Below are 115343 nucleotides of genomic sequence, written 5' to 3'. Positions count from 1 at the left end.
TGGGGCTGGACGTTGCTGGTTTTCAGCGCTGGGCGGCTGAGGTTCTGTCGTTGGCGTCATAATCAGGCGACGGGCCGCAGGAGCTTCTCGCTAAGATAATCAATCATGGCCCGCATTTTCGCGGGCATATGCTTATTACGCGTCCACAGCAGCCACAGGTCACCGCTGTAATCGCTGATAAATTCCCACTCGGGCAAAACCTGCACGATTTCGCCGCTCGCCAGCGCATCACGAGCGGTAAACAGTGGCAGGCTGCCAATCCCCAGATGATGCTTCACCGCGTCCAACCTTACCCCGGTATGGTTGGCGGCGTAGCGTCCGTGCGTTTGCAGGCTTTCCACCTTATCGCCGCGGCGAAATTTCCAGCGTGAATCGGCGGGCGTTTCGCCAAGGCTAATACAGCTATGGTGACGCAGCGCCTGCGGGTCTTCGGGCGCACCGTGGCGGCGCAAATATTCCGGCGTGGCGCAGATAATATGGCTGACCGGCATCAGCGGCTTGCCGTATAACCCCGGCGACGGTGACTGGCTAATACGCAGCGCCAGATCGACGCCATCATCAATTAAGTCCATATACCTATCTTCCAACCTTAGGCAGACATCGACTTTGGGAAAGCGCTCGAAAAATTCGGCCATCAGCGGATGAACAACAAAGCGTCCGATGGCTTTGGGGACGCTGACCGTCAGCTTGCCTTGGGCAATGCTCTGATGGCTGCTCCCGGAATCCATTGCCATTTGTGCCGCGTTTAGCATCTCTTGCGCATGGTCATAGACCTGCTTGCCGCTGTCGCTGAGCGCCAGCTTGCGCGTGGTGCGGTGCAGCAGTTTATTACCTAACGCCAGCTCAAGGCGGGAAACGCTGCGGCTCATCGCGGAAGGCGTTGCGCCCGAGGCCTTGGCGGCGGCAGAGAAACTCCCTTGGTCGACAATCAACACAAAGGTGGCAAGGTCAGGAAGCAGATTAGGATTCATTTGTGCGTACCAGGCAAAGATGCATTGATTGTGAGTGGGATTATCTTCGTGAATAAGATGAATATACTCTGCTCATCAAGAGGAGAACAACATGACTGAACGTCTTTATTACACAAGCGATGACACTGAAGGCCAGGCGAACATAGTGAGTTGTACGGCGGAGCCTGACGGGCGGTACGCGGTTGTGATGGATAGCACCCTGTTTCACCCGCAGGGCGGCGGGCAGCCTGCGGACACAGGCTGGATTGATGATGAGCCGGTCGAAGCGGTGCTCTCTCGCGGCGATGATGTGCTGCATATGGTGGCCAATCCGCTATCTGCTGGCGTGGTTAACCTGCGCGTGGATGCCGCGCAGCGCCAACTACACGCTCGCCTGCATTCTGCCGGACATCTGATTGGCCAAGCGGGGACAGAATACGGTTGGCATCCGGTGAAAGCACACCATTGGCCCAATGAGGGGCGCATTACTTTCGCCGCTGGCGAAAACGCCACATTGCCGGATGCATCATCGTTGCTGGCGAAAATCAGCGCCTGGCAGGCAGGTAATCTCCCCCGACAGGTGACGTTCGCCGATGGGCTGCGGCAGATTGGGTTTGGTCATCTCATGGCCTACCCTTGTGGAGGAACGCACGTTGCCAATCTGTCTGAGATTGGGCCAGTGACGATCACTCAGGTAAAGATAAAAAAAGGGCAGATGATCGTTAACTATACGTTGTGCTCATAGCGTTGGGATCTTGTTGCGATAAATTCGCTCAGGCCTACCGACTTTGCCATAGCTGATCTCCGCCTCCAACTGATCGTTCTTTACGCCTTGCTCCAGATAGCGCCTAGCGGTCGTTTTGCTGCTGCCGAGGATCCGCGCTAACGAGTCGGCGGTGTGCACCGTGTTCGGGTCGGCAAAAATCTGCAGTACGCGGTTGAAGGTGTTTTCATCGATGCCGCGTAGCCCTGAGGCTGGCTCCGTTAGCTGCTCTTTGGCCTGAATGTTAAACAGCGCATCGACGTGAGTTTGGCTGGCCTGCTCGCTGGAACGCAACGAGCCGCGATAGCGGGCAAAGCGTTCAAGCGTGTGCTGCAATCGCTGGTAATGTACCGGCTTAATCAGGTAATCAAACACCCCCATTCGTAATGCTTCGCTGATGGTATCCATATGGTTATCGGCGGTGAGAAATATAATCCGCCCGGCGTACTGCGTGTTGATTGTATGGCGAATTAAATCAATGCCTTTACCATCAGGAAGGAAGTTATCCAGCAGGATAAGATCAGGTTGATACAGGCGAATCTGCTTTTTAGCGCTTTCCACTTTATCGGCCACGCCGATGACCTGGAATTGTGGTGACTGCTTGATGGTATCCACCAGAATTTCCGCCAGCATAGGCTCATCTTCAATAATCAGCGTCGTAATGCTATCCATGATTTTCATCTCTGGTAAAGGGTAGGTAGAGGGTAAAAATGGTGCCGTAAGGGCTATTGTTATCAATAATAATGTTGCCGTTCGCCTGTTCGACGTAGCTGCGAACTAGCCATAAACCGATGCCGTGATCGCCGCTGTCACGGCTGGTCACGCCACGTTCAAAAATATGCTGGCGGATCTCTTCATCAATGCCGATCCCCTGATCGGCGACTTCGATGATCACTTCACTGCCTTCGCTGTTGATCAAACATTCGATCTGCCGCGATCCCTCGTGGTTGAGCAAGGTGGCGTTGTAGGCATTATCCAGCAAGTTACCGACAATGGAGATCCATTCGTTATGGGAAAGCGATAGCGGCAGTTGCTCGACGTAGCAGGCGGGGTCGAAAACAAGCTCCAAGCCCAGTTCCTTGGCGCGGTAATATTTGCCAATCAGTAAACCGGCGAGGTGGTGGTCTTTAAAGCTGTGGGTAATAAAATCGAGCACCTTCTGGTGGCTTTCAGACTGCTGCTGAATTAGCGCCAGGGCGCTGTCGTAGCGCTTTAGGAAAAGCAGCCCGGCGATGGTGGAAATCAGGTTTCGGTGTTCGTGCTGGACGGCGCGCAGATTGTCGGCGTATTGCTGTATCTGGCTTAATTGCAGGCTGAGGGTGTTGATATCATCTTTGCTGCGAAAGCTAATCACCCATCCCTGCGGCTGGCTATCTAAAATAACGGCCATACGGCTGGCAATCACTTTGACGTCGTTGAACGTCACAATCTCATCTTTTTTGTTCTTCTGCTGGGCATCATAGAAAAAGGTCTCTGGGGTCACCACGCTATCTATGGCTTGCCCAATTAACTCGGCCTCCGGCTGGCTGAGGTTAAGCATCCTCCGCGCCGTCTGGTTAATAGCGGTAATGCGATGAAACGAATCAATGGCGATAAGCCCCTCAAAAACCGATTCAAATAATACGCTTTGCTGAATGAGCAGTTGTGAAAGCTGCTGTGGCTCCATATTCAGCATCTGTTTTTTGATATGCAAAGAAAACCGCCGGGCGCAGTAGAGGAGCAGGAACAGTAAGGCGGCCATGGGAAACATAAACGATCCAATCTGGAGATTGAGCCAGTTTTCCAGTTGATCGATGGTATAGCCGACAGACACAATCCCAATAACTTTGCCGGTTTGATCCTGAATAGGCGATTTGCCGCGCAGCGATGACCCTAATGATCCTTTACGGATGGAGACGTAGCTTTTGGCATTAAACAGCGCCTCGTCGCTGTCTCCTCCCTCCATGTATTTACCGATCTCATCGGGATTCACATGGTACAGACGCTGCCCTTTTTCATCCCCAACCGTAATGTAAGTGGCATCGGAGAACGATCGCATTGGGTCGATTAACGCCTTGATGCGCGTAATATCGTTGTGCTGCACGGCATCAACCAGTTCCGGCATTGCGGATATCTGCATAGCCTGAATTAGCGCACGTTGGCCGACCTGATAGTGCAATCGATCTTTGGTGATGTTCGTGAGGTACCAAGACATCGCCATCATCACTACCGTGGAGGTAAATAAGATCAGCAGAAAGATGCGATTCTGAAAAGAGCAGCGGGAAAACCACAGGGCAATTTTTCGGATAGACATAGGTAAATAAACATATTTAAAAATGGGATGTTCCGACATTTGGGCCGATCGGTTCCTGAGCCAGTTCATGTTTACTTTTTTTTCAGATTACATTGGGATGAAAATGGGATACGCCGCGCGTATCCCATCGCAAATTACATCGCCAGCACGTATTTCAGCATCACGCCCGCGGCAATGGCTGAACCAATTACCCCGGCCACGTTCGGCCCCATCGCGTGCATCAGCAGGAAGTTCTGTGCGTCGGACTCCAAGCCCACTTTGTTTGACACGCGCGCAGCCATCGGTACCGCCGAGACGCCAGCGGAACCGATAAGCGGGTTGATTTTGTTTGTGCTGAATACGTTCATCAGCTTCGCCATCAATACCCCAGCGGCGGAGCCAATGCCGAAGGCAATCACCCCCAGCAGCAGAATGCCCAGCGTTTGCGGTTGCAGGAATTTGTCCGCAACCAGCTTGGCACCCACCGACAGCCCAAGGAATATTGTCACGATATTGATAAGTCCGTTCTGCACGGTGTCGGAGAGGCGTTCTACCACGCCGCTTTCGCGCATCAGGTTGCCGAAGCAGAACATCCCCAGCAGCGGCGCCGCGTCCGGCAGCAATAACGCAACCAGCAGTAACAGCACCACCGGGAAAAGGATTTTCTCCCGTTTACTGACCGTGCGCAGCTGCACCATGCGGATTTTCCGCTCTTTCTCACTCGTGAGCAGCTTCATGATCGGCGGCTGTATCAGCGGCACCAGTGCCATATACGAATAGGCCGCTACCGCAATCGCCCCCAGTAGTTCCGGAGCCAGCTTGCTGGAGAGGTAAATCGCTGTCGGGCCGTCCGCGCCGCCAATGATGCCAATCGCCGCGGCCTGGGGCAGGGTGAAGTGGATGACGCCGAAATGGTTCAACGTCAGTGCCCCTAGCACGGTGGCGAAGATGCCGAACTGCGCCGCTGCGCCCAATAGTAGGGTGCGCGGGTTAGCCAGCAGCGGGCCAAAATCGGTCATCGCCCCGACGCCCATAAAGATGACCAGCGGTGCGACACCGGAGCCAATCGCCACTTTATAGAACAGCGCCAGCACACCGGGCGTATAGCCCATGTCCACCGCGAGGTTCTCCATTTGGATCTGCACCGACGGCAGCGCCAGCGCTAATGCCTCCTTAATGGCGTGGGCGTCCGCCGCGCAGTTGAGCTTCGCGGCAATCACCGCCAACTGACCTGCATCATGATGCACCAGCAGGTTTTCCAGCGCGCTCAGCGCCAAACCCGCTTCCGGGATGTTGGAGAGCAAACCACCGAAGCCAATCGGCAGTAGCAGCAGCGGTTCAAACTTCTTCGCAATCGCCAGCCACAGCAGCAACAGGCTGACCAGCAGCATGACGGCCTGGCCTGCGCCAAGGTGCATCAGCCCCATGCCCTGAAACAGGGCGTTTAGACTTTCCATTCGTCCTCTCCGTTACGCAAGCGTCATCAGGGTGTCGCCCATTGCCACCGCATCCCCAGTTTTCACCGCGATGCCGCGCACCGTCCCACCCTGTGCGGCACGGATTTCGGTTTCCATCTTCATCGCTTCCAGAATCAGCAAGACGTCGCCTTCCACCACCGTCTGGCCTTCGCTGGCGATGACTTTCCAGATATTGCCCGCCAGCGGTGCAGCAACCGGAGTACCCGCGCTGGCTGCCGCGGGCATTGCCGTCGCCGCTGCCAATTGGCTGATATCGCCACCGTCGCTCACCTTCACCACAAAGGCTTTGCCTTCCACTTCTACGGTGTAGATACCGGAGGCGGCAGGTTTTGCCATTGCCGGGGCTGGCTTCGCGCTTTCCACCTGCGGCACCGGTTCGAATGCCGCCGGGTTGTGGCGGTTTTCAAGGAACCTCATGCCCGGCTGTGGGAACAGTGCCACGGTCAGCACATCATCAATGGCGTTCTCTGCCAACCGAATGCCCTTCTCCTGCGCCTGGCGTTTAATGTCCGCTTCCAACGCTGAGAGCTCCGGCTTCAGCAGGTCCGCCGGGCGGCAGGTGATGGCCTGCGCGCCGTCGAGCACCTTCGCCTGCAGCGCCGCATTCACCGGGGCCGGGGAGCGGCCGTATTCGCCTTTCAGAATGCCCGCCGTCTCTTTGGCGATGGTTTTGTAGCGCTCGCCGGTCAGCACGTTCAGCACCGCCTGAGTGCCGACAATCTGCGAGGTCGGGGTTACCAGCGGAATAAAGCCAAGGTCTTCACGCACACGGGGAATTTCCGTCAGCACCTCATCGAAACGATGGGCGGCGTTTTGCTGTTTTAGCTGGCTTTCGAGGTTGGTCAGCATGCCGCCTGGCACTTGGGCGACCAAAATACGGCTGTCGTAACCTCTCAACTGGCCTTCAAAGGCGTGGTATTTCTTACGCACCTCGCGGAAATAGGCGGCGATATTTTCCAGCTTGTTGATATCCAGCCCGGTAGCGTGGGCCGTACCAGCAAGCGTTGCCACCAGCGCTTCGGTGGCTGGGTGGCCGTAGGTGGCGCTCATTGAGGAGATGGCGGTATCCACGCCGTCGATACCCGCTTCTATGGCTTTGAGCAACGCCATTTCCGCCATCCCGGTGGTGGCATGGCAATGCAGGTGCAGCCGCACACTGAAGCGTTTTTTGATTTCGCTGACCAGCTCATAGGCTGCCATCGGGGTCAGAATGCCGGACATATCTTTAATAGCGATGGAGTCGACGCCGGTTTCCAGCAGCTGTTCGGTTAAGTCCAGCCAAGTCTGCAGGGTATGTACCGGGCTGGTGGTGTAGGAGAGCGTGCCCTGGGCATGTGCGCCGTGGCTGCGGACCGCCTGCAACGCGGCCTTCATATTGCGTGGGTCGTTCATGGCATCGAAGACGCGGAACACGTCCATACCGTTTTTCACCGCCCGCTCAACAAAACGTTCAACCACATCGTCGGCGTAATGGCGGTAGCCCAGCAGGTTCTGCCCGCGCAGCAGCATCTGCAGCGGGGTTTTCGGCATCGCTTTTTTCAGTTCACGTAGGCGCAGCCATGGGTCTTCTCCGAGAAAACGGATGCAGGCGTCAAAGGTGGCACCGCCCCAGCATTCCAGCGAACCGTAGCCGATATCATCGAGTTCGGCAGCAATCGGCAGCATGTCATCAAGACGCAGGCGGGTAGCAAACAGGGACTGGTGGGCGTCGCGCAGGACGACATCGGTAATAGCAAGAGTCATAGTTCCCTCTGGAATTTAAGCGTTAATGCGGTGATGGTGGATCGCCGCGGAAATCACCGGTTTTAAGCGGGTGAAGTCATCCACGACGGGCATGGCACGCGGCGCTGGAGTGGCGGCGGGCTCAGGGAAGAAACGGGCGATGGCGGTGGACATCATGCGGATCGCGAAAATGAGCAGGAATAAAAATGTCAGGACGAACCCCATCCCCAGAAACATCAGGGTGAAGCCTTCACCTAGCAGTACGGCATCAGTCATAAATGATTATCCAAAACAGGGGCACGGTGGTGTCAGCGTTGACCAATGCCTAGGTGAATCCGGCTAAGGAGTCGTAGAGTGGATTTCCCTCGGCCGCCCCCGGCTCTGGACTCTACGTTCACTTTGAATATTGGCAACACGGGCACCACCGTGCGTATTGATTACACCATCATGCTGAACACGATGCTGGCGATAACCAGCACAATACCGCCGCCCAGACGAGAGGAGATTTGTGCATAGGAGATAAGATTCATACGGTTACAGGCGGAAAGCACTTCCAGGTCACCGGACCCGCCGCGGTTAGCCATACACAGGCCCGCGGTAATGGACGATTCGATTGGGTAGAAGCCAATCAGCCAGCCGCCAATTGCGGCACCGACTACGGCACCTACGACGATCACCGCCGCAATCACGACGTTTGCAAAGGTCAGCGCATCAATGATTTCCTGCAGGTCGGTATAACAAACGCCGACGCCGACCATCAGCACCCACAGCAGCTGTTTGGAGAAGAAGTCGGAAAGGCGCTTGGCACCGGCTTTGATCTCAGGTGAGCACAGGCCAGAGGCGTTCAATGCCGCGACGATCAGCACCATCCAGGCAAAATAGTGGATAGAGACGCCGCCAATGCTTGGCAGGATCTTTTTGGCGACAACGTAGGCCAGCAGGAAGCAAATGGTCGATAACACCAGACCAACTGCCGTTTCGCGGTGGGTAATCTGGCCGGCTTTTTCATCGTCTTCGGTTTTGAAAGAGGCTTTACGTACCAGTTCGCCTTCACCGCTAAGCCAGGTGTATTTTTTGCCAACGATATCGAGAAATGCGGCAAAGACAATGGCAAAGATATTGGCGATAGTCAGAATGGCGATGGCGGTAGAGTAGTACTCTTCACGGGAACGACCTGTGACAGAATGGTAAATCTCCGACAGTGGTACCGCGCCTGCGCCGTTACCGCCACCCATGATCGGCAGCACGTACAGCATCATGATACGGTCTACCGGGATGCCGAAGCATAGGCCAATGGCGATACCAAAAAGAGCAGCTCCCGCGATCCCTGCGAGAATGGTTGGAATATAGCCGAGCAGTGATTTCAGCAGCAACTTACGGTTGACCGACAGAATCGCACCGGTAATCAGCACCGCAATAAACAGATTAAGGAAGTTACTCTTATCCATTACGTTACTAATCGCATCAATTTCTTTTTGCGTAAAAATGCCTGCATAGACGAAATAGGCTGCGACTAGGAATATCATGACCGGCGCACCACCAATATACTTATTAAATATTGGCAGGCGTTTTCCTATTTCACCAAAAATGGCGCCAATAATAAACATAATGGCAAAACCACCGACTAGGTCGTTTGGTAGCGAATTATAAAAGTGTGAAAGTAACAGTGTAATTAAAGCAAACGCGTAAAGCGGTAGCGACATACCGAAAAATTTAAATCCCAGTAAATCACGAACGCCCTTCTTCTCCGCAGCCGGAGCTTGGGTCATGTTGGTCATAAACATCATCCTGTTTATCGTGAGAGGTAACGCCGCGCATATTAATAAATTCAATTCCCAATGAGATGTGATTATGTTCACTGAATGGATGTGTTTTTTATTAATTTAATTATTTTTATTTTTCTCTTTAATTAAAAACATAAAAACCATAAAGGTAATAAAACTAGCGTGGGAAATGTGATTCATATTCCAGACGAATAGTGTAAACGCTGGCGAAATATGCGGCGTTGTTTGCTTACGGACGCAGAATAATGAATCTAACGTTTAAACGTATTTATCCGCAAAAAGACCAAAGGCGGCACCAGGCGGTGGCGAGCTTTCTGAAACAGGCCGGGCTCTCTCTAGAGATCGATTGCGAAGTGGTGGTTTGCGCCGAGTGGCAAAACGACATCGTGGGCTGCGGTGCTATCGCGGGCAACGTCCTTAAATGCATCGCCGTCTCTCCCGCCATACAGGGTGAGGAGCTGAGTCTGAAGCTGCTGACCGAGTTGCTTACGCTGGCCTATGAACTAAACCGCAGCGAGCTGTTTTTGTTTACCAAACCGGAAAATAGCGTGTTGTTCTCCGGTGCGGGATTCTGGCCCATCGCCCAGGCGGGAACGCTAGCGGTGCTGATGGAGAACAGCAGCGAGCGACTGGCCCGCTTTTGTCGCCAGTTGGCGCTCTATCGCCAGCCGGGAAAGACGATTGGTGCCATCGTGATGAACGCCAATCCCTTTACCCTCGGTCATCGCTATCTGATTGAACAGGCGGCGGCACGGTGCGACTGGCTACATCTGTTTGTGGTGAAAGAAGACGCATCGCAGTTTCGCTACATCGATCGTTGGGCGCTGATTGAGCAAGGAGTTGCCGGCATAGAGAACCTCACGCTGCATCCTGGGTCGGCCTATCTCATTTCGCGAGCGACCTTCCCAGCCTACTTCCTCAAAGAAAAGGGGGCGGTGGATGATTGCCACAGCCAGATCGATCTTCAGCTATTTCGCGAACATCTGGCGCCCGCGCTGGGCATCACCCACCGTTTTGTTGGCGATGAACCGTTCTGCTCTCTGACGCGCGCCTATAACCAGCGGATGCATCACATTTTGAGCTCCCCGCACGTCCACGGCCCGGCAATTGACGTGGTGGAGCTAGCGCGTATGGAAAAAGGCGGTGCTCCCATTTCCGCCTCGCGGGTCAGAAAGCTCTACGCCGAACGCGATTGGCGGGCGGTGAGCACGCTGGTGCCTGCCGGGACGCTGGATTTTTTACAGCGCCTTGCCGCGGAACAGACCGAAACCGCATGACGTAATACCGTTAATAAGGAACATAACCTATGGAAATCATTAAGGATGCCCTGGCCGGCACGCTGGAATCCAGCGATGCGATGGTCAGGATTGGCCCTTCCTCTGAGCCGGGTATCCGGCTGGAGCTGGAGAGCCTCGTAAAGCAGCAGTTTGGCGCGGCGATTGAAAGCGTAGTTCGCGAAACGTTGGCGAAGCTGGGCGTCGAACGTGCGCAGGTCAGCGTGGATGACAAAGGGGCGCTGGAGTGCATTTTGCGGGCAAGGGTACAGGCAGCAGCGTTACGCGCGGCAGAGCAAACCGAAATCCAATGGAGTGCGCTATGAAACCTCGTCGCAGTATGCTGTTTATCCCCGGCGCAAATGCCGCCATGCTGAGTACCTCATTTGTCTACGGCGCCGACGCGGTAATGTTTGACTTGGAAGATGCCGTTTCGCTTCGTGAAAAGGACTCCGCCCGCCTGTTGGTGCATCACGCGCTACAGCATCCTTTTTATCGGGACGTTGAGAAAGTGGTGCGCATCAACCCGCTGAATACGCCGTTCGGTCTGACTGACTTAGAGGCCGTTGTCCGCGCTGGCGTAGATATTGTCCGCCTGCCAAAAACTGACCGTAAAGAAGATGTCCATGAACTGGAAGCCCACGTTGAGCGCATTGAGCGCGAATGCGGGCGCGAAGTGGGCAGCACCAAACTGATGGCGGCAATTGAATCGGCCCTAGGCGTGGTGAATGCGGTGGAAATTGCCACCTCAAGCTCGCGTATGGTGGCGATTGCTTTGGCGGCTTTCGACTATGTGATGGATATGGGCACCTGCCGCGGCGACGGCAGCGAGTTGTTTTACGCGCGCTGCGCCGTGCTGCACGCCGCCCGTGTCGGCGGCATCGCGGCCTACGATGTGGTCTGGTCAGATATCAACAATGAAGAAGGGTTCCTCAAAGAGGTACAGCTGGCGAAAGGGCTTGGGTTTAACGGTAAATCGCTAGTGAATCCGCGCCAGATTGAGCTGCTGCATCAGGCCTATTCGCCAACGCTAAAACAGGTGGAACACGCCCAAGAGGTGATTGCCGCAGCCGAAGAGGCGGAATCCCGAGGTCTTGGCGTGGTGTCGCTGAACGGCAAAATGATCGACGGCCCGATTATCGCCCATGCCCGCAAAATAGTAGCGCTGTCGGCTTCCGGCATTCGTGATTAAGGAGGGAACCATGAAAGAGACAATCAACATGCTGGAACAGCAATACGTCGTGCCGGAAGGATTAGCGCCTTATCAGGGCGTGACTCACAATAGCCCATGGCTGGCCTGCGAAACCGAAAAACGCCAGCGCAAGGTATGCGACTCGTTAGAAGAGGCTATTCATCGCTCTGGGCTTAAAAATGGCATGACCGTATCCTTCCACCACGCATTCCGCGGTGGCGATAAGGTCGTCAATATGGTGATGGCAAAGCTTGCGGACATGGGCTTTCGCGATTTAACCCTGGCTTCCAGTTCACTGATTGACGCGCACTGGCCGCTTATCGAGCATATAAAAAATGGCGTGATCCGCCAGATCTACACTTCCGGGCTGCGCGGCCAGTTAGGCGAGGAGATCTCCGACGGTTTGATGGAGAATCCGGTGCAGATCCACTCCCACGGCGGGAGGGTGAAGCTTATCCAGAGTGGTGAGCTGAATATTGATGTCGCCTTCCTCGGCGTACCGTGCTGCGATGAGTTCGGCAATGCCAACGGTTTTAGCGGAAAATCGCGCTGTGGCTCGCTGGGCTACGCCCAGGTTGATGCGAAATACGCTAAATGCGTGGTGCTGCTCACAGAAGAGTGGGTGGCATACCCGAACTATCCGGCGAGCATTGCCCAAGATCAGGTGGACTATATCGTCCAAGTCGATGAGGTGGGCGATCCGGCGAAGATCACGGCGGGGGCGATTCGTATGTCCAGCAACCCGCGCGAGCTGCTGATCGCACGTCAGGCGGCGGAGGTGATTGAACACTCAGGCTACTTCAATGACGGCTTCTCGTTACAAACCGGCACTGGCGGCGCATCGCTGGCGGTCACGCGTTTCCTCGAAGACAAAATGCGTCGTCATAACATTACCGCCAGCTTTGGGCTCGGTGGGATCACCGGCACGATGGTGGATCTGCATGAGAAGGGGCTTATTAAAGCGCTGCTTGATACCCAATCCTTTGACGGTGACGCCGCACGTTCTCTGGCGCAAAACCCTCACCACATCGAGATTTCCACCAATCAATACGCCAACCCAGGCTCTAAAGGCGCGGCATGCGAGCGCCTGAACGTGGTGATGCTCAGCGCGTTGGAAATTGATGTGAACTACAACGTGAACGTGATGACCGGATCGAACGGCGTGCTGCGCGGCGCGTCCGGCGGGCATAGTGACACGGCGGCTGGGGCCGATCTCACCATTATTACCGCGCCGCTGGTGCGTGGGCGCATTCCTTGCGTGGTGGATAAGGTGCTCACCAACATCACTCCCGGCGCCAGCGTCGATGTGCTGGTGACCGACCACGGCATCGCCGTGAACCCAGCGCGTCAGGATCTGATTGATAACCTGAAACAGGCTGGCGTCGCGTTGATGACCATTGAGCAGCTCCAGCAGCGCGCGGAGCAACTGACGGGTAAACCGGAGCCTATCGCCTTTACCGATCGGGTGGTGGCGGTGGTTCGCTATCGCGATGGTTCGGTTATCGACGTGGTCCGTCAGGTCAAACGCTGATGAATGGCGCAGACCTCCTCGCCAATGGGCTGCCGGTAACGCTGGAAGCGATGCTCCACGCGCGTGATAGCCGCGCGGCGCGTCAGCGCCAGGCACTGGACTGTTACCGACTGCCGCTGATCTCATTTTCACTGGTGGTGCCGGGAGCCGTCAAAAACTCCCCCGTATGGCAGCGCGTTGCAGAATATGCGTTGCAAGAAATCGCGGCGGTCTGCCAGCAGATGGAATGGGTCAGCGTCTGGGAGGCGCGTACGGATGCGCCGACCGGCCCGGAATGGATGGCGGCGGTCTGCGCACCGGCTAAAGCGCTGAAGCGACATTTGGCGATGCTGGAACAGCAGCATCCGCTGGGAAGACTCTGGGATATAGACGTGATTGATAGCGACGCCCGGTCGCTTTCACGTCGTGAACTGGGGCTAACTGCTAGGCAATGCCTGATTTGTCTGCAGGATGCTCATGTCTGTGCGCGAGGTCGAGCACACTCTCTCGACCTCTTGTTGGATGAAATTGCACGAAGGATTGATAGCTATGAGCGTGAACGTAGTGATGGAAAGGCATACGCCAGTTAGCGTAACGCTGAAAGCCGAAGATGTTATCGCACTGGTGGCGCGTGCGTTACTGACCGAGGTGCGGTTGACACCTAAACCAGGGCTGGTGGACATTCGCAATTCAGGTGCTCATCGTGATATGGATCTGGCCGCCTTTGAGCGGAGTACGGCGGCGATTGCACCGTGGATGGAAAAATTTTTCATCATGGGAAACAGCACCGCCGATTTGGATCCGCAGATGGTGCTGGTGATGCTCCGCCCACTGGGACTGGCCTGTGAAAACGACATGCTACAGGCGACCGATGGTGTGAACACGCATCGCGGCGCGATTTTTGCTTTTGGGTTGCTCAGTACCGCGATAGGTCGCCTCATGGCGCAGGGGAAGTCGCTGTCGCAAAACCCTATTTGCGACACCGTGGCAAGCCTGTGCCGGGATATGGTGGCGCGTGAACTGTCGTTGGATAAAGGCGGCAAGCTCAGCAAGGGTGAAATGCATTTTCTACGCTATGGGCTGGCTGGCGCGCGCGGTGAGGCGGAAAGCGGTTTTCGTACCGTCAGAACACAGGCGCTGCCCGTATATCACCGCGTACTTCAAGAGCATGACGATACCAATCTGGCACTACTGCAAACGTTATTGCATCTAATGGCCTGGAATGATGATACCAACCTAGTTTCCCGCGGCGGGCTGGAAGGGCTCAATTACGTTCAGCAGCAGGCGCAAAAATTATTATGGCAGGGCGGGGTGCTGGTCGAAGGAGGGATTGAAGCGATGCAGCAGTTTGACGACGAGCTAATTCTCCGTAACCTCAGCCCCGGTGGTAGCGCAGATTTACTGGCGGTGACCTGGTTTTTAAGTCATTTCCCGGTCGGTCCTTTCTATTCTGAGTAAGTTTCACTTCATTTTCTTCCTGTGCTATTGATTCATCCTGCGGGATGAATCATGTCTTTTACTGATATTCCTCTCTGTTTATCATTAAATTCTAATTATGGGCGTTTTCGGCTGGCGACCCTGTCGCCGGCTGGTTACTCTGAAAACGATTTACGCAATTTTAACAAAAGAGAATAGCTATGCATGATGCACAAATCCGCGTTGCCATTGCGGGCGCCGGCGGCCGCATGGGACGGCAGTTAATTCAGGCCACGATGGCGATGGAAGGGGTTCAGCTCGGTGCCGCGCTAGAGCGCGAAAATTCCAGTCTGCTGGGCAGCGATGCTGGCGAACTGGCAGGAGCAGGGAAATCCGGCGTCACCGTTCAGAGCAGCCTTGAAGCGGTAAAAGATGATTTCGATGTGTTTATCGATTTTACGCGTCCGGAAGGCACGTTAACGCACTTAGCATTTTGCCGTCAGCACGGTAAAAGCATGGTTATTGGCACCACTGGCTTTGATGACGCGGGCAAGCAGGCCATTCGCGATGCCTCGCAGGAGATTGCCATTGTGTTCGCGGCCAACTTCAGCGTTGGCGTCAACGTGATGCTCAAGCTGCTGGAGAAAGCGGCGAAGGTGATGGGCGACTACACCGACATCGAAATCATTGAAGCGCACCACCGTCATAAAGTGGATGCGCCGTCAGGCACTGCGTTGGCGATGGGTGAGGCTATTGCCGGGGCGCTGGATAAAGATCTGAAAGATTGCGCGGTCTATTCGCGTGAAGGTTATACCGGAGAACGCGTGCCGGGCACTATCGGTTTTGCCACCGTACGTGCAGGCGACATTGTGGGTGAACATACCGCGATGTTTGCTGATATCGGTGAACGCGTGGAGATTACACATAAGGCTTCCAGCCGCATGACCTTTGCTAATGGCGCAGTGAGATCGGCTTTGTGGCTTAAGTTTAAGTCAAATGGTCTTTTTGATATGCGTGATGTACTGAGTTTGAACGATCTATGACAATTTATTACCCATCGTGATGTGGTTATTGTAGTCATAATTACTTGATTACACAGGGCAATATTTTATTGCCCTTTATTTTATAAATTAAAATCATATCTATTTCTTTCAAGTCATCATTTTTATATGTTTTGTGCTCAAAATGTGTTGGTTAAATGTAAATTTTGACCATCTGGTCTACTTTGTTGCACCATCCCCAGCGTTTTTACAAACATCCTGCCCCGCAAGCGTTTTCTACAATGAGTTAGTTGATCTTTTTGGCGATTACTGGCGTACAATTTCGCCAGTGCCACAAAATAATAATAAAAAAAGCCCTTAATGGTAGACTTTTGCTGAGGCTGTCACTAGAATGCCGCCGTTTGCCAGAAATACGTGGTAAGCAAATTTGCATTGATTTGTGCCATTGATATGAATTAATATGCAAATAAAGCGAGTAAATATTCTCTGGAGGGTGTTTTGATTAAGTCAGCGCTATTGGTTCTGGAAGACGGAACCCAGTTTTACGGTCGGGCCATAGGGGCAACAGGTTCGGCGGTTGGGGAAGTCGTTTTCAATACTTCAATGACCGGTTATCAAGAAATCCTCACTGATCCTTCCTATTCTCGCCAAATCGTCACTCTTACTTATCCCCATATCGGTAATGTCGGCACCAACGCCGCTGATGAAGAGTCCTCTCAGGTTCACGCTCAGGGTCTGGTTATTCGTGACCTGCCGCTGATTGCCAGCAACTACCGCAATACTGAAGACCTCTCTTCCTACCTCAAGCGCCATAACATCGTGGCAATTGCCGATATCGATACCCGTAAGCTGACCCGTCTGCTGCGTGAGAAAGGCGCACAGAACGGCTGCATCATCGCAGGCGATAACCTGGATGCGGCACTGGCCTTGGAAAAAGCCAAAGCGTTCCCGGGCTTAAACGGAATGGACTTGGCAAAAGAAGTGACCACCGCTGAAAGCTACGGCTGGACGCAGGGTAGCTGGACGCTGACAGGCGAACTACCAGAAGCGAAGTCCGAAGAAGAGCTGCCATTCCACGTCGTTGCCTACGATTTTGGCGCGAAACGCAACATTCTGCGCATGCTGGTTGATCGCGGCTGCCGCCTGACTGTGGTTCCGGCGAAAACCTCCGCAGAAGACGTCCTGAAGATGAATCCGGACGGTATCTTCCTGTCAAACGGCCCTGGCGACCCGGCACCGTGCGACTACGCCATCGAAGCGATTGAAAAATTCCTTCAGACCGAGGTCCCGGTCTTCGGCATCTGCCTTGGCCATCAGCTGTTAGCGCTGGCGAGCGGTGCGAAAACCATCAAGATGAAGTTCGGTCACCACGGCGGTAACCACCCGGTTAAAGATATTGATAACAATGTGGTGATGATTACTGCGCAGAACCACGGTTTTGCGGTGGATGAAGCCTCCATGCCGGCGAACTTGCGTGTGACCCATAAATCGCTGTTTGATGGCACCCTGCAGGGCATCCATCGCACCGATAAACCGGCGTTCAGCTTCCAGGGCCACCCTGAAGCGAGCCCGGGGCCGCACGATGCCGCACCGCTGTTCGACCACTTTATTGAGTTAATTGAGCAATACCGTCAGTCCGCGAAATAATCAGGAGTTAAAGAGCCATGCCAAAACGTACAGACATAAAAAGTATCCTGATTCTGGGCGCGGGCCCGATTGTTATCGGTCAGGCGTGTGAGTTTGACTACTCCGGTGCCCAAGCGTGTAAAGCGCTGCGGGAAGAGGGTTACCGCGTCATCCTGGTGAACTCCAACCCGGCGACCATCATGACCGACCCGGAAATGGCTGATGCCACCTACATCGAGCCGATTCACTGGGAAGTGGTACGCAAAATTATCGAAAAAGAACGTCCGGATGCGGTTCTGCCAACCATGGGCGGCCAGACTGCGCTGAACTGCGCGCTGGAACTGGAACGTCAGGGTGTGCTGGAAGAGTTCGGCGTCACCATGATTGGTGCCACCGCCGATGCGATTGATAAAGCCGAAGACCGCCGCCGTTTCGACGTGGCGATGAAGAAAATCGGCCTCGACACCGCGCGCTCCGGCATCGCACACACCATGGAAGAAGCGCTGGCGGTTGCCGCTGACGTCGGCTATCCGTGCATTATCCGTCCTAGCTTCACCATGGGCGGCACCGGCGGCGGCATCGCCTACAACCGCGAAGAATTCGAAGAGATTTGCGAACGCGGGCTGGATCTTTCCCCAACCAAAGAGCTGCTGATTGATGAGTCGCTGATTGGCTGGAAAGAGTACGAGATGGAAGTGGTGCGTGATAAAAACGACAACTGCATCATCGTCTGCTCCATCGAAAACTTCGATGCCATGGGGATTCACACCGGTGACTCCATCACCGTCGCACCGGCGCAAACGCTGACCGACAAAGAATACCAAATCATGCGTAACGCCTCGATGGCGGTACTGCGTGAAATCGGCGTTGAAACCGGCGGTTCTAACGTCCAGTTCTCGGTGAACCCAAAAGACGGTCGCCTGATCGTTATCGAAATGAACCCGCGTGTCTCCCGCTCCTCGGCGCTGGCCTCGAAAGCAACCGGCTTCCCGATTGCTAAAGTGGCGGCGAAACTGGCGGTAGGTTACACCTTAGACGAACTGATGAACGACATCACCGGTGGCCGCACACCGGCGTCCTTCGAGCCGTCCATCGACTACGTCGTGACCAAGATCCCACGCTTTAACTTCGAGAAATTTGCCGGTGCTAACGACCGTCTGACCACCCAGATGAAATCGGTGGGTGAAGTGATGGCGATTGGCCGCACCCAGCAGGAATCCTTGCAGAAAGCGCTGCGCGGCCTGGAAGTCGGCGCGACCGGCTTCGACCCGAAAGTGAGCCTTGATGACCCAGAAGCGCTGACCAAAATTCGTCGCGAGCTGAAAGACGCGGGCGCTGAGCGTATCTGGTACATCGCTGATGCTTTCCGTGCCGGTCTGTCCGTCGATGGCGTCTTCAACCTGACCAACATCGACCGCTGGTTCCTGGTGCAGATTGAAGAGCTGGTGCGTCTGGAAGAGAAAGTTGCAGAAATCGGTATTAATGGCCTCGATGCAGACTTCCTGCGCCACCTGAAGCGTAAAGGTTTTGCTGATGCGCGTTTGGCGAAACTGGCGGGCGTACGTGAAACGGAAATCCGCAAACTGCGTGACCAGTACGACCTGCACCCGGTCTACAAACGTGTTGATACCTGCGCGGCAGAATTTGCTACCGACACCGCCTACATGTACTCCACTTATGAAGATGAGTGTGAGTCCAACCCGTCCGTTGACCGCGATAAAATCATGGTCCTCGGCGGCGGCCCGAACCGTATCGGTCAGGGCATCGAATTTGACTACTGCTGCGTCCACGCTTCACTGGCGCTGCGTGAAGACGGTTACGAGACCATCATGGTCAACTGTAACCCGGAAACCGTCTCTACCGATTATGACACTTCCGACCGTCTGTACTTCGAGCCGGTAACCTTGGAAGACGTGCTGGAAATCGTGCGTATCGAGAAGCCAAAAGGCGTTATCGTGCAGTACGGTGGCCAGACTCCACTGAAGCTGGCGCGTGCGCTGGAAGCGGCAGGCGTGCCGGTTATCGGCACCAGCCCGGATGCGATTGACCGCGCAGAAGATCGCGAGCGTTTCCAGCATGCGGTTGACCGTCTGAAGCTGAAACAACCGGCTAACGCCACCGTTACCGCCATTGAAATGGCGGTTGAGAAGGCGAAAGAGATTGGCTACCCGCTGGTAGTACGTCCATCCTACGTACTCGGCGGCCGCGCGATGGAAATCGTCTACGACGAGCAGGATCTGCGTCGTTACTTCCAGACGGCGGTGAGCGTCTCTAACGATGCGCCGGTGTTACTGGACCGCTTCCTTGACGATGCCATCGAAGTTGACGTTGACGCTATCTGCGACGGCGAAATGGTGCTGATTGGCGGCATCATGGAGCACATCGAACAGGCTGGCGTTCACTCTGGTGACTCCGCTTGTTCTCTGCCAGCCTACACGCTGAGCAAGGAAATTCAGGACGTGATGCGCCAACAGGTGCAGAAACTGGCCTTCGAGCTGCAGGTACGTGGTCTGATGAACGTACAGTTTGCGGTGAAAGACAACGAAGTCTACCTGATTGAAGTCAACCCGCGTGCGGCACGTACCGTACCGTTCGTCTCCAAGGCCACCGGCGTACCGCTAGCGAAAGTGGCGGCGCGCGTGATGGCCGGTCAGACGCTGGCGCAACAGGGCGTGACTGAAGAAATTATCCCACCGTACTACTCGGTGAAAGAAGTGGTGCTGCCGTTCAACAAATTCCCGGGCGTTGACCCGCTGTTAGGGCCAGAAATGCGCTCTACCGGGGAAGTGATGGGCGTAGGTCGCACCTTCGCAGAAGCGTTTGCCAAGGCACAGTTGGGCAGCAACTCAACCATGAAGAAACAGGGCCGTGCGCTGCTCTCCGTTCGCGAAGGTGACAAAGAGCGCGTTGTTGACCTGGCGGCAAAACTGCTGAAACAAGGCTTCGAACTTGATGCTACCCACGGTACTGCGGTTGTGCTGGGTGAAGCAGGCATCAATCCACGTCTGGTGAACAAGGTGCATGAAGGCCGTCCGCACATTCAAGACCGTATCAAGAATGGCGAATACACCTACATCATCAACACCACCGAAGGGCGTCAGGCGATTGAAGACTCCAAGCTGATTCGTCGCAGCGCGCTGCAGTACAAAGTGCATTATGACACCACCCTGAACGGCGGTTTCGCCACCGCGATGGCGCTGAATGCGGACGCTATCGAGAAAGTGACCTCCGTACAGGAAATGCACGCGCAGATTAAAAAATAAGTGCGAGCAATAAAATAAAACGCCGGGCAAATGCCCGGCGTTTTTGTTTTGTCTATTTGACCATCATACCCTAACCCTCACCCCGTCCCTCTCCCTTAGAAAGAGAGAGGGAGCAAACCGAGCCATGACTGATAGCGGCTCTGAAGCTGTCCCCTCTCCCCGTGGGGAGAGGGTTAGGGTGAGGGGAGGCCACGAATTCCTACCCTCGCTCTAGCTTACTGTTCTGTCACCGGCGTAATTGCCGCGGTCTGCTGCGACTTGCTGGCCTGCTCTTCGCGGTATTTCAGGTTATCCCAGATGCGGAAGAACGGGTAATACATCACTAGTGAAATCCCAAGGTTGACGATCTGCAGCACCGAACCGGAGATATGCCCGCCGGTTGCCAGATAGCCGCTGACGACAATCGGCGTGGTAAACGGCAGCGCAATCCCGGCGGGTTTTGCCACCAGACCGGTGGTCATCGCCACGTAGGAAACGATCACCAGCACCACTGGCGTCAGGATAAATGGCACCACCAGGTACGGGTTCATCACAATCGGAATACCAAATACCATCGGCTCGCTGATGTTAAACAGGCTTCCCGGCGCGGCGATTTTACCAAGCTGTTTCATCTGCACGCTGCGGCTGCGCAGGATCATAAAGATAACCAGCCCTAACAGCGCACCGGTACCGCCCGGGGCAATCCACAGGTCGTAGAACTGCTGGGTGATAATGTGGGGAATAGGCAGGCCGTTCTGAAAGGCCTCCAAGTTTTCGGACATATTGCTCAGCCAGACCGGACGAATAAACACCAGCACGATGGTGTCGCCATGCAGGCCAAGCATCCACAGGATGCCAATCAGCAGTACCGAGATAATCATCCCCGGCAGTGAGCCACCGACATGGCTCATCGGAATGCCGACCAGCTCGGTTATCATGGTGTTGATGTCGCCAAACGGTGTGGCTTCAACCAGCAGGCGCAGCCCCAGCACGACTGCCAGTACGCAGAAGCCGGGGATTAGCGCAAGGAATGACTTTGCGACCGCCGGTGGAACGCCTTCCGGCATACGAATCACCAGGTTGCGGTCGTTAACGAAGCGGTAGATTTCGGTTGAGAGCAAGGCAATCATGATGGCGACGAACAGCCCTTGGCTGCCAATCTGTCCCATCGGCATCACCCCTTTCACCAACTGCGCCACGTCGCTGCCCGCCGGCGTAAACATGATGTGTTGCGGAATGGTCATCACGAAGGCCACCAGAGAAACGGCCCCGGCGGTCAGCGGATCGAGAGTGCGGTATTTCTCCGCCAGTCGGTAGGCGATACCGAAGCTGGAGATAAGCGCCATAATGTCGTAGGTCGCTTTAACCGGATAGAGCACTTTTTCCTGCCACGTTGCGCCAAAAAGCTCGGTCATCAGCGTGCCGTAGCCCGGCACCGGTAGATAGGCGAAAATCAGGAAAAATGAGCCTATCAGCATAAACGGCATGTTCAGGATGATCCCGTCACGCACCGAAAGAACGTGTTTTTGTCCGGCGATCTTCAGCGCGGTCGGCAATACGTATTTATCAATGATCGATTTATTCACAGACACCCCCTGCCCGGAGCAGACGTTGCCGACCGGGTATATTGTTTTATTTATTATTTGCTGAACTGCGGCAGCCACGCTTTATTGATGGCTAACACTTCATCGACCAGCGTCGAGGCCAGATTCACATCAGCGACCAGCGGGTTGGCAACCAGCGCCAGTAGCGCTTTTTCTTTGTCACCGTGTACCGCGGCTTCAATGGTCAGACGCTCAAAATCCTTCACCTGTTGAGTCAGGCCGTTCATCAGCGGCGGCAGTTTGCCAAAGGCCAGCGGATGCGCGCCAAGGGCGTCAATCAGGCAGTTGGTTTCAATCACCGCATCGTCCGGTAGCCCTTGAATGGCACCGTTGTTGGCGGTGTTGACCACCATCTCAATGCCGAGGTTGTTATGCAGCGCATTGATTAACTGCACCGCGACTTCGGAATAGAAAGAGCCGCCGCGCTGGCTTAGCTCTTCGGGTTTCTTATCCAAATGCGGGTCGGCGTAGAGTTTAAACAGGGACTCTTCCACCTTCATTACCTGCTCGGCACGCGTACCTTTGGTATCCGCGTCCGCCAGTTCGTCTTCCAGCATGGTGCGGGTTTGCCAGAAGTAGCGGTGGTAAGGACAAGGTATGGCGCGCAGCGCACGCAGCAGTGCTGGCGGCCACGGAATCGCTTTGATGTTATTCATCGACAGCTGTTCGCCGTCGCACAGCATTTCAATCACTTCGTCGGTGGCGTCGCGGCCGCCCGCCAGCACCTTGTGTACCCACACCATATGATTCAGACCGGCAAAGCGCAGCGAAACTTGGTCATAAGGCAGCTTCAGCATGTCGGCAATCATGTGATGCATGGTGACTGGCACATTACACAGGCCGATGATTTTGGCCTTGCTGTAGCGCGACACGGCTTCGGTCACAATGCCTGCCGGGTTGGTGAAGTTGATTATCCACGCCTCTGGCGCCAGGCGTTCGACGCGATCGGCGATATCTAGCATGACGGGAATGGTGCGCAGCGCTTTGGCAAAGCCGCCGACGCCGGTGGTTTCTTGCCCTAACAGCTGATGGCTTAGGCCAAGACGTTCATCGGCCGCGCGGGCAGGGAGTTGCCCCACGCGTAATTGGGTGAGCACGAACTGCGAGCCAATAATCGCGCTATCTGCATCGAAATGAACCGACACTTTCACCGTTTCCAGACCGCTGCGGTCAAGCATCCGGCGGGCAAGTGCGGCAATAATCTCAACCTTCTGGCGCCCGGCCTCAACGTCAACTAGCGCCAGCTCCGCCATTGGTAAGGAGGCATGGCGCGTAATTAATCCTTCAATCAATTCCGGGGTATAGCTGCTCCCCCCACCAATAACGGTAATTTTCATCATTCTCTCCGTGGCCTCAGGCCATCAGTTGGATTGCTTTGTCGAGCACGCGATCGCCGCGCATGGTGCCGTAATCCATCATGTCGATAACCGCCACCGGTTTGCCGAGCGGGGCGGAAATCTCACGCAGTCGCGCTAACTCAAACTGCACCTGTGGGCCAAGCAGTACCACGTCAGCTTGGGCAATCTGGCTTTCAATTTCGGCTACCGGATAGGCGTTGATCTCCACCGCCAGTGAACGTTTCTCCGCTTCGGCGCGCATCTTCTGCACCAGCATGCTGGTGGACATTCCGGCGGCGCAGCACAACATGATTTTTTTCATTACAACTTTTCCCTCGTTTGAAAACATATTTCATACATTAGCGGTTTTGCTTAGCATGTATGAAAATTATTTTCATGAGTGTGATCGGGATTAAAATATTACGTAAGCCTATGACGAAGGGTTTGAAATGTGATCTTGACGAAATAAATGAACAAATCACGCTCTGCTTGCGTAGATATGTATCTTCATTGATTGAATAAATTGAAAAATAATTTCAATAAATTATGATGTTTTTAACGAGCAGAATCTGCCGAGATGAGGACACTCTGGTTATGGATATTGTTTATCAACTGGTGAATGGGGTCTCTGGGCTGCCGGCGCAGGAATCGCGGCTGGCGCGTTTTTTCCTCGATAATTTTGCCCAGATCCCCGAAGCGACCATTGAGGAACTGGCGGCAAAGGCGGGTGTAAGCCCGGCGACGTTACAGCATTTTTCGCGCAGCATTGGCTGCAGCGATATCAACGATTTTATCGGCCAGGTGCGTCGGCAGCAGCAGGAGAACCGCCATGCGCTTCCGGCTGCACCCATGCTGGGCGATGCCGCGTGGGTTGATCCCAGCACGCTACAAAAGCTGGCGAAAAATGCCGGTGTGGGCAGCGAAATTCTCGCGCGTTTCTCCCACTCGATCGGACGGGAAAGCAGCGATGATATTCTGGGGCAAATTCGTCAGCGGCTGCATGATTTCAGCCAGCAGGAGTCGCGCGTTGCGCAGATGATCTTGGACGATGTGTCGTTTGCGGCCTCCGCCACTATCGATCAGTTGGCGACCGCGGCGGGCGTCAGTCCGGCAACGATCACTCGTTTTGCCCGGGCGGCGGGCTGTGACGATATTCGCGATCTGCGTATGAAGCTGGCGCAGGCAAGTACGCCGGTAGCCGGTGGGGATATGCCGGGGCCGTGGCGTGAAACGCTCAATCACATTCAGCAATCGCTCAATACCCAGCTTTGTGAGCTCTCGCCAGCGGCGGTCGAGCGGGCCACGAGTCAGATAAAACAGGCGAAAGGGCTGCATATTTTCAGCGCCAGTACCGCTGACGCGCCTTTTGCCAATCTATTACAGTACCGGCTGCTCACGTTGGGCTATCCGGCGAACGTTTGCCTGGATTCGGCGCTGATGGGGATCACCGCTTCAATGCTTGGCAAGGGGCAGGTGCTGGTGGTGTTTGCCGCAACTCAACCGGGCAGCGCGCTGATTGCTGCCGTCCATCAAGCGCGTTGGGCGGGCGCGGAAATAGTGGTGATTGGCGGGGCCGAAGAAGACGCGCTTAGCCATCAGCAAAATATCTCGCTGCCGCTTAACGATCCGCGCTACGGTGCGCTGCTGGTGATTGATTTGCTCTGTGATGGCATCGAGCGAAAATAGCATTCGTAGGCCGGATGGCGGCTTCGCCTTATCCGGCCTACCAGGCCGCCCGGTCGGTAAAAGACCCAGGAAGCCCGGAAGTCCTTGAGTCAGAACCCTGTTTCCAGCGTTTCCAGTACGTTATAGTTATCATCAACCAGCAGCAGCGCCTTCCATTTGTCGAACGTCAGGCAAGGGTGCGAGGTGCTAAATACCAAAATATCCCCCACTTTCACTTCCGCGTCTGGTGCCAGTTTTAACATCGCGTGTTGATCCATAATGCCGGTGGTTTCGATACTTTTTTCCTTCAAATCCAGCATTTTTCCTGCGCGATAGTGCACTACCGGCTGCGGCAATCCGGCGTCAAACGCGCTGTCGCGCTTGCCAAAATTGACGATTGCGCGGCCGTCTTCCGGCACCGACTGCACCATTGCCACCAGTTCCAGCGCCGAAACCAGATCGCCACCCAGATCGCAGGCCGTCTGGTCGCGAGCGATAATGGCATCCTGCGCCTCGAGATAAATGCCTTCATCGTGCGTGATATAGCAGCCAGGACGGATAACTACCCGGCAGTGCGCCGGTTTTTTCTCGGCCAGCCAGACGTTGCACACCACGTCATACCAGACTGAGCCTGCGCCGGTGAGAATGAATTCACCCTCGACGTAGCGCTCAAGCTGGCAGGCGAGAGCGGCGGCGTCGCGCAGCAGCGCTTCGACCTTCGGCTGCGGATCTTCGCCGTGCAGCACCCCTTCATAAAGCTCCAGGCCACGCAGGCGCAGCGCCGGTAGCTGGGAAATCTGCTCGCCGAGGGCCAATGCCTGCTCCGTTGTGCGGCAGCCGCAGCGCCCGCCCGGCACGCCAAGTTCCAGCAGAACATCCAGTGTCTGATTTTTTGCCGCAAAGAAGGCCGAAAGCGTACGGGCGTTGTCGAGGCTATCCACGCAGCAGAGGTAATCGACCTGCGGATAATGGGCTTTTAGATCGGCAATAAGCTGCATATTCGCCTTACCGACCAACTGGTTCACCATCAGCACGCGCTGGATACCGCTGGCCATGGCGACGTTTGCTTGCCAGGCGCTGCCTACGCCAATGGCCCAGGCGCCAGCCTGCTGCTGTTGCTGAAAAATCCACGGCGTCATAGTGGTTTTACCGTGCGGTGCCAGCGACACGCCGCGCGTATCGGCATAGCGCTGCATCCAGTGAATATTGTTGTCTAAGGCCTTTTTTTTGATGACCGCCGCCGGGAGGCACACGTCTTCATTCAGGATATTGGTAGGGGTAAACAGCGGTGCGGATTTGTGGGCAACAAGCGAGATGCTCTGGTATTTCATAACATAATTCCTTTTGGTTTTAGTCTTATATCATGATTCGTTTTATTATTAACTTACTGTAAATAATGTACTTTTTGATGCTTACTTATATTTTATGAATTAAAGTATCATAATTTGATCTGCCATTTGCGTAGTCTTTCACTGTTTTCTGCGCTTGTAAATGGTTAACTTAAGCCAGAACATTAGGGGGGTAAGGAAGCGATGAAGTTCGATTATTTATTCAGGAATGTCACGGTTATCGACGGCAGCGGCGGCCCGCAGTATCGCGGGGATGTGGCGGTAAAAGGCGATCGTATTGTTGATATCGCTCCGGCTATCCAAGGCCAGGCCGAGCAGGAGATTGACGGCACCGGGCGCGTACTGGCGCCGGGTTTTATCGACGTTCATACCCACGATGACATCAATGTAATTCGTATGCCCGAATACCTGCCGAAAATTAGCCAGGGGGTCACCACGGTAATCGTCGGCAACTGCGGGATCAGCGCCGCCACGGCGACCATGCGCGGTGAGGTTCCTGACCCAATGAATCTGCTGGGCGAGGTGTCACATTTTATCTACCCTACGGTGGATGCCTACGCTGAGGCGGTCACGCAGGCGCGTCCTGCGGTCAACGTCGGTACGCTGATTGGCCATACCGCACTGCGTAACAACCATATGGATTCGCTATTTCGCCACGCCAGCGAAGATGAAATTCAGGCGATGCGCGAGCAGCTGCGTTTGGCATTACAGCAGGGGGCTTTGGGGCTGAGTACCGGTCTGGCCTATGCTTCCGCTTTCCAGTCGACAACCGAAGAAGTGATGGCGTTGGCGGAAGAACTGGCAGCGGGCAACGGCATCTATACCACCCACCTGCGTTCGGAGTTTGAGCCGATCCTTGAAGCGCTTGACGAAGCGTTTCGTATTGGCCGCCACGGCAAAGTGCCGGTGGTGGTCTCGCACCACAAGTGCGCCGGGGCGAGTAACTGGGGGCGTACGGTCGAGACGCTGGCGCTGTTCGACAAAGTGCGCCAGCAGCAGGAGGTCGCCTGCGACTGCTACCCGTATTCCGCCAGCTCATCGACGCTGGACATGAAGCAGATCACCGCCGATTTCGACATTATTATTACCTGGTCTACGCCGCATCCAGAGATGGCCGGGCAGACCTTACAGCAAATTGCCGATGGCTGGTCCCTGACGCTGGAAGAGGCCGGAAAGCGTCTGATGCCAGCGGGAGCGATTTACTACAACATGGATGAGCAGGATGTGCAGCGCGTGCTGAGCTACCCGTTAACCATGGTGGGTTCGGACGGTTTACCGAATGACCCGATGCCGCACCCACGGCTGTGGGGGGCGTTCCCACGCGTGCTGGGACACTATAGCCGTGATGAAAAACTCTTCCCGCTGACGGTGGCCGTCCACAAGATGACCGGCATGTCGGCGGCGCGTTTCCAACTTGCCGAGCGCGGGCTGGTAAAATGCGGCTACTACGCCGATCTGGTGCTATTTGACCCGCAAACTGTCCGCGATGTGGCCAGTTTTAGCGACCCGCAGCAGCCGGCCGCCGGTATTGAAGCGGTGATGGTCAACGGCGTCATGAGCTATGGTCAGCATAACAACGTTATCGGGCGTGCCGGGCGATTCTTACGTCGGTAGGCCGCAATGATGATTAAGGAGCAACAATGAGCATTAAACGTTATGGCGTAGGTGGCAGCACCGGAACCGGTGGGCAGTCTCTGCCTTTTGCCAAAGCAGTGGAAGCGGGGGGCTGGCTGTATGTCTCCGGACAAACGCCGATGACCGACGGCGAAGTGGTTGAAGGCGGCATTATCGAACAGTCCCGGCTGGCGATTCAAAACTGCGTGGATATCATGTTGGATGCTGGTTTTACGCTGGCTGATGTGGTACACGTGAAGGTCTATCTGACCGATGCCCGCTATTTCCAGTCGTTCAACAAAGTGTTCCGCGAATTCTTCGCCGACCATCCACCAGCACGTGTGTGCTGCGTGGCGGATTTGGTGGTGGATTGCAAAGTGGAAGTGGATTTGACCTGTTACAACGCGGATCGCGCGAAGTAACAGGGTGACTCTCACCCCGACCCTCTCCCTGGAAGGGAGAGGGAGAAAAGCCCCCAGTGAGGCAGAAAAAACAACTTGTAAACGGCGCCAAGCGGTTCCCTCGCCCCTTTGGGGAGAGGGGTAGGGTGAGGGGAATGGAGAGCGCTAATCCCCCAGCGGTTGCCGATCAACCCCGCCACGATGGCTATCGAGTGCGAGCTTAATCCGGCGCAGGCGGTTTTTGGCCTGCGTCTTATTCGCCATTGCCAGCTCCGTCGCCAGCACGTCGATCATCGCCAGCATCGCGTAGCGCGACGTGCTGGGTTTAAAGATATAATCATTTTCCCGCACGATCAGCGGCATTACCACATCGGCATGATTTGCCAGCGGGGTATCGGCGGGCGTAATGGCAACCACTTTTGCCCCGTACTGGCGGGCGATCGCCGCGCTTTCCACCACTTCTTGCGTATAGCCGCCAAGCGACAGCGCCAGCACCACGTCGTTTGATGACACTGATGAACACATCATCCGCACCAGAAGGCCATCGCTTTGGCTCACCACCGGCAATCCTAAGCGGAACAGTCGGAATTGTGCTTCCTGCGCGCAGATAGTCGATCCGCCGCCCATCCCGATGGCGAGGATCTGCCGCGCGCCGCTTAACCATTCGACGGCATTTTTCAGCGCTTCCGGATTCAGCGCCCGACGGTTGATCTCAAGAACGTTGATGATCGTTTCGTAGATCCCCTGTACCCCTTCGAGATCCGGCACGTCGAGGATGAAGCGCTGCCCCACTGCCAGCGACTGTGCCAGCCTGACCTTCAGCTCCCGCACGTCTTTGCAGCCAATAGCCCGCGCAAAACGGGTGATGGAGGCTTGGCTGGTCTCCGTCAGGCGGGCCATTTCAGCGATAGGTAACGTGCTTGCGGTCTGTACGTCGTCGAGAATAAATTGCGCGATGCGCTTCTCGGTGGCGGTCAGTTCGACAAATCGGTCGGTAATACAGGAAATGATGTCGATGGAAACGGACATGGTAAGCCCCTGAAAAGATTAATGGGTACTTTGTACCACAGAAATCATGCGTCGTGGGATGACATCCATAAGAGGCGGTAAAAGGCTATTTGTTGATATTAATATGGTGAAATTCAAAACGATCGTAGCGATAGCGGATGATGCTGTATTCGAAAGGGCGCCCGTTGTCGAGATAGCTCACCTGCTCAATTTCCATGAGTGGATCGCCGCAGGCAATATCTAAATGCTTCGCTTCCAGCGAGTTGGCGCAGCAGGCTCGTAATATTTGGTGCTGGCTTTGGATGGAGACATCCGTTTCGATTTCAATATATCGGTAGATGGAGTCGATCAAATGATCGATGCGTATACCGGGGATGAGTTTAATCGGAATGTCTGTGTATTCAATACAATAAGGTTTTTTATCAATGTAACGAACGCGAGTGAAGTGATGCACGAAATCGCAGTCGTCAAGATAAAGGTTTTTGATGGTTTTTTCACTTGGGTGCACAACGCTGAATTGAAGAAGATGGGTTGAAACATTTTCATTCTGATGAGCCGCCGAGAAGCCCATACTCCGGGTTTTGAGCGGAATATTTTCGGTGAACGATGCCGCGCTTTTGACAAAAGAACCGACCCCCCGACGTTTAATGATCAGGCCGTCACTGACCAGCAGGTCCATCGCTTTTTTTACCGTGATACGACTGGCGCTATAAAGGCTGCCAAGCTCTTTTTCGAGAGGCAATTGCTGGTTTATTTTATAATAGCCGGTGATGATTTTTGTTCGGATATCATCAGATATTATTTTATATTTCAGTGTGTTGTATTGCATTTTTTTATCTTTGGATGTCAGTCAGGGTACTATAGCATTGAATACTGGCTTTGCCATCTTAGAGCGATCTCGCTGTCGGAAAGAAGGAGCGAAACCATGCTGTTTCGCTCCTGGTACCACTAGTTAATCTGTTCTATACCGAGCTCGGAGGGGTAATCGCTGACCACCGCCCCGTTACACATCTCCCAGCTATAGCGTTGGCGTTGATCGTCCACTAATACGCCGTGAGTTTGCGATGTATTTCCATAGATCTGCAGAACAACTGGTACCGTATTAAATGTCTTCAAGTGCTGCTGATGTTTCGCCAGTATGGGGATGACGGCACCCTCGCGGATAAAAATAGGGATGTCGTCCAGCGTGAGATCGACGGAAATGACGCATTGTCCAGGGTACCAGACCTTATCGTGCAAGGCATACCATCGACCTTCCGGCAAGTAAATGCTGCGTTGTCTTTGTCCTGCCTGTAACACCGGAACGATCATGATGCTATCGCCAAGTAAGAACTGGTCATCGATGGTATGAACGAACGGATCGTGCTCGAATGCCATCGCCAGATGGCGCATTAACGGCACTCCGTAATCTTGTGCTTCACAGCTTAGGGCCAGTAGATACGGTAACCATTGATAGCGAAGCTGGCTGTAGCGTCTGACAACGTCTATCGCCTGCTGGCCGAAGTGCCACGGCTCACGAGAGCTGACGCCATGGTAGCGTGCCAGCGAACATAATAAGCCGACCTGTGACCAGCGAATATAAAGCTCAGGAGCGACGTTCTTGCCTTTAAAGCCACCAATATCGCTGCTCCAGTAACATTCGCCGCTAAAACCGACGCTGAGCCCGCCGCGGAGAGTGTGACGTAGTCCTTCAAACGTGGATTCCACATCCCCTGACCAAGTGCCGGCAAAGCGTCCGCAGCCGAGAAATCCTGGCCTTTTCCAGACCAGACTTGTCCCTTGGATTTCTTCGGTCGCTTCATAGCAGGCTTTAGCGTAGAGCCAGATATAGGCATTGTGCATATCCTTGCCGCTGTAGCCATTGTGAAAACGCGCATTTTCGGGGATGCGATCCGCGTAGTCGGGTTTGAGCGCCTTAACTCCCCGGGTAAGCAGAGTTTTCAGATGTGCTTTCCACCAAGCATAGGCCTGCGGATTGGTTAGATCGGGGATACCAATATTACTGACATTGCGGCGGGATATATGCGCAATACCGCCCTCGGTGGTACGTACCAGATAACCCATCTCCAGAGCGTGGCGATAGATTTCGGTATCCGGAGGAAGGTAGGGATTGATCCATATTGAACAGGCGACTTCTTGCTCGGCAAGCTCGCTGAAAAAGGCTTCTGGGTTCGGGAAATGCTCATAGCCCCATTCGAAATCGCAACAGTCGACCCAGAAATCGGCGTACCAGTAATGTTTTCCCCAGTTAACGTCTAAATGCAAAACATCATACGGTAGCTGATGGTGATCCAATTGATGCTTTATGGCCCGTACTTCTTGCGCACTTTGGTAGGCGCAGCGGCTATACCAGACGCCTAGCGTCCAAGGCGCGGGAATGGCTGGCTTGCCCTGCATTTCCGCTTGGGTACTGACCAGGGCTTTTAGCGAGTCGCCGAAAAACAGATAGCCACGCAGCAGTTCGCTTTCGCTTAATACGCTGGCAGACTCAAAGCAAAAATGACCTATTTCCCAGTGTGTTCTTCGCGCGGTCGCGAGCATGATACCGTAACCTTCCGTGCTAAGAAGCAGCGGGTGGGCTTTATAGCTGAGATCGGTAGAATTGGTACCGCAGGCGTCCATCACGTAGCTCGTTGTCTGCGTTTGTGATTTTTCGACCTTGCCAAATTTTTCACCAAGACCATAAAAATGTTGGCCATTTTGGATATCCCAGGAGAGAAAGGTTGCTAATTGTCCCCGGTCGTCAATTCGTACACCAAGACCCGGGGTGACGGGCTGGCGCGAGATTTTCTTGTTTGACAGCGAGAAGGTGTGTCCTGCCTGATTCACCTGAAGGGTAAAAGGGACTTTACTTAAGCTCACCTGCAGACCGCTGGCGCTGAGCAGGAGGCAGTTATCCCCATACTCAACCGCTAGGGGAGCGCGGGAGGCAGAGGTGATAGGCAAGTAAAATGCCGGCATTTCATGGCCATCAGCTAACGGGCTGAATTCGAAATAGAGTTTATCGCCGTCGACGACGCTTAAGCGTAGGTAGGCTTGCTTACCGCTGGTTAATAAGACGGTCATCACGACTGCATTGGCCGTTTCCGTTACCGCAGCAATTTCGGTGACATAATCATAATGGTAACCATCACGATAGAAAATACGCTCGCTGTTTTGATAATCCCAGCCGTTAATAGGCTTATTGATAATATGCTCTTCCACTATTTTATCCCTTATTGTGCCGTTAATTTTTCATTCATTGAGTTGGCTATCTTGATGAATGGCATATAGATAGCGGTCATCACGACAATCACCAGCAACTGGTACAGCCCCCCCGAAATGTGTCCGGAGAACAGGATCCCGGAAATAATGGGCGGTACAGTCCAGGGGACGTTGTGGATGATGATGGGCAATATCCCCATTTTTGTAAGCATGACGGCACCGAAAAAAGGGATCACCCAGCTCAGCACATAGGGAATGAACATCACTGGGTTAAGAATGATCGGCAGCCCGAAGTTAATCGGTTCGCTAATGTTAAAAATGGCAGGAGCGAGGGCGAACTTAGCGGTTTTACGGTTTTCCATACGTTTTGAAAACAGGTAAACCGCAATAATGGGAGCGAGCGTCATGCCGCCTGAAGACACGGTTGAGAAATTAAGGAACAGGGTTGAGTAAAGATGATGGGCGACGCCCATGATATTTTCATTGTCGTTTATCACCCATGTCAGGCCGAATATTGGCCCCCACACAGAGGTAGCGTGGATTCCAAACCACTGCAGTAATGGCCCGGTGACTATAGCTACAACGGCGAAGAATGAAGTTGAGGCAACCGCCAGCGTAGGTTTTTGCAACAGCATCAGCAGTACTTCAGGTACGGAAGAGTTAAAGTAGGCGTGAAGGACAGCGGCTAACACCACAAAAAAGAGCAGCGTAATGCTACCAGGAATAAGCGACTCAAAGCTGCGGGCTACGGCGGGGGGCACGCTGTCGGGCATTTTAATGGTAAAGTTCTTCTCCACCAGTCGGTTAAACATCCAGATTGTGATGCCAGACACTAGCAGCCCGGTAAAAATACCTTCCTGACCAATAAACCGGGTGTTTACGATACCGCTCAGGGTGACGCTTTGCTGATGGATATCTGTGGTTGTGAACTCCCACGGGAGACAAATAAAAAAAGCCGCCAGTGAATAGAATATACAGACAACGGGTTCTTTATTTTTTGGGAAAAAACGCCGGGAGCCAAAGAACGTAAAGCCAACAATAATCAGTAACGCATTGATTGCCATTGTCCCATTGATGAAATAATTACAATAGCGCTGAAGTTGGACCATTTTCAGAGCGAAGGGGGAATGCAACCAGTTTTCATTACCGCCGGAGAACAACGCCCCTAAACCAATCCCTGAGGGGCCAAATAAAATACCGGACGGGTCAAGAATAACTGAGCTGATCATAATGGCGAAACCCGCAATCATTAATGGCACGCCAGCCATAATGAACGTATCGCGTAATGATAACAGCAGGCGATTACCCGCAATTTTGCTGATACCTTTTGTTAACATCGTCTGGGCAGTGGATAGCGATAATCTGGGCATGGGAGCACCTTTATCTAGCGATGAGGTTAGTTATTGATTAATGAATCAATGCGTATTTTAAGCGCTTCACCATTCATGCCCCCAAACTCCTGAATGCCTAAAACTATGACATATTTATCCGGGTAGTCCCGCACTACATCCTCCTGCGCCCACGCTATTTGTGGGCCAAGAATGATAACGTCGGACTCAGGCGCAATATCCTGTAGGCTAGAAAAATCATAGGCTTTAATATTATGTTGGCAACCGACATTAATATATGCCTCATGGAGTTTTTTGGCCATCATACTGGTAGACATACCTGAGTTGCAAAAAATTGAAATATTCATTTTAAACTCTATTGTTGATTATGGGTATTTGGTTTGGGAGGGGTTGATTTATGAGAAATTGAATTCAAAATACAACGATAGAATAGAATGAAAAGACTAATTTTTATAAAAGATATGTCTTTTGTGATGACCTTCCTGGTTCTATTGTGACACGTTTTTTTTAGGTTGATGTCGTAGCTGGAAGGGTGTAAATGGTAATAAAAGATATGGCTTCCATTATTTATCTTTATTTCATGAATGAAACCGGTGAGATATATATGACTATTTTATTATTTGATTGGGGTGGGAGTTCAATTAAGTACGGCGTCTGGCATCAGAATGCTTTAGCGGATACGGGAGCGGTAAAAACTCCTGATAGCTGGGAGAAGATGCAGGCACAATTGCTCGATATCTGCGGTCAGTATCAGCAGCGCTATAATATTCAGGGTGTGGCGATAAGCGCCCCCGGCAGCGTTGACCCCGTTCGTGGCGTCATTGACGGCCTCAGCGCCATTCCCTACATCCACCACTTCCCGATTGTCGATGCGTTGACGGCGCGGTTTGGCCTGCCGGTCAGCATTGAGAACGACGCCAACGCGGCGGGCATTGCTGAAGCGGCGCTGGGGGCCGGGCAGGACTACCGGCACGTACTGTTCGTGATTGTCGGTTCAGGCGTGGGCGGGGCCATCCTGGAAGATAAAGTGCTGCGCCGCGGTAGCCATGGTTATGCCGGTGAGTTTGGCCTGATGACGCTTGAGGGCGGTCAAACGTTCAGTGAATTGGGCACCGCCGTAGCGATGGCACGACGCTATGAGCAGCGGATATCGATTGAGCTAGATTCTGTATCCGGTGCTGAGGTGTTTCGTCTGGCCGAGCAGGGCGATGAGGTTGCGAAGCAGGAGGTGGAGCAGTTCTATCACTGGATGGCCGTCGGACTGCTGAATTTGCAGGTCTGCTACGATCCGGATTGCCTGGTGATCGGTGGTGGGATCTCTGCCAGCGATACCATTTTTGCCGGGATCGCATCTCACCTGACGGATCTGGTCGCGGAAAAAGATCTCGCGGAATTTATGCCGAAACTGCTGCTCTGCCAGTACCGCAACGACGCTAATCTTATCGGTGCGGCGGTGAGCTTTAGGCAACAGAGAGGCTAAAATCGGCGAAGGTACCGCTTCGGAGTGTTCTGGTTTCGCTCACGTTTTCCAGCCGCTAACCTAAAATGGTTAGAGTGATAATGAATTCAGCCGAAAGGCAGGAGGGAAACATGATGCAATATAAGCGATTGACCGTGGCGATTCTGACAGCAGGTGCGTTGTTTACCGTTGCTGGCTGTTCATCCAACCAGGCGGTAAAAACCACCGATGGTAAGACTATTGTGACCGACGGTAAGCCTCAGGTGGATGAGGATACCGGTCTGGTATCGTATGAAAATGCCGAAACCGGCAAAACCGAGCAGATTAACCGCGATCAGGTTAAAAGCATGAACGAGCTCGACAACTAAGCATTATTCGTGGCCCCGCATGACGTCTCGCGGGGCCAGCGCATAATACTTAAAGCAGTGCGCTATCAATTTTGACGATGATCTTACGTAAGGGCGCTCCCGCGCCTAGGCTTGCCATCGGACGGTGAAGTTCCCCAGGGAACAAAATCGCAATCTCTTCGGGGTGCAGATGAATCAGCGTTTCGCTGCTAATTTGTGTACAAAAGCCGATATCGTGGGCATCGTTAAATGCACCATCAGCAATGATTTCCAGCCCTTTATTCCCCGCCCCGATAATCTCCTCGCCCGCCAACACGATATGAATATCAATGTACTGCCGATGATATTCCGGGCGCTGTTCGGCAAGCGGCTTCGTTTCGCCTTCGACGACGTTAAAGAACAGGTTATCCCCTGAGACAATATATTTGCCCGGCGGCAGCGTGTGCGGTTCCTGCTGGATAACGGCGCGCAGCGCTTTGCGGATAACCGCGGGATAAAACGCGTTTTTCTCGGCGCGAGTCAGTGTATCGATAATCATGCCGGAACTCCCTGTGAGGGTTGATGAGATAAAAGGGTTAATGAGCGGGCGACAATGCTGGAGACATCGGTTGAAACGTCGACTGGCAGGATATCCGGCTCGCTAGCGTCCGGCGCTTCGAGCGCGGCAAACTGGCTGCGCAACAGCGCTTCCGGCATAAAGTGCCCCACACGTGCCTTCATGCGCTGCAAAATGCAGTCGTAATCGCCCGTCAGCCACAGAAAGCGCAGATGTGGATTACCCGCACGTAGCTGGTCACGATAACGTTTTTTCAGCGCCGAACAGACCAATACGCCGGATTCGTTTTTCTGCCCAAGGCTGAAAATGACGTCGCCGATGCGTTCAAGCCACGGCTGACGGTCGCTATCTTCCAGCGGTTGACCGGAAGCCATTTTGACGATGTTTTGCCGTGGGTGCAGATCGTCACCGTCGATAAACTTCGCGCCTAGCGCCTGCGAGAGCGCCAGCCCGACGGTGGTTTTTCCGGTGCCGGAAACCCCCATCAAAATAATGCATTGCCCTGCCATAAGTGACTCCTTATTTACACCGCAACCAGCATGCCGCCGTCAACGAACAGCAGATGTCCGTTAACAAAGTTCGACGCTTTTGATGACAGGAAAACCGCCGCGCCAACCAGCTCCTGCGGATCGCCCCAGCGGGCGGCTGGCGTGCGTTTGCACAGCCAATCGGTAAAGGCTTTGTCGTCAACCAACGCTTGGGTCATCGCGGTTTTAAAATAGCCGGGCGCAATGCCGTTAACCTGAATGTTGTGGCGCGCCAGCTCTACGCACATGCCGCGCGTCAACATTTTGACGGCGCCTTTGGCGGCGGCGTAAGGGGTGATGGTGTCGCGTCCCAGCTCGCTTTGCATTGAGCAAATATTGACGATTTTCCCCGCGTTACGAGTCACCATGCGTTTGGCGACTGCCTGAGAGACGAGGAAAACGGCGGTCTGGTTAACGGCAATCACGTCGTTCCACTCTTGTACCGGAAACTCTGTGAAGGGATGGCGGCGTTGGATCCCGGCGTTATTGAACAGCACATCGATAGCACCAATGTTTTCTTCGATATCGGCGATAGCGGCTTCAACGGAATCCGGGTCGGTGACGTTAAAGACCGCGGTGTGGGCGGTCGCGCCTTCATCGCGGAGCTTCATCGCCGCCTGTTCCGCACGTTCGGCGGAGATGTCGTTGATGATGATTTCCGCGCCGTATTGCGCCAGCCCTTGTGCCATGACATAGCCGATGCCCTGACCGGAGCCGGTGATTAAAATACGTTTGCCCTGAAGACTAAATAAGTTGTTCATCGCAGTTTCCTGTATCACGGGCTGAATGCGCCCTGGGAAGATGCTGTCTATCTCACGGTTTTTGCCGAGGTGAAACTGTGAAGTAGATCACTGCCAACTATGTTACAAAAAGGGGTTACAGCATCTGTGATCCAAAGGCGGAAATCGCGGGGGAAACCGCATTGTACGGGGCTTTGGGCCGGTGTTAGCGCATTCTCTTTTGTGGCGCTTGCGGGCATAATAGCGGGACAGAACTTGGCAATGACGGACAGGGTGAATGAAAGCACAACGGATAACGCTAGATGATATTGCGACGCTCGCGGGCGTAACCAAAATGACCGTCAGTCGTTATCTGCGAACGCCGGAAAAGGTCAAGCCGGAAACGGCGCAGCGGATCGCCTGCGTGATTGCCGAAGTGGGCTATCAACCTGATGCCGATAACCCCGCCATCAGCAGTAATATTGCGCCGCGTATTGGCGTACTGATCCCCTCCTTTAATAACCAAATATTTGCCGATGTTTTAGCTGGCGTTGAATCGGTCACTACCGCTCATGGCTATCAAACGCTGGTGGTGAATTACGATTACGACAGCCTGCGCGAAGAGGAGCAAATTGCCACTGTGCTGGCCCTGAACGTTAAAGCGCTGCTATTAACCGAGTCCGTGCATACTCTGCGCGCTGAGAAATACCTCAAGGCGGCGAAAATCCCGATTGCTGAAGTGATGGGCCTATCTGATAACGCCGGCCGTATTAATGTGGGCTTTGACAATTACCGCGCTGGATTTGATATGACGAATATGCTGCTAGCCAGCGGCAAAAAACAGATTATCTATTTTGGCTCGATGTCCGATATCCGCGATGAACAGCGCTATGCGGGCTACTGTGATGCGATGGAAGCGACCGGTTTAGCGGTCGGACGCATTGCGCCGAATAAGGTCTCTTCAGTGTCGATTGGCACCGGCATGATGACGCTGGCACGGCAGATGTATAAAGAGATGGACGCGATTTTATGCACCAACGACGATCTTGCCGTTGGCGTGTTACAGGAGTGCCTCGCCGCCGGTATCACGGTGCCGCAAGAGATGGCCATTGCCGGTTTCCACGGGCTGGAGATTGGCCAGATTGTTAGCCCACGACTGGCCAGCGTATTGACCCCGCGTTTTGAGATGGGCAAAGTCGCCACTGAGATTTTAATTAAGAAAATAAAAGGTTTACCGACCATCGAGAAAGTTGACCTGCACTATCGTCTGTCGATGGGTGAAACCATCTAGCCTCGTACACTCATGCTGTAGGCCGGGCAAGCAAGGCGCCCCGGCAATGTGCCGGATGGCGGCGTAAACGCCTTATCCGGCCTACCGCTGTAATGTTATTCAATTGTTGCCATCCAGCCCGCATTTCTTCGGGCTTTTGCTTCCACGATCACGTCATCCGTAACACTGATTTCTAACACGATCTAGCGTGATGCGGATCGCAAAATGCCCGCGTGAAAACCCGTTTGATAGGCATAACGAATTTTCGAACTCTCAAACAGGTAAAACGATGAATACTGCAAACCCGAATACTGTGTTGTTGATTGCTCCGGTCGTCGACGGCTTGCTGGATAAATTGTGCAGCGCATTCCAAGTCTATCGCCTTTATGAACAGGCCGATCCGCAGGCGTTCTTACGCGAAGTGGGCGCCGAGGTTAAGGCTGTGGTAACCCGTGGCGATATTGGCGTCTCCCGTACGGTACTGGAAGCCCTGCCAAACGTGGGCTTGGTGGCGGTCTTCGGCGTGGGAACCGACGCGGTGGATCTCGACTACACCCGCGCTCATCAAATCGCGGTAACCATCACCTCCGGCGTGCTGACCAACGATGTTGCCGATCTGGCTATGGGGCTGCTGTTATCCGGCGCACGCCAACTCTGCCAAGGCGATAAATTCGTCCGTGAAGGCAAATGGCTCAAACAGGCTCCAGTGCTGGCGACCCAGGTCAGCGGCAAGCGTATCGGCATTTTCGGCATGGGCAATATCGGCCAAGCCATTGCCCGTCGTGCCAGCGGTTTTGATATGGAGATTCTTTATACCGACCGTAAAAAGCTCAGCCATGTCGATTACCAGTGGTGCGCTGACCTGCACACCCTCGCACATGAAAGCGATTTCCTGGTGATTGCCGCTTCTGGCGGCGCTGCCAACCGTGGGCTGATTGACGCCAGCGTGTTTAACGTGATGCCCAAACATGCGTGGCTTATCAACATTGCGCGCGGCACGTTGGTAGATGAAAAAGCCTTAATTCACGCGTTACAAAACGGGGTGATTGCCGGAGCCGCGCTGGATGTTTATGAAGATGAGCCGAACGTGCCAGCGGCGCTGATAGCAATGGATAACGTGGTTCTGCAGCCGCATGTGGCGAGCGCCACCCATGAAACTCGCCAGAGGATGAGTGAGGTGGTCTTTAATAATGTCGCTGCCTTTTTTGACCACGCACCATTACCGAATGCCATTGATTAAGGATGACGTTTTCTCGCCATTCAATGACGTGACTTTCCCTCTACAGAGAGTGTGAATTATGAATGAGAAAATACCTGGCACCCGCTGGCTGCGCATCATTGCGCCTGTTCTCATCGCGTGCATTATTTCATTTATGGACCGGGTTAATATTAGTTTCGCGCTTCCCGGCGGCATGGAATCCGATTTAGGTATTACCAGCCAGATGGCCGGTGTTGCCAGCGGTATATTTTTTATTGGTTATTTATTCCTGCAAATACCGGGTGGGCGTATTGCCGTTAACGGCAGTGGGAAACGTTTCATTGCTTGGTCATTACTGGCGTGGGCGGTGGTCTCAATAGCCACTGGCTTTGTTACCCATGAATATCAATTGCTAGTGCTGCGCTTTATTCTCGGCATTTCTGAAGGCGGTATGCTGCCGGTCGTACTGACGATGATCAGCAACTGGTTCCCGGAAAAAGAGATTGGCCGTGCTAACGCCTTTGTGATGATGTTCGCCCCGCTGGGCGGCATGTTAACGGCTCCGGTATCCGGGGCGATTATTGCCGCGCTGGACTGGCGCTGGCTGTTTATTATCGAAGGGCTACTGTCGCTGGTGGTGCTGCTGGTGTGGTGGCTGATGATAAGCGATCGTCCAGAAGAGGCGCGCTGGCTTCCTCCTCGCGAACGAGAATATCTGCTGACGGCGCTGAACGCCGAGCGCGAAGCGCGTAGAACAGAAGCGCCGGTCAGTAAGGCTCCGGTGCGGGAGGTGTTCCGTAACTCTGGGCTGATGAAATTGGTGCTGCTGAACTTTTTCTACCAGACCGGGGATTACGGCTACACGCTGTGGCTGCCGACCATTCTGAAAAACCTGACCGGGGGCAGTATGGCGAGCGTCGGTATGCTGGCTATCTTACCGTTTGTCGCGACGCTCGCAGGGATCTATATCATTTCGCTATTTAGCGACAAAAGCGGCAAGCGCCGGCTGTGGGTACGGTTCTCGCTCTACGGTTTCGCCCTTGCGCTGCTGGCTTCCGTGGTGCTGCGTGACCATGTGGTTGCGGCCTACATCGCGCTGGTGGTCTGTGGCTTCTTCCTGAAGGCGGCAACCAGCCCGTTCTGGTCGATCCCCGGACGTATTGCGATGCCGGAAGTGGCGGGCAGCGCACGCGGTGTGATTAATGGCTTGGGCAATCTGGGTGGCTTCTGCGGCCCGTATTTGGTGGGGGTGATGATTTACTTCTACGGCCAGAACGTGGCAGTTTGCGCGCTGGCCGGCTCGCTGATTATCGCCGGGACCATTACCTTCTTCCTGCCGAAAAACTGCGACCTGAACCAAACACCAGACGCACCATCGGTTTCAGATAAGCCGGTCAATCAACCTTCCTGAGCCTTTACGGGGACAATGCTTAACGCGGTAGGCCTGATAAACTCAGCGCCATCCGGCACCGGTTGCCGGATGGCGGCGTAAACGCCTAATCCAGCCTACTGCCCCCAATTCCTGCGGTTACGCGATCTGATCCTGTAAGTGTCATCATTAACTGTCTAAACTCAGTGGTAAAATAATGAAGTAAGACAGGCTAATTATGATTCTGATAATTTATGCGCATCCTTATCCGCATCACTCGCATGCGAATAAGCGAATGCTTGAGCAGGTAAGGACGCTCGACGGAGTTGAAATCCGTTCTCTCTATCACCTCTATCCCGATTTTAATATCGATATCGCCGCCGAGCAGGAGGCGCTATCTCGCGCCGATCTGGTTATTTTGCAGCACCCAATGCAGTGGTACAGCACGCCGCCGCTGCTCAAGCTATGGTTGGATAAAGTGCTGTCGCACGGCTGGGCATATGGTCATGGCGGCACGGCTCTGCACGGTAAGAGCGTGATGTGGGCGGTGACCACCGGCGGCGGGGAAACGCACTTTGATATCGGCTCGCATCCTGGCTTTGAAGTCTTGGGGCAACCGCTGGAAGCGACCGCCGTCTATTGCGGTATGAAATGGCTGCCGCCGTTTGCCGTGCACTGCACCTTTATCTGTGATGAAGAGACGCTGCAGGCGAAAGCCCGCCACTATAAACAACGGCTGCTGGCCTGGCAGGAGGAGCACAATAATGGATAGCCATACGCTCATACAGGCGCTGATTTATCTGGGTTCGGCGGCGCTGATTGTGCCTATCGCCGTGCGGCTGGGGCTGGGCTCGGTGCTGGGTTATCTGATTGCTGGCTGCATCATCGGCCCGTGGGGGCTGCGGCTGGTCACCGACGCAGAAGCCATTCTGCACTTTGCGGAAATTGGCGTGGTGCTGATGCTGTTTGTGATTGGCTTGGAGCTAGACCCGCAGCGGCTGTGGAAGCTGAGAGCGTCGGTGTTTGGCGGCGGGTTGCTGCAAATGGTGCTGTGTGGTGCGTTGATTGGCGCTTTCTGTATTTTCCTCGGCCTGCGTTGGCAGGTGGCGGAACTGATTGGCATGACGCTGGCGCTCTCTTCGACCGCCATCGCGATGCAGGCCATGAATGAGCGTAACCTCACGGTGACGCAGGTTGGGCGCAGCGCCTTTGCGGTATTGCTGTTCCAGGATATCGCGGCGATCCCGCTCGTTGCCATGATCCCGCTGCTGGCGACCAGCGGTGGCACGACGACGCTGGGCGCATTTGCTTTCTCCGCGCTGAAGGTTGCTGGGGCATTGGTGCTGGTGGTGGTTCTGGGGCGCTATGTTACACGACCGCTGTTACGCTTCGTTGCCCGCTCCGGGCTACGCGAGGTGTTCAGCGCCGTGGCCTTGTTCCTCGTCTTCGGCTTTGGTTTGTTGCTGGAAGAAGTGGGCCTGTCGATGGCGATGGGGGCATTTTTGGCCGGCGTGCTGCTGGCAAGCTCCGAGTACCGCCATGCGCTGGAAAGCGATATCGAGCCGTTTAAAGGGCTGCTGTTGGGGCTGTTCTTCATCGGCGTCGGCATGTCTATCGATTTCGGCACCTTGATTCATAACCCGCTGCGGATTATTACGCTGCTGGTGGGCTTCTTGGTGATTAAATCACTGCTGCTGTGGCTGATAGCCAAACCGCTGCAGGTGCCGCGTTCACAGCGCCTGTGGTTTGCGGCGCTGCTGGGACAGGGCAGTGAGTTTGCTTTTGTGGTCTTTGGCGCGGCGCAGATGGCGAATGTGCTGGATGCCGACTGGGCGAAAGCGCTGACCCTCGCGGTGGCGCTGTCGATGGCGGCGACGCCGATTCTTCTGGTGCTCCTCACGCGTCTGGAGAAACGCGCCAGCGCGGGCGATTCGCGTGAAGCGGATGAGATTGATGAAGAACAACCGCGGGTGATTATCGCGGGCTTCGGTCGCTTTGGTCAGATTACCGGTCGTCTGCTGCTCTCCAGCGGCGTCAAAATGGTGATACTCGATCATGATCCAGACCACGTCGATACGCTGCGTAAATTCGATATGAAGGTATTTTACGGCGATGCGACAAGGGTCGATCTGCTGGAATCTGCGGGAGCGGCGAAGGCTGAGGTGTTGATAAACGCCATTGATGATCCGCAGGCCAGCTTGGCGCTGACCGAACTGGCTAAAGAGCATTTCCCACACCTGACGGTAATTGCGCGTGCCCGTGACGTTGAGCACTATATTCAGTTGCGTCAAGCAGGAGTGGACGCGCCGGAGCGTGAAACCTTTGAAGGAGCGCTGAAGTCGGGCCGACTGGCGCTGGAGTCGTTGGGGCTCGGAGCGTATGAAGCGCGTGAGCGTGCGGATCTATTCCGTCGTTTCAATATCCAGCTGATGGAAGAGATGGTGACGATGGCCGAAAACGACGCATCTTCACGGGCGGCGGCGTTTAAACGCACCAGCGCAATGCTGACGGAAATCATCAACGAAGACCGTAATCATCTGTCGCTGGTACAGCGCCACGGCTGGCAGGGAACGGAGGAGGGGAAGCACAGCGGCAATCCGCAGGATGAACCTGAGGTCAAGCCAACGCTGTAAGCGCGCCTGAACTGTAATGCTGGCTGTCCACTTTAGCTTCGTGGACTTGCCAGCAAATCTAAAAATTTTCTTATTCTTTACCTGGCTGCCAGTCGACGAAAGTTTATGCTTTCCGTATAGTGGCGACAATTTTTTTCGCATCTGGGACACACTCAATGATCAGTCTGATTGCTGCACTAGCGGTAGATCGCGTTATCGGTATGGAAAACGCCATGCCCTGGGACCTGCCGGCCGATCTGGCCTGGTTTAAACGCAACACATTAAACAAACCGGTTGTGATGGGCCGCCTGACTTGGGAATCCATCGGTCGTCCGTTGCCGGGCCGTAAAAACATCGTTATCAGCAGTCAGCCGGGTACCGACGATCGCGTGCAGTGGGTGAAGTCAGTCGATGAAGCTATCGCGGCCTGTGGTGACGTAGAAGAGATTATGGTCATTGGTGGTGGTCGCGTGTACGAGCAGTTCCTGCCGAAAGCTCATAAGCTCTATCTGACGCATATTGATGCGGAAGTGGAAGGTGATACCCATTTCCCGGATTACGATCCTGACCAGTGGGAATCGGTATTCAGCGAGTTCCATGACGCGGATGAGCAGAACTCCCATAGCTACTGTTTCGAAGTGCTTGAGCGTCGCTAAGGGCGTTTAGCCTGATGGCGCTGCGCTTATCAGGCCTACGAAATCGAAATATATGATGACGCTGTATCCCGGTGAGTTTGCGCCACCGGGCAATTAAAAAAAACGCCGGGATAAACCCGGCGTTTTTTTGTGTCTAGACTGCGAACTAGGAGGCGACGGCAGTGCTCTCGTCCGGGGCCGGACGTCGATTTGAAGGCTGCACGAAGTAGGTTTTATCCTCCCAGCGCAGGCAAGTCAGATCTCCTCCCCAGCAGCAACCGGTATCCAGTGCGTAAATCCTCTCTGGAGTACCTTTACCTTCTAGCGATGCCCAGTGACCAAAGGCAATGCTGTACTCTTCGGGAATCGGCCCTGGCAACATAAACCATGGCTTCAGCGGCGCAGGCACGTCCTCCGGCGACTCTTTGCTGTACATATCGAGCTGGCCGTTCGGGAAGCAGTAACGCATGCGGGTGAAGGCATTGGTGATAAAGCGCAGACGCGCCAGACCGCTGAGATCCGCTGACCAATTGTTGGGCATGTCGCCGTACATTGCATCGAGGAAGAACGGATAGGAGTCGCTGGACAATACGGCTTCAACGTCACGGGCGCACTGTTTCGCCGTTTCCATATCCCACTGTGGTGTTATGCCCGCGTGTGCCATTACCAGCTTTTTCTCTTCATCCACCTGCATCAGCGGCTGGCGACGTAGCCAGTTTAATAGCTCGTCGGCATCGGGCGCTTCAAGCAGCGGGTTCAGGCGATCTTTCGGCTTATTGCGGCTGATACCGGCGAAAACGGCCAGCAGGTGCAGGTCATGATTGCCCAACACGATTTTGACGCAGTCGCCTAACGATTTGACGTAGCGCAGCACTTCTAACGAACCGGAGCCGCGCGCAACTAAATCCCCGGTCAGCCACAGGGTATCTTTGCCCGGCGTGAACTCAACCTGCTGCAATAGGGCAATTAACTCATCGTAGCAACCGTGAATGTCGCCAATAAGGTATGTAGACATAATTAATGGATCAGCGTGGGAACAAAGAGACGGAAAACGGGGATATCGATAGCGAACGGCACGCCGTCCACGTCGATCATGTCATAGTGGCCCTGCATGGTGCCGAGCGGAGTTTCCAGCACGGCGCCGCTGGTGTACTGGTATTCATCGCCGGGTTCAATGTGCGGTTGAACGCCAACCACACCTTCACCCTGTACTTCGGTTTCACGGCCGTGACCGTTAGTGATAACCCAATAGCGACCAAGAAGCTGAACTGCGGTTCGCCCGAGATTGCGAATGGTAACCGTGTAGGCGAAGACGTAACGCTCCTCTTCCGGCGTGGAGTGCGTCTCAATGTAGACGCTCTGAACCTGGACGCAAACTCGTGGCGAATCGATCATGTTCTAGCTCTCCTTGGAGGGCGCATTCTCTGACAGATAATTGGCCATCCGGCAGTACTGCGCAACCGAGATATTTTCTGCACGCATCGCTGGGTCGACACCTAATTCCGTCAACAGCTCAACGCTGAACAGGTTGCCAAGGCTGTTACGGATGGTTTTACGACGTTGGTTAAATGCTTCGGTCGTAATACGGCTCAGTACGCGAACATCTTTTACCGGGTACGGTTTGGTGGTATGTGGCACCAGACGGACGACGGCGGAATCTACTTTTGGTGCTGGCGTAAACGCGGTCGGCGGCACTTCAAGCACAGGGATCACGTTACAGTAGTATTGCGCCATGACGGTCAAGCGGCCATAGGCTTTACTGTTTGGCCCGGCGACCAGGCGGTTAACCACCTCTTTTTGCAGCATGAAATGCATGTCTGCAATAGCACCAGTATAGCTAAACAGATGGAACATCAACGGTGTGGAGATGTTGTACGGCAGGTTACCGAACACGCGCAGAGGCTGACCCAGCTTTTCAGACAGCTCGCCAAAGTTCATGGTCATGGCATCTTGCTGATAAATGGTCAGCTTTGGCCCCAAGAACGGATGGGTTTGCAAACGTGCTGCAAGGTCGCGGTCAAGTTCGATAACGGTCATTTCGTCAAGACGTTCACCAACCGGTTCGGTCAGCGCAGCCAGGCCCGGGCCGATTTCAACCATCGCCTGACCTTTTTGTGGATTGATAGCCGCAACAATACTGTCGATCACGAACTGATCGTTTAAGAAGTTTTGCCCGAAGCGTTTACGGGCTAAGTGGCCCTGATGGACTCGATTATTCATTAGAGTTAACAATCATTTTGATGGCGAGATTAAGCGCCGTAATAAAACTGCCGACGTCCGCTTTTCCAAGGCCTGCCAGTTCAAGGGCGGTGCCGTGGTCAACGGAGGTGCGAATAAAGGGTAAGCCGAGCGTAATATTCACGCCACGACCAAAGCCTTGGTATTTTAGCACGGGTAGGCCCTGATCGTGGAACATTGCGAGTACGGCATCGGCGTGGTCTAGATACTTGGGCTGGAAAAGGGTATCGGCAGGCAGCGGCCCGCTCAGATTCATTCCTTTCGCTCGCATCTCATCCAGCACCGGAATGATGGTATCGATCTCTTCCGTGCCCATGTGTCCACCTTCACCGGCGTGTGGATTCAGACCACAAACCAATATGTGGGGCGCGGCAAGGCCAAATTTGCTCTGCAAATCGTCGTGCAGGATCGTAATGACTTCCCGCAGCAGCTCTAGTGTGATGGCGTCGCTTACCGCCTTTAGCGGCAGGTGCGTCGTCGCCAGTGCAACACGTAGCTCTTCGGTTGCTAGCATCATCACGACTTTTTTGGCGCCGGAGCGTTCTTCAAAGAATTCGGTATGACCGGTAAAGGCAACGCCTGCGTCGTTAATCACCCCTTTGTGCACCGGTCCGGTGACCAGCGCGGCAAACTCTCCGTTCAGGCAGCCATCACAGGCGCGAGCGAGTGTCTCGACGACGTAACGCCCGTTATCGACATTTAGCGCACCTGGCGTGACTTCCGCATGCAGCGCAACGGGCAGCAGCGTGAGCGTACCGGCGCGTTGTGGCGTAGCGGATTGGTTGGGAGAGTAGGGCAACAGAGAGAGGGGAAGGCCAAGGAGCCTGGCCCGCTCGGTGAGCAGGCCGCCGTCTGCGCAGACGACCAGTTCGAGCGGCCAGTCGCGCTGGGCCAGTTGGATAACGAGATCCGGGCCAATCCCGGCGGGTTCGCCGGGAGTGATAACAACGCGATGTTGGGTCATTAGTTGCTCAGAATTTTGACGTAGGCGCTTGCACGCTGTTCCTGCATCCAAGTTGCCGCTTCTTCGGAGAACTTACGATTCATCAGCATACGATACGCACGATCTTTCTGCGCGGCATCAGTGCGGTCGACGTTGCGGGTATCCAGCAACTGAATCAGGTGCCAGCCGAAGGAAGAGTGTACCGGGCCGCTCATCTGGCCTTTGTTCAGCTTCATTAGCGCATCGCGGAATGATGGATCGTAGATATCCGGGGTGGCCCAACCTAAGTCACCGCCCTGGTTGGCAGAACCTGGGTCCTGAGACAGCTCTTTCGCCGCTTTTTCGAAGGTGGTTTTGCCGCTACGGATGTCCGCAGCAACTTGTTCCAGCTTCGCACGCGCCTGGTCGTCGGTCATGATTGGCGATGGTTTCAGCAAAATGTGGCGAGCGTGGGTTTCCGTCACAGAAATGCTCTGGGTCTGGCCGCGCATGTCGTTAATTTTCAGGATGTGGAAGCCCACGCCTGAACGGATTGGCCCAACGATGTCGCCTTTTTTCGCCGTGCTCAGCGCTTGGGCGAAAATAGCCGGCAGCTCTTGAATACGGCCCCAGCCCATTTGGCCGCCTTTCAGCGCCTGCTGGTCTGCGGAATAGGTAATCGCCAGTTTACCGAAATCAGCGCCGCTGCGTGCCTGTTCAACGATAGACTCCGCCTGGCTCTGTGCTTCGTTAACTTGGTCTGAGCTTGGGTTTTCTGGCAGTGGAACCAGAATGTGGCTCAGGTTCAGCTCGGTGCTGGCGTCGTTCTGGGTACCAATCTGGCTTGCCAGTGCGTCAACTTCCTGCGGCAGCACGCTGATGCGGCGACGTACTTCGTTGTTACGCACTTCTGAAATCAGCATCTCTTTGCGGATCTGGTTACGGTAGGTGTTGTAGTTCATCCCATCGTAGGCCAGACGGCTGCGCATCTGATCCAACGTCATGTTGTTCTGCTTCGCAATGTTAGCGATAGCCTGATCAACCTGCTCATCAGAGACCTTCACGCCCATTTTCTGGCCCATCTGCAGAACAATTTGGTCCATGATCAAACGTTCCAGAATCTGGTGGCGCAGCGTTGCGTCATCCGGCAGCTGTTGACCCGCCTGGCCAGAGTTCATTTTGACGGACTGCATCAGACCATCAACGTCGCTCTCGAGTACGACGCCATTATTTACGACGGCTGCAACTTTATCGACAACCTGTGGGGCCGCGAAGCTGGTATTCGCAACTAAGGCGATACCGAGAAGCAGCGTTTTCCAGTTCTTCATACTTTTTCCATTTCAATTAAATGCAATACGGATGATAAGTAAACATTACAGCGAGCTTTGGTACGGCATGATATTGGAACGCAGCATCTGCTGGGTGCCCAAGCCATAGTTAGAACTCAAACCACGCAGCTCAATGCTGAAGCCGATGGAGTTATCATATTTGGACTGCCCGCCAGTGTTGCTGCCGTTATAGTCCCAACCGTTGAGCTTACGCTCGTAGCCCACACGAATGGCGTAGCAGCAGGAGTTATACTGCACACCAAGCATCTGATCGGCCGAACTATGGGTATTGGTGTCAAAGTAATAGGCACCTACCACAGACCAACGATCGACGATCGGCCAGCTTGCCGTAGCGCCGACCTGCGAGATGCCATTTTTATATTGCTCTAGGTTAACGCGGTCACTTGGCAGTGTGACTTGCATATACTCTGGACTGGCATAACGGTAGGTCAACTGCACTAAACGCTCGTCGTCCTGGCGATATTCAATGGCCGAGCTGCTGGTGGAGATGTTATTCAAACGGGTGTCGTACTGAAGCCCGCCGCGTAAGCCCCACTTGTCGCTGATGCGCCAGTAGGTGTCTCCTGCCCAAACCAGTGAGCCCGTTTTGTCGTCTTTCTCCCAGTTTACGTTGTCATCACCGGTACGAGACTCGGTGAAATAGTAGATTTGACCAACGGAAACGTTAAAACGTTCAACGGCAGCATCATCATAAATTCGCGATGTGACGCCTGTCGTGATTTGGTTTGCAGAAGCAATACGGTCAAGACCGCTGTAGCTACGATCGCGGAACAGACCGGAGTAGTCGGACTGCAGGAAGGTCGAGTCGTAGTTATTGATTTTGCTCTGGTCGCGATACGGGATGTACAGATACTGTACGCGCGGTTCCAGGGTCTGGGTATAGCCCGGCGTAAGCTCGACGTCGCGCTCAAAGACGAGTTTACCGTCCACTTTCAACTGCGGCATGGTGCGGTTGACCGAACCGGCCAGCTGATTCAAGTTGGCTGAATCGCTGTTGTAGCTGTCGATATTGGTCTGGTCGTAGTGCGTCGCCAGCAGTTTCGCTTCGGTGTTAAGACTGCCCCAGCGATTGCCCAATGGCAGGCTGATGGTCGGCTCCATGTGCACACGCGTTGCTTTAGGCAAGCTGCTATTGCTGTTGGTGAACTTCACCGCCTGGGCATAAAGGTGAGTATCAAACGGACCCACGTCGTTTTGGTAGACGTTGACGTCCAACTGCGGTTCAGCAGAGTAAGAGTTGCTGTTGGCGCGGTCGAAGACCTGGAACTGTTTTGATGACACGGTGGCGTCAAAATTCTGCACCGCATAGCCTACGCTCAGCTTTTGCGTCGCATAGCCATCGGTACTGGAACCGTACTTGGAGTCGAAGTCGTTGAAATAATCGGTATCGCTGACTTTGGTGTAGTTGGCGTTGAAGCGCCATACCTGATCCATCACCCCGGCATGGTGCCAGTAGAACAGCCAGCGGCGGCTGTTATCATCGGTTGGGTGATCGTTGGAGTAGACTCTATCTGATGGCAGGTAGTCGAGCTCAAACAGGCCCTCACCGGCCTGGCTCAGATAGCGGAATTCGTTCTCCCACATGACGCCGCCACGCTTGTCCATATAATGCGGCGTCAGCGTTGCGTCCATATTTGGCGCAATGTTCCAATAATACGGCAGCGAGAACTCAAAATGGTTTGAGCTACCGTATTTTGCGTTCGGTATCAGGAAACCTGAGCGGCGCTTATCGCCGACTGGCAGCTGCAGATAAGGGCTGTAGAAAACCGGCACCGGGCCAATTTTAAAGCGAGCGTTCCAGATTTCCGCAACCTGCTCTTCGCGATCGTGGATAACTTCGCTGCCGACTACGCTCCACGTGTTAGAGCCTGGCAGACAGGAGGTAAAGGAACCGTTTTCCAGAATGGTGTAACGGTTTTCGCCGCGCTGTTTCATGACATCAGCGTTGCCACGGCCCTGACGGCCGACCATCTGGTAGTCACCTTTCCAGACGTTGGTATCTTTGGTATTCAGGTTTGACCAAGCTTTTGGCCCTTTCAGGATCACCTGATTATCGTCATAGTGGACGTTACCGAGTGCATCAACGGTGCGAACGGGCGTGGGTTGACCATCGGCCTGTTTCTGATGCAGCTGAACTTCGTCCGCCTGCAGGCGGCTATTGCCCTGATTAATATCAACGTTGCCTTTAAATACGGCGTTGTCAGGGTAGTTACCATCGGCGTGATCGGCGGTAATGGTGACCGGCTGCTCGTTGGTCTTACCGCTCACCAATGGGCGATCGTAACTCGGCACGCCAAGCATACATTGCGATGCGAGATCTGCAGCCATTCCCTGCTGGCTATACAAGGCGCTGGCGATCATAGTCGCGAGGAGAGTGGGAATACGTTTTTTCATACGTTGTATTTGTTGTTCCGTCATCTATAGCATTGCGGCATGCAAACGGTCAGAGACTAACGTACTCATCGGTATCACGCTAGTTTTATCCTGCCCGTTCTCGCCAGAGGTGTTATGCATGGCATTGAATGACAGGTATGATAATGCATATTTTAGCCGCTGGCATGACGATTTGGGGAGTATATGCAGTATTGGGGTAAAGTGATTGGTGTGGCCATCGCTCTGATGATGGGTGGAGGGTTTTGGGGCGTTGTCCTCGGGCTGCTCGTGGGCCATATGTTTGATAAGGCGCGCAGCCGTCGCATGAACTGGTTTGCCAACCAACAGCAGCGTCAGTCGCTGTTTTTTGCAACCACCTTCGAAGTGATGGGGCACCTGACCAAATCAAAAGGGCGCGTAACCGAAGCGGATATTCATATCGCCAGCGTTTTTATGGACAGAATGAATCTGCACGGCGAATCCCGTACGGCTGCGCAGCAGGCGTTTCGCGTCGGTAAAGCCGACAACTACCCGCTACGCGAAAAAATGCGCCAATTCCGTAGCGTCTGTTTCGGCCGTTTCGATCTGATCCGCATGTTTCTTGAGATCCAGATTCAAGCGGCGTTTGCCGATGGTTCATTGCACCCGAATGAGCGCGACGTGCTGTACGTGATAGCCGAAGAACTGGGCATTTCCAACGCTCAGTTCGATCAGTTCCTGCGTATGATGCAGGGCGGCGCGCAGTTCGGCGGCGGTTATCATCAGCAGTCTCAGGGTGGCGGCGGCGGCTGGCAGCAGGCGCAACGTGGCCCTACGCTTGAAGATGCGTGTAACGTGCTGGGCGTGAAGCCTAGTGACGATGCGACGACTATTAAACGCGCTTACCGTAAGTTAATGAGCGAGCATCACCCGGATAAACTGGTGGCGAAAGGGTTACCGCCGGAGATGATGGAGATGGCGAAGCAGAAAGCGCAGGAAATTCAGAAAGCGTACGAGCTGATTAAAGAGCAGAAAGGGTTTAAATAAGGTGCGGTAGGTTGCCGGATGGCGGCTTGCGCCTTATCCGGCCTACGTTCATTCTAGGCGTAGGCCGGGCAAGCGCAGCACGGTCTTAAAAATCGACCGGCGCCTTAAACGTCATACTGTTACCAAACTGCGGATGGGTGATGGTCAACGTCTCCGCATGGAGCTGTAAACGCGGCGCCATCGCTAACGCCTCATCATGAGCATAGAAACGGTCGCCGAGAATCGGATGCCCCAGCGCCAGCATATGCACACGCAACTGATGCGAGCGTCCGGTAATCGGTTTTAGCAGCACGCGTGCGGTGTTATCCGCAGCGTACTCCAGCACCTCATACTCCGTTTGCGCCGACTTCCCGGTCTCATAACACACTTTCTGCTTTGGCCGGTTCGGCCAGTCACAAATAAGCGGTAAATCGACCAGACCTTCTTGCGGCTGCGGGTGTCCCCAAACACGGGCCACGTACTGCTTTTTCGGCTCGCGTTCACGGAACTGGCGCTTTAGCTCGCGCTCTGCCGCTTTGGTCAGGGCCACTACTATCACACCGCTGGTCGCCATATCGAGGCGGTGCACCGACTCCGCCTGCGGAAAGTCGCGCTGGACGCGCGTCATCACGCTATCTTTGTGCTCTTCCTGGCGGCCAGGCACGGACAACAAGCCACTCGGCTTGTTGACGACCATGATGTGCTCATCCTGATAAAGGATGACCAGCCATGGATCCTGTGGCGGAAAATAGTTTTCCATTCCCATTGCGGGCTCCTGTTACTGGTGAGTGACGACGATAAGACGCAGCGCGTCCAAACGCCATCCCGCCTGTGACAGGCTTTCCATCACCTGCTGACGGTTGCTTTCAATCGCGGAGAGTTCATCGTCACGAATGTTCGGGTTCACCGCTTTCAAGGCTTCCAGACGCGACAACTCTGCGCTGAGCTTCTCATCGGCTTCTTGACGTGCGGCATCAATCAGCGCCTGAGCCGCTTTCTCAATTTGCCCTTCACCCAGTTGCAGAATCGCATGCACGTCCTGCTGCACCGCGTTCACCAGTTTGCTGCCGGTGTGGCGGTTTACGGCGCTCAACTGGCGATTGAAGGTTTCAAACTCAACCTGCGCGGCGAGGTTGGTACCGTTCTTATCCAGCAGCATACGCACCGGGGTTGGTGGCAGGAAGCGGTTGAGCTGCAGCTGTTTTGGCGCCTGCGCTTCCACGACGTAAATCAATTCAACCAGCAGGGTACCGACCGGCAGAGCCTTGTTTTTCAACAGAGAAATGGTGCTGCTACCGGTATCGCCGGAGAGGATCAGATCCAGACCGTTGTGGATCAGCGGATGTTCCCAAGTCAGGAACTGCGCGTCTTCACGGGACAACGCCACATCGCGTTCGAAGGTCACCGTACAACCGTCTTCCGGCAGGCCTGGGAAATCCGGCACCAGCATGTGGTCGGACGGGGTCAGGACGATCAGGTTTTCGCCACGGTCGTCTTGGTTAATGCCGACGATATCAAACAGGTTCATCGCAAAGGCGATAAGGTTGGTGTCGTCATCTTGTTCTTCGATACTTTCTGCCAGCTTCTGCGCCTTTTCACCGCCGTTGGAATGGATTTCCAACAGGCGGTCTCGGCCCTGTTCCAGCTGCGCTTTCAGCGCGTCATGCTGATCGCGGCTGGCTTTAATCAGTTCGTCGAAGCCTTCAGTCGTATCCGGGGCTGCCAGATAGGTGATGAGTTGATCATGCACGCTGTCATAAATGGTACGACCGGTCGGGCAGGTGTGCTCGAACGCGTCCAGACCTTCGTGATACCAGCGTACCAGCACCGACTGGGCGGTTTTCTCGAGGAACGGCACGTGGATTTGGATATCGTACGCCTGACCGATACGGTCCAGACGACCAATACGCTGCTCCAGCAGATCCGGGTTGAACGGCAGGTCAAACATCACCAAATTGCTGGCGAACTGGAAGTTACGGCCTTCAGAACCGATTTCCGAACACAGCAGAACCTGCGCACCGCTGTCCTCTTCGCCAAACCAAGCGGCGGCGCGGTCACGTTCGATAATCGACATGCCTTCGTGGAACACGGCGGCGCGGATGCCTTCACGCTCACGCAGAACCTGCTCCAGCTGCAGCGCGGTGGCCGCTTTGGCGCAAATCACCAGCACTTTCTGTGAGCGGTGCGCTGTCAGATAGCCCATCAGCCATTCTACGCGCGGGTCGAAGTTCCACCAGGTGCCGGTATCGCCTTCAAATTCTTGGTAAATCTGCTCTGGATACAGCATGTCGCGAGCGCGTTCTTCAGCCGTTTTGCGTGCACCCATAATGCCAGAAACTTTAATCGCAGTTTGATACTGCGTTGGCAGCGGCAGCTTAATGGTATGCAGCTCGCGTTTTGGGAAGCCTTTTACGCCGTTACGGGTGTTACGGAACAGCACGCGGCTGGTGCCGTGGCGGTCCATCAGCATGGAGACCAGCTCCTGACGCGCAGCTTCAGCGCCTTCGCGATCGCTGTTCGCGGTTTGCAGCAGGGCTTCGATATCCTGCTCGCCAATCAGTTCGCCCAGCATGTTGAGATCGTCATTGCTCAACTTGTTGCCCGCCAGCAGCAGTGCAACCGCATCGGCCACCGGGCGGTAATTATTTTGTTCTTCTACAAACTGCTCGAAATCGTGGAAACGGTTTGGATCAAGCAGACGCAGACGGGCAAAGTGGCTTTCCATGCCCAGCTGTTCTGGGGTTGCGGTCAGCAGCAGGATACCCGGTACGCGTTCAGCCAGCTGTTCAATCGCCTGATACTCACGGCTTGGCGCGTCTTCGCTCCATACCAGATGGTGAGCTTCATCGACGACCATCAGATCCCATTCTGCATCGCACAGGTGCTCCAGACGCTGCTTGCTGCGGCGCACGAAGTCCAGTGAGCAAATCACCAGTTGTTCGGTTTCAAACGGGTTGTAGGCGTCGTGCTGGGCTTCGGCATAGCGTTCGTCATCAAACAGCGCAAAACGCAGGTTAAAGCGGCGCAGCATTTCAACCAGCCACTGATGTTGCAGGGTTTCTGGCACGATAATCAGTACACGCTGCGCGGCACCGGAAAGCAGCTGTTGATGCAGGATCATCCCGGCTTCAATGGTTTTCCCCAGACCCACTTCATCCGCCAGCAGCACGCGCGGCGCGTGACGACGACCCACGTCGTGGGCGATGTTGAGCTGGTGCGGAATCAGGCTGGTGCGCTGACCGCGCAGGCCGCTCCACGGCATGCGGTACTGTTCGCTTTGATATTTACGGGCGCGATAGCGCAGGGCGAAACGATCCATACGGTCGATCTGCCCAGCAAAGAGGCGGTCCTGTGGCTTGCTGAACACCAGTTTGCTGTCGAGCAGCACTTCGCGCAGCATGACGTTCTCTTCTGCGGTGTCTTGGCGCGTACCGATGTACGCCAGCAGACCGTTTTCTTCTTTAACTTCATCAACGAGCAACTGCCAGCCTTCATGGCTTGTCACCGTGTCGCCGGGATTGAACATTACGCGGGTCACGGGGGAGTCACTACGGGCGTACAGACGGTTCTCTCCGGTTGCGGAGTAGAGTAGGGTGACGGTGCGTGCATCCATTGCAACAACGGTACCAAGTCCCAGTTCGCTTTCTGTATCGCTGATCCAGCGTTGACCAAGTGTAAAAGGCATATGCGTTCGGCTCTATCTTTAATAAATTGCAGGCAATATTCATCCACCACCTAAATAAAGGCGGCGAGTGAATGAGGTCCAGGAATGGAAAGGGCGCTATGGTACTGGATGGCGAGACGTTAGTCACCTGTCAAAATAGACCCAGTTGCCCTGTCACTATTGTAGCAAAATCATCGTCGACAAAGGGGAGAATTCCTTCGGCAACGGGCGCTAATTGTTTTGTCAGGTAGTGATCGTAATCCAGCGGTGATTGCTGGTAGGTCAATGGTTCCGGGCCGTTGGTGGTCCAGACGTAGCGGATACTGCCGCGCTGCTGGTACTGTTGCGCACGGCCTAACCGCACGTTGTGTTCATCAGCAAGCCTAGCAGCACGAACATGCGGTGGAATATTGCGCTGGTACTCCGCCAGCGGACGGCGCAGTTGCTTGCGATAAACCAGCTGATCATCCAGCTCTCCGGCCATCAGTTTATCAATAGTTTCAAGAATGTAATCCCGATAGGGCTCGTTGCGGAAAATACGCAAATAGAGCGCCTGCTGAAACTGCTGCGCCAGCGGCGTCCAATCGGTACGCACGGTTTCCAGCCCTTTGTAGACCATCCGCTGCTGGTCGCCATCCAGAATCATCCCGGCGTAGCGCTTTTTACTGCCGGTATCGGCGCCACGGATGGTGGGCATCAGGAAGCGGCAGAAATGGGTTTCATACTCCAGTTCCAACGCGCTGGTGAGACCGCTTTTTTGCAGCTCGTCGGCCCACCACTTGTTCACGAAGGCCACCAAGGAGCGACCAATAGCCGCGGCGTCCTCTTCGCTGTGGGCGCGTTTGAGCCATACGAACGTCGAGTCGGTATCACCGTAAATAACGTCATAACCCTGCGACTCAACCAGTGCCTTAGTTTGCCGCATGATCGCATGGCCGCGCATGGTGATCGACGAAGCTAGGCGCGGATCGAAAAAGCGGCAGGCGCTGGTGCCCAGTACACCGTAGAAGGAGTTCATGATGATCTTCAGCGCCTGTGACAGCGGCTTGTTTTTATGCCGTTTGGCGTCGTCGCGGGCGTGCCAGATTTGGCTGACGATCTCCGGCAGACAGTGCTTATCACGGGAGAACCAAGCGCCGAGGAAGCCTTCGGTGCTGTGCTGCTGTTCCGGGTGCGCCATACCTTCAATGAGTCCCACCGGGTCTATCAGGAATGAACGAATGATCGAGGGGTACAGGCTCTTATAATCAAGCACCAGCACGGAATCATACAGACCGGGACGAGAGTCCATGACGTAACCGCCGGGACTTGCCTGCGGCGGCACTTCGCCGAGATTTGGCGCCACATAGCCTAAGCGGTGCATGCGCGGAAAATAGAGGTGACCGAAGGAGGCTACCGAGCCACCGTGCCTGTCGGCCGCGAGGCCGTTTACCGTGGCGCGTTCCAGCAGAAACGGCATAATTTCCGTTTTGTGGAAAATGCGTGTTACCAGCTCGCAGTCTTTGAGATTATAGGTGGCAAGCGCAGGTTTATCTTCGGCGAAACGGCGGTCAATTTCATCCATTCTGTCCCACGGATTATCAATGGCTTTGCCTTCGCCTAATAGTTCACGAGAAACATTTTCCAGTGAGAAAGACGAGAAGCTCCAGAAGGCGGACTTCAGTGCTTCAATGCCGTCGATAATCAGCCGCCCGGCGGCCTGGGCGAAGAAAACACCGTTTTTGAAACCGTGCTCGCGCCACTCCAGCTCGCTGTTGCCGCGCCCAAGACGCAGCGGCACCTTGTAGCGTTCGGCACTTTTTTGCAAAACCCGGAGATCGAATTGCACGACGTTCCAGCCGATCAACACGTCCGGGTCGTATTCGGCAAACCAAGCGTTGAGTTTTTCCAGCAGCAGCGGACGGCTGGCGACGTACTCAAGGTTGAAATCGACCTGCGGCGGCTGCTCAGGCGGGGAGCCAAGCATAAAGACGGTGCGCTGACCACAGCCCTCCAAACCGATACAGTACAGCTCGCCGTGACGGCTGGTTTCAATATCCAGCGACACCCATTTCAGCGGCGGGCGGTAGTCGGGGTTGGGTTTCATTCGCGCTTGACGGAGTAATGCGCCGTGCTGCTCGCCTTCGACCCACACCGGCGCGGTGATAAAGCGCTCCATCAAGTAGCGCTCAGGAGGACGGACGTCGGCCTCATAGACCGTGATGCCGTTTTCGCGTAGCAGCTTTTCCAGCCGCATCAGTTGGCGATGCGCGCGACAGTAAAGACCAAACACTGGCTGGCGGTGAAAGTCTTGGAGGTTAAGCGTGGCAAAGCGCAATCCCTTTTCGCCATGAAGCAGATGTTCAACCTGCGCGCGCTGGGATTGTGGGATAAAGGCCACGGACTCTTGCGGCGGCAGCGTGACCTGCAGCGGACCATTGTCGGTGGCGAGCCAAAAAGCCAGCTCTGTGCCCTGCGGCGTATCCCGCCAGTGACGGGTGAGTAAAAAACCTGCTTGTGGCTGCGTCACGCCGTTATCCCATAAAACAAAACCAGGCGTGATTATAGCCTGGTTGGGGATGTTTTGCTGTGGTTTTATACAGGGGTGATGAGTTCCTAGGCGACGTATTACGCCGCCGCAGACACCGCACCCCTACTGTCCATAATAGGCTTTCGCACCGTGCTTGCGCAGATAGTGTTTATCCAACAGCGTCTGCTGCATATCTGGTAGTTCAGGCGCCAACTGGCGGCAGAAGATGCCCATATAGGCAATCTCTTCCAACACGATGGCATTATGCACCGCATCTTCGGCGTTTTTACCCCATGCAAACGGGCCGTGGGAATGCACTAATACGCCGGGCATTTGTGCCGGGTCAATCTCGTTTTGACGGAACGTTTCGACGATTACCGCGCCGGTTTCCCATTCATACTCACCGTTGATTTCCGCATCGGTCATCAGGCGAGTGCAGGGCACCGAACCGTAAAAATAGTCGGCATGGGTGGTACCGATGGCGGGAATTGACTGTCCGGCCTGCGCCCAAATAGTAGCGTGGCGTGAGTGGGTGTGCACGATACCGCCGAGCGTCGGAAAGGCTTGATACAGTAGACGGTGGGTTGGTGTATCTGATGAAGGTTTTTTCTTGCCCTCGACCACTTCACCGGTTTCTAGGCTGACCACCACCATATCGTCGGCGGTCATCACGCTGTAATCGACGCCTGACGGTTTAATCACCAGCACGCCGCGCTCGCGGTCGACGGCACTGACGTTACCCCAGGTCAGCGTCACTAAGTTGTGCTTTGGCAGCGCGAGGTTGGCTTCCAGGACCTGTTGTTTGAGATTTTCTAACATTATTGGCTCCGTATCCGGATTTCCCTCACCCCGACCCTCTCCCTGAGGGAGAGGGGGAAGTCGGGCGCTCGTTCTGTTTTCTCCAGAGGGCGAGGGGAAAACGGCTTAGCGTTTAAACCCGTAATACACTTCGTTCCAGCGCAGTGCGTCTTTAAACGCTGGCAGTCGGGTATCGTTGTCGATAACGGCAATCTCGATATCGTGTAACTCGGCAAACTGGCGCATATCGTCCAGCGTCAGCGCATGGCTGAACACGGTGTGGTGCGCGCCGCCAGCGATGATCCATGCTTCAGAAGCGGTTTCTAGATTCGGATGCGCGCGCCACAGGGCGTTAGCCACCGGCAGTTTCGGCAGGTTGTGTGGGGTTTTCACCGTTTCGATGGTGTTGACCAGCAGGCGGTAGCGATCGCCGAGATCGATCATGCTCGCGACGATCGCAGGGCCAGTTTGGGTGTTAAAGATGAGACGCGCCGGATCGGCCTTGCCGCCGATGCCAAGATGCTGTACGTCCAGCAACGGCTTCTCTTCCACGGCGATGGATGGGCAGACTTCCAGCATGTGTGAGCCGAGCACCAAGTCATTACCACCGTCAAAGTGGTAGGTATAGTCTTCCATAAATGAGGTGCCGCCCTGTAGACCGGTCGACATCACTTTCATAATGCGAAGCAGGGCGGCGGTTTTCCAGTCGCCTTCGCCCGCAAAGCCATAGCCCTGCTGCATCAGGCGCTGCACGGCAAGTCCGGGGAGCTGCTTTAAGCCGTGCAAATCTTCAAAGGTGGTGGTGAAGGCATGGAACCCGCCTTCTTCGAGGAAGCGTTTCATCCCCAGTTCAATACGCGCAGCGTCTAGCACGTTCTGACGTTTGTCGCCGTGGATCTGGGCTGCATGCGTCAGGCGATAGCTGCTTTCATACTCATCGACCAGCGCGCTGATTTCACCGTCGGTGACGGCGTTGACCACCTGCACCAGGTCGCCCACAGCCCAGGTATTAACGGAGAAACCGAACTTAATCTGCGCCGCCACTTTATCGCCATCGGTCACCGCCACTTCGCGCATGTTGTCGCCAAAGCGGCACACTTTCAGCTGACGCGTATCCAGTTTTGATACGGCCTGACGCATCCAGCCACCAATACGTTCCTGCGCGTGTTTATCCGTCCAGTGGCCGGTCACCACGCTGTGCTGCTGGCGCATACGGGCGCCAATAAAGCCGAATTCGCGGCCGCCATGCGCCGTCTGGTTGAGGTTCATAAAGTCCATATCGATGCTGTCCCATGGCAGGGAAGCATTGAACTGGGTATGGAACTGTAGCAGCGGCTTATTGAGTTGGGTCAGGCCGTTGATCCACATTTTCGCCGGTGAGAAGGTATGGAGCCAGACAACCAAGCCAGCACATTTATTGTCGTAATTGGCATCACGACAAATGGCGGTAATTTCGTCCGGACGGGTCCCCAGTGGTTTCAGCACCAGTTTGCACGGCAGTTTGGCTTCGGCATTTAAGGCATTAACGACGTGCTCCGCGTTTTTCGTTACCTGACGCAGTGTTTCTGCGCCATACAGATGCTGGCTGCCAATAACAAACCACACTTCATAATTATCAAAAACGGTCATAGTCGTATCCTTTAATGAGTCAACGCTGCGGGGGTCGCCGTGGATTTTTCCGACGAAGCAGCTGGAAGATAATGGTGTTCGGCGCTGACAGCCCATTGCTGGTAGCGCTGGTAAAGTTCTTCAAAGCGCATAGCCTGCTGCGGCTGTGGCTGGAGGGTATGTTCGACGCGGCTGGCCATCTGTTGCTGTGCCGCCGGAATATCGGCGTGAACGCGAGCGGCGACGGCGGCAAAAATGGCGGCGCCGAGGGCACAGCATTGATCGGAGGCGACAATTTGCAGCGGACGGTTAAGCACGTCGCAGCAGGCCTGCATGATGACGCGGTTTTTACGGGCGATACCGCCCAGCGCCATCACGTTATTGACCGGGATGCCTTGGTCGGTGAAGCATTCCATAATGGCGCGCGCGCCAAAGGCGGTGGCCGCAATCAGCCCACCGAACAGCGCCGGGGCGTCGGTGGCAAGATTTAAATCGGTGATCACCCCTTTCAGACGCTGGTTGGCGTTCGGGGTACGACGGCCATTGAACCAGTCAAGTACCACCGGCAGATGGTCAAGCGACGGGTTTTTGGCCCACGCGTCGGTCAGCGCGGGCAGCAGTTGTTTCTGGCTGGCCTTGATCTGCTCTTTCAGCTCAGGATGCTGGGCTGCAAGCTGTTCCAGCGGCCAACCGAGCACGCGGCCAAACCAAGCGTAGATATCACCAAACGCCGACTGGCCCGCCTCCATGCCGATAAAGTTCGGCACGACGCTACCGTCAACCTGGCCACAAATACCTTTCACGGTACGACTGCCGACGCTGTTTTTATCGGCGATCAGAATGTCGCAGGTGGAGGTGCCAATCACTTTCACCAGCGCGTTAGGCTGGGCACCTGCGCCAACGGCACCCATATGGCAGTCGAATGCGCCGCCGGAGATGACCACTTTTGTCGACAGCCCCAGGCGCTCGGCCCAGTCGGCGGTCAGGTTGCCAACCGGCACATCGGCGGTCCACGTCTCGCTAAACAGAGGGCAGGGCAGATGCTGATTGAGGATGGGATCAAGTTCATCAAAGAACGATGCAGGCGGTAGGCCGCCCCAGCTTTCGTGCCACAGGGATTTATGTCCGGCGCTGCAACGCCCGCGGCGAATATCCTGCGGACGCGTTGTGCCGGACAGCAGCGCGGGAACCCAGTCGCAAAGCTCAATCCACGAGGCGGCAGCCTGCGCAACGGCGCGGTCTTCACGGGTGACGTGGAGAATTTTGGCCCAGAACCATTCGCTAGAGTAAATGCCGCCAATGTAACGGGAATAGTCCTCTTTGCCCGGCTGATGGCACAGACGGGTGATGGCTTCCGCTTCTTCTACTGCGGTGTGATCTTTCCACAGCACGAACATGGCATTCGGGTTATCGGCGAACTCGTCTTTCAACGCCAGCACGTTACCGTCGGCATCAATCGGCGCGGGCGTTGAGCCGGTGCTATCGACGCCAATGCCGACGACATCCGCACGCTGAGCGCTTGAAAGTTCGGCCAGCGCGCCTTTCAACGCCGCTTCCATCGACTCGATATAGTCGCGTGGGTGGTGGCGGAAACGGTTATTCGGCGCGTCGCAGAAGCGTCCTTCCTGCCAGCGCGGATACCATTCGACGCTGGTCGCGATTTCTTCGCCCGTCGCGCAATCTACGGCGAGGGCGCGTACTGAATCACTGCCAAAATCGAGGCCAATTGCGATTGCCATCGTGTTACTCCATCTCAAAGAATACGTGATAGTGAAACAGTAGATATCTCTGCTCAAAACCGTCAGGCAGGAACCGCTAATCTTATGGATGATCTTGCTGTTACCTCTCAAAGTGTGACGCCGTGCAAATAATCAATGTGGACTTTTCTGCCGTCTTTATAGACACTTTAGTTGCCGTCCAAACGGCCAGTCATTCGCGGATGAATTCTCTAAATGCCTTGAAATGACGGGGTTGATTGCGGCTCCTGCGTGGTTCTGAATCCCAGGCATCTGCGGTGCAGATAAAAAATTGAATATGGATAATTGGTTTCTTGAGACATCAATGAGGGTGAGCTGAAATGGCTGAGATGCAAAACGATCCCCTGCTTCCAGGTTATTCGTTTAATGCCCACCTAGTGGCCGGGTTAACGCCGATTGAAGCCGGGGGCTACTTGGACTTTTTTATCGACCGGCCGCTCGGGATGAAGGGCTTTATTCTGAATATGACGGTGCGCGGTGAAGGGGTGATTGAAAACCAAGGCAAACAGTTTGTTTGTCGTCAGGGCGATATGCTGCTGTTCCCACCGGGCGAAATTCACCATTATGGCCGCCATCCGGATGCCAGTGAGTGGTATCACCAATGGGTCTACTTCCGTCCGCGTGCCTATTGGCACGAGTGGCTGAACTGGCCGGCCATCGTCGCGCAAACGGGCTTTTATCGTCCCGGTGAAGCCCATCAGGCGGAAATTGCTAACCTGTTTGGCAAAATCATTGATGCTGGGCAGGGCGTTGGACGCTACTCGGAGCTGCTGGCAATCAATTTGCTTGAGCAGTTGTTGTTACGCCGCATGGAAGCGATCAACGAATCATTGCATCCTCCGATGGATAACCGGGTGCGCGATGCCTGCCAGTACATCAGCGATCACTTAGCAGACAATCACTTTGAAATCGCCAGCGTGGCGCAGCACGTCTGCCTGTCGCCTTCTCGTTTATCGCATCTGTTTCGTCAGCAGCTTGGCGTGAGCGTGCTGAGCTGGCGTGAGGATCAACGTATTAGCCAGGCAAAACTGCTGCTGAGCACCACACGCATGCCTATTGCCAGCGTAGGTCGTAATGTTGGTTTTGAAGATCAGCTTTATTTCTCGCGGGTATTTAAAAAGTGCACTGGCGCTAGCCCCAGCGAATTCCGCGCGGGGTGTGAATAAAAGGTAAAGAAAAGGAAATGCACTGTGCCGGTTTTTGTCTTTGCCAGTAAACTCTTAAGACAATTGAAGGCTTGACGTTGCCAGGGGCGGTCTGGAGAATCCCTGCTTCGTTTTCAAACCGGGCGCACTATGCAAGCACTGCTAGAACACTTTATTACTCAATCCACGACCTATTCGCTGATTGCGGTTGCGCTGGTGGCATTTCTTGAATCGCTGGCGCTGGTCGGTTTAATTCTACCAGGAACCGTGATGATGGCGGGGCTGGGAGCGCTTATCGGCAGCGGCGAGGTGAATTTCTGGCAGGCGTGGCTGGTGGGCATTGTCGGCTGTTTACTCGGCGATTGGATCTCTTTCTGGTTGGGGTGGCGCTTTAAAAAGCCGCTGCACCGCTGGTCATTTATGAAAAAGAACCGCGCGCTATTGGATAAAACCGAGCATGCGCTGCATCAGCACAGCATGATTACCATTCTAATTGGCCGCTTTGTTGGCCCGACGCGTCCCCTAGTGCCAATGGTTGCGGGGATGCTCGATCTGCCTGTACGCAAATTTATCACGCCAAATATCATCGGCTGCGTGCTGTGGCCGCCGCTTTACTTCCTGCCGGGGATTCTGGCTGGGGCGGCTATTGATATTCCAGCTGATGAAAACAGCGCCAGCTTTAAATGGCTGCTTCTGGCGGCGGCGCTGTTGCTGTGGCTCGGTGGTTGGTTGTGCTGGCGTTTGTGGCGTAGTGCCAAAGAGAACCACGATCGCCTAAGTACCTATTTACCGCGACAGCGGCTGCTTTGGCTGGCGCCTTTGGTATTGGGCGTAGGCGTGGTGGCGCTGGTGAGCGTGGTGCGTCATCCTTTGATGCCGATGTACATTGATATTTTGCGCAAAGTCGTCGGGCTATAAGCGCGGTATTGCCGGATGGCGGCTACGCCTTATCCGGCCTACAAATCCGAGCTGTTGGTCGGCAGCATCACAATCCAATGTAGGCCGGATAAGCGTAGCGCCATCCGGCAGCACATTAGGCGCCAATCCCCAGCAGTGCGGAAGCGCTGGCATTACCGCTCAACAGTTCTTGCGTACCGCCGTCCCAGGCGATACGTCCATCGGCAATCACCATCGCTCTTGTGGCAATGCGCACCGCGTCCTCCACGCTGTGTGACACCATCAGTAAGGTTAATTGCTGACGCTGGCAGACGTCGTCGACCAGCGCCAACATCTCTTGACGCAGCGCCGGATCGAGCGCGGAAAAAGGTTCATCCAGCAGCAAAATCGGCTGTTCTCGCACGAGGCAACGCGCCAGCGCCGCACGCTGACGCTGGCCGCCGGAAAGCTCGCCGGGCAATCTGTCCAGCATTGTCTCAAGACCCATCTGTTCAGCCAGAGCCTGCAGCTTGCGCTGCTGTTCGGCTGTGAGCTTCATACGCGGGCTCATGCCCAGCGCAATGTTCTGCCGCACCGTCAGGTGATTAAATAGATTATTTTCCTGAAACAGCATCGACACCGGCCGCTGCGAGGGCGGCGTGTCCGTATGATCATGACCTTCAAGCAATATCGTGCCACTGGCGGCGGGGAGAAAACCGGCAATCAGATTGAGCAGTGTGGATTTACCCGCTCCGCTAGGACCGAGGATCGCCACTTTCTCACCTTGGGCGATAGACGCGGTAAAGCGCATGGGTAAATGCTGATACAGCCAGATGACATCATTGAGTTTTAGCATCGCGTCCGGGTAACTTTTCGATAACGGTAAACAGTGCAAAGCACAGCAGCAGGAGAATGAGGGCAGTCACCGCGCCGTCTTGGCTGCGATAGGCGCCAATTTGCTGATAGAGATAAAAAGGCAGGGTGCGGAAATTCTCGTTGCCGAAGAGCGCCACGACGCCGAAGTCGCCAATCGACAGTACGCAGGCAAATGCCAGCGCCTGCGCCAGTGGGCGTTTCAGCGCCCGAAGTTCGACCACCCATAGCCGATTAAACCCGCTTAGCCCCAACGATTCACACAGGTGAGTGTAGCGCGCGGCGGTATCACGCATCGGTGTCTCCAACACTTTGATAGCATAAGGCACCGCCATCAGCGCGTTGGTGAAAATGACAATGCCATCGGCGGATTCAGGCAGGCCAACGGTGTTGTTCAGCAGCAGGAAGAAGCCGGTTGCGAGCACGATCCCCGGCATCGCTAGAATCAGCATTCCACTGAGTTCCATCGCCTGACCGGCGAGCGGTCGATTGCGCGCCCGCAGCTCGCGGCTACTCCACAGCAGCATCATTGTCAGTACCACGCACAGAACGCCGGCGGCGAGGGCGATACGTAGCGAGGTGCCGATAGCCTGCCATAAAATCGGCTGCGTCAGCACCTGCAATAGGCTGGCGTTGAGACCATCAAAAACCACTGCCAGCAGCGGCGGCAACAGCATTAGGAGCGTGAGCATAATCAGCAGCGTATCGATGATGCGGCTGTGCCAGCGGTCATCGGGATCACGCCAGCCCTGGACCTGAGTATTGCCAACGGCAATGGCTTGGCTTAACCGCTGGCTTAATAACACCAACGCCAGGCAGCAGGTCATCTGGATTATTGCCAGCATTGCGGCGCGCGCCGGGTCGTAATCAAAGTTTAGCGACTGGTAAATAGCCAGCTCAATGGTGGTGGCCGATGGCCCCCCGCCCAGTGAGAGCACGGTGGCAAAACTGGCGAAGCAGAGCATAAAAATCAGGGTCGCGATGGGCAGAATTTGTCGTCGCATCCACGGCCATTCAACATAGCGGAAGAACGGATAGCCGCGCATGCCTAGCTGGGCTGCAAGCTGGCGCTGTTCGCCGGGAATTTGCTCCAGCGCCTGTAGCAACAGGCGAGTTGCCATCGGCATATTAAAGAATACGTGCGCCAGCAAAATCCCCTGCAAGCCGTAGGGAGAGAAATTCCACTGCCAACCAAGCCATACGCAAAGCTGTGCCAGCCAACCCTGACGGCCATAGACGCTAAGAATACCAAATACGGCGACCAGCACCGGCAAAATCAGCGTCATGGCGCAGAGTCGCAGCAGGAGTTGACGACCGGGGAAGCGGCGTCGATAGAGCGTACGGGCCAAGAAAATGGCCGGCACAACGGACAGTAGCGCCGACAAAAACGCCTGCCAGAAGGAAAAGCGCACCACGTGCCACAGGTAGCTATCCCCGAGCAGCGTCGACCATGAAATCTCCGGGGCGTTTAGCCACAGCGCAGAAAACGCCGCCAAGGCAACGGCCACCATCAGCGTGGTAGCCGTAAGGCCCGGGCAAAGCCAGCGTGGAATTAGCGGCTGGCTGCGCGGAGCCATGCGTTAATCCAGTTTTGACGTTCAGTAGCGACCTGCTGTGGGGTAAATTCCAGTGCGGTCTGCGGTTTTACCAGACCATTAAAACCTTCCGGCAGTGTGACTTGGGTGACTGGATACATCCAGTTGCCGGTCGGGACTGCGTTCTGGAAAGCAGGGGAAACCATAAAGTTGAGGAATTTGTCCGCTAACTGTTGCTGTTTGCTGGCGGCAGTTTTTGCCGCCACTTCAACTTGCAGGTAATGACCTTCCGTAAAAGCCGCCGCCGCGTAGTTATCTTTCTTCTCTTCGATGATGTGATACGCAGGAGAGGTGGTGTAGCTCAGCACTAGGTCGCTTTCCCCTTTCAGGAACAGGCCGTAGGCTTCGCTCCAGCCTTTGGTAACGGTGACGGTTTTGGCCGCCAGTTTCTGCCAGGCTTCCGGCGCTTTGTCGCCGTATACTTTCTGCATCCACAGCAGCAGCCCCAGGCCCGGCGTGCTGGTGCGCGGGTCTTGGTAGATAACGCGCCATTTTTGGTCGCTTTCAACCAGTTCTTTCAGGCTCTTCGGCGGGTTTTTCAGTTTGTTTTTGTCGTAGACGAAGGCGAAGTAACCGTAGTCGAATGGCACGAAGGTATCATTGTTCCAGCCGCCAGGAACGCTCACCGCGCTGGCTGGTACGTTGCTTTTGGCAAACAGTTTGGTGTCGGTAGCAGCCTGCAGCAGGTTGTTATCAAGCCCTAATACCACGTCAGCTTTGCTGTTTTTGCCTTCCATGCGCAGACGGTTGAGCAGCGAAACACCATCTTCCAGCGCGACAAACTTCAGCTCGCAGTTACAGTCGGCTTCAAACGCTTTCTTCACCACTGGGCCTGGGCCCCAGTCGGCGGCGAAGGAGTCGTAGGTATAAACCGTCAATACTGGTTTGGCGAGGGCAGGGAAGGCCATGAGGGCCAACAGGGGGAGTAATTTTTTGAACACTTTGCACCTTTAATATATTGGTGGCAAAGGATTTTGAGTGAGCCTCAAATCCCTTCGCCGGGATTATCCGGATCAGGTTCGACGGGTATATCTCAGCATACGTCTTTGGCGTAGCACCCCGTTGAGAACGGCACATTGTAATGATTACGTGAATAAATCAAAAGCCCTAAGCGTTAACCATCAGGCGCTATGGATTCGGCGGCGCAAACCAGGCCGATTTAAAGTCAAACCAGCCTAAGGTATTCATCCTTACGCCGCGCATACTGCGCTGGCCTTGGATCATCAGCCAATGGTGAATGAGCGGCACAATGCATTGATTTGCCAGCAACTCCTGACACCAGTCAGCCTGCGGCAATTCACCTGCCCGCCAGCGCTGGGCATCGCCCTCCCAGTCGATGGGAACGCAGTTACGAATAAGTGGCACTTCATACAGATAAGCAAAGAGAGAGAAATCCAGCGGCAGGGTAAAGTTGGCGCTATTGAGCCAAATATCACTGACGACCTCGCCCCGGTGCCATTCGTCGTAATCCACTTCTTGGATATTCAAGGTGACCTGATGTTCAGCCAGTAGCGCCTGCATGATGAGGCCTATCGTCTTGTGCTCAACGTGTTCCCGGTAATAGGTGAGGGTGACGGATTCCAGCCCGGCCGGTTTTTCACAGACGTGGCTACGCGCATGGTGCCAGCGTGGCAGCAGCCCGTAAGCCGGAAACCAGTGACTTTGATGCTGTTCGCCCGCGCGGTAGAGAAGATTGTTGGGATGGAAGATATGGCTTAGCCACTGGCGCACCGTAGGATTGCTGCCTCGTGGGCTACGGGTATCAAATAAAAGGTAGTAGCAGCCTTCCTCAAGGCGGCTTTCAACCGCTTTTTCGCTTTGCGTCGTGCCCTGAATCGTCAGGCCACAACTGTGGTCTTCGCCGATTTCCGGCAGCACCCAAACATTAACCTCATCAATCAGTGCCCTAAAGCCAAAGTAATCGTCAAAAGCGAGGATTTTCAGCTGGTTCTGGTTGTTGCGCGCTACCGCATACGGGCCGGTGCCAACGGGCATTCGTGAGAAATCTGGTAGCGATTGCCACTCTTGCGGAAGGATCATCGCCGAGACTTGACCCAACAATAGCGGTAGCCAGCGGTCTGGCTCGATTAAGTGCACGTCCAGCGTCCAAGCGGTTGGCGAATCGATGTGTGAAATATTGGAATAGAGCGGCAGCGTCATACTGCGATGCAGCGAAGTGATGACGTCATCCATCTCCAGTTCACGACCATGATGGAAATGAATGCCGGGACGCAGGTAAAAACGCCAGTGTAATGGGGAAATAGCTTGCCAATGGTGCGCAATATCCGCTTCCAGTTCCCCATTTACCTCATTAATTCGAGTTAATGCGTTAAAAATCTGCCGCGCAATATGGGTTTCAGAGCGTCTAAGCGCGGTACCTGGCAGCAAATTGTGCATTGGGCGGTAATACTGCACGCGCAAAATATGCTTTCCTTGGCGAAAGCTACGCCCCAGATGCGAGACCAACATTTGTCGCACCGCCGATTTATCTCCGACCAGTTGCACCAGTTGATCGATACGATCCTGCTCCAGCAGATCTTCTGCCCGCTGCTGCTGTAAAGCCAGTCCGGTATAGAGGAATGTCAGCCTAGAGCGCTTGCCACGGCCGGCTTCCGCTTCCCAAGTTAGCCAGCCGCGCGCTTCCATGGTGTTTAACAGCGTGCGCATATGACGACGGGAACAGCTGAGCAGTTCGGCCAGATTATTCAGCGTGGTTTCTTGCGCTTGGCCTTCGCAGCACTGCCATAAGCGGATGAATTGTTGTTGCAGTCGACCTGAAGGCATAAAAGAGGAACTCCCGCTAAAAACTCAGCAATTTATTAATCCCTATATTAGGCCAATAATCACTTTCGATGAAGCGAGGAGATGATTATGAAGAGGTCAACCATCCATCAGTTCTACCAGCGTTATTTTTCTGCTACCAAAAATGTTTCCTGGCTGGCCCGTCAGGCGACCGCGCAGCGGCTTGAAGTGCTGAACTATCTGATGCAGTGGGAAGTTACGAAACCGACCTCTGAACATTAATTCGCCTAATCATGTGTGACTGAGTATTTGCCAGCAGGTATTATCTGCTGGCTTTTTTTTATTCTTTCGCGAAAGGATCTCTGATGCTCTGGTTAATGACGATGGGACGACGTCTCAACGGTGTGTATGCCGCCTTTATGCTGGTGGCGTTTATGATGGGCATAGCGGGGGCATTACAGGCACCGACGCTGAGCCTGTATCTCAGTCGCGAAGTCGGTGTGCAGCCGTTTTGGGTTGGCCTGTTTTACACCGTGAACGCCATCGCCGGGATTGTGGTGAGCCTCGGGCTGGCAAAGCGATCCGATAGCCGGGGCGATCGCCGTAAGCTGATCATGTTCTGCTGCCTGATGGCGGTCGGTAACGCGCTGCTGTTTGCTTTCAATCGTCATTACCTGACGCTGATTACCTGTGGTGTGCTGCTGGCTTCAATTGCCAATGCCGCCATGCCGCAGCTGTTTGCGCTGGCGCGCGAGTATGCCGACAGTTCGGCGCGTGAAGTGGTGATGTTCAGCTCGGTGATGCGCGCCCAGCTCTCGCTGGCGTGGGTCATTGGCCCGCCGCTGGCCTTTATGCTGGCGTTGAACTACGGCTTTACCGCGATGTTCTCCATTGCTGCCGCTATTTTTGTGATTAGCCTTGCGCTGATTGCCTTGACGCTTCCCTCGGTGGCGCGGGTTGAACCGACCGCAGAGGCCGTACAGATTCCGATTAGCGGTTGGAAAGATAGCAACGTGCGAATGTTGTTTATTGCTTCGACGCTGATGTGGACCTGCAACACCATGTATATCATCGATATGCCGCTGTGGATCAGCAGCGATCTCGGCCTGCCAGATAGCTTGGCGGGGATCCTTATGGGTACCGCAGCCGGGCTGGAAATTCCAGCGATGATCCTCGCAGGCTTTTATGTGAAGCGCTTTGGCAAACGTCGGATGATGCTGACCGCCGTCGCGGCCGGGGTGCTGTTTTATGTCGGCCTGATTTTCTTCCACAGTCACACTTCGCTGCTGATATTACAGCTGTTTAACGCCGTGTTTATCGGTATTGTCGCCGGGATTGGCATGCTGTGGTTCCAAGACCTGATGCCGGGGCGTGCGGGGGCGGCAACGACGCTATTTACCAATAGCATTTCTACCGGGGTGATCCTTGCCGGGATTGTGCAGGGCGCATTGGCGCAGAGCTTTGGCCATTTCTCGGTGTATTGGGTGATTGCGGGGATTTCGGTGGTGACGCTTATGATGACGTGGCGGGTGAAGGACGTTTAACTGCGCCGGAGCCTACAACGTGCCGGATGGCGGCGTAAACGCCTTATCCGGCCTACAATGGGCGTACGTTTGTAGGCCGGATAAGCGCAGCGCCATCCGGCATATAAGGCTGGTCGCGCCGCATCCGGGGTGGTGGCGCGACAAATTACTGCATAAACGCTGGCTGCTTGTTCTCGTAGGCGGAAATCGCCTCTTCGTGCTGCAACGTCAGGCCGATGCTATCAAGGCCGTTAATCATGCAGTGGCGACGGAAGTCGTCGATTTTAAAGCTGTAGGATTTATCTCCGGCTTTCACCACCTGTGCTTCCAAGTCGACTTCGAATTTGATCCCCGGATTGGCTTTAACCAACGCGAACATCTCGTCTACCTGCGCATCGCTCAACGTCACCGGCAGAAGCTGGTTGTTAAAGCTATTGCCGTAGAAGATATCGGCGAAGCTTGGGGCAATCACCACTTTAAAACCGTAATCGGTTAACGCCCATGGCGCGTGTTCACGTGATGAACCGCAGCCGAAGTTTTCACGCGCCAGCAGGATAGAAGCGCCTTTAAATTCCGGGAAGTTCAGCACGAACTCTGGGTTTGGTTGCTCGCCTTTATCGTCCAAGAAGCGCCAGTCGTTGAACAGATGCGCGCCGAATCCGGTGCGGGTCACTTTCTGCAAAAACTGTTTCGGGATAATCGCATCGGTATCGACGTTTGCGGCATCCAGCGGCACCACCAGTCCCGTATGTTGGGTAAATTTCTCTGCCATGATGGTTTCCTTATTTCAAGCTACGAATGTCGGCGAAATGACCGGTTACCGCAGCGGCTGCTGCCATTGCCGGGCTGACCAAGTGGGTACGACCACCACGGCCCTGACGGCCTTCAAAGTTACGGTTGCTGGTGGAGGCGCAGCGTTCGCCTGGGTTCAGGCGATCGTTGTTCATGGCCAGACACATCGAGCAGCCAGGCAGACGCCATTCAAAACCGGCTTCGATGAAGATCTTATCCAGACCTTCCGCTTCCGCCTGCGCTTTCACCGGGCCGGAGCCAGGCACCACTAACGCCTGCACGCCTGGTGCGACTTTACGGCCTTTGGCGATTTCGGCCGCAGCGCGTAAATCTTCAATACGCGAGTTGGTGCAGGAGCCGATAAACACTTTGTCGATAGCCACATCGGTCAGTGGAATGCCTGGTTTCAGGCCCATGTAGGCCAACGCTTTCTCGGCGCTGGCGCGCTCCACCGGATCGCTAAAGGATGCTGGGTCCGGAATATTGTCATTCACGGAGATCACCTGGCCTGGGTTGGTGCCCCAGGTAACCTGCGGCGCAATCTCTTCTGCTTGCAGAGTCACGACGTTGTCGAAGGTTGCACCGTCGTCGGTTTTCAGGGTTTTCCAGTAATTCACCGCATCGTCAAAATCTTTGCCTTTTGGCGCGTGCAGACGACCTTCGACATAGTTGAAGGTGGTGTCGTCCGGCGCAACCAGACCGGCTTTGGCGCCCAGTTCGATAGCCATGTTGCACAGGGTCATACGACCTTCCATGGTCAGGTCACGAATGGCCTGGCCACAGAATTCCACGACATAGCCCGTCCCGCCAGCGCTGCCGGTTTTACCAATAATCGCCAGCACAATATCTTTGGCGGTGATGCCCGGCGCCGCTTTGCCGTTGACTTCAATCTTCATGGTTTTCGCCCGACCCTGCTTCAGGGTCTGGGTCGCCAGCACGTGTTCCACTTCCGAGGTGCCGATACCGAACGCCAGTGCGCCAAATGCACCGTGTGTGGCGGTGTGGGAGTCACCGCAGACGATGGTCATGCCCGGCAAGGTCACGCCCTGTTCTGGCCCCATCACGTGAACGATGCCCTGGTACGGGTGGTTCAGGTCATACAGTTCAACGCCGAACTCGTTACAGTTCTTAATCAGCTCCTGCATCTGAATGCGCGCCATCTCGCCGGAGGCGTTGATGTCTTTGGTCTGCGTGGAGACGTTGTGATCCATAGTAGCGAAGGTTTTGCCCGGCTGACGCACCGGGCGCTTGTGCGCGCGCAGGCCGTCAAATGCCTGCGGCGAGGTCACTTCGTGCACCAAGTGGCGGTCGATGTACAGCAGCGGCGTTTCGTTCGGCGCTTCAAAGACCACGTGAGCATCAAACAGTTTTTCGTATAAGGTCTTCGCCATGGTTACACCCCTTCGGCAACATAGCGGGCAATGATGTCGCCCATTTCATCGGTGCTGACCGCCGCGCCGCCGCGGGCTAAATCACTGGTGCGTACGCCTTCTTCCAGCGCGCGGTTGATGGCGGCTTCAATGGCGGTTGCCGCGTCGTTGGCATCGAGGCTGTAACGCAACAGCAGCGCCAGCGACAGAATTTGCGCAATCGGGTTGGCAATGTTTTTACCAGCGATATCTGGAGCTGAACCGCCTGCCGGTTCGTACAGGCCAAAGCCTTCTTCGTTCAGGCTGGCGGACGGCAGCATGCCCATGGAACCGGTGATCATCGCGCACTCGTCGGAGAGAATGTCGCCGAACAGGTTGGAGCACAGCAGCACGTCAAATTGGGACGGATCTTTAATCAACTGCATGGTGGCGTTGTCGATGTACATGTGTGCCAGTGCAACGTCGGGATACTCTTTGCTGATTTCGCTGACGATTTCACGCCACAGAATAGAGGACTGCAGCACGTTGGATTTGTCGATAGAGGTCACTTTGTGACGGCGTTTGCGGGCAGATTCAAAGGCAATGCGGGCAATACGCTCAATTTCGAAACGGTGATACACCTCGGTATCAAACGCCTTCTCGTGCTGACCGCTGCCTTCGCGGCCTTTCGGCTGGCCGAAGTAGATACCGCCGGTCAGTTCACGGACGCACAGAATGTCGAAGCCGTTGGCGGCGATGTCGGCGCGCAGAGGGCAGAATTCTTCCAGACCTTGGTACAACTTTGCCGGACGCAGGTTGCTGAACAGTTTGAAGTGCTTACGCAGCGGCAACAACGCGCCGCGCTCTGGTTGCTGGGCCGGTGGCAGATTTTCCCATTTCGGGCCGCCTACGGAACCAAACAGAATGGCGTCCGCTTGGTCACAGCCATCAACGGTCGCCTGCGGCAAAGGTTCACCGTGATTATCAATGGCGATGCCGCCCACGTCGTGGTGGCTGGTGGTGATACGCATGTCAAAACGTTGACGCACGGCTTCCAGTACTTTCAATGCCTGTGTCATAACTTCCGGGCCAATACCGTCACCTGGTAACACAGCAATATGGTAATTCTTCGACATTACACGGTTTCCTTTTTGTTCTCGTTATTCTTAATTTTGCGTTGCAATTCTTTTTCGACTTCGGCGGCGCGCCAGATGTTGTTCAGCACGTGAACCATCGCTTTTGCGGAGGATTCAACGATATCCGTTGCCAGGCCGACGCCATGGAAGCGGCGACCGTTGTAGTTCACCACGATGTCTACCTGGCCCAGCGCATCTTTGCCCTGACCCTTGGCGTTGAGGTCGTATTTGACCAGTTCAACGTCGTAGCCGGTGATACGGTTAATCGCTTGGTAAATCGCGTCTACCGGACCATTACCATTAGCGGCTTCTGCCTTAGTTTCTTCACCACAGGCCAGTTTCACTGAAGCGGTGGCGATATCGCTGGAGCCTGACTGCACGCTGAAGTAATCCAGACGGAAGTGCTCTGGTTCTTCCTGCTGCTTGTTGATGAATGCCAGCGCTTCCAAGTCGTAGTCGAAGACTTGGCCTTTTTTGTCCGCCAGCTTCAGGAACGCGTCATACAGATGGTCCATGTTGTAGTCGGTATCTTTGTAGCCCATCTCTTCCATGCGGTGTTTCACCGCAGCGCGGCCGGAGCGGGAGGTCAGGTTCAACTGCACCTGATTCAGGCCGATGGATTCCGGAGTCATGATTTCGTAGTTTTCGCGATTCTTCAGTACGCCATCCTGGTGGATGCCGGAAGAGTGGGCGAAGGCGCCGGTACCGACGATGGCTTTGTTTGCCGGGATGGGCATGTTGCAGATCTGGCTGACGGTCTGGCTGGTGCGCCAGATTTCATTGTGGTTGATGTTGGTGTGCACTTTCATGATGTCTTTGCGCACTTTAATCGCCATGATGACTTCTTCCAGCGAGCAGTTACCTGCGCGCTCGCCGATGCCGTTCATTGCGCCTTCAACCTGCCGAGCGCCCGCATGTACGGCTGCCAGTGAGTTGCCGACCGCCATGCCCAAGTCGTCGTGGGTATGGACGGAGATAATGGCTTTGTCGATATTCGGCACGCGTTCATACAGGCCGGTAATGATATTGGAGAACTCGAACGGCAGGGTGTAGCCGACGGTGTCTGGGATGTTGATGGTGGTCGCACCGGCGTTAATCGCCGCTTCAACAACGCGAGACAGCTGATCGATTGGCGTGCGTCCCGCGTCTTCACAGGAAAACTCAACGTCGTCGGTGTAGTTGCGGGCGCGTTTTACCATATAGATTGCACGTTCAATAACTTCGTCCAGCGTGCTGCGCAGCTTGGTGGCGATATGCATCGGTGAGGTCGCAATGAAAGTATGGATGCGGAATGCTTCAGCAATTTTCAACGACTCGGCGGCAACATCAATATCCTGCTCGACGCAACGTGCCAAGGCACAAACGCGGCTGTTTTTAATGTTGCGTGCGATGGTCTGTACGGACTCGAAATCCCCCGGAGAAGAAACCGGGAAGCCGACTTCCATTACGTCAACGCCCATACGCTCGAGGGCGAAAGCAATTTGCAGCTTCTCTTTTACACTCAGGCTGGCCTGTAATGCTTGTTCACCATCACGTAAGGTCGTATCAAAAATAATGACTTGCTGGCTCATGGTTTAGGTCCTTGGTTAACTTGGGGCGCCTTGCTACGAGCATAAAAAAACCCGCGCAGTGGCGCGGGTTTCGTTTTACTGATGATGACTTAACGTTATACGTCGCACACCAGTCTACCGCGCACAGAAGATGCGTTTAGTAGTAGTAGACCGTTAATGCGAGTTGTACGGGACATGTCATCATTCTCCAGATGAATTCGTTATGCCATTAGTGGTACTGGATATGACAACTGATGTCAACCCTGAATGAAAATGAGAGGGCGTTTAAGCCGGTAAACGAAACGGCTAGATTAGCTAATTGTGCTGATGAGCCTCTAATTTTATAGTGAATTATTTGTTTGAATGATTCATTGTTTTAATATTTTGTCGCATTTGCATAAAGTTTATTGCATTCGCTCATGTATTCGTCATGTGTTTATTTTTCTTGTATCGTATTGATAGTTATTGAGTTGTTCTCTTTGGTGACGATTTTTTATAGCGCAAAAAGAGTATTACTGATACAGGAATGTTAATTTTTAATCACCATAAATAAAACATTTTTAAGAATTCTATTATATTGGTCCAGTTTTGGAATACTGTTTATTTGTCTAATCTATTGGTAAGCTAGATACTATCAGCCTGGTGATATAAATAAGAGCCGCTTTGTCCTTCATGAATCGCGCTTTTGCATCTTTATATATTCCTATTTTTATTAAATTCTCTTTTTTGGATCTTATATGCATGGTAAATCATATAGCCTCAATATATTTATGCTATTTCGCAAAAGGAGTTTTGTATGACAGAGGGAACTAATAGCGTAATAAACGCACCGGAGCAGCAGAGCGTATCCGTTAATGGAGGGGCAAAGCCACCGCTCCGAATGGTTGATTTAAATTTGCTGACCGTGTTTGATGCGGTAATGCAGGAACAAAATATAACGCGTGCAGCGCATGTGCTTGGTATGTCACAGCCTGCAGTGAGTAATGCCGTTGCTCGGTTGAAGGGCATGTTTAACGATGAGCTGTTTGTGCGCTACGGCCGGGGCATTCAGCCTACTGCCCGCGCATTCCAACTTTTTGGCTCGGTTCGACAGGCGCTGCAACTGGTACAAAACGAACTTCCAGGCTCGGGCTTTGAACCATTAAGTAGCGAACGTGTTTTCAATCTTTGTGTATGCAGTCCGCTAGACAATTATTTGACTTCAATAGTCCTAAATAAGGTAAATGAAGTTGCGCCATATATTCATATGGTCTTTAAATCGGCATTAAATCAAAATGCCGAGCATCAACTTCGTTACCAGGAAATTGAATTTGTGCTGGGATATGAAGAGTTTCGCCGTCCTGAGTTTGCAAGCGTGCCATTATTTAATGATGAAATGGTTTTGGTCGCCAGCAACAAGCATCCTCGTATTAGCGGGCAACTCTCTGAAGACGAAGTTTATCAAGAAGAACATGCGGTGGTTTCGCTGGAACGCTATGCGTCATTTAGTCAGCCGTGGTATGACTCAGTGGATAAACAAAAACTCATAGCGTATCAGGGGATGGCTCTGGTGAGCGTGCTGAACGTTGTTTCCCAAACCAATTTGGTTGCTATTGCGCCTCGCCGCTTAGCAGAGGAATTCTCTGAACAGCTTGGGCTGCAGGTTTTACCATTGCCAATGCAGCTAAACAGCCGTACCTGCTATCTTTCTTGGCATGAATCTGCCGGACGGGATAGAGGCCATCAATGGATGGAAGAGCTATTGATTAATGTCTGCCGTCAGCAGTAATGTGTATAAATAAACAGGGTGCTAAAGCACCCTGTTTATTTTGTTAATTGTTAAATGTACAAAATATTGTTCTGTTATGAGTCGTCGGTGGTCGCGACGATAAAGTGAAAAATGCAGGTTTTGCTGTAAAGATGCGTTTCGCCCGAGTATCTACGCTATTCTTTTATTATCGCTGAAGTTATCAGCCATCATTTTCCCTTTTCCCCTAGTTTTTTGACTTATGCGTACCAGTTCTACTGCAAACGTGTGAATTGCCTGCCTAGTGGCGAGCGGTTATGTTAGGTCTTTACCCCTCATTTCGCGTCGGCGGATGAATTACGCGCCGTCGGCACATGGCCGCAGGAAAATGAGTTCCTCGGTCATCAAGATGCAAGAACAGCCTGGAGGCAAACCATGGAGATGTTGTCTGGAGCCGAGATGGTCGTCCGATCGTTAATCGATCAGGGCGTGAAGCAGGTATTTGGCTATCCGGGAGGCGCGGTCCTCGATATTTATGACGCGCTACATACGGTTGGCGGTATTGACCATGTGCTGGTGCGTCATGAGCAGGCAGCGGTGCATATGGCCGATGGCCTCGCGCGAGCAACCGGGGAAGTGGGCGTTGTATTAGTCACATCCGGCCCTGGCGCGACGAACGCGATTACCGGTATTGCCACCGCCTATATGGACTCTATTCCGCTGGTGGTGCTATCCGGACAGGTGGCAACCTCGCTGATTGGTTACGATGCGTTCCAAGAGTGCGATATGGTCGGGATTTCGCGGCCGGTAGTGAAGCACAGTTTCTTGGTCAAACAGACCGAAGATATTCCCGGCGTTTTGAAAAAAGCCTTCTGGCTGGCGTCCAGCGGCCGTCCTGGCCCCGTGGTGGTCGATCTGCCAAAAGATATTCTCAATGCGGCCAATAAGATGCCGTACGTTTGGCCTGATGCCGTGAGCATGCGTTCCTATAATCCGACCACTTCAGGCCACAAAGGGCAGATTAAGCGCGCACTACAGACTCTTATTGCGGCGAAAAAACCGGTGGTTTACGTCGGTGGCGGCGTCATTAATGCCGAGTGTCATGCGCAGTTGCTGACGCTTATCGAGAAACTCAATTTGCCAGTTGCTTCTTCCCTGATGGGGTTGGGTGGTTTTCCGGCGACTCATCGTCAGGCATTGGGAATGCTGGGCATGCATGGTACCTATGAAGCCAATATGACCATGCATAACGCTGACGTGATTTTTGCCGTTGGGGTTCGCTTTGATGACCGCACGACCAACAATCTTGCGAAGTACTGCCCGGACGCCACCGTACTGCATATCGATATCGATCCGACGTCGATCTCCAAAACGGTGCCGGCGGATATTCCGATAGTCGGTGATGCTGGGCGCGTTCTGGATCAAATGCTGGAGCTGCTGGATCAAGATATAGGCTCACAGCCGCTGGATGATATTCGCGATTGGTGGCAGAAAATTGAGCTATGGCGTGGGCGCCAGTGCTTGAAATATGACACCCAGAGCGGGCAAATAAAACCCCAAGCGGTGATTGAAACCATTTGGAAGCTCACCCATGGCGATGCCTATGTGACTTCCGATGTCGGCCAGCATCAGATGTTTGCCGCGTTGTACTACCCGTTCGATAAACCACGTCGTTGGATAAACTCCGGCGGCCTCGGCACGATGGGCTTCGGCCTGCCTGCGGCGCTCGGCGTCAAAATGGCGCTGCCGGATGCCACCGTAGTCTGCGTAACCGGCGATGGCAGCATTCAGATGAATATTCAGGAACTCTCCACCGCGCTGCAATATGAACTGCCGGTGCTGGTGCTGAACCTCAACAATGGCTATCTGGGTATGGTGAAGCAGTGGCAGGACATGATCTACTCCGGCCGTCACTCGCAATCCTATATGCAGTCGCTGCCTGACTTTGTTCGTTTGGCGGAAGCGTATGGGCACGTGGGTATTCGTATTGCGGAACCGTCGGAGCTCGAAAGTAAGCTTTCCGAGGCGCTGGAGCAGGTACGCAATAACCGGCTGGTGTTTGTCGACGTCTGCGTCGATGGCAGCGAGCACGTCTACCCGATGCAAATCCGCGGTGGGGCGATGGATGAGATGTGGTTGAGCAAAACGGAGAGAACCTGATTATGCGCCGGATATTATCTGTATTGCTGGAAAACGAGTCTGGCGCGCTGTCTCGCGTGATTGGGCTTTTCGCGCAGCGTGGCTACAACATTGAAAGTCTGACCGTTGCACCTACGGATGACCCTACGTTGTCGCGCATGACCATTCAAACGGTCGGCGATGAGAAGACGATTGAGCAGATTGAAAAGCAGCTGCATAAGCTGGTTGACGTGCTGCGGGTGAACGAGCTTGGGCAAGGTGGGCACGTCGAGCGTGAGATTATGCTGGTGAAGGTCCAGGCCAGCGGCTATGGCCGTGATGAAGTGAAACGCAACACGGAGATCTTCCGTGGGCAGATAATCGACGTTACGCCGTCGCTCTATACCGTTCAGTTGGTTGGCACGAGTGACAAGCTGGATGCATTCCTCGCCTCGCTGCGCGATGTTGCCAAAATTGTCGAGGTGGCGCGCTCCGGCGTGGTCGGATTATCACGTGGCGACAAGATAATGCGCTAGCCTAGAACTCATCGCTTTATCGTAGCCCGGCAAGACGTCGGGCTTTTTTTTGCGAAATCAGCAAGAAGTGCGAAGAAAAGCTATTGCCGATGAGATCAATCTGCGTTTAGATGTTACGGATTATACTTATAAAGCAAGGGGCAATTGTGAAACTGGATGAGATCGCCCGGCTTGCCGGTGTTTCCCGAACCACCGCCAGCTATGTGATTAACGGCAAAGCGAAGCAGTATCGCGTGAGCGATAAGACTGTTGAAAAAGTGATGGCCGTGGTGCGAGAGCACAACTACCATCCTAACGCGGTCGCTGCCGGTCTGCGTGCTGGACGCACGCGTTCTATCGGGCTTGTGATCCCCGACTTAGAAAACACCAGCTATACGCGCATTGCGAACTACCTCGAACGGCAGGCGCGCCAGCGTGGCTATCAGCTGCTAATTGCTTGTTCCGAAGATCAGCCGGATAACGAGATGCGCTGCATTGAGCATCTGCTGCAACGTCAGGTTGATGCGATTATTGTTTCTACCTCTCTACCGCCAGAACATCCTTTCTACCAGCGCTGGGCTAATGATACCTTCCCGATTGTCGCGCTTGATCGTGCGCTCGATCGTGAACACTTCACCAGCGTTGTGGGTGCGGACCAAGACGATGCGGAGATGCTGGCCGCTGAGCTACGTACGTTCCCGGCGGAAACGGTCCTTTACCTAGGCGCGTTGCCGGAACTGTCGGTGAGCTATCTGCGTGAGCAGGGTTTCCGTACCGCGTGGAAAGACGATCCGCGTGAGGTGAATTTCCTCTATGCCAACAGCTATGAACGCGAAGCATCTGCGGTGCTGTTTGAAAAATGGCTGGAAACGCACCCAATGCCGCAAGCGTTGTTCACGACCTCATTTGCGCTATTGCAGGGGGTGATGGACGTGACGCTGCGTCGTGAAGGCAAGCTGCCAACCGATCTTGCTATTGCAACCTTCGGCGATCACGAACTGCTCGATTTTTTGCAGTGTCCGGTACTGGCGGTGGCACAGCGTCACCGTGATGTTGCTGAGCGTGTGCTGGAGATCGTGCTGGCAAGCCTCGACGAGCCGCGCAAGCCGAAGCCGGGATTAAGCCGTATTCGTCGTAATCTTTATCGTCGCGGGAGTTTGAGCCGCCGGTAATCATTTCGCGATGAAGGCAGCTATAGGTTACCTTCATCGCGCAATATGCCTGTAATGCTTTAAGTTGCAGGTGCGTTGGCTGCGGTTGGTCGCCAGAATCGTTATGCGCGGCAACTCGAATTATTTGGGGTATACATTATTCTGGTGTGGATATTCAGATAATTCCTTATTTTTTGTTAGCCTTCTATTTAATTCCTCTTTTTTACTGCGCTCAGGTGCTTATTAATGTGAACGCAAAGTAAAATTATATTATTTGTGTATTATTTTGTTACATTCTCCCGGCGGATTGCCGAAATAACAAACACTTCTTAGCCAACCTACCAAAATGAGTCTCCCGTCGCCTATGAAATCCGCGAAGGGGCGCGCCACAGGGACTGTTAACGGACCGCAGAATGTCCTAAAATGCCGCTCGCGTCGCAAACTGACACTTTATAAATTCTTTTGATGATATTAAGTCGCGTTAACGCGTTGTGAATCAGTCTGTATTTTTCTTACGGGTATTCATGACGTTAATTTGCCTCGGCGGTGGGATAATTTTTAATCAGGGCTATTGTCGTCCGTAAATAACGGTATTTTAGACTCTGTTGGCATTCATGCTGGCTTGACAAGCTTTTCCTCTGCTCCGTAAACTCCTTAAAGTGGGAATTTGTGGGGCAAAGTGGTAATTAGGGGAGAGGCTGGCATGTTCCGAGGGGCAACGTTAGTCAATCTTGACAGCAAAGGGCGTTTAGCCGTCCCTGTCCGATATCGGGATATGCTGCTTGAGAGCGCTACCGGTCAAATGGTTTGCACCATTGACATCCATCACCCCTGCCTGCTGCTTTATCCTCTGCCCGAGTGGGAAATTATCGAGCAAAAGTTATCGCGTTTGTCGAGCATGAATCCCGCAGAGCGTCGCGTACAGCGACTGCTGTTGGGACATGCAAGCGAATGTCAGATGGATAATGCCGGGCGATTATTGATTGCGCCGGTTTTACGGCAGCACGCCGGATTGACCAAAGAAGTGATGCTGGTCGGGCAGTTCAACAAATTTGAACTGTGGGATGAAACGGCCTGGTATCAACGGGTCAAGGAAGATGTCGACGCTGAGCAATCTGCTTCAGGGGCGCTGTCGGAGCGATTGCAGGATTTGTCCTTATAAATATGATGGAAAATTTTAAACATACCTCAGTACTGCTGGATGAAGCCGTGAATGGCCTGAATATTCGTCCAGGCGGTATCTATATTGATGGCACCTTTGGCCGCGGCGGCCACTCGCGCCTTATTCTCTCGCAGCTTGGCGAGCAGGGCCGTCTTATTGCGATCGATAGAGATCCCGAAGCGATTGCGGTGGCAAAAACCATCGACGATCCGCGCTTTTCCATTGTGCATGGCCCTTTTTCTGCCTTGGCAGACTACGTTGCTGAGCGCGATCTGATTGGCAAGATCGACGGCATTCTCCTCGATCTTGGCGTTTCTTCTCCACAGCTTGATGACGCCGAACGCGGTTTCTCCTTTATGCGTGACGGTCCGTTGGATATGCGTATGGATCCAACCCGCGGTCAATCAGCGGCGGAATGGCTGCAAACGGCGGAAGAAGCGGACATCGCATGGGTGATTAAAACCTTCGGCGAAGAACGTTTTGGTAAACGCATTGCGCGCGCCATCGTGGAGCGCAACCGAATTGAACCGATGACGCGAACAAAAGAGCTGGCAGAAGTCATTGCCGCCGCGATGCCGGTGAAAGACAAATTCAAACACCCCGCAACCCGTACCTTCCAGGCGGTGCGCATTTGGGTGAATAGTGAGCTGGAGGAGATAGAGCAGGCGCTAAAAAGCTCGCTTGGCGTGCTGGCCCCGGCAGGAAGGCTCTCCATCATTAGCTTCCACTCGTTGGAAGACCGCATTGTGAAACGCTTTATGCGTGAACAAAGCCGCGGTCCGCAGGTTCCAGCAGGGATCCCGATGACTGAAGAGCAACTCAGAAAGCTGGGTGGCCGTCATTTACGAGCGCTAGGCAAGTTGATGCCGGGCGAAGAAGAAGTGGCCGAGAATCCACGTGCTCGTAGTTCAGTGCTGCGTATTGCAGAGAGGACGAACGCATGATCGGCAGAGTGACAGAAACCCTAAGCAAAATTTCCGGGTCGTTAGGAAATAGCGAGCGCCATGCTTTGCCTGGCGTCATTCGCGACGACCTTTTGCAGTATGGGAAACTGCCACTCTGTCTGTTCATTTGCATTATTGTCACGGCGGTAACGGTGGTGACGACCGCTCACCATACTCGCCTATTAACAGCCCAACGAGAGCAGTTGGTGCTGGAGCGTGATGCGTTGGATATCGAATGGCGAAACCTGATCCTCGAAGAGAATGCTCTTGGCGATCATAGCCGTGTCGAACGTATTGCTACAGATAAGTTGCAGATGCAACATGTTGATCCGTCAAAAGAAAACATTGTTGTGCAGAAATAAGGATTATTGCAACGCATGAAACCGGCGGCAAAAACGCTTAAACCGAAACGTCAGGAAGAACAGGCCAACTTTATCAGTTGGCGTTTTGCGTTGCTTTGCGGCTGTATTCTGATCGCTCTTGGATTCCTGCTTGGTCGCGTGGCCTGGCTGCAAATTATTGCGCCGGACATGCTGGTGCGCCAAGGCGACATGCGCTCGCTGCGCGTACAGGAAGTTTCGACTTCACGTGGGCTGATTACCGACCGTTCTGGTCGCCCGCTGGCGGTGAGCGTGCCGGTAAAAGCCATCTGGGCTGATCCGAAAGAGCTGCACGAGGCCGGCGGTGTGGTGTTGAACAACCGCTGGAAAGCGTTAGCGGATGCGCTCAATATGCCGCTGGATCAGCTGGCATCACGCATCAACACCAACCCGCGCATGCGCTTTATCTATCTGGCCCGTCAAGTAAACCCTGACATGGCTGACTACATCAAAAAACTCAAACTCCCTGGGATTTACCTGCGTGAAGAGTCACGCCGTTATTATCCTTCCGGCGAAGTGACCGCTCACTTGATTGGTTTCACCAACGTCGACAGTCAGGGGATTGAAGGGGTTGAGAAAAGTTTCGACAAATGGCTTACCGGTCAGCCGGGTGAACGTATTGTGCGTAAAGACCGCTACGGACGCGTCATTGAAGATATCTCCTCGACCGACAGTCAGGCTGCGCACAACCTCGCATTGAGTATTGACGAACGCCTGCAGGCGCTGGTTTACCGTGAACTCAACAACGCGGTGGCATTTAACAAAGCGGAATCTGGCAGCGCTGTGTTAGTTGATGTCAGTACGGGTGAAGTGCTGGCGATGGCTAACAGCCCATCCTACAACCCGAACAACTTTACCGGCACGGCAAAAGATACCATGCGTAACCGGGCGATCACCGATGTGTTCGAACCCGGGTCAACGGTTAAACCGATGGTGGTAATGACTGCGCTTCAGCGCGGCGTGGTGCGTGAAAATACCGTGCTCAATACCATTCCATACCGAATTAACGGTCACGAAATCAAAGACGTGGCGCGTTACAGCGAATTGACCCTTACCGGGGTACTACAGAAGTCGAGTAACGTCGGCGTTTCCAAGCTGGCGTTAGCGATGCCCTCCTCAGCGTTAGTAGATACTTACTCACGTTTTGGACTGGGAAAAGCGACCAATTTGGGGTTGGTCGGGGAACGCAGTGGCTTATACCCTCAAAAACAACGGTGGTCTGACATAGAGAGGGCCACCTTCTCTTTCGGCTACGGGCTAATGGTAACCCCGTTACAGTTAGCGCGAGTCTACGCAACGGTTGGCAGCTACGGTATCTACCGTCCGCTGTCAATTACGAAAGTTGACCCGCCGGTACCCGGCGAGCGTATCTTCCCGGAATCAATCGTTCGCACCGTCGTGCATATGATGGAAAGCGTGGCGCTGCCTGGCGGTGGCGGCGTAAAAGCGGCGATTAAAGGCTACCGTATCGCGATTAAAACCGGTACAGCGAAAAAAGTCGGTCCGGATGGACGCTACATCAATAAATACATTGCTTACACCGCGGGTGTTGCACCAGCTAGCCAGCCACGTTTTGCGCTGGTGGTGGTCATCAACGACCCGCAGGCGGGTAAATATTACGGCGGTGCCGTTTCCGCGCCGGTCTTTGGAGCCATCATGGGCGGCGTACTGCGCACGATGAATATTGAACCGGATGCGCTGGCAACGGGCGATAAAAGTGAATTAGTGACAAATCAAGGCGAGGGTTCAGGTGGCAGATCGTAATTTGCGCGACCTTCTTGCTCCGTGGGTGCCAAATGCGCCGGAGCGAGTACTGCGGGAGATGACGCTCGACAGCCGTGTGGCTGCATCGGGCGATCTGTTCGTAGCGGTAGTGGGTCATCAGGCGGACGGGCGTCGTTATATCCCGCAGGCAATTGCGCAAGGTGTCGCGGCGATTGTCGCCGAGGCAAAAGATGAAGCGACCGACGGCGAAATCCGTGAGATGCACGGCGTGCCGGTTATTTACCTTAGCCAGTTAAATGAGCGCTTATCGGCATTGGCCGGGCGTTTTTATGATGAGCCGTCCGACAGCCTGCGCCTGATTGGCGTGACCGGAACCAATGGTAAAACCACCACCACTCAGTTGATTGCGCAGTGGTGCCAACTGCTGGGTGAAACCAGCGCGGTGATGGGTACCGTCGGTAACGGTCTGCTGGATAATGTTATCCCAACCGAGAACACCACCGGTTCAGCGGTTGACGTTCAGCATGTGCTCGCAGGCCTAGTGGCGCAGAACGCGACCATGGCGGCAATGGAAGTCTCTTCCCATGGGCTGGTGCAGCACCGTGTCGCGGCACTGAAGTTTGCCGCCTCCGTGTTCACCAATCTTAGCCGTGATCACCTTGATTATCATGGTGATATGGAACACTACGAAGCGGCAAAATGGCTGCTCTATTCCACTCACCACTGTGGTCAGGCGATCGTGAACGCTGACGATGAAGTGGGCCGTCGCTGGCTGGCTCGCCTGCCGGATGCGGTTGCCGTGTCGATGGAAGATCATATCAACCCAAATTGCCACGGTCGTTGGCTGAAAGCGGTTGAGGTGAAATACCACGACAGCGGCGCAACGATCCGCTTTGAATCCACCTGGGGCGAAGGCGAAATTGAAAGCCGCCTGATGGGCGCATTTAACGTCAGCAACCTGCTGCTGGCGCTGGCTACGCTGCTGGCGCTGGACTATCCGCTGGCTGGTCTGCTGCAAACCGCGGCGCGCTTAAAACCTGTTTGCGGGCGTATGGAAGTGTTTAGCTCGCTGGGTAAACCAACGGTGGTTGTTGACTATGCTCACACCCCAGATGCGCTGGAAAAAGCGCTGCAGGCAGCGCGTTTGCACTGTGTTGGCAAGCTCTGGTGCGTCTTTGGCTGTGGCGGCGATCGCGATAAAGGTAAACGTCCGCTGATGGGCGCGATTGCCGAAGAGTTCTCCGACATTGTGGTTGTCACCGATGACAACCCGCGTACCGAAGAGCCACGCGCCATCATTAACGACATTCTGGCCGGAATGGTTGATGCCGGCCACGTGAAGGTCATGGAAGGCCGCGCTGAGGCGGTAACCAACGCTATCATGCAGGCGAGAGAGAATGATGTTGTGCTACTGGCCGGTAAAGGCCATGAAGATTATCAAATTGTCGGCAACCGTCGTCTGGATTACTCAGACCGTATTACCGCAGCGCGTCTGCTGGGAGTGGTGGCATGATTGGCGTAACGCTTAGCCAGCTTTCCGGCGTACTCAACGGCGAGCTTCACGGTGATGATTTACTGATTGATGACGTCACGACCGACACTCGAAAAATTACCCCTGGCTGTCTTTTTGTGGCGCTGAAAGGCGAGCGCTTTGACGCTCATGATTTTGCGCAAACGGCGAAAGATGCAGGCGCAGGTGCTCTGCTGGTCAGCCGTAAGCTGGCCATCGATCTGCCGCAATTGGTGGTGAGCGATACTCGTCTGGCATTTGGTGAGTTGGCTGCTTGGGTGCGTAAGCAGGTGTCCGCTCGCGTGGTTGCTCTGACCGGTTCATCCGGCAAAACCTCCGTCAAAGAGATGACCGCTGCCATTCTGGCGCAGTGCGGTAACACGCTTTATACCGCGGGTAACCTAAATAATGACATCGGCGTGCCGATGACATTACTTCGCCTGACGCCGGAACATCAGTTTGCCGTCATTGAGCTTGGGGCAAATCATCAAGGTGAAATAGCCTGGACGGTGAGTCTGACTCGCCCAGAGGCGGCTCTGGTGAATAACTTGGCGGCTGCGCATCTGGAAGGATTTGGCTCATTAGCCGGTGTGGCGAAGGCGAAAGGCGAGATTTTCTCCGGCTTGCCAGATAGCGGCATTGCTATTCTGAACGCCGATAACAATGACTGGCAAAATTGGCAGCATATTATTGGCGATCGCACCGTATGGCGCTTCTCGCCAAATGCGGCGGATAGCGATTTTAGCGCTGCAGATGTGCGTATTACCGCTCAAGGTACCGTATTTACGCTGCAGACTCCGAACGGTAGCACTGAGGTGATTTTGCCGCTGCCGGGGCGTCATAACATCGCCAATGCGCTGGCTGCAACCGCACTGGCGACAGCAGTCGGCGCTGATTTAAAGGCGGTGAAAGCCGGGCTTTCGCAGCTTAAAGCGGTACCGGGTCGTCTGTTCCCCGTTCACCTGTCGGAAACGCAGCTTGTGCTGGACGACTCCTACAACGCCAACGTCGGTTCCATGACCGCAGCGGTGCAGGTGCTGTCTGAAATGCCGGGCTATCGCGTGCTGGTAGTGGGCGATATGGCAGAACTGGGTGCCGAAAGCGAAGCGTGTCATATCCAGGTCGGCGCGGCCGCGAAAGCAGCGGGCATCGACCGGGTACTGAGCGTGGGTAATTTAAGTCAGTCCATCAGTGCCGCCAGCGGGGCAGGGGAGCATTTCACCGATAAAGCATCGGCGATTTCTCGTCTTAATACGCTGATAAACGAACATAAAACTATCACCATTCTGGTGAAAGGATCACGCAGTGCCGCCATGGAAGAGGTCGTACGCGCATTACAGGAGAACGGGACATGTTAGTATGGCTGGCCGAACATCTGGTCAAATATTATTCTGGCTTTAACGTCTTTTCCTACCTGACGTTTCGCGCCATCGTCAGCCTGCTGACCGCGCTGTTCATCTCTTTGTGGATGGGCCCGCGCATGATTGCCCGCCTGCAAAAAATGTCCTTCGGCCAAGTTGTACGTAACGATGGTCCGGAATCCCACTTCAGCAAACGCGGGACACCGACGATGGGGGGGATCATGATCCTCACCGCGATTGTGGTTTCCGTCCTGCTTTGGGCTTATCCATCTAACCCATACGTGTGGTGCGTGCTGACGGTACTCATTGGCTACGGCATTATCGGCTTTGTCGATGACTACCGAAAAGTGGTCCGTAAAGACACTAAAGGTCTTATCGCCCGCTGGAAATATTTCTGGATGTCGGTGATTGCCCTAGGCGTTGCCTTTGCGTTGTACCTTGCGGGGAAAGATACCCCAGCCACCGAACTGGTTGTGCCGTTCTTCAAAGACGTGATGCCACAGTTGGGTCTGTTCTACATCCTGCTGGCCTATTTCGTTATCGTGGGCACCGGCAACGCGGTCAACCTGACCGATGGTTTAGACGGCCTCGCGATTATGCCAACGGTGTTTGTGGCAGCGGGCTTTGCGCTGGTAGCGTGGGCGAGCGGTAACATGAACTTTGCCAGCTATCTGCATATTCCTTACCTGCGTCACGCGGGGGAATTGGTGATTGTCTGCACGGCTATTGTTGGTGCGGGTTTAGGCTTCTTGTGGTTCAACACTTATCCGGCTCAGGTCTTCATGGGTGATGTGGGTTCACTGGCACTGGGTGGCGCGCTGGGCATTATCGCCGTGCTGCTGCGTCAGGAGTTCCTGCTGGTCATCATGGGCGGCGTTTTCGTCGTCGAAACTCTGTCGGTTATTCTGCAAGTCGGTTCCTTCAAACTGCGCGGTCAGCGCATCTTCCGTATGGCGCCGATTCACCATCACTATGAACTGAAAGGCTGGCCGGAACCACGTGTCATCGTGCGCTTCTGGATTATTTCGCTGATGCTGGTGCTGATTGGCCTAGCAACGCTGAAGGTACGTTAATCATGGCAGATTACCTGGGTAAAAACGTCGTCATTATTGGTCTTGGATTGACCGGGCTTTCCTGCGTGGATTTTTTCCTTGCGCAGAACGTCACGCCGCGCGTGATGGATACCCGAGCGACGCCACCCGGTCTGGATAAGCTGCCGGAAGCGGTAGAGCGTTATGTCGGAAGCCTGAATGAAGACTGGCTGATGGCGGCGGATCTTATCGTCGCAAGCCCAGGTATTGCCCTGGCACATCCGGCACTTTCCCGTGCGGCGGATGCTGGCATCGAAATTGTTGGTGATATCGAGCTGTTTTGCCGTGAAACCCAGGCGCCGATCGTTGCGATTACCGGTTCAAACGGTAAGAGCACCGTCACCACGCTGGTGGGGGAAATGGCGAAAGCCGCGGGCGTTAACGTAGGTGTTGGTGGCAACATTGGCCTACCAGCATTGATGCTGCTGGACCCGACTCGCGAACTGTACGTGCTCGAGCTTTCCAGCTTCCAGTTGGAAACTACCTCCAGCCTGCACGCGGCGGCGGCAACGATCTTAAACGTCACTGAAGATCACATGGACCGCTATCCGCTGGGACTGCAGCAGTATCGGGCTGCCAAACTGCGGGTGTATGAAAATGCCAAAGTTTGCGTGGTTAATGCCGATGACGGCCTGACTATGCCGGTTCGCGGCGCGGATGAGCGCTGTGTGAGTTTTGGCGTTGACGTTGGCGACTACCATCTCAACCGCCAGCAGGGGGAAACCTGGCTGCGGGTGAAAGGCGAGAAGGTATTGAACGTCAAAGAGATGCCGCTCACCGGGCAGCATAACTACAGTAATGCACTGGCAGCGCTGGCGTTAGCGGATGCTGTCGGTCTGCCTCGCGCAACTAGCCTGAAGGCGCTGACTACCTTCACCGGGTTGGCCCATCGCTTCCAAATAGTGCTTGACCACGACGGTGTGCGCTGGATTAACGACTCTAAAGCCACCAACGTTGGCAGCACCGAGGCGGCGTTAAACGGTCTGCATGTCGCGGGTACACTGCACCTGTTACTTGGTGGCGACGGCAAATCAGCTGACTTTGCGCCTTTGCAGCGTTACCTGACCGGCGACAATATTCGTCTTTACTGCTTTGGTCGTGACGGCGGTGAACTCGCGGCCCTGCGTCCTGAGATTGCAACGCAAACTGACACCATGGAGCAGGCAATGCGTTTGCTCGCGCCGTTGGTGAAAAAGGGCGATATGGTGCTGCTGTCACCGGCCTGCGCTAGCCTCGATCAGTTTAAAAGCTTTGAACAACGCGGCGATGTTTTTGCTCGTCTGGCGAAGGAGTTAGGTTGATGCGTTTTTCACTCCCGCGCCTGAGATTGCCTCAACTGAGGCTACCGCGTGTGCCGGGTATGGGCATCTTCAGCTGGCTGTTTGCTGCGCTGAAAGGCTGGGTTATGGGGTCGCGGGACAAAGACTCCGACAGCCTGATTATGTACGACCGCATGCTGCTATGGCTAACGCTAGGCCTTGCGGCAATCGGTTTTATCATGGTGACCTCGGCGTCAATGCCGGTGGGACAGCGTCTGGCGAACGACCCTTTCTTGTTCGCCAAACGTGATGGACTGTATCTGCTGCTGGCACTCGGGTTGTCGCTGATTACTCTGCGTTTGCCGATGTCATTTTGGCAACGGCACAGTACTTTCATGCTGATTGCTTCCATCGGGATGTTGTTGATTGTCTTGGTGGTAGGTAGTTCCGTTAACGGGGCATCGCGCTGGATTGCCTTCGGCCCGCTGCGTATCCAGCCGGCTGAGCTGACCAAGCTATCGCTGTTTTGCTACATCGCCAACTATCTGGTGCGTAAAGCCGACGAAGTGCGCAACAACCTACGCGGCTTCTTAAAACCGATGGGCGTGATTTTCGTACTGGCGATTTTGCTGTTGGCGCAGCCCGATCTGGGTACCGTGGTGGTGCTGTTTGTGACCACGCTGGCGATGTTGTTTCTCGCGGGCGCTAAGCTGTGGCAATTCATCGCGATTATCGGCATGGGGATTTCAGCGGTCGTGCTGCTGATCCTTGCCGAACCGTACCGTATTCGCCGCGTGACTTCCTTCTGGAACCCGTGGGAGGACCCGTTCGGCAGCGGCTACCAGCTTACGCAATCGCTGATGGCGTTCGGCCGAGGCGAGATGTGGGGGCAGGGCTTAGGTAACTCGGTGCAGAAACTGGAGTATTTACCGGAAGCGCATACCGACTTCATCTTCGCCATCATCGGCGAGGAATTGGGTTATATCGGTGTGGTACTGGCCCTTTTAATGGTATTCTTCGTCGCTTTCCGCGCCATGTCCATTGGTCGCAAAGCGCTGGAGATCAACCAACGTTTTTCTGGCTTCTTGGCTTGCGCAATCGGCATATGGTTCAGCTTCCAGGCGTTGGTTAACGTAGGGGCAGCGGCCGGTATGTTACCGACTAAAGGCCTGACCCTGCCGTTGATAAGCTACGGTGGCTCCAGTCTTCTGATTATGTCGACTGCCATTATGTTCTTGTTACGTATTGATTATGAAACGCGTTTGGAAAAAGCCCAGGCGTTTACCCGAGGTTCACGATGAGTGGTCAAACAAAGCGGTTAATGGTGATGGCGGGCGGTACTGGTGGACATGTGTTCCCAGGACTGGCGGTTGCGCACCATTTAATGGATCAAGGCTGGCAGGTACGCTGGCTGGGAACCGCCGATCGTATGGAAGCCGATTTGGTGCCTAAACACGGCATCGAAATTGACTTCATTCATATCTCCGGGCTGCGTGGGAAAGGTCTGAAAGCGCTGCTGTTGGCTCCGATGCGTATTTTTAACGCCTGGCGTCAGGCACGCGCCATTATGAAGCGCTTTAAGCCGGACGTCGTGCTGGGCATGGGCGGTTATGTTTCCGGGCCTGGTGGTTTGGCTGCGTGGTCACTGGGTATTCCGGTGGTGTTGCATGAACAAAACGGTATTGCCGGTCTGACCAATAAATGGCTGGCGAAAATTGCCACGAAAGTGATGCAGGCTTTCCCCGGCGCATTTGCCGATGCGGAAGTGGTCGGTAATCCGGTGCGCGTTGATGTCCTGGCGCTGCCATTGCCGGAACAGCGTCTGGTTGGTCGCGATGGGCCAATTCGCGTGCTGGTCGTGGGTGGCTCGCAGGGCGCGCGCGTACTCAACCAAACTTTGCCGCAGGTGGCGCAACGCTTGGGCGATGCTGTGACTATCTGGCATCAGAGCGGCAAAGGTGGACAGCAGACCGTTGAGCAGGCTTATGCCGATGCCGGTCAACCGCAGCATAAAGTGACTGAATTTATTGATGACATGGCGGCCGCCTACGCGTGGGCCGATGTGGTGGTATGCCGCTCCGGTGCGCTGACGGTCAGTGAAATTGCCGCAGCAGGTCTGCCGGCAATTTTTGTGCCGTTCCAGCATAAAGACCGACAGCAGTACTGGAACGCGCTGCCGCTGGAAAAAGCAGGGGCAGCCAAGATTTTTGAGCAGCCTCAGTTCACTGCGCAAGCTGTCGCTGACACGCTGGCAGGCTGGGATCGTCAAACATTATTAGAGATGGCCGAGCGCGCACGCGCGGCGGCTATCCCGGATGCTACCGAGCGGGTAGCAAAAGAAGTGAGCCTAGCGGCAAAGGCTTAATCATCGCGGCGCATTTGCGTCGCCCGAATTTGTAGAAGTGATGGCGTTTAGAGAATGAATACACAACAACTGGCGAAACTGCGTTCTATCGTGCCCGAGATGCGTCGCGTCCGGCACATTCACTTTGTTGGCATCGGCGGCGCCGGTATGGGCGGCATTGCTGAGGTATTGGCTAACGAAGGGTATCAGATTAGCGGTTCCGACCTTGCGCCAAACCCGGTGACGCAGCAGTTGTCTCAGTTAGGCGCCACCATTTATTTCAACCATCGCCCTGAAAATGTGCGTGATGCGAGCGTTGTTGTGGTCTCAACGGCGATCTCTGCCGATAACCCAGAAATTGTTGCCGCGCATGAAGCGCGTATTCCGGTGATTCGTCGGGCGGAGATGCTGGCGGAGCTGATGCGTTTTCGTCACGGTATCGCGATTGCTGGGACTCATGGCAAAACCACGACTACTGCGATGGTCTCCAGTATTTATGCGGAAGCCGGGCTTGACCCGACGTTCGTCAACGGCGGTTTGGTGAAAGCCGCAGGCGTGCATGCGCGTCTGGGCCACAGCCGCTATCTGATTGCCGAAGCGGATGAGAGCGATGCGTCGTTCCTGCATTTGCAGCCGATGGTGGCTATCGTCACCAATATCGAAGCCGACCATATGGACACTTACCAGGGCGACTTCGAAAATTTAAAACAGACATTTATTAATTTCCTGCACAATTTGCCGTTTTATGGTCGTGCAGTGATGTGTGTCGACGATCCGGTTATTCGTGAACTGCTGCCGCGCGTTGGACGCCAGACGACAACCTATGGTTTTAGCGATGATGCCGACGTACGCGTTGAAGACTACCAGCAGATTGGTCCGCAGGGACACTTTACGCTGGTTCGCCAAGATAAAGACAATCTGCGCGTGACGCTGAATGCACCGGGCCGCCATAACGCTCTGAACGCCGCCGCCGCGGTTGCGGTTGCGACTGAAGAAGGCATTGAAGACGACGCAATCTTGCGCGCGCTGGAAAGCTTCCAGGGCACCGGCCGCCGCTTCGATTTCCTCGGCGAGTTCCCGCTTGCAGAAGTCAATGGCAACGAAGGCACAGCGATGCTGGTTGATGACTACGGTCATCACCCAACGGAAGTGGATGCGACGATTAAAGCGGCTCGTGCGGGCTGGCCGGATAAAAAACTGGTGATGGTCTTTCAGCCGCACCGTTATACCCGTACACGCGATCTGTACGATGATTTTGCCAACGTCCTGACGCAGGTTGATGCGTTACTGATGCTGGACGTTTATCCGGCAGGGGAAGCGCCAATTCCGGGGGCGGATAGCCGTTCCCTGTGTCGTACCATTCGTGGTCGCGGGAAGGTTGACCCAATTCTGATTTCTGATCCTGCGCAGGTGCCGGAAATGTTGGCGTCAGTCCTGACGGGTAATGACCTTGTACTGATTCAGGGCGCGGGAAATATCGGTAAAATTGCGCGTAACTTAGCTGAAATCAAACTCAAGCCGCAAACTCAGGAGGAACCGCGTCATGGCTGATAAAATCGCGGTTCTTTTGGGGGGGACCTCGGCCGAGCGTGAAGTGTCGCTCAATTCCGGGGCCGCCGTGTTAGCCGGTTTGCGTGAAGCAGGCATTGATGCTCATGCAGTAGACCCGAAAGAGACAGATGTTACCCAACTGAAAAGTATGGGTTTTAAGAAAGCGTTTATTGCACTGCATGGTCGCGGCGGGGAAGATGGCACGCTGCAGGGGCTTCTTGAGCTTATCTCTTTGCCTTATACCGGCAGCGGTGTAATGGCATCGGCAATATCCATGGACAAACTGCGCAGTAAATTGCTGTGGCAGGGGGCGGGATTACCGGTGGCTCCGTGGGCCGCAATAACGCGTGAAATGTTCGAAAATGGGTTATCTGACGAGGTGTTAGGTCAGGTTGCTAAGCTGGGTTTGCCACTGATTGTTAAACCAAGCCGCGAAGGATCAAGCGTTGGCATGTCGAAAGTCACAGAGAGTGACAAACTTGCCGATGCGTTATCGCAGGCGTTTCAACATGATGACGAAGTTCTGGTGGAAAAATGGCTGAGTGGGCCTGAATTTACCGTTGCTGTGCTCGGTGAAGAAATTTTGCCCTCAGTTCGCATCCAACCTGCCGGAACCTTCTATGATTATGAAGCGAAGTATCTCTCTGATGAGACAAAATATTTCTGCCCTGGTTGTGAGGAAGTAGACCAAGAAGCCGCGATGCAGTCTCTGGTGCTGAAAGCTTGGAAAGTTTTAGGTTGCTGCGGTTGGGGTCGAATTGATGTGATGCAGGACAACGACGGGCAATATTATCTACTGGAGGCGAACACGTCTCCGGGGATGACCAGTCACAGTCTGGTGCCGATGGCGGCGCGACAGGCGGGAATGAGCTTCTCGCAGCTGGTAGTAAGAATTCTGGACCTGGCGGGGTGATATGTCGCAGGCTGCGCTGAATACGCGGAATCGTGAGGAAGAAGAGTACTCCTCTTCACGGCGCAATAATGGAACACAGCTAGTAGGCATCTTTTTCCTGCTGGCGGTGTTGTGTACCGTGTTTGTTAGCGGCTGGGTAGTGCTGGGCTGGATGGAAGATGCGCAACGTTTGCCCATCTCAAAACTGGTAGTGACTGGCGATCGTCATTACACGCGTAACGATGACATCCGTCAGTCCATTTTGGCACTGGGATCGCCGGGAACCTTTATGACTCAGGACGTGAACATCGTCCAGAGCCAGATTGAACGCCTGCCGTGGATTAAACAGGCAAGCGTAAGAAAGCAGTGGCCGGACGAATTGAAGATTCATCTGGTTGAATATGTGCCCATTGCGCGTTGGAATGATCAGCACATGGTGGACGCAGAGGGCACAGCCTTTAGCGTACCGTCCGATCGTGCCAATAAGCAGAATTTACCTATGCTCTATGGCCCTGAAGGTAGTGCAAGCGAAGTGTTGCAGGGTTACCACGACATGGGGGCGGTGCTTGCGAAAGGGAAATTCACGTTGAAGGTTGCGGCGATGACCGCGCGCCGTTCGTGGCAGTTGACGCTTGATAACGGTATCAAGCTGAATCTGGGGCGGGGCGATACGATGAAGCGGCTGGCGCGTTTTATGGAACTGTATCCAGTTCTTTTGCAGCAGGCGCAAACAGAGGGTAATCGGATTAGCTATGTTGATTTGCGATACGACTCGGGGGCGGCAGTAGGCTGGGAACCTGCTCCTGCAGCGGACACCAATCAACAACAGAATCAGGCACAGGCAGAACAACAATGATCAAGGCGACGGACAGAAAACTGGTAGTTGGACTGGAGATAGGCACTGCGAAAGTAGCCGCTTTAGTAGGGGAAGTTCTGCCCGACGGAGTGATTAATATCATTGGGGTTGGCAGTTGCCCATCCCGTGGTATGGACAAAGGCGGAGTGAACGACCTTGAGTCGGTAGTGAAATGCGTACAGCGCGCTATCGACCAGGCCGAGCTGATGGCAGATTGCCAGATCTCTTCTGTGTATCTGGCGCTTTCCGGTAAGCACATTAGCTGTCAAAATGAGATAGGGATGGTGCCTATCTCAGAAGAAGAGGTCACGCAGGAAGATGTTGAAAACGTGGTGCACACGGCGAAGTCAGTTCGCGTCCGTGATGAGCATCGTGTTTTGCACGTCATTCCACAGGAATACGCCATTGACTACCAGGAAGGGATTAAAAACCCGGTAGGTTTGTCCGGCGTCCGTATGCAGGCCAAGGTACATTTGATCACCTGTCACAACGATATGGCAAAAAACATTGTCAAAGCGGTTGAACGTTGTGGTATGAAGGTGGATCAGCTGATTTTTGCCGGGCTGGCGTCCAGTTATTCTGTATTAACGGAAGACGAACGTGAACTAGGTGTCTGCGTCGTGGATATCGGTGGCGGTACAATGGATATCGCGGTGTACACTGGCGGCGCACTGCGTCACACCAAAGTTATCCCGTATGCCGGGAACGTGGTGACCAGCGATATTGCTTATGCCTTCGGTACACCGCCAAGCGATGCCGAGGCGATTAAAGTGCGCCATGGCTGCGCATTGGGCTCCATTGTGGGCAAAGATGAGAGCGTTGAAGTGCCAAGCGTGGGTGGACGTCCTCCACGCAGCCTGCAGCGCCAGACATTGGCAGAGGTTATCGAGCCGCGTTATACCGAGCTTTTGAACCTCGTCAATGAAGAGATTTTACAGTTACAAGAGCAACTGCGTCAGCAAGGGGTAAAACACCACCTTGCGGCGGGGATTGTATTGACCGGTGGCGCAGCGCAAATTGAAGGGTTAGCGGCCTGCGCACAGCGGGTGTTCCATACGCAGGTTCGTATTGGCGCACCGCTGAACATTACTGGTCTGACGGACTATGCCCAGGAACCGTATTATTCAACGGCGGTGGGCCTGCTGCACTACGGGAAAGAGTCCCATTTAAGTGGTGAAGCAGAGGTAGAAAAGCGCGTAACCGCATCGGTTGGATCGTGGATCAAACGGCTGAATAGCTGGTTACGCAAAGAGTTTTAATTTTTAAAGAGACCGGGCACGTTATCGGTCTCAGGCGACAGGCACAAAACGGAGAGAAACTATGTTTGAACCTATGGAACTGACCAACGACGCGGTGATTAAAGTCATCGGCGTCGGTGGCGGCGGCGGTAATGCCGTTGAACACATGGTGCGCGAACGCATTGAAGGTGTTGAGTTTTTTGCAGTTAACACCGATGCACAGGCACTGCGCAAAACGGCTGTTGGCCAGACTATCCAGATTGGTAACGGTATTACCAAAGGTCTGGGTGCTGGGGCTAACCCAGAAGTAGGCCGCAATGCGGCTGACGAAGATCGTGAAGCGCTGCGCGCAGCACTGGAAGGTGCGGACATGGTCTTCATCGCAGCAGGCATGGGCGGCGGTACCGGTACCGGTGCTGCGCCAGTGGTTGCTGAAGTAGCTAAAGATTTAGGTATTTTGACCGTTGCTGTCGTGACCAAGCCTTTCAACTTTGAAGGCAAGAAGCGTATGGCGTTTGCGGAACAAGGTATCACCGAGCTGTCCAAACACGTGGACTCGCTTATCACGATTCCAAACGACAAATTGCTGAAAGTGCTGGGTCGTGGGATTTCCCTGCTTGACGCGTTCGGCGCAGCTAACGATGTGCTGAAAGGTGCGGTTCAGGGTATTGCCGAACTGATTACCCGTCCTGGCCTGATGAACGTCGACTTTGCGGACGTTCGTACCGTGATGTCCGAAATGGGCTATGCCATGATGGGTTCCGGCATTGCGAGCGGTGAAGACCGTGCAGAAGAAGCGGCTGAAATGGCTATCTCTTCTCCGCTGCTGGAAGATATCGACCTGTCCGGCGCACGCGGTGTTCTGGTCAACATTACCGCTGGCTTCGATCTGCGTCTGGATGAGTTTGAAACCGTAGGTAACACCATCCGTGCGTTTGCATCGGATAACGCTACCGTGGTGATTGGTACTTCCCTTGACCCGGATATGAATGACGAACTGCGCGTGACCGTTGTTGCGACCGGTATTGGTATGGACAAACGTCCAGAAATTACCCTCGTTGCTAACAAGCAGGCGCAGCAGCCGGCTCTGGATCGTTACCAGCAGCACGGTATGGCACCATTGACGCAAGAGCAGAAACCGGCAGCTAAAGTGGTCAACGACAATACGGCGCAAACCACCAAAGAGCCTGATTACTTGGATATCCCAGCATTCCTGCGTAAGCAAGCTGATTAAGAATTAGCTGGAATTAGGGAATATTCGCTCTTTGTGCTAAAGTGGTCTACCGAATGTATAGTACACTTCGGTTGGATAGTTAATTTGGCGAGATTATACGATGATCAAACAAAGGACACTTAAACGTATCGTTCAGGCGACTGGCGTCGGTTTACATACCGGCAAAAAGGTCACACTGACGCTGCGCCCTGCGCCGGCAAATACCGGGGTCATCTATCGTCGCACCGACTTGAATCCACCGGTAGATTTTCCGGCCGATGCCAAATCTGTGCGTGATACAATGCTCTGTACTTGTCTGGTCAACGAGCATGACGTGCGGATTTCGACCGTAGAGCACCTTAACGCCGCGTTGGCGGGCCTGGGTATCGATAACATTGTTATTGAAGTCGATGCGCCAGAAATCCCGATCATGGACGGCAGTGCTGCGCCATTCGTTTATCTGCTGCTGGATGCTGGCATTGATGAACTGAACAGCGCGAAGAAATTCGTCCGCATTAAAGACACCGTTCGTGTTGAAGATGGCGACAAATGGGCTGAATTCAAACCGTACAATGGTTTTTCGTTGGATTTCACCATCGACTTTAACCATCCGGCAATTGATGCAAGCACCCAGCGTTATGCGATGAACTTCTCCGCAGACGCATTTGTCCGTCAGATCAGCCGTGCCCGTACTTTCGGCTTCATGCGTGATATCGAATATCTGCAGTCCCGTGGCTTGGCCCTGGGCGGTAGCTTCGATTGTGCCATCGTTGTTGACGATTATCGCGTACTGAACGAAGACGGCCTGCGTTTTGAAGATGAATTCGTTCGTCACAAAATGCTGGATGCTATCGGTGACTTGTTCATGTGTGGTCACAATATTATTGGTGCATTTACCGCGTTTAAATCCGGTCATGCGCTGAATAACAAACTTCTGCAGGCAGTCCTGGCAAAACAGGAAGCTTGGGAATATGTGACCTTCGAAGACGAAGCAGAACTGCCACTGGCGTTCAAAGCACCGACAACGGTTCTGGCGTAAGCCCGACCGTCACGTAAATTCGACTGGCAACCTGATACTCTCTCCGGTCAGGGAACCAGTCGTTTTTTCTTTTTGCCTCCGATACTTCCCTTTCCCGCTATTGCTTACCTGTAAAGCGAATATAGCTGTGCAACCGCTGATTTCTTGACCTGTTTTTCGCCGATCATTTCGTCATTACTGCTGCTGTAGTGCTGCATTAATGGTAATATCTGGTCGCTAAAATAGAATAATGACAATAAAACCGAAGGTGGAACATTACGTGAGTGGAATGCTGACGCGCTGGCGACAGTTTGGTAGACGCTACTTCTGGCCGCATCTCCTGTTGGGGATGGTTGCTGCTGGATTTGGCCTGCCTGCACTTGCGAATAATACCGAACCAGCATCACCTGCACGCACGACGGCCAGCAATCATAGCCCATCGCCGAGAATCGACTTCACGCAGTTGGCGCGATTGGAAAACAATCGACGTCCTTCCTTTAACGTTGATTATTGGCACCAGCATGCGATTCGTACGGTTATCCGTCATCTCTCTTTTGCCATGGTGCCGACCGCGCTGCCGGTTGCGGAAACGACCTCTCCGCTGCAGGCGCAGCATCTGGCATTACTTGATTCTCTGAATGCGTTACTGAACGTAGAAAGCCAACCGTCAGTGGCCATTGCACAGGCTGCGGTATTACCCGCTTTACCACCACAAGTATTTAACATCCCTTCTTGGTTTAGCCAGGTGCATGGTATCCGCGCCGGGCCGCAGCGCCTCGTCTGAAAATAACCGTTTTAATTCTTTTATTTTTCTGACTCCGAAATGTCGGGGCGTTTGAGATTTTATTATGTTAATCAAATTATTGACCAAAGTTTTTGGCAGCCGTAACGACCGTACTCTGCGTCGTATGCGCAAAGCTGTAACCCTCATCAACGCGATGGAACCGGAACTGGAAAAGCTCTCCGATGACGAGCTTAAAGCCAAGACCAACGAATTCCGCGCCCGTATTGAAAAAGGCGAAAGCGTAGAGAGTCTTATTCCTGAGGCGTTTGCCGTCGTCCGTGAGGCGAGTAAGCGTGTGTTTGGCATGCGCCACTTCGACGTGCAGCTGTTGGGCGGTATGGTTCTGAATGACCGCTGCATCGCAGAAATGCGTACAGGTGAAGGTAAAACCCTGACCGCGACGCTTCCTGCTTACCTGAATGCGCTGTCCGGCAAGGGCGTGCACGTGGTTACCGTCAACGACTATTTGGCACAGCGTGATGCTGAAAACAACCGCCCGCTGTTTGAATTCCTAGGCATGACCGTTGGCATCAACATGTCTGGCCTGCCTGCGCCGGCGAAGCGTGAAGCCTATAACGCGGATATCACCTACGGCACCAATAACGAATACGGCTTCGATTACCTGCGCGACAACATGGCGTTCAGCCCTGAAGAGCGCGTTCAACGTAAACTGCACTATGCGTTGGTGGATGAAGTTGACTCCATCCTCATCGATGAAGCACGTACTCCGCTTATCATTTCCGGCCCGGCTGAAGACAGCTCGGAAATGTATAAGAAAGTGAACAAAATCATTCCACATCTGGTTCGTCAGGAAAAAGAAGACTCCGACACCTTCCAAGGTGAAGGCCACTTCTCCGTGGATGAAAAGGCTCGCCAGGTCAACCTGACTGAACGCGGTCTGGTACTGATTGAAGAACTGCTGGTCAATGAAGGCATTATGGATGAAGGTGAGTCTCTGTACTCTCCGGCAAACATCATGCTGATGCATCACGTTACCGCTGCTCTGCGCGCGCACGTGCTGTTTACCCGTGACGTTGACTACATTGTTAAAGACGGCGAAGTCATTATCGTCGATGAGCACACTGGCCGAACCATGCAGGGTCGTCGCTGGTCTGATGGTTTGCACCAGGCGGTGGAAGCAAAAGAAGGCGTTGATATCCAAAACGAGAACCAGACGCTGGCCTCTATCACCTTCCAGAACTACTTCCGTTTATACGAGAAGCTGGCGGGGATGACCGGTACTGCGGATACCGAAGCCTTTGAATTTAGCTCTATCTACAAGCTTGATACCGTCGTGGTGCCGACTAACCGTCCAATGATCCGTAAAGACATGCCGGATCTGGTCTACATGACGGAAGCGGAAAAAATTCAGGCTATCATCGAAGATATCAGAGAACGTACCGCCAACGGCCAGCCGGTTCTGGTGGGGACTATCTCCATTGAAAAATCTGAAGTCGTTTCAAATGAACTGGTCAAAGCGGGCATCAAGCACAACGTGTTGAACGCTAAGTTCCACTCCAGCGAAGCGGATATTGTTGCGCAAGCGGGCTATCCAGCAGCGGTCACCATCGCCACCAACATGGCGGGTCGTGGTACCGATATTATGCTCGGCGGTAGCTGGCAGGCTGAAGTGGCTCAACTTGAAGAGCCAACGCCTGAGCAGATCGCTCAGATTAAAGCTGACTGGCAGGTGCGCCATGATGCAGTGCTGGCGGCAGGTGGCCTGCATATCATCGGTACCGAGCGCCATGAATCTCGCCGTATCGATAACCAGCTTCGTGGTCGTTCCGGTCGTCAGGGTGATGCGGGTTCTTCCCGTTTCTATCTGTCCATGGAAGATGCCCTGATGCGTATCTTTGCCTCTGACCGTGTGTCCGGCATGATGCGTAAACTGGGTATGAAACCGGGCGAGGCGATTGAACACCCGTGGGTAACGAAGGCAATTGCTAACGCCCAGCGTAAAGTGGAAAGCCGTAACTTCGATATTCGTAAGCAGTTGCTGGAATATGATGATGTTGCGAACGACCAGCGTCGCGCTATCTACTCCCAGCGTAATGAACTGCTCGACGTGTCCGACGTGAGCGAAACCATCAACAGTATCCGTGAAGATGTCTTCAAGGTGACCATTGATGCACACATTCCTCCGCAGTCACTGGAAGAAATGTGGGATATCCCGGGCCTGCAGGAACGTTTGAAAAACGACTTCGATCTTGAGCTACCAATCTCCGAATGGTTGGATAAAGAGCCTGAGCTGCATGAAGAAACGCTGCGTGAGCGTATTCTGGAAAATGCAGTTGAAGTCTACAAACGTAAAGAAGAAGTGGTTGGCACCGAAATGATGCGTCACTTCGAAAAAGGCGTGATGTTGCAGACCCTCGACTCCTTGTGGAAAGAGCACCTGGCGGCGATGGATTACCTGCGTCAAGGTATCCACCTGCGTGGCTATGCGCAGAAAGATCCAAAGCAGGAATACAAACGTGAATCCTTCGCGATGTTTGCTTCAATGCTGGAATCACTGAAGTATGAAGTGATCAGCACGCTGAGCAAGGTTCAGGTTCGCATGCCGGAAGAAGTCGAAGAGATGGAGCTGCAGCGCCGTCAGGAAGCTGAGCGTCTGGCGCAGATGCAACAGCTGAGTCATCAGAGCGATGATGCTGCGGCTGCCGAGGATCTGGCTGCGCAAACCGGCGAACGCAAAGTGGGACGTAACGATCCGTGCCCATGCGGTTCCGGTAAAAAATACAAACAGTGCCATGGCCGTCTGAGCTAAGAGCAAATAAGACAATAAAAGGCGCAGAGATCTGCGCCTTTTTTATGGGTATAACATAATGAAAAAACTGCAAATATCTGTCGGTATCATTCGCAATGCGGCAGGGGAAATTTATATCACCCAGCGCGCTGCCGACGCGCACCAGGCGAATAAGTGGGAGTTTCCCGGCGGTAAGATTGAAGCGGAAGAATCGGCTGAACAGGCGGTGATCCGCGAACTGCAGGAAGAGGTGGGTATTGTCGTCACGTCACTACAGCAGTTTGATAAGCTGGAATATCAGTTCCCCGATCGTCACATCACTTTATGGTTCTGGCTCGTTGACGGCTGGGAAGGTGAGCCGTGGGGGAAAGAAGGGCAACCGGGACGTTGGGTTGCGCAACAGGATTTAGTCGCGGATGAATTTCCGGCTGCGAACGTACCGGTGATTGAGAAATTAATTATCGGCTAATTGCGCTGGCAGGCCTGATAAGCGAAGCGCCATCAGGCGCAAGTGAAACCGCCGGAGAGCGGTTTCACTTTATCCGGCCTACCGATTATTGCTGCTCTTCGCTCCAGCCATCGCTGTCGGAGAGGTCACTGCTGCTTGGGATGCGTTTTTCTTCCGCCGCCCACTCGCCCAGATCAATTAACTGGCAACGCTTAGAGCAGAATGGTCGAAAAGGACTTTGCTCGCCCCAGATAACCGGTTTGTTGCAGGTTGGGCAATTTACCATCGTGATGTCAGACATTATCGCTCCTTAGCAGCATGCCAGTTCAAAATCGAGACGCTCAGGAACGACGCCGTGTTCGCTATCCAGCGGCATAAAGCGAATGGCAAAGCGGCTCTTGTGGCCGGAAATTTGCGGATACAGCTGGGATACCTGTTCAAGCTTAAGACGCAGCAGGTCTGCATCGTCGCCGTTGTCCTGATAGAAGCCATTAAGACTGGTTTGCTTGCGGAATTGTGCAGAGTTACGAACCAGATCCAGGATCAGAGTTAGAGCCTGATTCAGTGGCTCAAGGCTTGTCAGCCAAGATTCCACCTGCGCATCGCGCTGGTGCTGTTTGGCATGCAGCCATATGTGCAGAGTCGGTAGATCAAAGCTGCAGCAGCCGCCGGGAATACTCAGGCGCTGGCGTACTAGCGCAATCAGGCGATCTTCACGTAGAAATTGCCCGATACGCGGTGCGGCCATTAAGCAGCTGCTGCTGTTTTTTAACTGCTGGCGTAACGCATCAATGCGGCTCAGGTCAACGCCCGGCACTTCGCTCCATGCATTTAGTTTACGCTGCTGGCGTTCCAGCTCTTTGAGGAGTTCAGTGCGGATGTCACCGCGCTCGAACACATCCAGTAAATCCCCGACATTACGAAAAAAATGCAGTGCGCTGGCGTGATCCCTGATAGGTAAATTGGCATTCAATTGCTCTGTCAGAAATTCAATACGCAGCCAGGTACGCATTTTTTCATTCAAGGGATGCTCGAATAGGATGTGGGTGTGCATTACGATTTTTCCTGTGAGACAGCCTGCGCTGCGAGCTGAAGATAGCGCGCGTGAAGGCGAGCGACATCCGATGCGATAGCATCTGGTGTGCCGTTGTTATTAATGACGTCATCCGCTACCGCTAGGCGCTCTTCACGCGTGGCTTGGGCGGCAAGAATATTTTCCGCATGCTCTCGTGATACATGGTCACGTTGCATGGTTCGATGGAGTTGGGTTTCGCGCGTAACATCGACGACCAGCACGCGATCGGCCCGAGTATAGAGCTTATTTTCCACCAGCAGTGGAACGACCCAGAGCACATAAGGCGAGGTAGCCTGCTGAAACTGGCGCCGCGTTTCCTGCTGAATTAAAGGGTGTAATAGGGCGTTTAGCCAAGCCTTGTCTTCAGGGTGAGCAAAAATACGCTCACGCAAAACCCGTCGGTTAAGTTCACCCTCTGCAGTCAGCATGTGAGGACCAAAAAATTCTGCTATTGCGGCAAGCGCTGGCGTACCCGGTTCGACAACCTGGCGGGCGAGAATATCTGCATCAATAACGTTAATTCCTAGGCGAAAAAATGCATCTGCGACCGTGCTCTTACCGCTGCCGATGCCGCCCGTTAACGCTACTGTGTAAGTCATACCGCTTTGCCCTGAAATTTTAGTATGAAAATCATTTGGTTAATAAACCTGCGACCCACAACGAAGATATCAATGTTGCACGGTACTATTCGCCAGGTAAATTTATGGGATTGTAGCTTAAAAAAAGTGAAAATCGCAGTCTTGCGAAGCCCTGATTAGTGCGTATGATTGCATTACTGGAGTTGTGCTCTCAAATTCATTGCCATTAACCCCAGGAATCCGCACATGCGTATCGAAGAAGATCTGAAGTTAGGTTTCAAAGACGTTCTTATCCGCCCTAAACGCTCTACTCTTAAAAGTCGTTCCGACGTTGAACTGGAACGCGACTTCACCTTTAAACATTCTGGACAACGCTGGTCTGGCGTGCCGATTATCGCAGCAAATATGGATTCCGTTGGTACCTTTGGGATGGCAAAAGTCTTGTCTTCTTTTGGTATTCTGACCGCCGTACACAAACACTACACCGTTGAAGAGTGGCAGGCGTTTGTACAGGCTGAGTCTGCTGAAGTGCTCAAGCATGTGATGGTTTCTACGGGGACCTCTGACGCTGATTTTGAAAAAACGCAGCAGATCCTTAAATTGAGCCCGGGACTGACCTTCGTTTGTATTGATGTGGCAAATGGTTACTCCGAGCACTTCGTTCAGTTCGTGGCGAAAGCCCGTGCAGCATGGCCGACCAAGACTATCTGTGCAGGTAACGTCGTCACCGGTGAAATGTGCGAAGAGCTGATTCTTTCCGGCGCTGATATCGTTAAAGTCGGTATTGGCCCTGGCTCCGTGTGCACCACCCGTGTAAAAACCGGCGTCGGTTACCCTCAACTTTCTGCTGTTATCGAGTGCGCTGATGCTGCACACGGCCTTGGCGGTCAGATCGTCAGCGACGGTGGCTGCACCATGCCGGGCGATGTGGCAAAAGCCTTTGGCGGCGGCGCTGATTTTGTCATGCTGGGCGGGATGCTGGCCGGTCACGACGAGAGCGGCGGCAAAGTGGTTGAAGAGAACGGCGAGAAATTCATGCTGTTCTACGGCATGAGCTCTGAATCTGCGATGAACCGTCACGTTGGCGGCGTTGCTCAGTACCGTGCAGCTGAAGGTAAAACCGTTAAGCTACCGCTGCGTGGCCCGGTCGAATTCACCGCGCGCGATATCCTTGGCGGCCTGCGTTCGGCGTGTACCTATGTCGGTGCATCGCGTCTGAAAGAACTGACCAAGCGTACGACCTTTATCCGGGTGCAGGAACAAGAGAACCGCGTGTTCAACAGCCTGTAATCCTCTGCCTAGCGCTGGTGCCTTTTGCGCCAGCGCTATCCCATTCCGCTAATGGCATCTCCCAGATGAAAAATGGGCAGATACATTGCGACGACTAGCGTGCCAATAATTAATCCCGTCACAATCAGCAGCGCAGGCTCTAACAGCGAGGTTAGGTTCTCCGCCAGATTTTGCGTGTTTTCATCGTGATGATGCGCAAGGTTATCCAGCATTTCATCCAGCGCGCCGGACGCCTCCCCGGTTCTGACCAACTGCAAACAAAGCGGCGTGAACACCTGACTTTTTTCCATGGCCTGCCAAATGGTGCTGCCTTGGGCGATATCGTGATGAAGCGTCACGATGGCCTCCCGCCACCACGGACAGGTGAGCGTGATTTCGACCGCCTCCAGTCCCTGCAAAAAAGCGATGCCCGCACGTTGGGTCAGCGCTAGCACGGTAAAAATCTGGCTGAGTTTCTGCCCACGAGCGAGCTTTCCTATCACCGGCAGCGATAGGAGAATTTGTTGGCGTGTGCGCTGCCAAGAACGGTTATTTTTTAGCAGCATGCTGAGGGCGGCAGGAAGCAGCGGCAGCATCAGTAGCGCAATGGACCACCGCTCAACGAAAGCCGCCATCGCCATCACGGCAAGCGTCAGCGTGGGCAATGGCGTGTTAAACGTGCAGTATATCGCCGTGAACTCCGGCAGGACAAAGCCGGTCATGGCTGCGACCACGAGTGCGGCGAGTGCCAAGATAATCATCGGATAGCGCAGGGCTTTTTTTACCTTGGCAGCCAGTAGAAGCTGTGCTTTTTGCTGGCGAACGAGCTCAAGACAGCACTGCTCTAACTTACCGGTCACTTCACCGGTATGGATCATTGCAAGATACAGCGGTGGAAAGGCCTGCGGCCATTGTTGCAGCGCCTCTGAAAGTGAAACTCCCTGCGCTAACCGATTCGCCAGCGAGTCCAGTAACGCTCGCCATTGCGCGATGGGATGCTGCTGGGATAGGAGCATTAGACTATCAGATAGCGTCAGCCCGGCCTGTAGCAACGTGGCTATTTGGCTGATAACCATGCAGCTGTGCTGTGCGCGCCACAGTGAGGGGTTAACCTGACGGCGCTTTAGTTTCACCACCGTAATGCGCTGTTGCTGCAACGTTATCAGCACCGCGGGACGATGACTGGCCCAGATTGCACCGTTTAGCCTCTCGCCGTTGGCATTAAGCCCTTGCCAGTACCAGAGATGTTCACGCATCGTGCGGGATCCCAAGAACGCGAAGCAGCTCTTCTTGAGTCGTCAACCCCTGCTCGACGGCAAGGCAGCCGCTCTCAAACAGCGTACACATCCCGTCCTGCCGGGCATGGCGCAGCAATTCGGTCGGATCGGTGCCATGGGCGATGGCTTGCCGCAGCACTGGCGTTAACGGTAGGACCTCAAAGAGAGCAAGTCGACCCTGATAGCCGTGGTAGCAGTGTGAACACCCAGGCGTTGTCCAATGCGGGAGCGTTCGTGGCCACAGCGAAAGCGGCAAGGGTGGATGGCCCTGAGCTTTGACCCGGCAGTGAGGACATAGCTTACGCACCAGCCGCTGCGCGACCACCATCAGCAGGGCTGAAGAGACCATCCATCGGGCTACGCCCATTTGTTCGAGACGCACCAGCGTTTCTACCGTGGAATTTGTATGCAGGGTTGAGATCACCAGATGCCCCGTTTGCGCCGCCTTAATGGCTATCTCGGCGGTTTCGCTATCGCGGATTTCGCCGACCATCACAATATCCGGGTCTTGCCTTAACAAAGAGCGCAACACGCTTTGAAAGGTCAGCCCCGCGCGGACGCTAACCTGCGTCTGGTTGAGGCCATCGAGCGGGATCTCAATGGGGTCTTCAACGCTGCAGATATTCACATCGCTGCCGTTACGACTTTGCAGTGCGCTGTAAAGCGTGACTGTTTTTCCGCTGCCCGTTGGACCGGTAACCAGAATCAGTCCTTGGGGTTGATTGAGCGCCGACTGGAACTGTGCCAATGCTGCAGATGACATGCCCAAATACTGAAGATTCAGCGCCTGTTCGACTTTATGCAGTAGACGCAGGACCACTTTCTCGCCGTAGCGACAGGGCAGCGTGGCAATGCGAAAGGAGAGAGGCGTGCTGTTGACTTCCACCGTAAATTGCCCGTCCTGGGGAAGTCGGCGCTCGGCAATGTCTAGGCTACCCAGTACCTTCAATCTGGCAATCAATGACCCCATTATCAGCGGTGAGACGGTTGACTGCTGATGTAACACGCCGTCCACGCGTAGCCGTATGCGCAGGTGATGTTCAGTGGGTTCAAAATGGATATCAGATGCACGCTGTAAGAGGGCTTGCCGAAACAAGTGGTTCAGCAAATCTACCGGATTATTGTGTTCTTCATTGCTAATAGGACGGCTCACGCCGCTGTTTTTTTGCCGATAGTTATCCATTCTGTTTTGATCCCAACACTCAATATCTACCCGTTTTTGTGTCGCAAAGCGCAGGGACTCCATAAGCTCGGCGGGCGGCGTGCCAACCACCGCGATGCTGAGCTCTTCCTCGCCGTTTGAAAGCAGCGCCGCATGATGCCGCTGGCACAGGGTGAGCAATTGTTCGTGCTTCATTGATGGCTCCTTGCCTTATTCGGCATCAAAGCGGAATACGTCTTCACAGGCCTGCTGTAACGCGCTGTCGTTCTGAATACCGCAGGTGCGCTGCCAGCCAGTGATGCCGTTAGCATTGTCCCAGCCGGGGACGAGTGTGACGGTTAGCCCATTCAGGCTCTCTTGGCCCGTGAGTGTGACGGTGCCGCTTGCGATGCTCATACCGGAGACGTAGCGAGTGGTGGTCGGTGCCGGAATACCGTTGCTGCTGGCGTTGCAGTTATCAATGCCGCCTTTGTCGAGTGCGCATAGCTCAATGGCGGTGCGGTAGGGCACAAAGGTTTGCAGCATATCGGTCAATGCCGCTTTGCGTAGGTAGTTTTGGTAGGCCGGAATGCCGATGGCGCTGAGGATGGCGATAATGCCAATGACGACCATCAGTTCGATGAGGGTGAAGCCTTTTTGTTTTTCCATGATCTGCTCCTTGCTGAGTCTGGCGCCACTGTGTCAAAGCGCAGAGAGACCGACGAGGGGCAAAAATGAATTCAGGAAGCGGCATTCCAAGATGAATTATCACGCTTGCAATACGACATAAAAATGGGGAAGCGGTGTCGAAAAAAATGCCCTCCGAGAGGAGGGCATGAGAAAGGGATCAGCGGTTAACGAAAGCGCATTGAGAGGTCGAGTGCGCGAACGTGTTTGGTGAGTGCACCGACGGAGATAAAGTCGACGCCGGTTTCTGCAAACTCGCGTAGGGTGTCGATGGTGACGTTCCCGGAGACTTCCAACTGCGCCTGGCCTTGGGTAATTTTGACCGCTTCGCGCATCTGGTCGGTGTCGAAGTTATCGAGCATGATGATATCCGCACCGGCTTTCAGCGCTTCTTCCAGTTCTCTCAGACTTTCGACTTCCACTTCCACCGGCACATCAGGGTGCAGCCAGAAGGCTTTTTCCACGGCCTGGCGCACGGAACCGGAGGCAATGATGTGGTTTTCCTTAATCAGGAAGGCGTCGGAAAGCCCCAGACGATGGTTCGCGCCGCCGCCGCACAGGACGGCATATTTCAGCGCCGTGCGCAGACCCGGAAGCGTTTTGCGGGTATCCAGCAGCTGCGTTTTGGTGCCTTCCAGCAGGTTGACGTATTGACGTACCACGCTGGCAACGCCGGAGAGCGTCTGGACAAAATTGAGCGCAGTGCGTTCGCCTGTCAGCAGCACGCGGGATGGGCCGACAATCTCAAATAGCGGTTGGTTAGCGGTAACGACATCGCCGTCAGCCACGTGCCAAGTCAGGGTGACATCATCACCGGCCAGTTGGATAAAGACTTCTTCAACCCAACGCTTACCGCAAAAAACGCCGTCTTCACGAGTGATAACGACCGCATGCGAGCGGCTGTCTTCCGGTAAGAGTTGGGCGGTAATATCGTTATGGGCATCAACTTCACCACCGAGATCTTCACTCAGCGCATGAGCAACAGCGTTAGGGATGTCGAGGTTGATACGTTCTAGCAGCGCGTCACGTCGATGGTCTGAGTTATAGCGGCGAGGCGGCATGATTAAGCTCCAAAATGGTAACGATGCGAAAGATTGAAACATGCTACTCTGAACCGAATAGCATAACCACTCATAAGGAGATCCCCAATGCAGTTAGATAAGGGTTGGCTGGTGGGCGTACGCCATGTGCCGTCGCCCCATCACGATTGCCGCCCAGAGGATGAAATCCCCTCACTGCTGGTTGTGCACAACATTAGCCTGCCGCCGGGTCAGTTCGGCGGCCCTTGGATAGACGCGCTGTTTACCGGAACGCTTGATCCTAACGCCGATCCTTTCTTTGCCGAGATTGTTCATCTCAGGGTTTCCGCTCACTGCCTGATCCGCCGTGATGGTGAAATTGTGCAGTATGTTCCTTTTGATAAACGCGCCTGGCATGCGGGCGTATCGAGCTATCACGGTCGTGAACGCTGCAATGATTTTTCCATTGGTATCGAACTGGAAGGCACCGACACGCTGGCCTATACCGATGCGCAGTATCAGCAGTTGGCGGCACTAACCCAACTGTTAATGAGTGAATACCCGTTGATAACTCACAATATAACCGGCCACTGTGATATCGCGCCCGTGCGCAAAACCGATCCCGGCCCGGCCTTTGATTGGGACCGTTTTCGTGCGCTGATCACCCCTTCGTCAAATAAGGAGATGACATGACGTTGTTTACCACGCTTCTGGTGTTGTTTGCTGAACGCCTATTTAAACTGGGTGAGCACTGGCAGCTTGACCATCGGCTAGAGACGCTGTTTCGGCGGGTGAAGCACTACTCGCTTGCCGGTACCCTAGTGATGACCATTGTGGCGATGGCCGTAGTCGGTATTATTCAGCGGGCGCTGAGTGGCATATTGTTCAATGTGCCGTCGTTAATTTTCTGGATCCTACTGGGGCTGCTGTGTATAGGGGCAGGCCGTGTGCGTCTTCATTACCACGCTTATTTGAAAGCGGCTTCACGCAATGATGCGCACGCCCGTGATGCCATGGCGAGCGAGCTGACGATGATCCATGGTGTCCCCGCGGGTTGCGACGAGCGCGAGTATTTACGTGAACTGCAAAACGCGCTGCTGTGGATCAACTATCGTTTCTACCTCGCACCTCTGTTCTGGTTTGTGGTTGGCGGTTCGTGGGGCCCCGTCGCGTTGATGGGATACGCGTTCCTGCGCGCCTGGCAGTCCTGGCTGGCGCGTTACCAAACGCCGCACCAGCGCTTGCAGTCGGGTATTGATGCCATCCTGCACGTGGTTGATTGGATTCCGGTACGTTTGGTGGGCGTGGTGTACGCATTGGTTGGTCATGGCGAGAAAGCGCTTCCTGCGTGGTTTGCTTCACTGGGCGATCGCCATTCCTCGCAGTATCAGGTGCTGACCACGCTCGCTCAGTACTCCCTGGTGCGAGAGCCGCACGTCGATAAAGTGGAGACGCCGAAGGCGGCGGTGTCGATGGCGAAGAAGACGTCTTATGCGGTGGTGGTGGTGATGGCGCTGCTGACCATTTACGGGACGTTGGTGTAGTTGTTTGCCGGATGGCATTGCGCTTATCCGGCTTACTATCATGCGGTTTTTGTAGGCCCGGTAAGCGAAGCGCCACCGGGCAACGGCTCAGAGAGTATCCGCAGGCGGTATACCGAAGTCCGGCATACCGTCTTCCTTCCAGCGCACCGTTTTCAAACGCGTATGCCGATTCGGGTCATACAGCGGATCGCCTTCAATCTCTGTGTAGTTTCTCGCGTGATAGACCAGCACATCGTCACCGTCCGCCGTTTGGGTAAAGCTATTATGGCCCGGCCCGTACTGACGGTTTTCGTAGCTGGTGGTAAACACCGGCACCGGTGATTTATGCCAGTTTTCAGGTCGGGTCATATCGGCATCTTTATCGATCCACAGCAATCCCATGCAGTAGTTTTCATCGGTGGCGCTGGCGGAGTAACTGATAAATAACCGATTACCGTGGCTGACGACGGCTGGCCCTTCGTTCACCAGAAAGCCCCGGCATTCCCAATCAAACTCCGGTTTGCTTAGCATCACTGGCTCGCCTTTAATGGTCCACGGATTTTCAAGCTCTGCCAGATAGATATTAGAGTTACCGGCTATCTCCGGAGATTTCTGCGCCCACAGATACCACTGTTTTCCTTGGTGATGGAAGGTGGTGGCATCAAGGCAGAAGGTATCAAACGGCGTCTTCACCTGGCCTTTTTCGACCCACTTGCCGGTTAACGGCGACGCATCGCTGCACTCGAGGGCAAACATACGGTGTTGGAACATTCCTTGCGCATCCAGCGCGTGGGTGTGCGCCGCGGCGAAGTAGATGTACCATTTGCCGTCGATGTGATGCAGCTCTGGTGCCCAAATCAGGTTTCCCATCGGGCCGTCGTTCGGTTTACGCCACACCACAATCGGTTGTGCATCGCGCAAGCCATCGATATCGGCTGCGTGGCGGATCTCCAGCCGGTCGTATTCCGGCACGGAGGCGATAAAGTAGTACTCTCCCTGGTGGCGCAGAATAAAGGGATCGGCACGTTGTTCAATAAAAGGGTTGGGCCAATTCTTCATCAGACTTTCCTTGCGTGTTCAGTCGTTTGCAGTTCTTGCTGGTATTCGTTCAACTCACGGTAATTGGTGCGGCGTTTCTCGAGATCTTCCTGAATCTGTTTCATCAAATTGCGGTCAACTTTGAGCATGCGCACGACGCCTGCAGTGATCAGATAACCTACGCCAGGAATTATCGTAAACAGCAGCATAATGCCGTTGAGGGTGGTTTCGCTTTGCGCCTTCGCCCCGGCATCGTAACCGTACCAAGACAGCAGGAAGCCGACCATCGCCCCGGCAACCGCCAGTCCCACTTTCAGGAAGAATAGGTTACCGGAGAAGCTGATCCCGGTGATACGTTTGCCTGTTTTCCACTCGCCGTAGTCGTCGACGTCGGCCATCAGCGACCAGTGCAGCGGGGACGGGATCTGATGCAGGATGTTCAGCAGGAAGTAGAGCACGACAATCAGCATCGTGGCGTGTGGGTCGAAGAAATAGAAGGCGATGGAGAAGATAGCCAGCGCGATGTTGGTCCAGAAGAAGACCTTCAGCTTACACCAGCGGTCGGTGAGGACTTTTGCCAGCATGCTGCCAATCATCATGCCGATAACCCCAAGGCTAATAAAGAGAGTCGCGAAGTGGGTGCTTTCGCCCATCACCCACGTCACGTAATACATAGTGGCGGCCATGCGGATGAAGCCTGGGCAGACGTTGCACAGGGTCAGCAGCAGAATGCGCACCCACTGGTCGTTTTTCCAGACATCTTTTAAATCCTGCTTGAGTTCATCGTTGGTCTGCACCGCCGGGCGTACGCGTTCACGTACGGTGGCGAAGCAGAACAGGAACATGCACATGCCGATAAAGGCCAGCACGGTCATCGCCATCTGATAGCCTTTCGCTTTATCTTCACCGCCGAACCAGTCGGCCATCGGCAGCAGGGTCAGCGACAGCAGCAGGGTCGCGATACCAACCAGCACGAAGCGGTAGGATTGACAGGCGACGCGCTCTTTCGGGTCGTTAGTGATGACGCTGCCGAGGGAGCAATACGGAATGTTGATCGCGGTATAGGTGATGGAGAGCAAGAAGTAGGTGACGAACGCATAGATAACTTTGCTGCTATAGCTCCAGTCTGGCGTGGTAAACATCAGCACGCTGAAGAGGGCGTAGGGGAAGGCTATCCACAGCAGCCATGGACGAAAACGGCCATATTTGCTGCGGGTACGGTCGGCCATGGCACCCATAATCGGGTCGGTTACGGCATCGATAACGCGAACAGAGAGCAGTAACACGCCGACAAGCGCCGGTGCCAGGCCGAAAATATCGGTGTAAAAATAGTTAACGAACAGCATGATAGCGCCGAAGATGACGTTGCACCCCGCATCGCCCATGCCATAGCCAATCTTCTCTTTTACTGACAGTTTACTTGAGTTCATCGCCAGATCTCTCT

At 54.3% G+C, this 115343-nt stretch carries 102 protein-coding genes and 1 riboswitch (1 of these 103 cut by a window edge); of the genes, 53 read left to right on the top strand and 49 right to left on the bottom strand.

The genetic code is table 11. The annotated features are described in order from the left end of the window. Window positions 1-62, top strand: the end of a protein-coding gene (rihC, locus tag AB4K05_RS17175; protein WP_368481154.1) for a ribonucleoside hydrolase RihC. Its footprint begins 853 nt before the window's first position; 62 of the gene's 915 nt are visible here — the last part of the coding sequence; its start codon lies off the left edge, out of view; it ends in the stop codon at window positions 60-62. Here rihC and AB4K05_RS17170 read toward each other — a convergent pair whose 3' ends face one another. Further along, the gene (locus AB4K05_RS17170) at window positions 63-971 is read right to left on the bottom strand and encodes a LysR family transcriptional regulator (protein ID WP_368481153.1); all 909 of its coding nucleotides are present in this window, start codon (window positions 969-971) and stop codon (window positions 63-65) included. A gap of 91 nt (window positions 972-1062) precedes the next feature. On the opposite strand from AB4K05_RS17170, the gene AB4K05_RS17165 reads away from it, so the two are divergent. Further along, the gene (locus AB4K05_RS17165) at window positions 1063-1695 is read left to right on the top strand and encodes an alanyl-tRNA editing protein (protein WP_368481152.1); all 633 of its coding nucleotides are present in this window, start codon (window positions 1063-1065) and stop codon (window positions 1693-1695) included. Here the strand turns inward: AB4K05_RS17165 and AB4K05_RS17160 are convergent. The 6 genes from AB4K05_RS17160 to citS form a co-directional block, all read right to left on the bottom strand. Next, complete coding sequence (locus tag AB4K05_RS17160) at window positions 1690-2385, bottom strand: response regulator (protein ID WP_368481151.1); 696 nt, start codon at window positions 2383-2385, stop codon at window positions 1690-1692. The two genes, AB4K05_RS17165 and AB4K05_RS17160, sit on opposite strands and share 6 nt — an antisense overlap. Further along, complete coding sequence (locus AB4K05_RS17155; RefSeq protein WP_368481150.1) at window positions 2378-4006, bottom strand: ATP-binding protein; 1629 nt, start codon at window positions 4004-4006, stop codon at window positions 2378-2380. Before AB4K05_RS17155 ends, AB4K05_RS17160 begins: the two co-directional genes overlap by 8 nt. Window positions 4007-4140: 134 nt before the next feature. Continuing rightward, window positions 4141-5442, bottom strand: a complete 1302-nt coding sequence (locus tag AB4K05_RS17150) for an oxaloacetate decarboxylase subunit beta (RefSeq protein ID WP_368481149.1) — start codon at window positions 5440-5442, stop codon at window positions 4141-4143. Between the two features lie 12 nt (window positions 5443-5454). After that, on the bottom strand, window positions 5455-7206 hold the full coding sequence (gene oadA, locus AB4K05_RS17145) for a sodium-extruding oxaloacetate decarboxylase subunit alpha (protein ID WP_368481148.1): 1752 nt from the start codon (window positions 7204-7206) through the stop codon (window positions 5455-5457). A gap of 15 nt (window positions 7207-7221) precedes the next feature. Continuing rightward, window positions 7222-7461, bottom strand: a complete 240-nt coding sequence (locus AB4K05_RS17140; protein WP_368481147.1) for an oxaloacetate decarboxylase subunit gamma — start codon at window positions 7459-7461, stop codon at window positions 7222-7224. Window positions 7462-7622: 161 nt separating this feature from the next. Further along, on the bottom strand, window positions 7623-8963 hold the full coding sequence (gene citS / locus AB4K05_RS17135) for a citrate/sodium symporter CitS (protein ID WP_368481146.1): 1341 nt from the start codon (window positions 8961-8963) through the stop codon (window positions 7623-7625). Window positions 8964-9214: 251 nt separating this feature from the next. Between citS and citC the strand changes: the two genes are divergently transcribed. From citC to carB, 9 genes are all read left to right on the top strand, one after another. After that, window positions 9215-10246 carry a [citrate (pro-3S)-lyase] ligase gene (citC, locus tag AB4K05_RS17130; protein WP_368481145.1) on the top strand — a complete coding sequence of 344 codons (1032 nt, stop codon included), beginning with the start codon at window positions 9215-9217 and terminating at the stop codon, window positions 10244-10246. A gap of 29 nt (window positions 10247-10275) precedes the next feature. Then, window positions 10276-10569: a citrate lyase acyl carrier protein gene (gene citD, locus AB4K05_RS17125; RefSeq protein WP_368481144.1), complete on the top strand. Its 294-nt coding sequence runs from the start codon at window positions 10276-10278 to the stop codon at window positions 10567-10569. Continuing rightward, a complete protein-coding gene (gene citE, locus AB4K05_RS17120) occupies window positions 10566-11435 on the top strand; it encodes a citrate (pro-3S)-lyase subunit beta (RefSeq protein WP_368481143.1) in 870 nt (289 codons plus the stop codon). The genes citD and citE overlap by 4 nt, the downstream gene beginning before the upstream one ends. 10 nt (window positions 11436-11445) lie before the next feature. Continuing rightward, entirely contained in the window at window positions 11446-12966 is a 1521-nt protein-coding gene (gene citF, locus AB4K05_RS17115; RefSeq protein WP_368481142.1) for a citrate lyase subunit alpha, read from the top strand. Continuing rightward, on the top strand, window positions 12966-13535 hold the full coding sequence (gene citX / locus AB4K05_RS17110; protein ID WP_368481141.1) for a citrate lyase holo-[acyl-carrier protein] synthase: 570 nt from the start codon (window positions 12966-12968) through the stop codon (window positions 13533-13535). Before citF ends, citX begins: the two co-directional genes overlap by 1 nt. Beyond that, window positions 13495-14403, top strand: a complete 909-nt coding sequence (citG, locus tag AB4K05_RS17105) for a triphosphoribosyl-dephospho-CoA synthase CitG (protein ID WP_368481140.1) — start codon at window positions 13495-13497, stop codon at window positions 14401-14403. Before citX ends, citG begins: the two co-directional genes overlap by 41 nt. Before the next feature lie 179 nt (window positions 14404-14582). Then, window positions 14583-15404 (top strand): 4-hydroxy-tetrahydrodipicolinate reductase, encoded by an 822-nt coding sequence (gene dapB / locus AB4K05_RS17100; RefSeq protein ID WP_368481139.1) that lies wholly within the window; start codon window positions 14583-14585, stop codon window positions 15402-15404. Between the two features lie 456 nt (window positions 15405-15860). Further along, entirely contained in the window at window positions 15861-17009 is a 1149-nt protein-coding gene (gene carA, locus AB4K05_RS17095; RefSeq protein ID WP_368481138.1) for a glutamine-hydrolyzing carbamoyl-phosphate synthase small subunit, read from the top strand. Window positions 17010-17026: 17 nt separating this feature from the next. Beyond that, entirely contained in the window at window positions 17027-20251 is a 3225-nt protein-coding gene (carB, locus tag AB4K05_RS17090) for a carbamoyl-phosphate synthase large subunit (RefSeq protein WP_368481137.1), read from the top strand. 215 nt (window positions 20252-20466) lie between these two features. On the opposite strand, the gene celB is transcribed toward carB, so the two are convergent. Genes celB through AB4K05_RS17075 form a run of 3 tightly spaced genes read right to left on the bottom strand, consistent with a single transcriptional unit; the run spans window position 20467 to window position 23493 of the window. Next, complete coding sequence (gene celB / locus AB4K05_RS17085) at window positions 20467-21816, bottom strand: PTS cellobiose transporter subunit IIC (protein ID WP_368481136.1); 1350 nt, start codon at window positions 21814-21816, stop codon at window positions 20467-20469. A 53-nt stretch (window positions 21817-21869) separates the two neighbouring features. Next, window positions 21870-23171 (bottom strand): 6-phospho-beta-glucosidase, encoded by a 1302-nt coding sequence (locus AB4K05_RS17080; protein ID WP_368481265.1) that lies wholly within the window; start codon window positions 23169-23171, stop codon window positions 21870-21872. Window positions 23172-23187: 16 nt separating this feature from the next. Beyond that, complete coding sequence (locus AB4K05_RS17075) at window positions 23188-23493, bottom strand: PTS sugar transporter subunit IIB (RefSeq protein WP_368481135.1); 306 nt, start codon at window positions 23491-23493, stop codon at window positions 23188-23190. Between the two features lie 272 nt (window positions 23494-23765). Here AB4K05_RS17075 and AB4K05_RS17070 point away from each other — a divergent pair, with 272 nt between their 5' ends. Next, window positions 23766-24857, top strand: coding sequence for a MurR/RpiR family transcriptional regulator (locus AB4K05_RS17070; RefSeq protein WP_368481134.1), 1092 nt, complete (start codon window positions 23766-23768; stop codon window positions 24855-24857). Between the two features lie 89 nt (window positions 24858-24946). Here AB4K05_RS17070 and AB4K05_RS17065 read toward each other — a convergent pair whose 3' ends face one another. Further along, window positions 24947-26167 (bottom strand): amino acid deaminase, encoded by a 1221-nt coding sequence (locus tag AB4K05_RS17065; RefSeq protein ID WP_368481133.1) that lies wholly within the window; start codon window positions 26165-26167, stop codon window positions 24947-24949. 201 nt (window positions 26168-26368) lie between these two features. On the opposite strand from AB4K05_RS17065, the gene AB4K05_RS17060 reads away from it, so the two are divergent. Then, complete coding sequence (locus AB4K05_RS17060) at window positions 26369-27799, top strand: amidohydrolase family protein (RefSeq protein WP_368481132.1); 1431 nt, start codon at window positions 26369-26371, stop codon at window positions 27797-27799. 26 nt (window positions 27800-27825) lie between these two features. Continuing rightward, window positions 27826-28221 carry a RidA family protein gene (locus tag AB4K05_RS17055; protein ID WP_368481131.1) on the top strand — a complete coding sequence of 132 codons (396 nt, stop codon included), beginning with the start codon at window positions 27826-27828 and terminating at the stop codon, window positions 28219-28221. Between the two features lie 144 nt (window positions 28222-28365). On the opposite strand, the gene AB4K05_RS17050 is transcribed toward AB4K05_RS17055, so the two are convergent. From AB4K05_RS17050 to AB4K05_RS17030, 5 genes are all read right to left on the bottom strand, one after another. Further along, entirely contained in the window at window positions 28366-29229 is an 864-nt protein-coding gene (locus AB4K05_RS17050; RefSeq protein WP_368481130.1) for a MurR/RpiR family transcriptional regulator, read from the bottom strand. Between the two features lie 85 nt (window positions 29230-29314). Beyond that, complete coding sequence (locus AB4K05_RS17045) at window positions 29315-30037, bottom strand: GntR family transcriptional regulator (protein WP_368481129.1); 723 nt, start codon at window positions 30035-30037, stop codon at window positions 29315-29317. 119 nt (window positions 30038-30156) lie between these two features. Beyond that, entirely contained in the window at window positions 30157-32412 is a 2256-nt protein-coding gene (locus AB4K05_RS17040) for an alpha-xylosidase (RefSeq protein WP_368481128.1), read from the bottom strand. A gap of 11 nt (window positions 32413-32423) precedes the next feature. Beyond that, on the bottom strand, window positions 32424-33782 hold the full coding sequence (locus AB4K05_RS17035; RefSeq protein ID WP_368481127.1) for a PTS sugar transporter subunit IIC: 1359 nt from the start codon (window positions 33780-33782) through the stop codon (window positions 32424-32426). A gap of 26 nt (window positions 33783-33808) precedes the next feature. After that, window positions 33809-34108 carry a PTS sugar transporter subunit IIB gene (locus AB4K05_RS17030; protein ID WP_368481126.1) on the bottom strand — a complete coding sequence of 100 codons (300 nt, stop codon included), beginning with the start codon at window positions 34106-34108 and terminating at the stop codon, window positions 33809-33811. Between the two features lie 257 nt (window positions 34109-34365). Between AB4K05_RS17030 and AB4K05_RS17025 the strand changes: the two genes are divergently transcribed. Together AB4K05_RS17025 and AB4K05_RS17020 are read left to right on the top strand one after the other, a co-directional pair. After that, entirely contained in the window at window positions 34366-35241 is an 876-nt protein-coding gene (locus AB4K05_RS17025; RefSeq protein WP_368481125.1) for an ROK family protein, read from the top strand. A gap of 113 nt (window positions 35242-35354) precedes the next feature. Beyond that, window positions 35355-35588 carry a YgdI/YgdR family lipoprotein gene (locus tag AB4K05_RS17020; RefSeq protein ID WP_368481264.1) on the top strand — a complete coding sequence of 78 codons (234 nt, stop codon included), beginning with the start codon at window positions 35355-35357 and terminating at the stop codon, window positions 35586-35588. A gap of 49 nt (window positions 35589-35637) precedes the next feature. Here the strand turns inward: AB4K05_RS17020 and AB4K05_RS17015 are convergent, their stop codons facing one another. Genes AB4K05_RS17015 through idnO form a run of 3 tightly spaced genes read right to left on the bottom strand, consistent with a single transcriptional unit; the run spans window position 35638 to window position 37411 of the window. Next, window positions 35638-36105 (bottom strand): YhcH/YjgK/YiaL family protein, encoded by a 468-nt coding sequence (locus AB4K05_RS17015; RefSeq protein ID WP_368481124.1) that lies wholly within the window; start codon window positions 36103-36105, stop codon window positions 35638-35640. Beyond that, entirely contained in the window at window positions 36102-36632 is a 531-nt protein-coding gene (locus tag AB4K05_RS17010) for a gluconokinase (RefSeq protein WP_368481123.1), read from the bottom strand. The genes AB4K05_RS17015 and AB4K05_RS17010 overlap by 4 nt, the downstream gene beginning before the upstream one ends. Before the next feature lie 14 nt (window positions 36633-36646). Next, the gene (idnO, locus tag AB4K05_RS17005; RefSeq protein WP_368481122.1) at window positions 36647-37411 is read right to left on the bottom strand and encodes a gluconate 5-dehydrogenase; all 765 of its coding nucleotides are present in this window, start codon (window positions 37409-37411) and stop codon (window positions 36647-36649) included. Between the two features lie 256 nt (window positions 37412-37667). On the opposite strand from idnO, the gene AB4K05_RS17000 reads away from it, so the two are divergent. The 6 genes from AB4K05_RS17000 (at window position 37668) to folA (ending at window position 44474) form a co-directional block, all read left to right on the top strand. Beyond that, the gene (locus AB4K05_RS17000) at window positions 37668-38660 is read left to right on the top strand and encodes a LacI family DNA-binding transcriptional regulator (protein ID WP_368481121.1); all 993 of its coding nucleotides are present in this window, start codon (window positions 37668-37670) and stop codon (window positions 38658-38660) included. A 268-nt stretch (window positions 38661-38928) separates the two neighbouring features. Then, on the top strand, window positions 38929-39879 hold the full coding sequence (locus AB4K05_RS16995; RefSeq protein WP_368481120.1) for a 2-hydroxyacid dehydrogenase: 951 nt from the start codon (window positions 38929-38931) through the stop codon (window positions 39877-39879). Window positions 39880-39937: 58 nt separating this feature from the next. After that, entirely contained in the window at window positions 39938-41248 is a 1311-nt protein-coding gene (locus AB4K05_RS16990; RefSeq protein WP_368481119.1) for an MFS transporter, read from the top strand. A 196-nt stretch (window positions 41249-41444) separates the two neighbouring features. After that, a complete protein-coding gene (kefF, locus tag AB4K05_RS16985; protein WP_368481118.1) occupies window positions 41445-41978 on the top strand; it encodes a glutathione-regulated potassium-efflux system oxidoreductase KefF in 534 nt (177 codons plus the stop codon). Next, complete coding sequence (gene kefC, locus AB4K05_RS16980; protein ID WP_368481117.1) at window positions 41971-43839, top strand: glutathione-regulated potassium-efflux system protein KefC; 1869 nt, start codon at window positions 41971-41973, stop codon at window positions 43837-43839. The genes kefF and kefC overlap by 8 nt, the downstream gene beginning before the upstream one ends. Before the next feature lie 155 nt (window positions 43840-43994). Further along, window positions 43995-44474, top strand: coding sequence for a type 3 dihydrofolate reductase (gene folA / locus AB4K05_RS16975; RefSeq protein WP_368481116.1), 480 nt, complete (start codon window positions 43995-43997; stop codon window positions 44472-44474). Between the two features lie 145 nt (window positions 44475-44619). Here folA and apaH read toward each other — a convergent pair whose 3' ends face one another. The 6 genes from apaH to lptD are packed head-to-tail and all read right to left on the bottom strand — an operon-like array spanning window position 44620 to window position 51356. Further along, window positions 44620-45468, bottom strand: a complete 849-nt coding sequence (apaH, locus tag AB4K05_RS16970) for a bis(5'-nucleosyl)-tetraphosphatase (symmetrical) ApaH (RefSeq protein ID WP_368481115.1) — start codon at window positions 45466-45468, stop codon at window positions 44620-44622. A gap of 2 nt (window positions 45469-45470) precedes the next feature. Continuing rightward, window positions 45471-45848, bottom strand: a complete 378-nt coding sequence (gene apaG / locus AB4K05_RS16965) for a Co2+/Mg2+ efflux protein ApaG (RefSeq protein WP_368481114.1) — start codon at window positions 45846-45848, stop codon at window positions 45471-45473. Between the two features lie 3 nt (window positions 45849-45851). After that, entirely contained in the window at window positions 45852-46673 is an 822-nt protein-coding gene (rsmA, locus tag AB4K05_RS16960; protein WP_368481113.1) for a 16S rRNA (adenine(1518)-N(6)/adenine(1519)-N(6))-dimethyltransferase RsmA, read from the bottom strand. Continuing rightward, complete coding sequence (gene pdxA, locus AB4K05_RS16955; protein WP_368481112.1) at window positions 46666-47655, bottom strand: 4-hydroxythreonine-4-phosphate dehydrogenase PdxA; 990 nt, start codon at window positions 47653-47655, stop codon at window positions 46666-46668. Before pdxA ends, rsmA begins: the two co-directional genes overlap by 8 nt. Continuing rightward, on the bottom strand, window positions 47655-48941 hold the full coding sequence (surA, locus tag AB4K05_RS16950; protein ID WP_368481111.1) for a peptidylprolyl isomerase SurA: 1287 nt from the start codon (window positions 48939-48941) through the stop codon (window positions 47655-47657). Before surA ends, pdxA begins: the two co-directional genes overlap by 1 nt. 45 nt (window positions 48942-48986) lie before the next feature. Continuing rightward, entirely contained in the window at window positions 48987-51356 is a 2370-nt protein-coding gene (lptD, locus tag AB4K05_RS16945; protein WP_368481110.1) for an LPS assembly protein LptD, read from the bottom strand. Window positions 51357-51539: 183 nt separating this feature from the next. On the opposite strand from lptD, the gene djlA reads away from it, so the two are divergent. Beyond that, entirely contained in the window at window positions 51540-52361 is an 822-nt protein-coding gene (gene djlA, locus AB4K05_RS16940) for a co-chaperone DjlA (protein WP_368481109.1), read from the top strand. An 85-nt stretch (window positions 52362-52446) separates the two neighbouring features. Here djlA and rluA read toward each other — a convergent pair whose 3' ends face one another. The 6 genes from rluA to araB form a co-directional block, all read right to left on the bottom strand. Then, a complete protein-coding gene (gene rluA / locus AB4K05_RS16935; protein ID WP_368481108.1) occupies window positions 52447-53106 on the bottom strand; it encodes a bifunctional tRNA pseudouridine(32) synthase/23S rRNA pseudouridine(746) synthase RluA in 660 nt (219 codons plus the stop codon). Window positions 53107-53118: 12 nt separating this feature from the next. Beyond that, window positions 53119-56025 carry an RNA polymerase-associated protein RapA gene (rapA, locus tag AB4K05_RS16930; protein WP_368481107.1) on the bottom strand — a complete coding sequence of 969 codons (2907 nt, stop codon included), beginning with the start codon at window positions 56023-56025 and terminating at the stop codon, window positions 53119-53121. A 130-nt stretch (window positions 56026-56155) separates the two neighbouring features. Further along, on the bottom strand, window positions 56156-58513 hold the full coding sequence (gene polB, locus AB4K05_RS16925) for a DNA polymerase II (RefSeq protein ID WP_368481106.1): 2358 nt from the start codon (window positions 58511-58513) through the stop codon (window positions 56156-56158). A gap of 123 nt (window positions 58514-58636) precedes the next feature. After that, on the bottom strand, window positions 58637-59332 hold the full coding sequence (araD, locus tag AB4K05_RS16920) for an L-ribulose-5-phosphate 4-epimerase (RefSeq protein ID WP_368481105.1): 696 nt from the start codon (window positions 59330-59332) through the stop codon (window positions 58637-58639). Window positions 59333-59437: 105 nt separating this feature from the next. Continuing rightward, complete coding sequence (gene araA / locus AB4K05_RS16915; protein WP_368481104.1) at window positions 59438-60940, bottom strand: L-arabinose isomerase; 1503 nt, start codon at window positions 60938-60940, stop codon at window positions 59438-59440. Between the two features lie 11 nt (window positions 60941-60951). Continuing rightward, the gene (araB, locus tag AB4K05_RS16910) at window positions 60952-62658 is read right to left on the bottom strand and encodes a ribulokinase (protein ID WP_368481103.1); all 1707 of its coding nucleotides are present in this window, start codon (window positions 62656-62658) and stop codon (window positions 60952-60954) included. A 338-nt stretch (window positions 62659-62996) separates the two neighbouring features. Here araB and araC point away from each other — a divergent pair, with 338 nt between their 5' ends. Next, a complete protein-coding gene (gene araC / locus AB4K05_RS16905; RefSeq protein WP_368481102.1) occupies window positions 62997-63842 on the top strand; it encodes an arabinose operon transcriptional regulator AraC in 846 nt (281 codons plus the stop codon). 129 nt (window positions 63843-63971) lie between these two features. Continuing rightward, the gene (locus AB4K05_RS16900) at window positions 63972-64739 is read left to right on the top strand and encodes a DedA family protein (RefSeq protein WP_368481101.1); all 768 of its coding nucleotides are present in this window, start codon (window positions 63972-63974) and stop codon (window positions 64737-64739) included. 115 nt (window positions 64740-64854) lie between these two features. On the opposite strand, the gene thiQ is transcribed toward AB4K05_RS16900, so the two are convergent. From thiQ to sgrR, 4 genes are all read right to left on the bottom strand, one after another. Continuing rightward, a complete protein-coding gene (gene thiQ / locus AB4K05_RS16895; protein WP_368481100.1) occupies window positions 64855-65553 on the bottom strand; it encodes a thiamine ABC transporter ATP-binding protein ThiQ in 699 nt (232 codons plus the stop codon). Then, on the bottom strand, window positions 65537-67147 hold the full coding sequence (gene thiP / locus AB4K05_RS16890) for a thiamine/thiamine pyrophosphate ABC transporter permease ThiP (protein ID WP_368481099.1): 1611 nt from the start codon (window positions 67145-67147) through the stop codon (window positions 65537-65539). The genes thiQ and thiP overlap by 17 nt, the downstream gene beginning before the upstream one ends. Then, window positions 67123-68106 carry a thiamine ABC transporter substrate binding subunit gene (gene thiB, locus AB4K05_RS16885; protein ID WP_368481098.1) on the bottom strand — a complete coding sequence of 328 codons (984 nt, stop codon included), beginning with the start codon at window positions 68104-68106 and terminating at the stop codon, window positions 67123-67125. Before thiB ends, thiP begins: the two co-directional genes overlap by 25 nt. A gap of 31 nt (window positions 68107-68137) precedes the next feature. Beyond that, window positions 68138-68237, bottom strand: a riboswitch (TPP riboswitch). Between the two features lie 56 nt (window positions 68238-68293). Next, window positions 68294-69949, bottom strand: a complete 1656-nt coding sequence (sgrR, locus tag AB4K05_RS16880; RefSeq protein ID WP_368481097.1) for an HTH-type transcriptional regulator SgrR — start codon at window positions 69947-69949, stop codon at window positions 68294-68296. An 87-nt stretch (window positions 69950-70036) separates the two neighbouring features. Between sgrR and sgrT the strand changes: the two genes are divergently transcribed. Next, window positions 70037-70189 (top strand): glucose uptake inhibitor SgrT, encoded by a 153-nt coding sequence (sgrT, locus tag AB4K05_RS16875; RefSeq protein ID WP_368481096.1) that lies wholly within the window; start codon window positions 70037-70039, stop codon window positions 70187-70189. A gap of 83 nt (window positions 70190-70272) precedes the next feature. Further along, window positions 70273-71451, top strand: coding sequence for a sugar efflux transporter (locus AB4K05_RS16870; RefSeq protein WP_368481095.1), 1179 nt, complete (start codon window positions 70273-70275; stop codon window positions 71449-71451). Window positions 71452-71596: 145 nt separating this feature from the next. Here AB4K05_RS16870 and leuD read toward each other — a convergent pair whose 3' ends face one another. The 5 genes from leuD to leuL all read right to left on the bottom strand — a co-directional run bounded on the left by leuD (window position 71597) and on the right by leuL (window position 76454). Beyond that, complete coding sequence (leuD, locus tag AB4K05_RS16865) at window positions 71597-72202, bottom strand: 3-isopropylmalate dehydratase small subunit (RefSeq protein ID WP_368481094.1); 606 nt, start codon at window positions 72200-72202, stop codon at window positions 71597-71599. A gap of 10 nt (window positions 72203-72212) precedes the next feature. Next, window positions 72213-73613 carry a 3-isopropylmalate dehydratase large subunit gene (gene leuC, locus AB4K05_RS16860; RefSeq protein WP_368481093.1) on the bottom strand — a complete coding sequence of 467 codons (1401 nt, stop codon included), beginning with the start codon at window positions 73611-73613 and terminating at the stop codon, window positions 72213-72215. Window positions 73614-73615: 2 nt separating this feature from the next. Beyond that, the gene (gene leuB, locus AB4K05_RS16855) at window positions 73616-74707 is read right to left on the bottom strand and encodes a 3-isopropylmalate dehydrogenase (RefSeq protein WP_368481092.1); all 1092 of its coding nucleotides are present in this window, start codon (window positions 74705-74707) and stop codon (window positions 73616-73618) included. Further along, window positions 74707-76278 carry a 2-isopropylmalate synthase gene (gene leuA / locus AB4K05_RS16850; RefSeq protein ID WP_368481091.1) on the bottom strand — a complete coding sequence of 524 codons (1572 nt, stop codon included), beginning with the start codon at window positions 76276-76278 and terminating at the stop codon, window positions 74707-74709. Before leuA ends, leuB begins: the two co-directional genes overlap by 1 nt. 95 nt (window positions 76279-76373) lie before the next feature. Next, window positions 76374-76454, bottom strand: coding sequence for a leu operon leader peptide (leuL, locus tag AB4K05_RS16845; protein ID WP_368481263.1), 81 nt, complete (start codon window positions 76452-76454; stop codon window positions 76374-76376). A gap of 599 nt (window positions 76455-77053) precedes the next feature. On the opposite strand from leuL, the gene leuO reads away from it, so the two are divergent. The 23 genes from leuO (at window position 77054) to mutT (ending at window position 104313) form a co-directional block, all read left to right on the top strand. Then, the gene (gene leuO, locus AB4K05_RS16840; RefSeq protein WP_368481090.1) at window positions 77054-78025 is read left to right on the top strand and encodes a transcriptional regulator LeuO; all 972 of its coding nucleotides are present in this window, start codon (window positions 77054-77056) and stop codon (window positions 78023-78025) included. 393 nt (window positions 78026-78418) lie between these two features. Beyond that, entirely contained in the window at window positions 78419-80143 is a 1725-nt protein-coding gene (gene ilvI / locus AB4K05_RS16835) for an acetolactate synthase 3 large subunit (protein WP_368481089.1), read from the top strand. 2 nt (window positions 80144-80145) lie between these two features. Next, window positions 80146-80637: an acetolactate synthase small subunit gene (ilvN, locus tag AB4K05_RS16830; RefSeq protein ID WP_368481262.1), complete on the top strand. Its 492-nt coding sequence runs from the start codon at window positions 80146-80148 to the stop codon at window positions 80635-80637. A 146-nt stretch (window positions 80638-80783) separates the two neighbouring features. Further along, a complete protein-coding gene (gene cra / locus AB4K05_RS16825) occupies window positions 80784-81788 on the top strand; it encodes a catabolite repressor/activator (protein ID WP_234505321.1) in 1005 nt (334 codons plus the stop codon). A 682-nt stretch (window positions 81789-82470) separates the two neighbouring features. Further along, window positions 82471-82929: a division/cell wall cluster transcriptional repressor MraZ gene (mraZ, locus tag AB4K05_RS16820; protein ID WP_368481088.1), complete on the top strand. Its 459-nt coding sequence runs from the start codon at window positions 82471-82473 to the stop codon at window positions 82927-82929. A gap of 2 nt (window positions 82930-82931) precedes the next feature. Continuing rightward, a complete protein-coding gene (gene rsmH, locus AB4K05_RS16815; RefSeq protein WP_368481087.1) occupies window positions 82932-83873 on the top strand; it encodes a 16S rRNA (cytosine(1402)-N(4))-methyltransferase RsmH in 942 nt (313 codons plus the stop codon). After that, window positions 83870-84235: a cell division protein FtsL gene (gene ftsL, locus AB4K05_RS16810; protein WP_368481086.1), complete on the top strand. Its 366-nt coding sequence runs from the start codon at window positions 83870-83872 to the stop codon at window positions 84233-84235. The genes rsmH and ftsL overlap by 4 nt, the downstream gene beginning before the upstream one ends. Window positions 84236-84250: 15 nt before the next feature. Beyond that, a complete protein-coding gene (locus AB4K05_RS16805) occupies window positions 84251-86017 on the top strand; it encodes a peptidoglycan glycosyltransferase FtsI (RefSeq protein ID WP_368481085.1) in 1767 nt (588 codons plus the stop codon). Beyond that, window positions 86004-87491: a UDP-N-acetylmuramoyl-L-alanyl-D-glutamate--2,6-diaminopimelate ligase gene (gene murE / locus AB4K05_RS16800; protein WP_368481084.1), complete on the top strand. Its 1488-nt coding sequence runs from the start codon at window positions 86004-86006 to the stop codon at window positions 87489-87491. Before AB4K05_RS16805 ends, murE begins: the two co-directional genes overlap by 14 nt. Continuing rightward, window positions 87488-88846, top strand: a complete 1359-nt coding sequence (murF, locus tag AB4K05_RS16795; protein WP_368481083.1) for a UDP-N-acetylmuramoyl-tripeptide--D-alanyl-D-alanine ligase — start codon at window positions 87488-87490, stop codon at window positions 88844-88846. Before murE ends, murF begins: the two co-directional genes overlap by 4 nt. Then, window positions 88840-89922 (top strand): phospho-N-acetylmuramoyl-pentapeptide-transferase, encoded by a 1083-nt coding sequence (gene mraY, locus AB4K05_RS16790; protein ID WP_234505309.1) that lies wholly within the window; start codon window positions 88840-88842, stop codon window positions 89920-89922. The genes murF and mraY overlap by 7 nt, the downstream gene beginning before the upstream one ends. Before the next feature lie 2 nt (window positions 89923-89924). Further along, window positions 89925-91241: a UDP-N-acetylmuramoyl-L-alanine--D-glutamate ligase gene (gene murD, locus AB4K05_RS16785; RefSeq protein ID WP_368481082.1), complete on the top strand. Its 1317-nt coding sequence runs from the start codon at window positions 89925-89927 to the stop codon at window positions 91239-91241. Next, window positions 91241-92500, top strand: a complete 1260-nt coding sequence (gene ftsW / locus AB4K05_RS16780; RefSeq protein ID WP_368481081.1) for a cell division protein FtsW — start codon at window positions 91241-91243, stop codon at window positions 92498-92500. The genes murD and ftsW overlap by 1 nt, the downstream gene beginning before the upstream one ends. Continuing rightward, complete coding sequence (murG, locus tag AB4K05_RS16775) at window positions 92497-93564, top strand: undecaprenyldiphospho-muramoylpentapeptide beta-N-acetylglucosaminyltransferase (protein WP_368481080.1); 1068 nt, start codon at window positions 92497-92499, stop codon at window positions 93562-93564. Before ftsW ends, murG begins: the two co-directional genes overlap by 4 nt. Window positions 93565-93618: 54 nt before the next feature. Beyond that, window positions 93619-95094, top strand: coding sequence for a UDP-N-acetylmuramate--L-alanine ligase (gene murC, locus AB4K05_RS16770; RefSeq protein ID WP_368481079.1), 1476 nt, complete (start codon window positions 93619-93621; stop codon window positions 95092-95094). Further along, window positions 95087-96007: a D-alanine--D-alanine ligase gene (locus AB4K05_RS16765; RefSeq protein ID WP_368481078.1), complete on the top strand. Its 921-nt coding sequence runs from the start codon at window positions 95087-95089 to the stop codon at window positions 96005-96007. The genes murC and AB4K05_RS16765 overlap by 8 nt, the downstream gene beginning before the upstream one ends. A 1-nt stretch (window position 96008) precedes the next feature. Continuing rightward, window positions 96009-96842, top strand: coding sequence for a cell division protein FtsQ (gene ftsQ / locus AB4K05_RS16760; RefSeq protein WP_368481077.1), 834 nt, complete (start codon window positions 96009-96011; stop codon window positions 96840-96842). Then, window positions 96839-98101 carry a cell division protein FtsA gene (gene ftsA / locus AB4K05_RS16755; protein WP_052283034.1) on the top strand — a complete coding sequence of 421 codons (1263 nt, stop codon included), beginning with the start codon at window positions 96839-96841 and terminating at the stop codon, window positions 98099-98101. The genes ftsQ and ftsA overlap by 4 nt, the downstream gene beginning before the upstream one ends. Window positions 98102-98162: 61 nt before the next feature. Next, the gene (gene ftsZ / locus AB4K05_RS16750) at window positions 98163-99314 is read left to right on the top strand and encodes a cell division protein FtsZ (protein ID WP_368481076.1); all 1152 of its coding nucleotides are present in this window, start codon (window positions 98163-98165) and stop codon (window positions 99312-99314) included. A gap of 100 nt (window positions 99315-99414) precedes the next feature. Beyond that, entirely contained in the window at window positions 99415-100332 is a 918-nt protein-coding gene (gene lpxC / locus AB4K05_RS16745; RefSeq protein WP_368481075.1) for a UDP-3-O-acyl-N-acetylglucosamine deacetylase, read from the top strand. A gap of 259 nt (window positions 100333-100591) precedes the next feature. After that, complete coding sequence (gene secM / locus AB4K05_RS16740) at window positions 100592-101095, top strand: secA translation cis-regulator SecM (RefSeq protein WP_368481074.1); 504 nt, start codon at window positions 100592-100594, stop codon at window positions 101093-101095. Window positions 101096-101159: 64 nt separating this feature from the next. Further along, window positions 101160-103865 (top strand): preprotein translocase subunit SecA, encoded by a 2706-nt coding sequence (secA, locus tag AB4K05_RS16735; protein ID WP_368481073.1) that lies wholly within the window; start codon window positions 101160-101162, stop codon window positions 103863-103865. Between the two features lie 58 nt (window positions 103866-103923). Then, window positions 103924-104313, top strand: coding sequence for an 8-oxo-dGTP diphosphatase MutT (gene mutT / locus AB4K05_RS16730; RefSeq protein ID WP_368481072.1), 390 nt, complete (start codon window positions 103924-103926; stop codon window positions 104311-104313). An 85-nt stretch (window positions 104314-104398) separates the two neighbouring features. Here the strand turns inward: mutT and yacG are convergent, their stop codons facing one another. The 3 genes from yacG to coaE are packed head-to-tail and all read right to left on the bottom strand — an operon-like array spanning window position 104399 to window position 105966. Continuing rightward, window positions 104399-104593: a DNA gyrase inhibitor YacG gene (yacG, locus tag AB4K05_RS16725; RefSeq protein ID WP_368481071.1), complete on the bottom strand. Its 195-nt coding sequence runs from the start codon at window positions 104591-104593 to the stop codon at window positions 104399-104401. 9 nt (window positions 104594-104602) lie between these two features. Next, window positions 104603-105346, bottom strand: a complete 744-nt coding sequence (zapD, locus tag AB4K05_RS16720; protein WP_368481070.1) for a cell division protein ZapD — start codon at window positions 105344-105346, stop codon at window positions 104603-104605. Next, the gene (gene coaE / locus AB4K05_RS16715) at window positions 105346-105966 is read right to left on the bottom strand and encodes a dephospho-CoA kinase (protein ID WP_368481069.1); all 621 of its coding nucleotides are present in this window, start codon (window positions 105964-105966) and stop codon (window positions 105346-105348) included. The genes zapD and coaE overlap by 1 nt, the downstream gene beginning before the upstream one ends. Before the next feature lie 225 nt (window positions 105967-106191). Between coaE and AB4K05_RS16710 the strand changes: the two genes are divergently transcribed. After that, complete coding sequence (locus AB4K05_RS16710) at window positions 106192-107235, top strand: GMP reductase (protein ID WP_368481068.1); 1044 nt, start codon at window positions 106192-106194, stop codon at window positions 107233-107235. A 35-nt stretch (window positions 107236-107270) separates the two neighbouring features. Here the strand turns inward: AB4K05_RS16710 and hofC are convergent, their stop codons facing one another. The 4 genes from hofC to nadC all read right to left on the bottom strand — a co-directional run bounded on the left by hofC (window position 107271) and on the right by nadC (window position 111380). After that, on the bottom strand, window positions 107271-108470 hold the full coding sequence (hofC, locus tag AB4K05_RS16705) for a protein transport protein HofC (RefSeq protein ID WP_368481067.1): 1200 nt from the start codon (window positions 108468-108470) through the stop codon (window positions 107271-107273). Further along, a complete protein-coding gene (gspE, locus tag AB4K05_RS16700) occupies window positions 108463-109848 on the bottom strand; it encodes a type II secretion system protein GspE (protein WP_368481066.1) in 1386 nt (461 codons plus the stop codon). The genes hofC and gspE overlap by 8 nt, the downstream gene beginning before the upstream one ends. A 15-nt stretch (window positions 109849-109863) precedes the next feature. Continuing rightward, window positions 109864-110301: a prepilin peptidase-dependent pilin gene (gene ppdD / locus AB4K05_RS16695; RefSeq protein WP_368481065.1), complete on the bottom strand. Its 438-nt coding sequence runs from the start codon at window positions 110299-110301 to the stop codon at window positions 109864-109866. A gap of 185 nt (window positions 110302-110486) precedes the next feature. Beyond that, window positions 110487-111380, bottom strand: a complete 894-nt coding sequence (gene nadC, locus AB4K05_RS16690) for a carboxylating nicotinate-nucleotide diphosphorylase (RefSeq protein WP_368481064.1) — start codon at window positions 111378-111380, stop codon at window positions 110487-110489. Window positions 111381-111467: 87 nt separating this feature from the next. On the opposite strand from nadC, the gene ampD reads away from it, so the two are divergent. Both ampD and ampE read left to right on the top strand, forming a co-directional pair. After that, a complete protein-coding gene (gene ampD / locus AB4K05_RS16685; RefSeq protein ID WP_368481063.1) occupies window positions 111468-112031 on the top strand; it encodes a 1,6-anhydro-N-acetylmuramyl-L-alanine amidase AmpD in 564 nt (187 codons plus the stop codon). Continuing rightward, window positions 112028-112882 (top strand): beta-lactamase regulator AmpE, encoded by an 855-nt coding sequence (gene ampE / locus AB4K05_RS16680; RefSeq protein WP_368481062.1) that lies wholly within the window; start codon window positions 112028-112030, stop codon window positions 112880-112882. Before ampD ends, ampE begins: the two co-directional genes overlap by 4 nt. Before the next feature lie 87 nt (window positions 112883-112969). Here the strand turns inward: ampE and AB4K05_RS16675 are convergent, their stop codons facing one another. Together AB4K05_RS16675 and AB4K05_RS16670 are read right to left on the bottom strand one after the other, a co-directional pair. Continuing rightward, entirely contained in the window at window positions 112970-113920 is a 951-nt protein-coding gene (locus AB4K05_RS16675; protein ID WP_368481061.1) for a family 43 glycosylhydrolase, read from the bottom strand. Further along, on the bottom strand, window positions 113920-115329 hold the full coding sequence (locus AB4K05_RS16670) for a glycoside-pentoside-hexuronide (GPH):cation symporter (protein WP_368481060.1): 1410 nt from the start codon (window positions 115327-115329) through the stop codon (window positions 113920-113922). Before AB4K05_RS16670 ends, AB4K05_RS16675 begins: the two co-directional genes overlap by 1 nt. Between the last annotated feature and the right edge of the window lie 14 nt (window positions 115330-115343).

It is taken from the genome of Kluyvera sp. STS39-E (genome assembly GCF_040932435.1).
Taxonomy (GTDB): domain Bacteria; phylum Pseudomonadota; class Gammaproteobacteria; order Enterobacterales; family Enterobacteriaceae; genus Kluyvera.
Note: the sequence above shows the minus strand (reverse complement) of the source record. Positions and strands in the feature narration are given on the sequence as shown.

Coding starts and splice junctions, on each gene's coding strand:
- AB4K05_RS17065 (WP_368481133.1), bottom strand. CDS start 26,167: ATGAAATACCAGAGCATCTCGCTTGTTGCCCACAAATCCGCACCGCTG.
- leuC (WP_368481093.1), bottom strand. CDS start 73,613: ATGGCGAAGACCTTATACGAAAAACTGTTTGATGCTCACGTGGTCTTT.
- ftsA (WP_052283034.1), top strand. CDS start 96,839: ATGATCAAGGCGACGGACAGAAAACTGGTAGTTGGACTGGAGATAGGC.
- citD (WP_368481144.1), top strand. CDS start 10,276: ATGGAAATCATTAAGGATGCCCTGGCCGGCACGCTGGAATCCAGCGAT.
- AB4K05_RS17000 (WP_368481121.1), top strand. CDS start 37,668: ATGAAAGCACAACGGATAACGCTAGATGATATTGCGACGCTCGCGGGC.
- AB4K05_RS16710 (WP_368481068.1), top strand. CDS start 106,192: ATGCGTATCGAAGAAGATCTGAAGTTAGGTTTCAAAGACGTTCTTATC.
- AB4K05_RS16990 (WP_368481119.1), top strand. CDS start 39,938: ATGAATGAGAAAATACCTGGCACCCGCTGGCTGCGCATCATTGCGCCT.
- citC (WP_368481145.1), top strand. CDS start 9,215: ATGAATCTAACGTTTAAACGTATTTATCCGCAAAAAGACCAAAGGCGG.
- rsmA (WP_368481113.1), bottom strand. CDS start 46,673: ATGAATAATCGAGTCCATCAGGGCCACTTAGCCCGTAAACGCTTCGGG.
- thiP (WP_368481099.1), bottom strand. CDS start 67,147: ATGGCTCCGCGCAGCCAGCCGCTAATTCCACGCTGGCTTTGCCCGGGC.
- AB4K05_RS17045 (WP_368481129.1), bottom strand. CDS start 30,037: ATGCAATACAACACACTGAAATATAAAATAATATCTGATGATATCCGA.
- kefC (WP_368481117.1), top strand. CDS start 41,971: ATGGATAGCCATACGCTCATACAGGCGCTGATTTATCTGGGTTCGGCG.
- folA (WP_368481116.1), top strand. CDS start 43,995: ATGATCAGTCTGATTGCTGCACTAGCGGTAGATCGCGTTATCGGTATG.
- murD (WP_368481082.1), top strand. CDS start 89,925: ATGGCAGATTACCTGGGTAAAAACGTCGTCATTATTGGTCTTGGATTG.
- AB4K05_RS17155 (WP_368481150.1), bottom strand. CDS start 4,006: ATGTCTATCCGAAAAATTGCCCTGTGGTTTTCCCGCTGCTCTTTTCAG.
- AB4K05_RS17075 (WP_368481135.1), bottom strand. CDS start 23,493: ATGAAAAAAATCATGTTGTGCTGCGCCGCCGGAATGTCCACCAGCATG.
- citS (WP_368481146.1), bottom strand. CDS start 8,963: ATGACCAACATGACCCAAGCTCCGGCTGCGGAGAAGAAGGGCGTTCGT.
- coaE (WP_368481069.1), bottom strand. CDS start 105,966: ATGACTTACACAGTAGCGTTAACGGGCGGCATCGGCAGCGGTAAGAGC.
- mraZ (WP_368481088.1), top strand. CDS start 82,471: ATGTTCCGAGGGGCAACGTTAGTCAATCTTGACAGCAAAGGGCGTTTA.
- AB4K05_RS16995 (WP_368481120.1), top strand. CDS start 38,929: ATGAATACTGCAAACCCGAATACTGTGTTGTTGATTGCTCCGGTCGTC.
- AB4K05_RS17160 (WP_368481151.1), bottom strand. CDS start 2,385: ATGGATAGCATTACGACGCTGATTATTGAAGATGAGCCTATGCTGGCG.
- mutT (WP_368481072.1), top strand. CDS start 103,924: ATGAAAAAACTGCAAATATCTGTCGGTATCATTCGCAATGCGGCAGGG.
- ftsL (WP_368481086.1), top strand. CDS start 83,870: ATGATCGGCAGAGTGACAGAAACCCTAAGCAAAATTTCCGGGTCGTTA.
- araD (WP_368481105.1), bottom strand. CDS start 59,332: ATGTTAGAAAATCTCAAACAACAGGTCCTGGAAGCCAACCTCGCGCTG.
- AB4K05_RS16765 (WP_368481078.1), top strand. CDS start 95,087: ATGGCTGATAAAATCGCGGTTCTTTTGGGGGGGACCTCGGCCGAGCGT.
- leuB (WP_368481092.1), bottom strand. CDS start 74,707: ATGTCGAAGAATTACCATATTGCTGTGTTACCAGGTGACGGTATTGGC.
- leuL (WP_368481263.1), bottom strand. CDS start 76,454: ATGTCCCGTACAACTCGCATTAACGGTCTACTACTACTAAACGCATCT.
- ftsW (WP_368481081.1), top strand. CDS start 91,241: ATGCGTTTTTCACTCCCGCGCCTGAGATTGCCTCAACTGAGGCTACCG.
- ampD (WP_368481063.1), top strand. CDS start 111,468: ATGCAGTTAGATAAGGGTTGGCTGGTGGGCGTACGCCATGTGCCGTCG.
- lptD (WP_368481110.1), bottom strand. CDS start 51,356: ATGAAAAAACGTATTCCCACTCTCCTCGCGACTATGATCGCCAGCGCC.
- AB4K05_RS17070 (WP_368481134.1), top strand. CDS start 23,766: ATGGATATTGTTTATCAACTGGTGAATGGGGTCTCTGGGCTGCCGGCG.
- nadC (WP_368481064.1), bottom strand. CDS start 111,380: ATGCCGCCTCGCCGCTATAACTCAGACCATCGACGTGACGCGCTGCTA.
- dapB (WP_368481139.1), top strand. CDS start 14,583: ATGCATGATGCACAAATCCGCGTTGCCATTGCGGGCGCCGGCGGCCGC.
- leuD (WP_368481094.1), bottom strand. CDS start 72,202: ATGGCAGAGAAATTTACCCAACATACGGGACTGGTGGTGCCGCTGGAT.
- ftsZ (WP_368481076.1), top strand. CDS start 98,163: ATGTTTGAACCTATGGAACTGACCAACGACGCGGTGATTAAAGTCATC.
- AB4K05_RS16670 (WP_368481060.1), bottom strand. CDS start 115,329: ATGAACTCAAGTAAACTGTCAGTAAAAGAGAAGATTGGCTATGGCATG.
- AB4K05_RS17080 (WP_368481265.1), bottom strand. CDS start 23,171: ATGAAAATTACCGTTATTGGTGGGGGGAGCAGCTATACCCCGGAATTG.
- rapA (WP_368481107.1), bottom strand. CDS start 56,025: ATGCCTTTTACACTTGGTCAACGCTGGATCAGCGATACAGAAAGCGAA.
- kefF (WP_368481118.1), top strand. CDS start 41,445: ATGATTCTGATAATTTATGCGCATCCTTATCCGCATCACTCGCATGCG.
- thiQ (WP_368481100.1), bottom strand. CDS start 65,553: ATGCTAAAACTCAATGATGTCATCTGGCTGTATCAGCATTTACCCATG.
- citG (WP_368481140.1), top strand. CDS start 13,495: ATGAGCGTGAACGTAGTGATGGAAAGGCATACGCCAGTTAGCGTAACG.
- surA (WP_368481111.1), bottom strand. CDS start 48,941: ATGAAGAACTGGAAAACGCTGCTTCTCGGTATCGCCTTAGTTGCGAAT.
- AB4K05_RS17170 (WP_368481153.1), bottom strand. CDS start 971: ATGAATCCTAATCTGCTTCCTGACCTTGCCACCTTTGTGTTGATTGTC.
- murG (WP_368481080.1), top strand. CDS start 92,497: ATGAGTGGTCAAACAAAGCGGTTAATGGTGATGGCGGGCGGTACTGGT.
- AB4K05_RS17140 (WP_368481147.1), bottom strand. CDS start 7,461: ATGACTGATGCCGTACTGCTAGGTGAAGGCTTCACCCTGATGTTTCTG.
- araB (WP_368481103.1), bottom strand. CDS start 62,658: ATGGCAATCGCAATTGGCCTCGATTTTGGCAGTGATTCAGTACGCGCC.
- ppdD (WP_368481065.1), bottom strand. CDS start 110,301: ATGGAAAAACAAAAAGGCTTCACCCTCATCGAACTGATGGTCGTCATT.
- ilvN (WP_368481262.1), top strand. CDS start 80,146: ATGCGCCGGATATTATCTGTATTGCTGGAAAACGAGTCTGGCGCGCTG.
- AB4K05_RS16870 (WP_368481095.1), top strand. CDS start 70,273: ATGCTCTGGTTAATGACGATGGGACGACGTCTCAACGGTGTGTATGCC.
- pdxA (WP_368481112.1), bottom strand. CDS start 47,655: ATGACCCAACATCGCGTTGTTATCACTCCCGGCGAACCCGCCGGGATT.
- yacG (WP_368481071.1), bottom strand. CDS start 104,593: ATGTCTGACATCACGATGGTAAATTGCCCAACCTGCAACAAACCGGTT.
- gspE (WP_368481066.1), bottom strand. CDS start 109,848: ATGAAGCACGAACAATTGCTCACCCTGTGCCAGCGGCATCATGCGGCG.
- rluA (WP_368481108.1), bottom strand. CDS start 53,106: ATGGGAATGGAAAACTATTTTCCGCCACAGGATCCATGGCTGGTCATC.
- ampE (WP_368481062.1), top strand. CDS start 112,028: ATGACGTTGTTTACCACGCTTCTGGTGTTGTTTGCTGAACGCCTATTT.
- carB (WP_368481137.1), top strand. CDS start 17,027: ATGCCAAAACGTACAGACATAAAAAGTATCCTGATTCTGGGCGCGGGC.
- sgrR (WP_368481097.1), bottom strand. CDS start 69,949: ATGCCTTCAGGTCGACTGCAACAACAATTCATCCGCTTATGGCAGTGC.
- ilvI (WP_368481089.1), top strand. CDS start 78,419: ATGGAGATGTTGTCTGGAGCCGAGATGGTCGTCCGATCGTTAATCGAT.
- lpxC (WP_368481075.1), top strand. CDS start 99,415: ATGATCAAACAAAGGACACTTAAACGTATCGTTCAGGCGACTGGCGTC.
- AB4K05_RS17035 (WP_368481127.1), bottom strand. CDS start 33,782: ATGCCCAGATTATCGCTATCCACTGCCCAGACGATGTTAACAAAAGGT.
- AB4K05_RS17060 (WP_368481132.1), top strand. CDS start 26,369: ATGAAGTTCGATTATTTATTCAGGAATGTCACGGTTATCGACGGCAGC.
- oadA (WP_368481148.1), bottom strand. CDS start 7,206: ATGACTCTTGCTATTACCGATGTCGTCCTGCGCGACGCCCACCAGTCC.
- murF (WP_368481083.1), top strand. CDS start 87,488: ATGATTGGCGTAACGCTTAGCCAGCTTTCCGGCGTACTCAACGGCGAG.
- zapD (WP_368481070.1), bottom strand. CDS start 105,346: ATGCACACCCACATCCTATTCGAGCATCCCTTGAATGAAAAAATGCGT.
- mraY (WP_234505309.1), top strand. CDS start 88,840: ATGTTAGTATGGCTGGCCGAACATCTGGTCAAATATTATTCTGGCTTT.
- AB4K05_RS17025 (WP_368481125.1), top strand. CDS start 34,366: ATGACTATTTTATTATTTGATTGGGGTGGGAGTTCAATTAAGTACGGC.
- ftsQ (WP_368481077.1), top strand. CDS start 96,009: ATGTCGCAGGCTGCGCTGAATACGCGGAATCGTGAGGAAGAAGAGTAC.
- hofC (WP_368481067.1), bottom strand. CDS start 108,470: ATGCGTGAACATCTCTGGTACTGGCAAGGGCTTAATGCCAACGGCGAG.
- secA (WP_368481073.1), top strand. CDS start 101,160: ATGTTAATCAAATTATTGACCAAAGTTTTTGGCAGCCGTAACGACCGT.
- AB4K05_RS17165 (WP_368481152.1), top strand. CDS start 1,063: ATGACTGAACGTCTTTATTACACAAGCGATGACACTGAAGGCCAGGCG.
- AB4K05_RS17020 (WP_368481264.1), top strand. CDS start 35,355: ATGCAATATAAGCGATTGACCGTGGCGATTCTGACAGCAGGTGCGTTG.
- AB4K05_RS17050 (WP_368481130.1), bottom strand. CDS start 29,229: ATGTCCGTTTCCATCGACATCATTTCCTGTATTACCGACCGATTTGTC.
- AB4K05_RS17030 (WP_368481126.1), bottom strand. CDS start 34,108: ATGAATATTTCAATTTTTTGCAACTCAGGTATGTCTACCAGTATGATG.
- araC (WP_368481102.1), top strand. CDS start 62,997: ATGGCTGAGATGCAAAACGATCCCCTGCTTCCAGGTTATTCGTTTAAT.
- AB4K05_RS16900 (WP_368481101.1), top strand. CDS start 63,972: ATGCAAGCACTGCTAGAACACTTTATTACTCAATCCACGACCTATTCG.
- sgrT (WP_368481096.1), top strand. CDS start 70,037: ATGAAGAGGTCAACCATCCATCAGTTCTACCAGCGTTATTTTTCTGCT.
- AB4K05_RS16675 (WP_368481061.1), bottom strand. CDS start 113,920: ATGAAGAATTGGCCCAACCCTTTTATTGAACAACGTGCCGATCCCTTT.
- araA (WP_368481104.1), bottom strand. CDS start 60,940: ATGACCGTTTTTGATAATTATGAAGTGTGGTTTGTTATTGGCAGCCAG.
- rsmH (WP_368481087.1), top strand. CDS start 82,932: ATGATGGAAAATTTTAAACATACCTCAGTACTGCTGGATGAAGCCGTG.
- leuA (WP_368481091.1), bottom strand. CDS start 76,278: ATGAGCCAGCAAGTCATTATTTTTGATACGACCTTACGTGATGGTGAA.
- apaG (WP_368481114.1), bottom strand. CDS start 45,848: ATGATCGATTCGCCACGAGTTTGCGTCCAGGTTCAGAGCGTCTACATT.
- AB4K05_RS16805 (WP_368481085.1), top strand. CDS start 84,251: ATGAAACCGGCGGCAAAAACGCTTAAACCGAAACGTCAGGAAGAACAG.
- AB4K05_RS17055 (WP_368481131.1), top strand. CDS start 27,826: ATGAGCATTAAACGTTATGGCGTAGGTGGCAGCACCGGAACCGGTGGG.
- idnO (WP_368481122.1), bottom strand. CDS start 37,411: ATGAACAACTTATTTAGTCTTCAGGGCAAACGTATTTTAATCACCGGC.
- djlA (WP_368481109.1), top strand. CDS start 51,540: ATGCAGTATTGGGGTAAAGTGATTGGTGTGGCCATCGCTCTGATGATG.
- leuO (WP_368481090.1), top strand. CDS start 77,054: ATGACAGAGGGAACTAATAGCGTAATAAACGCACCGGAGCAGCAGAGC.
- AB4K05_RS17150 (WP_368481149.1), bottom strand. CDS start 5,442: ATGGAAAGTCTAAACGCCCTGTTTCAGGGCATGGGGCTGATGCACCTT.
- AB4K05_RS17010 (WP_368481123.1), bottom strand. CDS start 36,632: ATGGCAGGGCAATGCATTATTTTGATGGGGGTTTCCGGCACCGGAAAA.
- citE (WP_368481143.1), top strand. CDS start 10,566: ATGAAACCTCGTCGCAGTATGCTGTTTATCCCCGGCGCAAATGCCGCC.
- murC (WP_368481079.1), top strand. CDS start 93,619: ATGAATACACAACAACTGGCGAAACTGCGTTCTATCGTGCCCGAGATG.
- apaH (WP_368481115.1), bottom strand. CDS start 45,468: ATGTCTACATACCTTATTGGCGACATTCACGGTTGCTACGATGAGTTA.
- citX (WP_368481141.1), top strand. CDS start 12,966: ATGAATGGCGCAGACCTCCTCGCCAATGGGCTGCCGGTAACGCTGGAA.
- AB4K05_RS17015 (WP_368481124.1), bottom strand. CDS start 36,105: ATGATTATCGATACACTGACTCGCGCCGAGAAAAACGCGTTTTATCCC.
- citF (WP_368481142.1), top strand. CDS start 11,446: ATGAAAGAGACAATCAACATGCTGGAACAGCAATACGTCGTGCCGGAA.